The sequence below is a fragment of the Paenibacillus yonginensis genome (assembly GCF_001685395.1).
In the GTDB taxonomy this organism is placed as follows: Bacteria; Bacillota; Bacilli; order Paenibacillales; family Paenibacillaceae; genus Fontibacillus; species Fontibacillus yonginensis.
Window position 1 is genome coordinate 2415519 of record NZ_CP014167.1, and the last position, 115343, is coordinate 2530861.

At 52.0% G+C, this 115343-nt stretch carries 97 protein-coding genes, 1 other RNA gene and 3 pseudogenes (2 of these 101 cut by a window edge); 8 read left to right on the forward strand and 93 right to left on the reverse strand.

All coding sequences use genetic code 11. The features are described 5' to 3' along the window. The 8 genes from carB to lspA form a co-directional block, all read right to left on the reverse strand. Window positions 1-2134, reverse strand: partial view of a carbamoyl-phosphate synthase large subunit gene (gene carB / locus AWM70_RS11135; protein WP_068696393.1) — the 5' portion only. 1094 nt of this gene lie to the left of the window's left edge; the window shows 2134 of its 3228 coding nt (coding positions 1-2134); the start codon lies at window positions 2132-2134; the stop codon falls past the left edge of the window. A gap of 4 nt (window positions 2135-2138) precedes the next feature. Further along, on the reverse strand, window positions 2139-3275 hold the full coding sequence (locus AWM70_RS11140; protein WP_068696394.1) for a carbamoyl phosphate synthase small subunit: 1137 nt from the start codon (window positions 3273-3275) through the stop codon (window positions 2139-2141). Between the two features lie 42 nt (window positions 3276-3317). Continuing rightward, the gene (locus tag AWM70_RS11145; protein WP_068696395.1) at window positions 3318-4613 is read right to left on the reverse strand and encodes a dihydroorotase; all 1296 of its coding nucleotides are present in this window, start codon (window positions 4611-4613) and stop codon (window positions 3318-3320) included. Window positions 4614-4656: 43 nt separating this feature from the next. Further along, window positions 4657-5571, reverse strand: a complete 915-nt coding sequence (locus tag AWM70_RS11150) for an aspartate carbamoyltransferase catalytic subunit (RefSeq protein WP_068696396.1) — start codon at window positions 5569-5571, stop codon at window positions 4657-4659. A gap of 1 nt (window position 5572) precedes the next feature. Continuing rightward, window positions 5573-6118 (reverse strand): bifunctional pyr operon transcriptional regulator/uracil phosphoribosyltransferase PyrR, encoded by a 546-nt coding sequence (pyrR, locus tag AWM70_RS11155; protein ID WP_068696397.1) that lies wholly within the window; start codon window positions 6116-6118, stop codon window positions 5573-5575. A gap of 556 nt (window positions 6119-6674) precedes the next feature. Next, a complete protein-coding gene (locus tag AWM70_RS11160) occupies window positions 6675-7457 on the reverse strand; it encodes a class I SAM-dependent methyltransferase (protein WP_068700585.1) in 783 nt (260 codons plus the stop codon). 84 nt (window positions 7458-7541) lie between these two features. Continuing rightward, window positions 7542-8471 (reverse strand): RluA family pseudouridine synthase, encoded by a 930-nt coding sequence (locus tag AWM70_RS11165; RefSeq protein ID WP_068700587.1) that lies wholly within the window; start codon window positions 8469-8471, stop codon window positions 7542-7544. Between the two features lie 47 nt (window positions 8472-8518). Next, entirely contained in the window at window positions 8519-9013 is a 495-nt protein-coding gene (gene lspA / locus AWM70_RS11170) for a signal peptidase II (protein WP_068696399.1), read from the reverse strand. A gap of 207 nt (window positions 9014-9220) precedes the next feature. Between lspA and AWM70_RS11175 the strand changes: the two genes are divergently transcribed. After that, window positions 9221-9958, forward strand: a complete 738-nt coding sequence (locus AWM70_RS11175) for a TraR/DksA C4-type zinc finger protein (protein ID WP_068696400.1) — start codon at window positions 9221-9223, stop codon at window positions 9956-9958. A 10-nt stretch (window positions 9959-9968) separates the two neighbouring features. On the opposite strand, the gene AWM70_RS11180 is transcribed toward AWM70_RS11175, so the two are convergent. The 38 genes from AWM70_RS11180 to AWM70_RS11365 form a co-directional block, all read right to left on the reverse strand. Further along, window positions 9969-10256: a DUF5665 domain-containing protein gene (locus tag AWM70_RS11180; RefSeq protein WP_068700589.1), complete on the reverse strand. Its 288-nt coding sequence runs from the start codon at window positions 10254-10256 to the stop codon at window positions 9969-9971. A gap of 251 nt (window positions 10257-10507) precedes the next feature. Beyond that, complete coding sequence (gene ileS, locus AWM70_RS11185) at window positions 10508-13606, reverse strand: isoleucine--tRNA ligase (protein WP_068696402.1); 3099 nt, start codon at window positions 13604-13606, stop codon at window positions 10508-10510. Window positions 13607-14082: 476 nt separating this feature from the next. Continuing rightward, entirely contained in the window at window positions 14083-14595 is a 513-nt protein-coding gene (locus AWM70_RS11190; RefSeq protein ID WP_068696404.1) for a DivIVA domain-containing protein, read from the reverse strand. Between the two features lie 166 nt (window positions 14596-14761). Beyond that, on the reverse strand, window positions 14762-15547 hold the full coding sequence (locus AWM70_RS11195; RefSeq protein WP_068696406.1) for a YlmH family RNA-binding protein: 786 nt from the start codon (window positions 15545-15547) through the stop codon (window positions 14762-14764). A gap of 1 nt (window position 15548) precedes the next feature. After that, window positions 15549-15824 (reverse strand): YggT family protein, encoded by a 276-nt coding sequence (locus AWM70_RS11200; RefSeq protein WP_068696408.1) that lies wholly within the window; start codon window positions 15822-15824, stop codon window positions 15549-15551. Beyond that, window positions 15821-16270: a cell division protein SepF gene (locus tag AWM70_RS11205; RefSeq protein WP_068696410.1), complete on the reverse strand. Its 450-nt coding sequence runs from the start codon at window positions 16268-16270 to the stop codon at window positions 15821-15823. The genes AWM70_RS11200 and AWM70_RS11205 overlap by 4 nt, the downstream gene beginning before the upstream one ends. Next, a complete protein-coding gene (locus AWM70_RS11210; protein ID WP_068696412.1) occupies window positions 16270-16965 on the reverse strand; it encodes a YggS family pyridoxal phosphate-dependent enzyme in 696 nt (231 codons plus the stop codon). The genes AWM70_RS11205 and AWM70_RS11210 overlap by 1 nt, the downstream gene beginning before the upstream one ends. A gap of 6 nt (window positions 16966-16971) precedes the next feature. After that, window positions 16972-17838 carry a peptidoglycan editing factor PgeF gene (gene pgeF / locus AWM70_RS11215; RefSeq protein WP_068696414.1) on the reverse strand — a complete coding sequence of 289 codons (867 nt, stop codon included), beginning with the start codon at window positions 17836-17838 and terminating at the stop codon, window positions 16972-16974. 106 nt (window positions 17839-17944) lie between these two features. Next, complete coding sequence (locus AWM70_RS11220) at window positions 17945-18310, reverse strand: YlmC/YmxH family sporulation protein (RefSeq protein WP_068696415.1); 366 nt, start codon at window positions 18308-18310, stop codon at window positions 17945-17947. Between the two features lie 99 nt (window positions 18311-18409). After that, entirely contained in the window at window positions 18410-19192 is a 783-nt protein-coding gene (sigG, locus tag AWM70_RS11225; protein WP_068696416.1) for an RNA polymerase sporulation sigma factor SigG, read from the reverse strand. Between the two features lie 105 nt (window positions 19193-19297). Then, a complete protein-coding gene (sigE, locus tag AWM70_RS11230; protein WP_068696417.1) occupies window positions 19298-20020 on the reverse strand; it encodes an RNA polymerase sporulation sigma factor SigE in 723 nt (240 codons plus the stop codon). A 31-nt stretch (window positions 20021-20051) separates the two neighbouring features. Then, window positions 20052-21056, reverse strand: a complete 1005-nt coding sequence (spoIIGA, locus tag AWM70_RS11235) for a sigma-E processing peptidase SpoIIGA (RefSeq protein ID WP_068696419.1) — start codon at window positions 21054-21056, stop codon at window positions 20052-20054. A 240-nt stretch (window positions 21057-21296) separates the two neighbouring features. After that, a complete protein-coding gene (gene ftsZ, locus AWM70_RS11240; RefSeq protein WP_068696421.1) occupies window positions 21297-22406 on the reverse strand; it encodes a cell division protein FtsZ in 1110 nt (369 codons plus the stop codon). Window positions 22407-22465: 59 nt separating this feature from the next. Beyond that, complete coding sequence (ftsA, locus tag AWM70_RS11245; RefSeq protein WP_068696423.1) at window positions 22466-23728, reverse strand: cell division protein FtsA; 1263 nt, start codon at window positions 23726-23728, stop codon at window positions 22466-22468. Between the two features lie 221 nt (window positions 23729-23949). Beyond that, complete coding sequence (locus tag AWM70_RS11250) at window positions 23950-24714, reverse strand: cell division protein FtsQ/DivIB (RefSeq protein WP_068696425.1); 765 nt, start codon at window positions 24712-24714, stop codon at window positions 23950-23952. 61 nt (window positions 24715-24775) lie between these two features. After that, entirely contained in the window at window positions 24776-26056 is a 1281-nt protein-coding gene (gene murA / locus AWM70_RS11255) for a UDP-N-acetylglucosamine 1-carboxyvinyltransferase (RefSeq protein WP_068696427.1), read from the reverse strand. Between the two features lie 16 nt (window positions 26057-26072). Then, window positions 26073-26978: a UDP-N-acetylmuramate dehydrogenase gene (gene murB, locus AWM70_RS11260; protein WP_068696429.1), complete on the reverse strand. Its 906-nt coding sequence runs from the start codon at window positions 26976-26978 to the stop codon at window positions 26073-26075. A 213-nt stretch (window positions 26979-27191) separates the two neighbouring features. Continuing rightward, window positions 27192-28304 (reverse strand): undecaprenyldiphospho-muramoylpentapeptide beta-N-acetylglucosaminyltransferase, encoded by a 1113-nt coding sequence (gene murG, locus AWM70_RS11265; RefSeq protein WP_068696431.1) that lies wholly within the window; start codon window positions 28302-28304, stop codon window positions 27192-27194. Window positions 28305-28308: 4 nt separating this feature from the next. Beyond that, the gene (spoVE, locus tag AWM70_RS11270) at window positions 28309-29406 is read right to left on the reverse strand and encodes a stage V sporulation protein E (protein WP_068696433.1); all 1098 of its coding nucleotides are present in this window, start codon (window positions 29404-29406) and stop codon (window positions 28309-28311) included. Window positions 29407-29459: 53 nt separating this feature from the next. Further along, on the reverse strand, window positions 29460-30887 hold the full coding sequence (gene murD, locus AWM70_RS11275) for a UDP-N-acetylmuramoyl-L-alanine--D-glutamate ligase (RefSeq protein WP_068696435.1): 1428 nt from the start codon (window positions 30885-30887) through the stop codon (window positions 29460-29462). 3 nt (window positions 30888-30890) lie between these two features. Next, window positions 30891-31859: a phospho-N-acetylmuramoyl-pentapeptide-transferase gene (gene mraY / locus AWM70_RS11280; protein ID WP_068696437.1), complete on the reverse strand. Its 969-nt coding sequence runs from the start codon at window positions 31857-31859 to the stop codon at window positions 30891-30893. Between the two features lie 16 nt (window positions 31860-31875). Continuing rightward, entirely contained in the window at window positions 31876-33300 is a 1425-nt protein-coding gene (locus AWM70_RS11285; protein ID WP_068696439.1) for a UDP-N-acetylmuramoyl-tripeptide--D-alanyl-D-alanine ligase, read from the reverse strand. Then, window positions 33297-34787, reverse strand: coding sequence for a UDP-N-acetylmuramoyl-L-alanyl-D-glutamate--2,6-diaminopimelate ligase (locus tag AWM70_RS11290; RefSeq protein ID WP_068696441.1), 1491 nt, complete (start codon window positions 34785-34787; stop codon window positions 33297-33299). Before AWM70_RS11290 ends, AWM70_RS11285 begins: the two co-directional genes overlap by 4 nt. A gap of 53 nt (window positions 34788-34840) precedes the next feature. Continuing rightward, window positions 34841-36814, reverse strand: coding sequence for a stage V sporulation protein D (locus AWM70_RS11295; protein ID WP_068700590.1), 1974 nt, complete (start codon window positions 36812-36814; stop codon window positions 34841-34843). 129 nt (window positions 36815-36943) lie between these two features. Next, window positions 36944-39172 carry a PASTA domain-containing penicillin-binding protein gene (locus AWM70_RS11300; protein ID WP_068696442.1) on the reverse strand — a complete coding sequence of 743 codons (2229 nt, stop codon included), beginning with the start codon at window positions 39170-39172 and terminating at the stop codon, window positions 36944-36946. A gap of 20 nt (window positions 39173-39192) precedes the next feature. Continuing rightward, window positions 39193-39621 (reverse strand): hypothetical protein, encoded by a 429-nt coding sequence (locus AWM70_RS11305; RefSeq protein WP_068696445.1) that lies wholly within the window; start codon window positions 39619-39621, stop codon window positions 39193-39195. Between the two features lie 53 nt (window positions 39622-39674). Beyond that, on the reverse strand, window positions 39675-40634 hold the full coding sequence (gene rsmH, locus AWM70_RS11310; RefSeq protein WP_068696447.1) for a 16S rRNA (cytosine(1402)-N(4))-methyltransferase RsmH: 960 nt from the start codon (window positions 40632-40634) through the stop codon (window positions 39675-39677). A 61-nt stretch (window positions 40635-40695) separates the two neighbouring features. Continuing rightward, entirely contained in the window at window positions 40696-41133 is a 438-nt protein-coding gene (gene mraZ / locus AWM70_RS11315) for a division/cell wall cluster transcriptional repressor MraZ (protein ID WP_068696449.1), read from the reverse strand. A gap of 231 nt (window positions 41134-41364) precedes the next feature. Beyond that, window positions 41365-42630 carry an adenosylhomocysteinase gene (locus tag AWM70_RS11320; RefSeq protein ID WP_068696451.1) on the reverse strand — a complete coding sequence of 422 codons (1266 nt, stop codon included), beginning with the start codon at window positions 42628-42630 and terminating at the stop codon, window positions 41365-41367. Between the two features lie 23 nt (window positions 42631-42653). Next, entirely contained in the window at window positions 42654-44279 is a 1626-nt protein-coding gene (bshC, locus tag AWM70_RS11325; protein WP_068696453.1) for a bacillithiol biosynthesis cysteine-adding enzyme BshC, read from the reverse strand. 171 nt (window positions 44280-44450) lie between these two features. Further along, window positions 44451-45386: an ABC transporter ATP-binding protein gene (locus AWM70_RS11330; RefSeq protein WP_068696456.1), complete on the reverse strand. Its 936-nt coding sequence runs from the start codon at window positions 45384-45386 to the stop codon at window positions 44451-44453. Further along, window positions 45383-46378 carry an ABC transporter ATP-binding protein gene (locus AWM70_RS11335; RefSeq protein ID WP_068696458.1) on the reverse strand — a complete coding sequence of 332 codons (996 nt, stop codon included), beginning with the start codon at window positions 46376-46378 and terminating at the stop codon, window positions 45383-45385. Before AWM70_RS11335 ends, AWM70_RS11330 begins: the two co-directional genes overlap by 4 nt. Window positions 46379-46389: 11 nt before the next feature. After that, the gene (locus AWM70_RS11340; RefSeq protein ID WP_068696460.1) at window positions 46390-47340 is read right to left on the reverse strand and encodes an ABC transporter permease; all 951 of its coding nucleotides are present in this window, start codon (window positions 47338-47340) and stop codon (window positions 46390-46392) included. A 3-nt stretch (window positions 47341-47343) separates the two neighbouring features. After that, window positions 47344-48276, reverse strand: coding sequence for an ABC transporter permease (locus AWM70_RS11345; protein ID WP_068696462.1), 933 nt, complete (start codon window positions 48274-48276; stop codon window positions 47344-47346). A 167-nt stretch (window positions 48277-48443) separates the two neighbouring features. Then, entirely contained in the window at window positions 48444-50147 is a 1704-nt protein-coding gene (locus AWM70_RS11350) for a peptide ABC transporter substrate-binding protein (protein ID WP_068696464.1), read from the reverse strand. A 250-nt stretch (window positions 50148-50397) separates the two neighbouring features. Further along, window positions 50398-50778 (reverse strand): DUF3397 domain-containing protein, encoded by a 381-nt coding sequence (locus AWM70_RS11355; protein ID WP_068696466.1) that lies wholly within the window; start codon window positions 50776-50778, stop codon window positions 50398-50400. A 22-nt stretch (window positions 50779-50800) separates the two neighbouring features. Next, on the reverse strand, window positions 50801-51733 hold the full coding sequence (locus AWM70_RS11360; protein ID WP_068696468.1) for a ketopantoate reductase family protein: 933 nt from the start codon (window positions 51731-51733) through the stop codon (window positions 50801-50803). 137 nt (window positions 51734-51870) lie between these two features. Continuing rightward, complete coding sequence (locus AWM70_RS11365; protein ID WP_068696470.1) at window positions 51871-52521, reverse strand: RsfA family transcriptional regulator; 651 nt, start codon at window positions 52519-52521, stop codon at window positions 51871-51873. 311 nt (window positions 52522-52832) lie between these two features. On the opposite strand from AWM70_RS11365, the gene AWM70_RS11370 reads away from it, so the two are divergent. Continuing rightward, window positions 52833-53912 carry a coiled-coil domain-containing protein gene (locus tag AWM70_RS11370; protein ID WP_068696472.1) on the forward strand — a complete coding sequence of 360 codons (1080 nt, stop codon included), beginning with the start codon at window positions 52833-52835 and terminating at the stop codon, window positions 53910-53912. Between the two features lie 41 nt (window positions 53913-53953). Here the strand turns inward: AWM70_RS11370 and AWM70_RS11375 are convergent, their stop codons facing one another. Beyond that, window positions 53954-55234, reverse strand: coding sequence for an ABC transporter substrate-binding protein (locus AWM70_RS11375; protein WP_068696474.1), 1281 nt, complete (start codon window positions 55232-55234; stop codon window positions 53954-53956). Between the two features lie 161 nt (window positions 55235-55395). Then, window positions 55396-56733, reverse strand: a complete 1338-nt coding sequence (locus tag AWM70_RS11380) for a PhoH family protein (RefSeq protein ID WP_068696476.1) — start codon at window positions 56731-56733, stop codon at window positions 55396-55398. 126 nt (window positions 56734-56859) lie between these two features. Here AWM70_RS11380 and AWM70_RS11385 point away from each other — a divergent pair, with 126 nt between their 5' ends. Next, complete coding sequence (locus AWM70_RS11385; protein ID WP_068696478.1) at window positions 56860-57543, forward strand: YhcN/YlaJ family sporulation lipoprotein; 684 nt, start codon at window positions 56860-56862, stop codon at window positions 57541-57543. A gap of 67 nt (window positions 57544-57610) precedes the next feature. On the opposite strand, the gene AWM70_RS11390 is transcribed toward AWM70_RS11385, so the two are convergent. From AWM70_RS11390 to AWM70_RS11405, 4 genes are all read right to left on the reverse strand, one after another. Continuing rightward, a complete protein-coding gene (locus AWM70_RS11390) occupies window positions 57611-58726 on the reverse strand; it encodes an LCP family protein (RefSeq protein ID WP_068696480.1) in 1116 nt (371 codons plus the stop codon). 145 nt (window positions 58727-58871) lie between these two features. Then, entirely contained in the window at window positions 58872-60713 is a 1842-nt protein-coding gene (typA, locus tag AWM70_RS11395; RefSeq protein WP_068696486.1) for a translational GTPase TypA, read from the reverse strand. 131 nt (window positions 60714-60844) lie between these two features. After that, complete coding sequence (locus tag AWM70_RS11400; protein WP_068696488.1) at window positions 60845-61339, reverse strand: hypothetical protein; 495 nt, start codon at window positions 61337-61339, stop codon at window positions 60845-60847. A gap of 223 nt (window positions 61340-61562) precedes the next feature. After that, entirely contained in the window at window positions 61563-62222 is a 660-nt protein-coding gene (locus AWM70_RS11405) for a TerC family protein (RefSeq protein ID WP_068696490.1), read from the reverse strand. A gap of 222 nt (window positions 62223-62444) precedes the next feature. Here AWM70_RS11405 and AWM70_RS11410 point away from each other — a divergent pair, with 222 nt between their 5' ends. Beyond that, entirely contained in the window at window positions 62445-63152 is a 708-nt protein-coding gene (locus AWM70_RS11410) for a TerC family protein (protein ID WP_083180246.1), read from the forward strand. Between the two features lie 147 nt (window positions 63153-63299). On the opposite strand, the gene thiI is transcribed toward AWM70_RS11410, so the two are convergent. The 6 genes from thiI to AWM70_RS11440 form a co-directional block, all read right to left on the reverse strand. Further along, the gene (gene thiI, locus AWM70_RS11415) at window positions 63300-64583 is read right to left on the reverse strand and encodes a tRNA uracil 4-sulfurtransferase ThiI (protein WP_068696494.1); all 1284 of its coding nucleotides are present in this window, start codon (window positions 64581-64583) and stop codon (window positions 63300-63302) included. A gap of 5 nt (window positions 64584-64588) precedes the next feature. Further along, window positions 64589-65740 carry a cysteine desulfurase family protein gene (locus AWM70_RS11420; protein ID WP_068696496.1) on the reverse strand — a complete coding sequence of 384 codons (1152 nt, stop codon included), beginning with the start codon at window positions 65738-65740 and terminating at the stop codon, window positions 64589-64591. Window positions 65741-65899: 159 nt separating this feature from the next. Continuing rightward, the gene (locus AWM70_RS11425) at window positions 65900-66667 is read right to left on the reverse strand and encodes a lytic transglycosylase domain-containing protein (RefSeq protein WP_068696498.1); all 768 of its coding nucleotides are present in this window, start codon (window positions 66665-66667) and stop codon (window positions 65900-65902) included. 191 nt (window positions 66668-66858) lie between these two features. Continuing rightward, window positions 66859-67290: a hypothetical protein gene (locus tag AWM70_RS11430; protein ID WP_237167888.1), complete on the reverse strand. Its 432-nt coding sequence runs from the start codon at window positions 67288-67290 to the stop codon at window positions 66859-66861. A gap of 33 nt (window positions 67291-67323) precedes the next feature. Continuing rightward, window positions 67324-67482: a DUF1540 domain-containing protein gene (locus AWM70_RS11435; protein ID WP_335582156.1), complete on the reverse strand. Its 159-nt coding sequence runs from the start codon at window positions 67480-67482 to the stop codon at window positions 67324-67326. Window positions 67483-67744: 262 nt separating this feature from the next. Further along, a complete protein-coding gene (locus AWM70_RS11440) occupies window positions 67745-68245 on the reverse strand; it encodes a DUF3907 family protein (RefSeq protein ID WP_068696502.1) in 501 nt (166 codons plus the stop codon). Window positions 68246-68525: 280 nt separating this feature from the next. Here AWM70_RS11440 and AWM70_RS11445 point away from each other — a divergent pair, with 280 nt between their 5' ends. After that, on the forward strand, window positions 68526-70430 hold the full coding sequence (locus AWM70_RS11445; RefSeq protein WP_068696504.1) for a S8 family peptidase: 1905 nt from the start codon (window positions 68526-68528) through the stop codon (window positions 70428-70430). 148 nt (window positions 70431-70578) lie between these two features. Here the strand turns inward: AWM70_RS11445 and rnpB are convergent. From rnpB to AWM70_RS11580, 28 genes and pseudogenes are all read right to left on the reverse strand, one after another. Next, window positions 70579-70989: RNase P RNA component class A (gene rnpB / locus AWM70_RS11450), an RNA gene on the reverse strand. Window positions 70990-71062: 73 nt separating this feature from the next. Beyond that, complete coding sequence (locus tag AWM70_RS11455; RefSeq protein WP_068696506.1) at window positions 71063-72178, reverse strand: Nif3-like dinuclear metal center hexameric protein; 1116 nt, start codon at window positions 72176-72178, stop codon at window positions 71063-71065. Continuing rightward, a pseudogene (locus AWM70_RS11460) lies at window positions 72154-72913 on the reverse strand (tRNA (adenine(22)-N(1))-methyltransferase). The gene AWM70_RS11455 and the pseudogene AWM70_RS11460 overlap by 25 nt, the downstream one beginning before the upstream one ends. Next, window positions 72910-73740, reverse strand: a complete 831-nt coding sequence (locus AWM70_RS11465; RefSeq protein ID WP_083180247.1) for a hypothetical protein — start codon at window positions 73738-73740, stop codon at window positions 72910-72912. The pseudogene AWM70_RS11460 and the gene AWM70_RS11465 overlap by 4 nt, the downstream one beginning before the upstream one ends. Before the next feature lie 166 nt (window positions 73741-73906). Beyond that, on the reverse strand, window positions 73907-74380 hold the full coding sequence (gene tnpA, locus AWM70_RS11470) for an IS200/IS605 family transposase (protein WP_068694372.1): 474 nt from the start codon (window positions 74378-74380) through the stop codon (window positions 73907-73909). A 193-nt stretch (window positions 74381-74573) separates the two neighbouring features. Further along, window positions 74574-75704: an RNA polymerase sigma factor RpoD gene (gene rpoD, locus AWM70_RS11475; protein WP_068696508.1), complete on the reverse strand. Its 1131-nt coding sequence runs from the start codon at window positions 75702-75704 to the stop codon at window positions 74574-74576. 45 nt (window positions 75705-75749) lie between these two features. Next, a complete protein-coding gene (gene dnaG, locus AWM70_RS11480; RefSeq protein ID WP_068696510.1) occupies window positions 75750-77567 on the reverse strand; it encodes a DNA primase in 1818 nt (605 codons plus the stop codon). A gap of 49 nt (window positions 77568-77616) precedes the next feature. Further along, window positions 77617-78063: a YaiI/YqxD family protein gene (locus tag AWM70_RS11485; protein WP_068696512.1), complete on the reverse strand. Its 447-nt coding sequence runs from the start codon at window positions 78061-78063 to the stop codon at window positions 77617-77619. A 24-nt stretch (window positions 78064-78087) separates the two neighbouring features. After that, the gene (gene glyS / locus AWM70_RS11490) at window positions 78088-80169 is read right to left on the reverse strand and encodes a glycine--tRNA ligase subunit beta (RefSeq protein WP_068696515.1); all 2082 of its coding nucleotides are present in this window, start codon (window positions 80167-80169) and stop codon (window positions 78088-78090) included. Then, complete coding sequence (gene glyQ / locus AWM70_RS11495) at window positions 80162-81046, reverse strand: glycine--tRNA ligase subunit alpha (RefSeq protein WP_068696516.1); 885 nt, start codon at window positions 81044-81046, stop codon at window positions 80162-80164. Before glyQ ends, glyS begins: the two co-directional genes overlap by 8 nt. Window positions 81047-81368: 322 nt before the next feature. Next, a complete protein-coding gene (recO, locus tag AWM70_RS11500) occupies window positions 81369-82115 on the reverse strand; it encodes a DNA repair protein RecO (RefSeq protein WP_068696518.1) in 747 nt (248 codons plus the stop codon). A 75-nt stretch (window positions 82116-82190) separates the two neighbouring features. Next, window positions 82191-82331, reverse strand: coding sequence for a YqzL family protein (locus tag AWM70_RS22740; protein WP_083180248.1), 141 nt, complete (start codon window positions 82329-82331; stop codon window positions 82191-82193). A 95-nt stretch (window positions 82332-82426) separates the two neighbouring features. Beyond that, entirely contained in the window at window positions 82427-83326 is a 900-nt protein-coding gene (gene era / locus AWM70_RS11505) for a GTPase Era (protein WP_068696520.1), read from the reverse strand. Window positions 83327-83353: 27 nt separating this feature from the next. Further along, entirely contained in the window at window positions 83354-83767 is a 414-nt protein-coding gene (locus tag AWM70_RS11510; RefSeq protein WP_068696522.1) for a cytidine deaminase, read from the reverse strand. 42 nt (window positions 83768-83809) lie between these two features. Next, window positions 83810-84185: pseudogene (locus AWM70_RS24295) on the reverse strand (diacylglycerol kinase family protein). Continuing rightward, the gene (ybeY, locus tag AWM70_RS11520; protein ID WP_068696524.1) at window positions 84185-84682 is read right to left on the reverse strand and encodes an rRNA maturation RNase YbeY; all 498 of its coding nucleotides are present in this window, start codon (window positions 84680-84682) and stop codon (window positions 84185-84187) included. Before ybeY ends, AWM70_RS24295 begins: the two are co-directional and overlap by 1 nt. After that, window positions 84654-86939: an HD family phosphohydrolase gene (locus AWM70_RS11525; RefSeq protein WP_068696526.1), complete on the reverse strand. Its 2286-nt coding sequence runs from the start codon at window positions 86937-86939 to the stop codon at window positions 84654-84656. The genes ybeY and AWM70_RS11525 overlap by 29 nt, the downstream gene beginning before the upstream one ends. 197 nt (window positions 86940-87136) lie before the next feature. Beyond that, window positions 87137-88106: pseudogene (locus tag AWM70_RS11530) on the reverse strand (PhoH family protein). Window positions 88107-88112: 6 nt separating this feature from the next. Beyond that, window positions 88113-89294, reverse strand: a complete 1182-nt coding sequence (yqfD, locus tag AWM70_RS11535; protein ID WP_068696528.1) for a sporulation protein YqfD — start codon at window positions 89292-89294, stop codon at window positions 88113-88115. Beyond that, on the reverse strand, window positions 89291-89584 hold the full coding sequence (yqfC, locus tag AWM70_RS11540; RefSeq protein ID WP_068696529.1) for a sporulation protein YqfC: 294 nt from the start codon (window positions 89582-89584) through the stop codon (window positions 89291-89293). The genes yqfD and yqfC overlap by 4 nt, the downstream gene beginning before the upstream one ends. A 267-nt stretch (window positions 89585-89851) precedes the next feature. Next, complete coding sequence (locus AWM70_RS11545; protein WP_068696531.1) at window positions 89852-90295, reverse strand: GatB/YqeY domain-containing protein; 444 nt, start codon at window positions 90293-90295, stop codon at window positions 89852-89854. Between the two features lie 15 nt (window positions 90296-90310). Then, a complete protein-coding gene (rpsU, locus tag AWM70_RS11550) occupies window positions 90311-90484 on the reverse strand; it encodes a 30S ribosomal protein S21 (protein WP_005547957.1) in 174 nt (57 codons plus the stop codon). A gap of 261 nt (window positions 90485-90745) precedes the next feature. Then, window positions 90746-91111 carry a histidine triad nucleotide-binding protein gene (locus AWM70_RS11555; protein WP_068696533.1) on the reverse strand — a complete coding sequence of 122 codons (366 nt, stop codon included), beginning with the start codon at window positions 91109-91111 and terminating at the stop codon, window positions 90746-90748. Window positions 91112-91451: 340 nt separating this feature from the next. After that, a complete protein-coding gene (locus AWM70_RS11560) occupies window positions 91452-94862 on the reverse strand; it encodes an SbcC/MukB-like Walker B domain-containing protein (RefSeq protein WP_068696535.1) in 3411 nt (1136 codons plus the stop codon). Continuing rightward, a complete protein-coding gene (locus AWM70_RS11565) occupies window positions 94859-96046 on the reverse strand; it encodes an exonuclease SbcCD subunit D (RefSeq protein ID WP_068696537.1) in 1188 nt (395 codons plus the stop codon). Before AWM70_RS11565 ends, AWM70_RS11560 begins: the two co-directional genes overlap by 4 nt. Window positions 96047-96128: 82 nt before the next feature. Then, complete coding sequence (gene addA, locus AWM70_RS11570) at window positions 96129-100505, reverse strand: helicase-exonuclease AddAB subunit AddA (RefSeq protein ID WP_068696539.1); 4377 nt, start codon at window positions 100503-100505, stop codon at window positions 96129-96131. Continuing rightward, window positions 100493-104080, reverse strand: coding sequence for a PD-(D/E)XK nuclease family protein (locus AWM70_RS11575; RefSeq protein WP_068696541.1), 3588 nt, complete (start codon window positions 104078-104080; stop codon window positions 100493-100495). The genes addA and AWM70_RS11575 overlap by 13 nt, the downstream gene beginning before the upstream one ends. A gap of 185 nt (window positions 104081-104265) precedes the next feature. Further along, window positions 104266-105627, reverse strand: coding sequence for a class I SAM-dependent rRNA methyltransferase (locus AWM70_RS11580; protein ID WP_068696543.1), 1362 nt, complete (start codon window positions 105625-105627; stop codon window positions 104266-104268). Between the two features lie 119 nt (window positions 105628-105746). Here AWM70_RS11580 and AWM70_RS11585 point away from each other — a divergent pair, with 119 nt between their 5' ends. Beyond that, the gene (locus AWM70_RS11585) at window positions 105747-106721 is read left to right on the forward strand and encodes a Na/Pi cotransporter family protein (RefSeq protein ID WP_068696545.1); all 975 of its coding nucleotides are present in this window, start codon (window positions 105747-105749) and stop codon (window positions 106719-106721) included. Here the strand turns inward: AWM70_RS11585 and AWM70_RS11590 are convergent. The 7 genes from AWM70_RS11590 to AWM70_RS11620 form a co-directional block, all read right to left on the reverse strand. Further along, a complete protein-coding gene (locus tag AWM70_RS11590) occupies window positions 106718-107149 on the reverse strand; it encodes an NUDIX hydrolase (protein WP_068696547.1) in 432 nt (143 codons plus the stop codon). The genes AWM70_RS11585 and AWM70_RS11590 overlap by 4 nt on opposite strands. Window positions 107150-107252: 103 nt before the next feature. Then, window positions 107253-108596 carry a tRNA (N(6)-L-threonylcarbamoyladenosine(37)-C(2))-methylthiotransferase MtaB gene (mtaB, locus tag AWM70_RS11595; protein ID WP_068696549.1) on the reverse strand — a complete coding sequence of 448 codons (1344 nt, stop codon included), beginning with the start codon at window positions 108594-108596 and terminating at the stop codon, window positions 107253-107255. A gap of 2 nt (window positions 108597-108598) precedes the next feature. Further along, entirely contained in the window at window positions 108599-109363 is a 765-nt protein-coding gene (locus tag AWM70_RS11600) for a 16S rRNA (uracil(1498)-N(3))-methyltransferase (RefSeq protein ID WP_068696551.1), read from the reverse strand. 83 nt (window positions 109364-109446) lie between these two features. Beyond that, the gene (locus AWM70_RS11605; protein ID WP_068696553.1) at window positions 109447-110127 is read right to left on the reverse strand and encodes a site-2 protease family protein; all 681 of its coding nucleotides are present in this window, start codon (window positions 110125-110127) and stop codon (window positions 109447-109449) included. Window positions 110128-110129: 2 nt separating this feature from the next. Next, complete coding sequence (gene prmA, locus AWM70_RS11610) at window positions 110130-111053, reverse strand: 50S ribosomal protein L11 methyltransferase (RefSeq protein WP_068700595.1); 924 nt, start codon at window positions 111051-111053, stop codon at window positions 110130-110132. Between the two features lie 209 nt (window positions 111054-111262). Continuing rightward, window positions 111263-111454 (reverse strand): YfhD family protein, encoded by a 192-nt coding sequence (locus tag AWM70_RS11615; RefSeq protein WP_068696555.1) that lies wholly within the window; start codon window positions 111452-111454, stop codon window positions 111263-111265. Between the two features lie 48 nt (window positions 111455-111502). Continuing rightward, entirely contained in the window at window positions 111503-111832 is a 330-nt protein-coding gene (locus AWM70_RS11620; protein WP_068696557.1) for a hypothetical protein, read from the reverse strand. Between the two features lie 128 nt (window positions 111833-111960). Between AWM70_RS11620 and AWM70_RS11625 the strand changes: the two genes are divergently transcribed. Together AWM70_RS11625 and AWM70_RS24160 are read left to right on the forward strand one after the other, a co-directional pair. Further along, the gene (locus tag AWM70_RS11625; RefSeq protein WP_068696559.1) at window positions 111961-112308 is read left to right on the forward strand and encodes a hypothetical protein; all 348 of its coding nucleotides are present in this window, start codon (window positions 111961-111963) and stop codon (window positions 112306-112308) included. A gap of 269 nt (window positions 112309-112577) precedes the next feature. Then, window positions 112578-115343, forward strand: partial view of a S8 family serine peptidase gene (locus AWM70_RS24160; RefSeq protein WP_068696561.1) — the 5' portion only. 1512 nt of this gene lie beyond the right edge of the window; only the first 2766 of its 4278 coding nucleotides appear in the window; the start codon lies at window positions 112578-112580; the stop codon falls past the right edge of the window.

Consider the following 115343-nt stretch of genomic DNA (forward strand, 5'->3'; position numbering starts at 1 on the left):
CCGGATAACCAAGTCCCTGCGCCGTATCTACAGCCTGGTCCACCGAGGTCACCGTGCTGCCCTGCGGCTGGGCAATGCTGAGTCTGGAGAGCAAAGCTTCGAATTTCTTGCGATCCTCCGCTTCGTCAATGCTTTCCAGCGAAGTGCCCAGAATGTTGACGCCGGCTGCTTTCAGCGGAGCCGCCAGGTTGATGGCTGTTTGCCCGCCGAACTGCACAATAACGCCGATCGGTTTCTCCTGTTCGATGACGTTCATGACGTCTTCAAAGAACAGCGGCTCGAAATACAGGCGGTCTGAGGTGTTAAAGTCCGTTGATACGGTCTCCGGGTTGTTGTTGATGATCACCGCTTCATAGCCGGCGTTTTGAATCGCCCATACCGCATGAACGGTAGAGTAGTCGAACTCGATGCCCTGACCGATGCGGATCGGGCCGGAGCCGAGCACCACGACTTTCTCTTTGGAGGAAGCCGTTACTTCATTTTCCGTTTCGTAAGTCGAGTAATAGTATGGCGTTGTCGCTTCAAACTCGGCCGCGCAGGTATCTACCATTTTGTAGACAGGGCGCAGGCCGCTGTCCAAGCGATATTCGCGAACTTCCTGCTCCATGACATGGCTGCTGCGGCCCGCCAGCTTGCGCAGCTCGGCGATCGACCGGTCTGTAAAGCCCATACGTTTCGCTTCATACAGCGTCTCACGGCTTAATTCCGCTTCGCTGCCGATCGTCTTCTCAAAGCCTACAATCCGTTCTATCTTATCGAGGAACCACCAGTCGACGTTCGTCAGGTCGTGAATCTGCTGCAGCTCGTACCCGCGGCGGAAAGCTTCCGCGATCAGGAACAGACGTTCATCGTCCGGTTTGATCAGGCGGGCATCAAGCGTCTCTTGATCCAGCTTCTCCGCGCCTTTCAAGTACAGGCGATGCGTGCCTATCTCCAGCGAACGGACCGCCTTGTGGATCGACTCTTCAAAAGTACGCCCGATGGCCATCACTTCGCCGGTCGCTTTCATCTGCGTGCCCAGCTTGCGGTTGGCATGGATGAATTTATCAAACGGCCAGCGCGGAATTTTGCTGACGATGTAATCAAGCGTCGGCTCGAAGCAGGCATAAGTTTGGCCTGTTACCGGGTTGACGATTTCGTCCAGCGTGTAGCCAAGCGCGATTTTGGCAGCCATCTTCGCGATCGGATAGCCGGTTGCTTTGGAGGCCAGCGCGGAGGAGCGGCTGACCCGCGGGTTCACTTCGATGACATAGTATTGGAAGCTTTGCGGATCCAATGCGAACTGCACATTGCAGCCGCCTTCGATGTTGAGCGCGCGGATAATCTTCAGGGAAGCCGAGCGCAGCATTTGATATTCACGGTCGGACAACGTTTGGCTTGGCGCTACAACGATACTGTCGCCGGTATGTACGCCGACCGGATCAAAGTTCTCCATGTTGCAGACAACGATACAGTTGTCGTTCGCATCACGCATCACTTCATATTCGACTTCCTTCATGCCGGCGATCGACTTCTCGACCAGACACTGGGAGATCGGGCTGTAGCGCAGACCGGAAGATACCGTCTCGCGCAGCTCCTCTTCGTCCGCGCAGATGCCGCCGCCTGTACCGCCCAGCGTGTAAGCCGGACGAACGATCAGCGGATAGCCGATTTCCGCGGCGAAATCCAGCGCCTCTTCCAGCGTAGTGACGATTGTGCTTTCAGGCACCGGCTGCTCCAGCTCGCGCATCAGCTCGCGGAACAAATCGCGGTCTTCCGCTTTCTCGATCGAGTTGAGCTGCGTACCGAGCAGCTTGACATTCTCTCTCTCCAGCACGCCGGCACGCGCCAGCTCTACCGCCATATTCAGGCCGGTTTGCCCGCCGAGGGTCGGCAGAAGGCCGTCCGGACGCTCCTGACGGATAATTTGCGTCACGAAATCCAAGGTAATCGGTTCGATATACACTTTGTCAGCCATATTGGTGTCGGTCATAATGGTGGCCGGGTTGCTGTTGATCAAAACTACTTCGACGCCTTCTTCTTTCAAAGCCTGGCAGGCTTGCGTACCGGCATAGTCAAATTCCGCCGCTTGGCCGATGACGATCGGACCGGAGCCGATCACCAGAATTTTCTTGAGGTCTTTATTGATAGGCATAGGTTTACAGAGCTCCTTTCGCAGCGGCCATCAGTTCGGCTTGACGTGGTTTCTTTGGATTCAGACGTTTATGCTCGCGGATCATCTCCAGGAAGCGGTCGAACAGATAGCTGTTATCGTACGGGCCTGGAGCCGCTTCCGGATGGTACTGCACGGAGAACGCCGGATATTGGGTATGTTTAAGGCCTTCAATCGTTTTGTCGTTATTGTTGATATGCGTCACTTCGAGATCCGTTCCGGCAATCGAAGCTTCGGTCACCGTGTAGCCGTGGTTCTGCGAAGTAATGTAGCAGCGGCCGGATTCGAGCTCCTTCACCGGATGGTTGCCGCCGCGGTGGCCGAACTTCAGGCTCTCCGTATCCGCGCCGCAGGCGAGTGCGAACAGCTGGTGCCCAAGGCAGATGCCGAAGATCGGATATTCGCCGAGCAGCTCGGAGACCATTTTTGCCGCATAAGGCACGTCTTTCGGGTCGCCAGGGCCATTGGACAGCTGAATGCCGTCCGGGTGCAGCTTGCGGATTTCATCCGCGGTTGTGTTATGAGGCACGACCACTACATCACAGCCGCGTTTGGTCAGTTCGCGTACGATGCCGCTTTTCGCCCCAAAGTCTACCAGGACGATGCGCTCCCCGGAACCCGGCACATTATAGATGCGCTGCGTCGAAGTTTTGGCCACCTGATCACGCAGTTCGTGGATGGTGGTGTGGGCGATCATCTCCTGCAGCTCTTCGATCGATTTATTGGTTGTAGTCAAGACACCTTTCATCGTGCCGTACTGGCGGATGATCCGGGTCAGCATCCGGGTATCAATGCCGCTGATGGCAGGGATGCCGTATTCCTTCAGTAAATCTTCGATGCTGTACTGGGCGCGCCAGTTGCTAGGCACCGGTTCATGACGGCGTACAACGAAACCGTGGATGGAAGGAGCCACCGACTCAAAGTCATCACGGGTAATGCCGTAGTTGCCGATCAGCGGGTAGGTCATGGTCACGATTTGCCCGCAGTAGGATGGATCGGACAGCACTTCCTGATAGCCTGTAATCCCTGTATTAAAAACAACCTCGCCAGTCTTCTCCACATCTGCACCAAAAGACGTGCCGGTAAACAATGTGCCGTCTTCCAACAATAATCTTGCCTGCACCTTCGATCCACTCCCTGTTCTCAAATATAGTCTGTTTATTCGTTAGTTGAGCACGCGGTCTTCGGCCCAAGAAATGTTTCCTTCAACAATCGTTGCAACCGGCCAGCCTTTGAGGCTCCAGCCTCCGAATGGCGTATTGCGTCCTTTGCTGGCAAACGTGGACGGATCAACGGTCTTCTCCGTGTCCAGATCCACAATCGTCAGGTCGGCCGGCGCGCCGACCTCCAGGCGCCCCGTCTCCAGTCCGAACACGCGGGCCGGATCGGCCGTCATGCGCTGAACCAGCATTTGCAGCGTCCACAGCCCCGTCGCCACGAATTTCGTGTAGAGCAGAGGGAAAGCTGTCTCAAAGCCGACGATGCCAAACGGGGCAAGCTGCATGCCTTTGGCTTTCTCTTCTTCGCTGTGCGGGGCATGGTCGGTCACGACGATGTCGATCGTGCCGTCCTCCAGCGCGGCAATGCAGGCTTCCACGTCGCGTCGCGACCGCAGCGGCGGGTTCATTTTCCAGTTGGCATCCAAACCCGGAATATCCTCTTCGCAGAGCAGCAGGTGATGCGGGCAAACCTCTGCGGTCACGTTAATGCCGATCTGCTTCGCCTGCCGGATCAGCCGGATCGACTGCTCGGTGCTGACGTGGCACACATGGTAGTGAACCCCGGTCGCTTCGGCCAGCAAAATGTCGCGTCCGACGTGGATCGCTTCCGACTCGTTCGGAATGCCCTTCAAACCGTATTTTCTGGCAAACTCGCCATCCGCCACCGGAGCGCCTTCCACCAAGGAATTATCTTCGCAGTGCGCGATAACCGGCATGTTCATCGCTGCTGCCCGCGCCATCGCATCCTTCATCATTTGCGCGTTTTGCACGCCTACGCCATCATCCGTGAAACCGATGGCACCCGCTTCTTTTAATGCTGCAAAGTCCGTCAGCTCGCGTCCTAACTCGTTCACCGTGATCGCCGCGTAAGGCAGCACTTTGACCAGTCCTGCTTCCTTCGCTTTGTCCAGCACCAGCTTCACCGTTTCCGGATCGTCCGTAATTGGGCGGGTGTTCGGCATGCAGGCGATGGTTGTAAATCCGCCCTTGGCAGCTGACAAACTGCCTGTCGCAATCGTTTCTTTATGTTCAAAACCCGGTTCGCGCAGGTGTACGTGCATGTCGATAAATCCCGGCGTCACCAGCTTTCCGCCCGCATCTACAACCTCCTCTTCAGCAGCCCAGACTCCCGTTCCTTCCTCATAAATGCCGGTGATCCGGCCGTTCTCTGTGACGATCGTTTTGCGTTCCAGCTGTCCGTCTCCGTTTAATACATTGGCGTTTGTTATGATTAATGGCATAAGTACCTCCGCTTTATATACTGAAAGATGTTTGCTTTGCCGATTAGAGTCTGAGCGCTCGCTCCATTACCGCCATGCGGATTGGAACCCCGTTTCTCATTTGCGGAAAAATCCTCGATTTCGGGCTTTCCACCAGTGCGTCGTCGATCTCCACATCGCGGTTCACCGGAGCCGGATGCATGATGATTGTATGCCCGGCAAGTTTGGCCGCCCGTTCCTCCGTCAAGCCGTACTGGAAGCGGTACTCTTCCGGGGATTTCAGAATCCCCGTTGCATGACGTTCCAGCTGAACTCTCAGCATCATTACCACATCGGCCTTCAGCGCTTCGTCCATGGTTACATAAGGTGCCTCTTCGGCCAGCTCCGGCGCCTGCATCGATTCCGGCGCGCAAAACTTCACTTTAGCCCCGAATTTCTCCAGCGCCCATAGGTTCGAGCGGGCTACCCGGCTGTGCTTGATGTCCCCGATGATTGAAACCCGGAGTCCCTCCAGACTGCCAAATTCCTTCCTCATCGTGTACAGATCCAGCAGCGCCTGGGTAGGATGCTCGTTGTTGCCGTCACCAGCATTCACCAGCGGAACGTTAACCTTCTCGGCCAGCTGGGCCAGGAGCCCGATCGGCTTCAAGCGGATCACCCCGGCATGGATGCCCATCGATTCAAGCGTGCGGACCGTATCGTAGATAGATTCCCCTTTCTCCACGCTGGAGGCTGCTGCTGCAAAGTTCAGCACTTCGGCACCCAGCCGCTTCTCCGCCATTTCGAACGAGAACCGCGTCCGCGTGCTGTTCTCGAAAAACATATTCGCCACAAAACGATCTTTCAGTACCGGAATCACCTTATCCGGCTGTTGCTCCCAATAAGCAGCCCGATCCAGCAGCGTTTCAATTTCCGTGCGGCTGAGGTCCTTGAGCCCCAGCAGACTGCGTTCTTTCAGGATGGTCGATGTAAGGGCCATGTTAGTTCCCCCGCTTCTGTGTAAGTCTGACAACATCCGTCTCGTCGCGTTCCTGGAGTAAAACCTCAATTTCCTCTTCCCGGGAGGTCGGCACATTTTTGCCTACGTAATCCGGGCGGATCGGAAGCTCACGATGTCCGCGGTCTGCAAGCACCGCCAGCTGTATGGATTCAGGACGTCCGCAATCCATGATGGCATCCATCGCCGCGCGTATCGTCCGGCCCGTGAACAGCACGTCATCGACCAGAATCACTTTCTTGCCCTGTACCTCAAGGCCCTTCAGCTGATCTCCCGCCGCGGCAGTGCCCTCGGCGCTTTCCCGGTCGTCCCGGTAAGGAGTTACATCAAGTTCCCCCCAAGGCACCGTGACGCCTTCAATGTCCTCCAGACGTTCTGCAAGCCGCTGGGCCAGATGAACCCCTCGGCTGACGATTCCGACCAGCATACAACCTTCGATTCCTTTGTTTTTCTCTAAAATCTCATGCGCAATCCTCGTTAATGCCCGGCGAATCGCAGCTTCGTCCATAATGACACGGTTCTCGCTCATTCATATCCTCCTCGTTGTGGGCCGCACCCGAACCCCTGACCCTTTAGGTTTGCAGCATTTCGTGAGGTCGTATCCCGGATAACATAAAACTTCATAAAAAAACTCCTCGCCCATTCCAGGCAAGGAGTTCTCTAGCCGCGAACCTACTGTCGCGACTGTCCAAAGGTGTGCAGAAAGAAACCATAACTGTGCCGCACACAGTTAGAGGAACCCTACGCAAACCTCGTTCACGTTACCTTGCCAGCCTCACGGGACTGATTTAAAGGTGCTATTTGATTACCGTGAATTATGACAGAAGACCGAGAACTTGTCAAGATTCGGGCAGGCCGAGTGTTACAGAGAAATGTATGAACAATGAATATTAACGTATATTTTTTTATAAAAACAATTATCTTATTAATAATTATACATTAATATCGTATAAATATCCACACTCTTTTTTGCTCAAATCAAAAAAAGCCCAACGTTGGCGGCAACGTGGGCTTCATGCAGCTATTTTGCTGTTTGTTCAGAACTCATTCCCTCCGATTAAGGAACCAGTCAAAGAGCACCCGTTTTAGTTCGGACGGACGGCCTGTATATAAACCGCTTCACCGGAGAACCCTGCAAGCTGTCCTTGGTCACCTAAATCCATCGAGAAAAAATGACGGATTTCTTCCGGACTTTGCAGCAGCTTGTTCTCTAAAGCTTCTCTCTCCGCTAGCGGAAGACCAGCCCGCTCGCACCATTCCCTGAAGGGAAAAGGTTTGGGGAAACACACGGCCATCTCCATTCGAAATCCTGTGCTTTCCATCAAATGAATCCATTCCGACTTTTTCCATGCCCGGACATGACTTGGATCCCTGAGTTTCTCGATCTCATTATAAAATTGATCCAGACGGTCCTCTTCAGGGGCTACATTGTCAATCAGCAGCAGCTTTCCTCCAGGTTTGAGGACTCGCAGCGCCTCTGCAGTAAAGGCCGTGATATCCGTGAAATGATGGGCGGCGATCCGGCAGGTCACCCGATCAAAGGATGCAGCTTCAAAGGGCAGTTTCTCTGCGTCTCCCGTTACGTAGTTTACATTAGTATGCCCGTTGCCACTAATAAAACGTTCTGCAGCCTCCAGCATTTCAGGGGTCAGGTCGTAGGCGGTCACCTGCTGAACAAGCGGCGCAAGCGCATTGGCTACATGGCCTCCCCCTGTTGCAATATCGAGTACCTTCATATTCCTGTTAGCTTCGGCATGAGACACGAGCCAGTCCAAATCTTCGCCTTTGGCATGTTTCGGGCTGACCACATACTTCTCGGCATTTCGGGAAAACTGCTGCTTGACCTGGTTCTTCTTCGATACATCCATAGATTCATCCATCACAAACTCTCCCTTCAGCAAAAAAACATGGTTCAAAGGATATGCCTTATCGCCATGCTTTTGATCTCTGATTTAGCGTCCGCGCAGCTGCACCAGCAGCTGTTCCATATCTTCCGGCATCGGAGCGGCAAATTCCAGATACTCTCCGCTGCGCGGATGAACAAAACCGAGCACCGCCGCATGCAGCGCTTGTCCGTCCATCTTGATGCCTTTGCTCTTGCCGTACATCGGGTCTCCGACCAGAGGGTGGCCGATAAATTTCATATGCACCCGAATTTGGTGGGTCCGTCCGGTTTCCAGCTGCAGCTCAAGCAGTGTATAATCGCCAAACCGTTCTGCCACTTGAAAATGCGTGACCGCATGTTTGCTGTTCTTCTCGGTGACGGTGAACATCTTCCGGTCAGCGGAATCACGCCCGATCGGCGCATCCACCGTACCTTGATCATGGCTCAGATTGCCGTGAACCAGCGCAAAATATTTACGCGTAACGGAATGGTCTTTAAGCTGGGCTGCAAGCGAAGCGTGGGCCAGATCATTTTTAGCAGCCATCAGCAGACCTGATGTATCCTTATCAATCCGATGGACAATGCCGGGACGGAGTTCGCCGTTAATGCCCGACAAATCCCTGCAGTGAAACATCAACGCGTTTACAAGCGTTCCCGAGGCGTGTCCCGGTGCCGGATGAACGACCATGCCTCTTGGTTTGTTAACAACAATAACATCGCTGTCTTCATAATAAACCTCAAGCGGAATATCTTCCGGCACAATCTCCACGGCGCTTGTCTCCGGAATTTGCACCGTTACTTCATCCCCGGCTGCCAGCTTGTAGTTCGGCTTGACCGCTTTACCGTTAACCGTCACATGGCCGCCGTCAATCCAAAGCTGAATCTGGCTGCGGGAAACCTGCTCTTCCAGGCCCTCCACAATATATTTGTCGATCCGCTGTTTAGCGTCCTTCTCATCAGCCGTCCATTCGTATAGTCCTGTGTTATCCTCGGACATGAAAGACTTGTCCGCTGTCGATGAATAGTCCAGCCGCTCTTCATTTCTCATAACTGATTGTCTCCTTGCGCATCGGCCGGCTTTGTTTTATCCCGGCGGCTTTCCAGCAAAGTATCCAGAATAATTAAGGCGACACCGACTACGATACACGAATCAGCAATATTAAATATCGGGAAAATATAACTGCCAAACGTAAACTGCAGAAAATCCACCACTTCTGCGTTTAAAGAGCGGTCCAGGAAATTGCCGATAGCCCCGCCCAAAATGAGGGAAAGCGCTACAGGAAGCAGCTTCTGGCCATTCTTTTTCACCCGTTCCATATACCAGACAATTCCAATTACAACTGCAACGGTAATGACGATAAAAAACCAGCGTTTACCTTGTAAAATGCCGAAAGCAGCACCTTGGTTCCGGCTTGACGTAATCACAAAAAAATGACCGATGACCGGAATTTCTTCACCGATCTGCATCTGTTTCGCAATCAGGTATTTGGTCCCTTGATCAACCAGAAAAGCGATTAAAGCAATCAAATAATACACCACAGTAGGTTGTCACCCCGTTTATTCTTATGGCGTTCCGGCTTTCCTGATCAGACAGGATTAACCAAAACAAGCTCCCTTATTGTAGCACAGGGTCCAATATACCGTCCATGCACGAAAGGATTTTCCTTCTCTAAAAATAGGCCTTTTGGCGCAACCTAAACGGTAGCACCAGCGAAATTTCTAATCTTCAGGAAGGAGTCCTGTCCGATGGATCACCTGACCCAAACCGAACTGCAGAGTCTTGAAGAACAGCTACTGGAACGCAAGCAGGACCTCGAACGCAGGCTGGAAGACAACGATCACTTTGGCATCGAAGCTTCCCTCCGCGACGAAACCGGCGAGCTGTCCACCAATGATAATCATCCGGCAGACGTCGCCACGGAAATGTTTGAGCGCTCCAAGGATTTATCCCTGCTGGAGCATGCCGAAATGGAACTGACCCGCGTTAATGAAGCTTTGCTTCGCATGCAGGAGGGTTCCTACGGCATCTGTGAAACCTGCGGGGCTGCCATTGACCCGGAGCGTCTGAAGGCGATTCCGGAGACCTGCTATTGCCGCGAGCACAGTCCTCAGCAGTTCGTTTCGGCAAGACGACCGGTGGAGGAAGAACTTCTGTATCCGCCATTTGGCCGAACCAGCTTTGACGAACGTGACGATGAAACCGAATTTGACGGCGAAGACGCCTGGCAGATTGTCGAAAGTTATGGGTCCTCCACCTCCCCGGCTTATGCGGAGGATAACGAGGTCGATGACTACAACGATCTTGAGATTGAAGCAAGCGGTGAGCTGGACGGCTTTACCGAAGCTTTTGAAAGCTTTGTAGCCACCGATATTTACGGCAGCAATCCCGTCTTTTACCGAAACGGCGTTTACCGCAAGCATATGAAAGAAACCAAACATCTGGCTACCGAGGATTCGCTCGGCAAAGGCTCCAACATTTATTAATAAGGTACAGCTAAAGCTGCAGCTGCCTTTGCACGATCCGGACCAGATCCGCGATATAATCGCCGATAATCGGCAGGTTAAGCGCTCCGAGCGCCTGCAGCAAATAAATAATCGTTGCGCCAAACAGGGTCAACCCGATCCCGTAGCCGACGCCTCTCGCCGTACCCGACAATAAATTCAGCCAGATCAGCCGAAATGGCCGGTGAAGCAGCTGGGTATAGTCCGCTATTCTCGATTTCTCCAGCTCATTGGCAAGCCAAACAGTCAGCTCATAGACCCGGTTCACCCGGTCTTCCATATTTTCCGGTTCGCCTTTTGTGTTGATATCGGGCGGCTTCTGCAACCGTCCGTTCAAGCTCGCGTTTTTGTTGTTCAGCTTCATGCAAGGTATCATCCTTTATTCTTCTCAAAAAAAGAACCCAATAGCGCAAACGAGCCGGTCAGTTCCGGAGTGGTCTTTCTTACGACCTCTCCAGGCTGCCCAGCCCGTTCGCTATTCTTTAGCTTGTATTATAACCCTGCACAGGGAAGAGCATGCAGATTCAGACGTTAAACCGCAACCGCTATCCCGATTTTTTTGCTGCCCAAATCGACGATTTCCATATTGGCCGCTTCGCCAAAGCTTACGTCCGTTACCAGAACATTCTCTTTCAATACGTCCATAAACGCCGTAATCGCCTGCTTTAGCTCGTCATCCACCTGCAGCGTCAGAGCCACACGTTTCTCGATCGGAAGATCCAGCTTCTTGCGGGTATCCTGCACGGCCCGAACCACCTCGCGAACCCAGCCTTCCTGCTCGAGCTCAGGGGTAAGATCCGTATTCAGCGCTACGGTGATGCCATAGCCGGAGGCGGAAGCAAAACCTTCCTTGGCTTTCTTCTCGATCAGCAGCTCCTCCGAAGTGATCAGCAGCTCTTCGCCTTCTGGAGAAACAACTGCGAGTTTGCCTGTCTCTACAACCTGACGGGTATCTTCCGGTGCCATGTTTTTCAGGAAGCCTTGCAGGAAGCCGACATTTTTGCCGTATTTCTTGCCCGCTACCTTCAAGTTCAGCTTCAGGGTGAAATCCACAACGCCGCTGTCGCTATTCTCGATTTCGATCTTCTTGACATTGATCTCTTCTTTGATGATCTCTTCATAAGAAGCCGCATCAAAGCTGGTGCTGAGCGAAACGACCAGACCGGAAAGCGGCTGGCGGGTTTTGAGACCCGTTTCGTTCCGTACGTTGCGGGCGAGCTCGACGATTTGACGCGCCGTTTCCATATCCTGCTCCAGCGTTTGGTCGATCAATGCTTCATCCTCTTTTGGATAATCAGCCAAATGTACGCTTTCTCCGCCAGTCAGATTCACAAAGATATCCTCGGAAAGCATCGGCGTGTACGGAGCCATCAGCTTCGCCAAAGTCACCAGCACGCTGGTCAGCGTTTGGTAAGCGGACAATTTGTCTTCGCTCAAGCCTTCGCCCCAGAAACGGTCGCGGGAGCGGCGGATATACCAGTTGCTCAGCTCGTCAACAAATCCTTCAATCGCTTTGGCCGGATTCAGGAAATCGTTCACAGACAGGCCTTTATCCACAGTTCCGATCAAGGAATTCAAACGGGACAATATCCAGCGGTCCAGTTTATTTTCGGACGGACGGAAGGCATGCTCTTCAGCACGATAACCGTCGATGTTCGCATAAAGCGTCAAGAACGCATGTGTGTTCACCAGCGTATCAATCACCTTGGATTTGGCTTCCCCTACAATCCCTTTGGAGAACCGTTTGCTGTTCCACGGTGTGCTGTCGGACAATAAAGCCCAGCGGAAGGCGTCCGTGCCGTATTCATTGATGATGTCCCAAGGGTCGATGACATTGCCTTTGGATTTGGACATCTTTTGTCCGCCCTCATCAAGCACGTGACCCGTCGCGATAACGGCTTTGTAGGCCGGCTTGCCGGTGTACAGGGTCGATACGGCCAACAGGCTGTAGAACCAGCCCCGCGTTTGGTCAATGCCTTCGCAGATCATGTCGGCCGGATACTGCTCGCCGAATGCCGCTTCATTTTCAAACGGATAATGCTGCTGGGCGAAAGGCATCGAACCGCTGTCGAACCAGACGTCGATCACTTCCGGCGTTCTGTTCATCACCGCGCCTTCCTGGAACGGCGATTTTAGCTGAATGCCGTCTACATACGGCTTGTGCAGCTCGATATCCTCCGGGATCTCCCCAACCGCCCGGGCCCTCAGATCGGCAATGCTCTTAGGCGCATATTCCTTGCCGGTTGCTTCACAAACCCAAACATTAAGCGGTGTTCCCCAATAACGGTTCCGGCTGATGTTCCAATCCACCAAATCGTCGAGGAATTTGCCGAAACGGCCTTCGCGGATATGATCCGGATACCATTGAACCGTATTGTTGTTGGCAATCAGCTGTTCTTTAACAGCCGTCGTTTTGATAAACCAGCTGTCCATCGCATAGTAGAGCAGCGGCGTTTTGCAGCGCCAGCAGAAAGGATAGCTGTGCTCGTATTTTTCTTTGCCGTACAGCAGCCCTTTTTCGGACAAAGCTTTGACGATATCTACGTCCAAAGTTTCGTCTTTCACGAACCGGCCGGCAAAATCGCTGACCACGTCTGTATAGCGGCCCTGCTGATCCACGACGTTGATAAACTCCACGCCGTTGTCGCGGCAGGTCTTATAGTCGTCTTCGCCGTGAGCAGGCGCGATATGAACAATCCCTGTACCGCTGGATTCCGTTACGAAAGCAGCGCCCAGAATTTTCAGGCCGTTCTCCGGATGGATATAGCCGAATGGAGCGTCATAGGATTGACCGACCAATTCAGAGCCTTTCAGGCTCGAAAGCACTTCATAGTCGCTTTTCAGCACGTCTTCGGCCAAATTTTTAGCCACGATATAGATCTCGCCGTTTTGTTTGGCACGAACATACTCCAGCTCAGGATTCACCGCAAGCGCGGAGTTCGCCGGCAAGGTCCAAGGCGTTGTCGTCCAGGCCAAAACGTAATCGCCGCTGTTTTTCAGCTTGAATTTGGCCGTGGCACTGAGGTCCTTCACATCTTCATAGCCTTGGGCCACCTCATGGGAGCTAAGAGTGGTCTGACAGCTAGGGCAATACGGACTGACGCGGTGACCGCGGTACAGCAGCCCTTTCTCATGAATCGTGCCGAGGATATTCCAGACACTTTCAATATAGCTGTTGTCCATCGTGATATAAGGATGATCGAGATCCGTCCAGTAAGCAATCGCTTCGGTCAGTTCTCTCCACTGCTTCTCATATTCGAATACGCTCGCTTTACATTTCTTGACAAACTCTTCGATGCCATAATTTTCGATTTCCTGTTTGCCGGAAATGCCAAGCTGCTTCTCTACGCCAAGCTCCACCGGAAGACCATGGGTATCCCAGCCGGCCTTGCGCACAACGCGGTAACCGTTCATCGTCTGGTAACGGCCGATAAAGTCCTTGATGACGCGGCCCAGCACGTGCCCGATATGCGGTTTGCCGTTGGCGGTCGGCGGCCCTTCGTAGAAGACGTAATTCGGACGGCCTTCCCGGTTTTGAATTGTTTTTTGAAACGTATTTTCCTGCTGCCATTTGGCGAGAATCCGCTGCTCGCGTGCCCGCGCCTTTTCTTTCACATCAACTTTTTGCACTTGAATGACACCCTCTCATCAATGATTGGAAGCAACAAAAAAAGCCCCCGTCCCAAAGGGACGAGAACTATGCTCGCGTTACCACCCTAATTCCATAATGCGCTTCATTCTTGCCGCGAAGAAATAAGCCATTATGACTCTCATAGCCCGCATGACTTCCACACGGGGCCTGTGTAACGGCAGGCTGGCCGGTCAAGCTTACACATTCAAAAGCAGAGGTCTAACCGGTTCAATAACCCGCGCCACACTTTGAATTTTCAGCTTCACATCTCCGGGATGATATACCTTCTGCGTGCTGAACATCGGCTTTCAGCAAGATGCCGACTCTCTGGGGAACAACCCCGCAGCGTACGAATTCCCATCATCAATATTTCAATATAAGACGACAATTAAATGTAATCTATATTGTATAACACTTACTTTAAATGTCAACCATTAAAAGCCCGTTTGTTAAGCAGTATGGCCTAACCGGTCCTTTAATAAACTTCCCTTACTTCCCGTTCACGCTGCTCCTTCTCAACCGAACTATGGTCTTCCAGAGACTCCCAGCCCTCTTGACTTAACAATTCAAGCTGTGCTTCCACAAGCGTACGGAAACGGGCGCGGTAAATGGAGGCCTGCTTCTTCAATTCTTCCACTTCCAAAGAAACGCGGCGAGATTTGGACAGCGATTCATTGATAATCCGGTCGGCGTTCTTCTCCGCTTCCTTAATAATGAGCTGCGCTTCCTTCTTCGCGTTGTTTCTTACTTCATCCGCAGCTTCCTGGGCTACGATGATTGTTTTGCTTAATGTTTCTTCAATATTTGCAAAATGATCCAGCTTCTCCTGAACAGCCAGCAGCTGATTCTGCAATTCCTTATTCTCGCGAATCACGATCTCATAATCTTTAATAACCTGGTCAAGGAATTCGTTCACTTCATCTTCGTCATAACCGCGAAGTCTTCTAGAGAACTCCTTGTTATGTATGTCCAGCGGTGTTAATGGCATGGGAAGCACCTCCTGAATGATTTAAACCGTGAATATACACGCATGTATTCTTTATCGTCAAATCGTCGATAAGCGTTTAACCCTGAAAATCGGTACAGCCTGTATTCCTTCGCAGATGGGGTAAATCAATCTATTCGACAAGAATTCGCGATCTCCTGCAAAGGATTTATACAAATTTCCCGATTTTCACGCGGTACCTCCCCTTTTTCGTCACACCTTCGAGCTCCAGCACCTTGAATCGGCCAAATCCCTTCAGCGATACCACATCTCCTTCTTTGAGCGGCTTGGAAGGGTCTTCCTCCGTCTTCCAGTTCACTCGGCAGCGGCCCGCCTTAATAGGCGCCAGAATTTTGCTGCGGCTGAGCCGAAATACGTCGCCGGCAATTCCGTCCAAACGCAAAGAAGCCACCGTAATGTCCAGCGGCTCCTGAACGGATACAACTGTCTTCAGTTCGTCCAATTCCAGAATGTCCGTTAATACGGTCACACGGTGTACCTGCCGAAGGTGCAGATTAAGGAAATCCGCGATGTCGGCTGTCACAATGACATGGCAGCCGTCTTCCCGCACATGGAAGTCGCCAATGACATCGCGTTTGAGGCCAAGGCCAAGGATGGCTCCCATGTAATCGCCATGATCCAGCTCGGCTATCCGTTCGTCTTCCGACACAATGCTGATGACCTTCATCTCCATCGGCTCGCTGTCCAAATCCCGATAGTCCGGCGCAATCAAAGCGCGCCGTCTTTCGGCTCCGTCGTATCCACCGTACAGCCGTAGAGCGGCATCCGGATGGCGGTTGACAAGACTGGTCAGAATAAGGCTTTGCCGCGGGTCCAGAAACCCCGTCAGCTTCACTTCATGATAGTCGCCGGCATTGACCACCCATTCCCAGGCCCGGTCGATAAACGGCTTCTCTTCAGGCAGGAAATGCACATAAATATCGTCCGTTGCCATTTCAATAGAACACCAGACTCAAAATGTATTTCAGACCCAATACCGCATAACGAAGCGCAATCAAAGCGATGATCGGCGAAATATCAATCATCCCCATAATAGGCGGGATAAAACGTCTGAAGACGGAAAGATACGGTTCTACCAGCTTGCCCAGCCATTCGCCGACGAAGCTCTCGCGAACATTCGGCAGCCAGGACATGAGCACATAAATAATAATCAAAAAGTAATATATCGAACTTAAAATATCAATTAAACTAAAGATCAATTCCACGGTCACCTCATTCTGTTGTAGTCTTGTTCCTCGGTCAAAATCTCCGTGATGGACCCTGAAATTTCAACGGTATCCGGCGTACACAAAAAAATGTTCTCACCGATCTTGGAAATACCGCCGTTAAGCGCATAAACGGTGCCGCTCAAGAAATCGATGATCCGCATGCCCTGATCTTTGCGAACACGCTGCAGGTTCACTACAACTGTGCGGTGTGACCGCAAATGATCGGCAATTTCCTGAGCTTCATCGTATGAGCGGGGTTCATTCAGGATGACTTTGACATTTTTCTGGGAATGAATGCTGACCACATTGCTCCCCCTCTGATTTTTACGTTGTTCAAAGCTTGGGGTTTCAATTTCCTGCTGTTCAGGCTCAAAAACTTTCTCGCGCTCTACGACTTCCTCTTCTTCTTGCAGCCCCAGAAAGTTCATAAATCGGTTCATCACGCTCATTACGATTCCTCCTCTCCTTTCCCTACCAATAGGGAACCCAGGCGCAGCCAAGTCGCACCTTCCTGTACCGCAATTTCGAAATCGTTCGACATGCCCATGGATAATTCGGTCAGCGGTTCTGGGCTCACCTTCATTTCATTAAGCTTGTCCCTCAATGCCCGAAGCCCCCTGAAGACAGGCCGGGTATCCTCCGGCTGCGCCTCAAAGGGAGCCATCGTCATCAAGCCAACGACCTGTAAATGTTGGAATGGGGATAACCCCCTGATAAAATCAGGGACTTCTTCAGGGGGCAAACCCGACTTACTGTCTTCGCCCGAAATGTTGACCTGCACAAACACTTTAACCGTAATCCCGGCGGCTGAACACCTCTTCTCAAGCTCCTCCGCCAATGCCATACGGTCCAAGGAATGGATATATGCGAATTTGTGGATGACATCCTTGACTTTCCTGGTTTGCAAGTTCCCGATGAAATGCCAGGTTCCGCGTCCTTCGAGCGCCTCCCACTTGGGAGCGGCGTGTTCGATCCGGTTCTCCCCGATCTGATCCAAACCCGCCTCCAGAACAGCGGCAGTCTCTGCCGTGGATACGTATTTGGTCACCGCCACAACCTTGATTTCTTCCCTCTTTCGTCCGCTTGCTTCGCAGGCTCGCTGAATCCGCGTTTCAACCTGCTCTATCCGTTCTTTAAGTGACAGAAGAGTTCACCTCTCCTTCAGGCCTATAAAGCTGGCCATTCTCCCTGTCTTGCCGTTCTCTTTCCTGTGTGAGAAAAAAATCTCCACATGGGTGCTTGTGCACCACCCTGTACATTCGATATGACTCGGCATAATTCCTGCTTTTATCATAATCATTCGATTTAATTCTTTCAAGTTCAGCAGCCAGCGCCCGTCGTTGGGCGATTCCTTGTACGGATGGACCGCCTCGTTCCGGTTCCCGCTGTCATTACCCAGCTGCTCCAGCAGAGGCCACACATGCTGCATGACCTTGTCATCCACCTCATAAGCCGACTCGCCGATTGACGGTCCGATAGCCGCCAGCAGCTGCTCGGTTTCTGTTCCGTAAGTCTCCTGCATCGTCTTCACGACCTCGGCCGCAATTTCGGCAACGGTCCCTTTCCAGCCCGCATGAGCAAGGCCTACAGCCCGGTGTACGGGATCAAAGAAATACAGCGGTACACAATCCGCGTAAAAAGATGTCAGCAGGATGCCGGGCACATCCGTGACCAGGCCATCCGTCTCCTGGAACGCGCTTTCGCGGTCCAGCCGGCCTCTTCCCCGATCATCAGCAGTAACGACCGCCACCCGGGAGCCGTGCGTCTGCTCCCCGCAGGTCAACGCCTCCGGCTCAAAACCAAGCGCCAGGGCAAGGCGCCGGCGGTTCTCCAGCACGTCTTCCGGCCGATCCCCGACATGGAGCGCCAGATTCAAGCTCCCGTAAGGCGGCTCCGAAACGCCTCCGCCCCGCCCGGTAAATCCCGCAGCAAGCCGCGGTTCAGCGGCCGCCCATTTTTGGAGCTCCAGAATTTGTGGTTCTCCCTCTTGATACGTTTTCCCAATAAACGGTTCCATATGCTCGCTCACCTCGTTAAAGCCGGCTCCTCTTGCCGCAGCTGATGTTTGTGACCAGTGTATCATATTTCAGAACAGCTTACCGCGCGACAAGCCAAAAAACCTTTTAATAGTTCCGGCGGTCCCCCCGCCCTTCTTTCATTTCCCGGTATTCGCGGGCGTCCCGCTCCGCATAAGCCATCCGGTCCGACTCCGATCCGCTCGGCACGCTGGTTTTTGGTTCCTCCATTTTGACAAGAACGACATCAGAGCCGATTTTGACGATATTTTTCCAAGGGATAATAAGATCGCTTCCCCCGCCGAACAACCCCATAAATTTGCTGTAACCGGGAACGACGATCGCTTCAATCACCCCCCGGCCCAAATCCAGCTCCAAATCGCTGATCTGCCCCAGGCGGCGTCCATCCACTACATTGATTACATCTTTAGTTTGAAAATCGGAAATTTTCACCTTTCTCCCTCCGCTCTCCATGTGCCTTTGCTTGGTCTAATATATGTAGGCATGGGACGATATAGCCGAAAAATCAGTCCGGGATTTCCGCATAAAAAAAACGATCCCGGAAAGGATCGTTTAGGACTTCACATGTTTCTGCATTTGTACAATGGCGGATTTCTCTAATCGGGAGACCTGGGCCTGGGAAATGCCGATTTCGTCGGCAACCTCCATCTGCGTTTTGCCTTCGAAGAAACGCATGGACAAAATCATTTTCTCCCGTCGGCCCAATCTCTGCATCGCTTCGCGCAGCGCAATGCCTTCAATCCAGGAAATGTCCTTGTTCCGGTCATCACTGATTTGGTCCATGACATAAATCGGATCCCCGCCGTCATTATAGATTGGTTCAAATAATGAGACAGGGTCCTGAATGGAATCAAGTGCAAAAACAACGTCTTCCTTGGGAAGACCAAGCGCTGCCGAAATCTCAAGCACAGTAGGTTCTCGTGAATTCTGATTCGTCAGGCTGTCGCGCATTTGCAGCGCCTTATAAGCAATGTCCCGCAGCGAACGCGATACCCGGATCGGATTGTTGTCGCGCAGGTACCTGCGGATTTCACCGATGATCATCGGTACGGCATAAGTAGAAAATTTGACGTTTTGAGACAGGTCAAAATTGTCTATAGCCTTCATGAGACCGATACATCCGACTTGAAACAGATCGTCCACGAACTCGCCCCTATTGTTAAAGCGCTGGATAACGCTGAGCACGAGCCGCAAATTCCCATTGACCAGCTTTTCTCTTGCTGCTCGCACGTGGTCTTGCTGCAAAGAAACAAATAGTTCACGCATTTCCGCATTCGTTAGCACTGGCAGTTTCGCGGTATCCACACCGCAAATCTCGACTTTGTTTCGAGCCATCGTGTCATACCTCCCAAGGTGAAACATTAATGTTCATTATCTCCTTGGGCTGTCTTTTTATTCCTGAAAAAGTTTTTAAGAAGGGGGGCCCTCCCTCCTTGTACCTTAAACCATTTTGTTAAACTCCTTGCGCAGCCGCTTGATAATCCGCTTCTCCAGGCGGGAGATATAGGATTGGGAAATGCCGAGCAGATCGGCCACATCCTTTTGGGTTTTCTCTTCCCCTCCCTGCAGGCCAAATCGCAGTTCCATAATCATTCTCTCCCGGTCAGACAGCTTATCCAGCGCTTTATGCAGCAGCTTGCGATCCACCTGCTCTTCAATGTTGCGGTAAATCGTATCGTTCTCCGTGCCCAGCACGTCGGACAGCAGCAGTTCATTGCCGTCCCAGTCAATGTTCAGCGGTTCGTCAAAGGAGACCTCGGTACGGATTTTGTTATTTCTGCGCAGGTACATCAAAATTTCGTTCTCAATACAACGCGAAGCGTATGTAGCGAGCTTGATCTTTTTCTCCGGGTCGAAGGTATTGACCGCTTTGATCAGGCCGATCGCCCCAATCGAAACCAGATCCTCGATATTGATGCCGGTATTCTCGAACTTTCTGGCAATATAAACGACAAGCCGCAGATTGCGTTCAATCAGCATGGCACGGATCGCCGTATCTCCTGAGGACAACTTCTGCAGTAAATATTCTTCTTCTTCCCGGGTCAAAGGAGGCGGAAGCGCTTCACTGCCCCCAATATAATAAATTTCTTCACTTTTGAGTCCGAACATAAACAAGAAACGATAATACTGAAGCTGCAGCCGCAGCTTTAACTTTACACCCATGCCTGTTTCCTCCCCTGTTTGCATCATGTGGTCAACTGCTTTTCCGCTCGGCTTCAAGACCTGGCTGAGACCGGAGCTCCGAAGCAAAAGAATGTGGCGCAGCTTCCCGCTCTGTACCGGGCTCTACCAGCGAAGGATGGATAATCGCCTGATACCCCCCTTCGGACGACAGCTTTCCTCCATCAAGCCCGATCAGCGCACGGCGGGAGACATGCATCTGTTCCCCGATCTTAATCCGGACTTCGTCCGGTTTCATAGCCAGCATAAATTGGGAACCTTTGTTGATCCCCCGGTAAGGCACCAGCCGCAGACGGTCCCGCCAGGGGAATACGTCCATTTCTCCCAGCTCCAGCAGAAGGTTGTCCGCTTGACCTTGGGCAAGCTTCTCTTTCCAGCCGGGGGGCAGCACGTCCTGCCAAAGCCCCGCCTCCATGACCATCACCGGCATCCGGGTCAGCGGATCGGTCAACTGATTGCCGGTGTCGATCAGGCCCTGGCAGTGAACCGTATAACCTTCAATTTCCACCGTCACCTCGCCGGTGTAAGAGCTCAGCCTTTCCTGTCTTTGCCGGCTGTTCTGAACCGTTTTGAACATCCACAGGACGACTGCAATCCCAATGAGCGCAAACAGAGTGCCCACCTTAAGCCTGAAGCTCATCCCGCCCGATTGGGTAAACATAATGCCGTTCCACAGCTCGCTCGAGCTCATCAGCAAATAATGGATGCCAAGTATGCCTCCGGCAGCAACAAAGTTCACTACATAGAAAGCCCCCAGATTGCGCATGTAATTCTGCAAGCTGCCAAATCCGAAAGCCACCCACAGCATCACGATAGAGAATAGAAATTTGATAAGGAACGTATACATAAATGACAGCTGAGGCAAAAACATCATCAAGCAGTAGAGCGCCCCTATGACGGCCGATAAAACGACCCGCCAAATCTTCGGCTTTTGCTTTCTCATCCAGGCTGTTGTAAGCAGCAGCGCACCATCGATAAACAGATTGGTCAAAAAAATCAAATCGATATAAACTACCATCCATTCACCCGCTCCTATTTCCTGCCATTCGGCGCACTGCAGCCGTTCATAGGAACAAAGCCGGCAGGGATGTGTTTAAGTATAAAGAGATTTGGGCAGGAAGTCTGTCAAACAATGAAGGCGGATGCCGGACTTTTTTTGTCGGACGATTTGGAATTGTGGAAGGGACAAGCGGGGAAAACAAAAAGCCGAACCTTGGAAACCCAAGGTTCGACTTTGCTTAACAAAGAGTATAAGAGCTTATTCGTTATTGTTGCGGCGATTGCGAAGGAAGGTAGGAATATCGAGCTGGTCCGGCGTAGCTTGATTGCCGAACGGACGCAGCGAGGAATTCCGGTTGTCTGGCTGTTCCCCAAGACCTGTCGCCGGTTTACGAGGCGGAACACCTGCGCTAGACTTATTCTCAAAGCCTGTAGCAATGACCGTAACTTTGATTTCTTCCTTCAGATCCTCGTCGATAATCGCACCAAAGATCATGTTCACTTCCGGATCTGAGGCCGAGATCACGATTTCCGCAGCTTCATTAACTTCATAGAGCGACAGGTTGGAGCCGCCGGTAATATTCATAATCACGCCTCGCGCGCCTTCGATAGACGTTTCGAGCAATGGGCTCATGATCGCTTTGCGCGCCGCTTCGGCTGCACGGTTCTCGCCTGTAGCAAGGCCGATTCCCATCAGGGCCGAGCCTCGTTCCGTCATAATCGTCTTCACGTCGGCAAAGTCAAGGTTAATCAAGCCCGGTACGGCGATCAGGTCGGAAATACCCTGTACAGCTTGACGAAGAACGTTGTCCGCTTCGCGGAACGCTTCGAGCATCGGGGTTTTCTTGTCGACGATCTCGAGCAGTCGGTCGTTTGGAATCACGATCAACGTGTCGACTTTTTCTTTCAAACCTTCAATCCCCAGCTCTGCCTGAGAAGAACGTTTGCGTCCTTCAAAAGTAAATGGACGGGTCACGACACCTACGGTGAGCGCTCCACATTCTTTGGCAATTTCAGCAATGACAGGAGCCGCACCGGTTCCGGTTCCACCGCCCATACCTGCGGTCACAAACACCATATCCGCGCCTTTCAGCGTGTTGGCGATCAGTTCGCGAGATTCCTCTGCCGCCTTCTTGCCGACCTCAGGATTAGCCCCGGCGCCAAGGCCGCGGGTCAGCTTGTCGCCGATCTGCAGCTTGTGCTCGGATTTAGCCAGATGCAGCGCTTGGGCATCCGTGTTCACCGTAATGAACTCAACGCCTTGAACGCCATTTTCGATCATCCGGTTAACCGCGTTGCTGCCACCCCCGCCCACGCCAATCACTTTAATTTTTGCTAAAGTTTCCATTTCAAAATCAAATTCCAACATACTCTTCCAATCCCCCTCGTGTGTGCCTGGACGGCCCGTCCATCGTTAAGACGCTGTCACTATATAAATTCACTGAAAATATTCTTGATTCGCTCCACAAAACCCGTCTTGCGCGGATTCTCCGGGGAAGGGGCAGGTTTGCTCCGATTCGCCGGCTTCTTGGGACTGCTGGTTGTACTGGCTGCACTGCGTACCCGCAGGCCGCGAATGACATTATGCAATATCCCCACACCGCTTGTGAAACCCGGGTCCCTTACGCCGATATAATCGGGCACCGCTATGCGCACCGAGGCGGCAAGCTCCTGCTGGGCCACTTCAAGAAGTCCCGGCATGGAGACTGTTCCACCCGTAAGTATATAACCTCCAGGCAGCTCCGTATAACCAAGACGTTTGACCTCCTGGCGGATAAGCTGGAAGATCTCCTGCACACGCGGCTCGGCAATAGCAGCCAAATCTTCCTGCGTAAATTCCTTGTCCACATTGCTTCCGATCCGGGTCACCTTAAAGGTCACATCCGGAGCCGCCGCCTCAATCCATGCACAGCCGTATTTGAGCTTCACTTTCTCCGCTTGATCGGTCAACGTTCGAAGGCCATAGGCGATATCGTTGGTAATAAACTCGCCCCCGATCGGCAGTGTGGATGTTGCGGCAATTGTGCCGTTTTCAAAAACGGCAATGGTGGTAGCGCCTGCGCCGATATCAACCAGAACCGACCCCATTGTTTTCTCGTCTTTGGAAAGAGCCAATTGGCCGGCACCCAAGGAGAGAAGAACCAAATCCTTAATTTTGAGCCCCGCTTTCTCTACACAACGCAAGAGGTTATGTATTGCTGTCTTGGATCCGGTAATAATCGTCGCTTCCACTTCCAAGCGAACCCCGATCATTCCTCTCGGGTCCTGAATCCCTTCCAGGCCATCCACTACATACTGCTTGGCCACCACATCGATAATTTCGCGTTCCGGCGGAACAGCAATCACTTCGGACGCTTTCAGGACACGTTCGATATCTTCTTCACCGATTTCGCGATCCTCGTTTGAAACGGCCACAACTCCGTGGCTCGTCTGTAGTCCGATATGATTCCCGGAAATGCCAACATAAACTTCGGATATTTGAATACCCACCATACGTTCTGCATGATCTATAGCATTTTTGATAGACTGCACAGTTTGGTCAATATCGACAATCGCGCCCTTGCGAATGCCTTCCGAGTCGGCAGATCCAACTCCAATAATATTAAAGGTTCCGTTGCTTACTTCCCCGATAATAGCCCGAACTTTGGATGTACCGATGTCCAAACTAACAATGATGTCATTGTTGCTCAAGTCCTTGGCACCTCCTGTAATCAGTAATAATAGTTGTTTATGAGAACATATACTAAACTATAATATTCAACGCAACTAACCCGTTCCCTCTTTTTTCTACATTTTTTTTTACCGTAAAGAACATGCCAATTTCAACCAACTAAAGCGAATTGACGGCTCAAAGAGTAAAAAAGAGAGGCAGACTGGCAGATAGTCCATAAAATGTATTCTACCATTGATTTCTACTCGTGAGTAGTGCCATTTTCCCCGTCTTCAGCCTGGGATGGATCCACAAAAGGCACATAAGTATCAGCTTCCAGCATCGTAATCAGACCCGGCTGCTGTGTTTCGATAATATCATTTAAATATTCGGCCTTTTCCGGCAGCAGAGAGATGGTCGTCAGAACCTCGAAACCGGAGCGGGTGTACAGCTTGATCCGGTCCGCAAACGAAAGCGTCGGCGACGGCAAAATTTCCGAGAAATCGGAAGTCAGGTCGTCGGGCATTTTCCCAAGCGTTGAGCAAAGCTTCAAGAGATTCACCTGATCTTTCTCCCAGCCGGACAACATCGGCTTCTCCAGCGAAGTCCCCTGTTTAACCAGCACCTTGCTGCCGTTTGACAGATAAGCTGTCAGCTTTCCCTCCTTCGAAAGCTCGTAAGCCACCGGAGGATATTCCTTAACCGTAATCTCAACGGTGCCGGGGAACCGCTTGTCCACCGTTACGCTTTGAATCGAAGGGATTTTCGAGATGCGTTTGATGATCGTTCCCGCGCTTGTCCCAAAAAAGTTTTCTCCAATTTGAATTCCGCTTTGTTTAAGCAGTTCTTCATTGGTTGAATAGGTGCTCCCGCGGAATTGGATATCAGAGATCTTGCTTAGCGAAGAGCGGAAAAATAAAACACTGAGCAGCACGATAAACAAAACAATCAGCAGCGCCGCCACTTTTCTGCTCGTGTTCTTCTTCGGTTTAGGATTCTTTAAAACGGGAATATTGGATTTAGGCATAGTCATCTCCGAAAAAGCCTTTGATCCCCTCCTGACGGAGGGGATAACAAGAGGCGTATATTCAAGCCGGGTCCAGCTGCTTGAGCAGAGGCGTTTCACGATATACAACGGCGCCAAGCGACCGGAACATATCTTCAATCCGCTCATACCCGCGGTCGATGTGGTGAATCTGTTCGACCGTTGTTTTCCCCTGGGCTGCAAGACCCGCTATCACCAGCGCAGCGCCAGCCCTGAGATCCGTAGCCTCGACGGTTGCACCGTACAGACGAGGGACCCCCCGGATGATCGCCGAATGCAGATCCACGGTAATATCGGCTCCCATTCGCATCAGCTCGCTTACATGCTTAAACCGTCCTTCAAATACGGTTTCTTTGATGATGCTGGTTCCGTCCGCCAAAGAGAGCAGTACCATAATCTGAGACTGCAAATCCGTCGGAAATGCCGGATAAGGCGAAGTCACGATCCGGTCTACCGCTTTGGGGCGGGTCAATCCATTAACGCTAATTATATCATCGTAAGCCCTGATTTGGATACCGGCCCGGCGCAGCACATGCAATAGAGACACCAGATGAGACGGATTGCTGTTGCGGAGCGTCACGCTGCCCCGCGTGGCTGCCGCTGCAATCAGCGCAGTTCCGGCTACGATCCGGTCGGGAATGATTTCGTATTCGCAGGGCACCAGCTTCTTGACGCCCCGGATCGTAATCGTATCCGTTCCGGCCCCGATGATCGACGCCCCCATCGCATTCAGAAAATTCTGAAGGTCCTGAATTTCAGGCTCTCGCGCCGCATTGGTCAGCGTTGTCGTTCCTTCCGCCAGCACAGCGGCCATCATGATATTTTCAGTGGCTCCGACACTTGGAAAATCGAGATGGATATCCGTTCCTTTCAGTCTGGCTGCTGCACAGCGTATTTGGCTGCCGGTTTCCTCAATAACAGCCCCCAGCGCTTCCAGACCGCTTAGGTGCATATCAATTTTACGTTCTCCGATCGCGCATCCTCCAGGCTGGTAAATAAACACCTCTCCGAATCTGGCGAGCAGCGGCCCCATCAGGAAGATGGAAGAGCGCATCTGCTTCATCAAATCCTCAGGCACATGGGAAGAAACCGCTTTGGAGGAATCAATCATCACTTCATCGCCGTTTCTTGCTACCTCACAGCCAAGACGGGTTAAGATACCCAACATGACCTCAATATCCAGCAGGCGCGGAACATTGCGAAGACGTACTGTCCCATCGGCCAGCAGACTTGCCGCCATAATCGGCAAAGCCGCGTTCTTCGCTCCATGGATTCTTATGGTTCCTGAGAGGGGTTTCCCGCCTTCAATCACCAATTTGTCCAATGTATCACCTCCGAGTTTACCGCTCACCCACCACAAACACTTCAGGAACGAGTTCAACTCCGCTGCGGTCTGCAATCGTATTCCTGATGTGATTCATAAGGGTGAGAACGTCCTCCGCTGTCGCTTGCCCGGTGTTGACGATAAAATTGGCATGAACCCCGGAAATCTCGGCACCGCCTACCCGGGTTCCTTTTAAACCTGCCGATTCAATCAGCCTTGCGGCAAAATCGCCGGGAGGGTTTCTGAACACGCTGCCGGCGCACGGCATTTGAAGCGGCTGCGTATTCCTGCGCCGTTCCTTGAAGGCGGCCATGGAGGCTCTGATGGATTCCGGATTGCCTTCCTCCAGTTCGAATACGGCCCCGACAACCGCTCCTCTTCTGCGATGAAGGAAGGAGTGCCGGTATTGAAAGGCCATCTCCTCAGACCCGCAGGTTACCAATTCACCGTTCTCCAGTACAATTTCAGCAGACTTAAATACTCGCGACACATCAGACCCGTGAGCCCCGGCGTTCATATAAACGGCGCCGCCGACAGTTCCAGGAATACCGGAAGCAAATTCCAGTCCCGTTAGCCCCTTTTTGCCGGCCATTACGCTTAGACTGACAAACGAAGTGCCTCCTCCGGCCTCCACTTCCCTGCCCCGAAACTCGGCAAACTCAAAAGATGCACCAAGTTTGATCACAGCTCCGCGGATTCCTTTATCAGAGACAAGCAAATTCGAGCCCTTGCCGAGCAGCATCCAGGGAATCCGCTGCAGGTGCAGCAGCCGGATCAGCTTCTGAAGCTGCCCCTTGTGCTCAGGAATAATCAAGGCATCAGCAGGACCGCCGATCTTCCAGGTTGTATGTCTGGACATCGGTTCGTCCGTCAGGACAGCTCCAACCTCGTGTTCGGCTAACTGCGAAATCCATGGCTGCAAACGTAATCCCTCCTGTTGGCTTTGGCTGCCTTGCTCCGCAGCCATCCGGCGGCTTCAGGACGAGGCCGTCCGCCGCTCGTTCATATCGCTGGCTTCAGTCTCTTGGGGTGATTGTCACGATTATAGGGTATCTTATGAAAACCTCTTACAGAGTGTGACAAATGCCCGGATCACTACCCGCTCAGCGATTCAGCAGTTCAGCAGTTCAGCCGTTCAGCCATTGCCACCGGCCAAACGGCGAAGCATTTCAACAATGACATGAGCCGAGTCGGGCTTGCCCCGCTTCCGTGCCGCTTCCGCCATTGCTTGTCTGGCCGGTTCATCCTTCATCAGGCGCTGGATCTCCTGAAATAACGTTTGACCGGACAGATTTGTTTCCAAAATAACCGATGCCGCTCCGGCCGCTTCCAGGTTGCGTGCATTTTTCTCCTGGTGATTATTGGTTACATTGGGCGAAGGAATCAGGATCGAAGGGATGCCAAGCGATGTTACCTCAGCTAGAAACGAAGCGCCCGAACGACCGGCGATCACCTTCGTGACCGCGAGCACCTCAGGCATATTGTGTATGTAAGGCAGCACATGAAGCCGTGAAGGCATTCTGCCCGCTTTTTTCCGAATCTCCTTAACGGTTGCCTCATAATAGCTTTCTCCGGTTACATAAACAAAATGGACATTAGGCAGCTTCTCGGTTAAAGCAGCCATATCAATCATGGCTTCATTGATCGCTTTAGCGCCTCTGCTGCCACCCGCTACCAGCACGATGTCGCTGCCGGAAGGAAGTCCAAGAGAAGCGTAACCACGCTCCTTGTCCGCTTTAAACACAGTTGTGGCCCGGGGATTGCCGGTGTATTCCACCGCTTTGGCTCCCGGGAAGGCCTGCTCGGTTCCTTCAAAACTTACCGCTACTGCGTTCACATATTTGCTCAAAAATTTGTTGGTCAACCCGGGAACCGCATTCTGCTCATGAATAACCGACGGAATGCCAAGCTTCGCGGCGGCATAAACGACCGGACCACACACATATCCGCCCGTACCGATCACCACGTCCGGCTTGAATTCCTTAAGCAGACGTTTGGAGGTGCGGACCCCTTTTAGAAAGCGCATAACCGTCTTGACATTGTCGAAGGACAGCTTGCGGCGGAAGCCCGTAATCTCTATGGCCTCAAACCGGATGTTTTCTTGTGGAACCAGCTTGCTTTCAAGCCCCTTGGTCCCGCCGATATACAGGAATTCCGTTCCCGGAACTTCTTCGCTGAATTGCTTCGCTACGGCCAGCGCCGGATATATGTGTCCGCCCGTGCCGCCGCCTGTGAGCACAATTCGCATAAAATCACCTCGCGTGCCGGGATAGATTCAGCAGGATGCCGAGTGCCGTCAGCATCAGCGTCAGCGATGAACCGCCGTAGCTGATGAGCGGGAGCGTAATGCCCGTCACCGGCATCAGCCCAATAACTACCCCGATATTAATAATTACTTGTATGGCTACCATGCCCACAATGCCGACGGCCAAAAAGCTGCCGAATTTGTCTTCAATCGTCATCGCTACCCGCATGCCTCTCCAGACAAGGATGAGGAACAGGAGCAGCACCAGCGTACCGCCTATGAACCCTAGTTCTTCAGACAAAATCGAGAAAATAAAATCCGTCTGCGGCTCGGGGACATAGCTGAACTTCTGCCGGCTCATGCCAAGTCCCAGACCGGCCAGTCCCCCCGGTCCGATCGCATAAAGCGACTGGATAATCTGATAACCCGCGCCAAGCGGGTCAGACCATGGATCAAGGAAAGCCGTAATCCTCTGCAGCCGGTACGGCGCAGCGAGAACCAATCCCACGAACCCGGCTACCCCCAGCATGGCTAGTCCGGTCAAATGCTGAAACCGTGCGCCCGCCGTGAAAATAATCAGCATGGCCGCCCCCATCATGACCGTGCCTGTGCCCAAATCGGGCTGCAGCATGATCAGGCCAAAGGCCAGTCCGCTCACGCCGAGCGGCGGCAGCAAACCTTTTACAAAGCGGGTGATATCATAGGTGTCCTTGCTGAGCCAATACGACAGGAACAAAATCATCCCCAGCTTCATAAATTCCGACGGCTGGATTCCGAACGAACTAATGCCAAGCCAGCTTCTAGCCCCGCCCCGGACCGCACCGATGCCGGGAATCAGCACGATGACCAGCAGACCGAAGCAGACCAGCAGACCCAGCTTGGCGTATTTCCGCAGCCGCCGATAGTCGAAGTTCATCATAAAGAACATAGCAATCAAACCAAGAAATGCAAACAAGAGCTGTCTCTTCAAGAAATAAAAAGAGTCTCCATGATCATGGAACCCCAGCACGGACCCTGCGCTGTATACCATGACCATTCCAATCGCCAGCAGGCTTATGATGCTGATCAGAAGCCAAATATCCGGCGCACGGCGCAACTTGCTCATAAGCGGAAGCCACCTCATATGCAGAAGTAGGGGCTTGTCAGATACCCCCCTACTTAAAGGTTATGCACCGCCTCTTTAAAAATGCGTCCACGCTCTTCATAGGAAGCAAACATGTCCCAGCTCGCGCAGGCGGGAGATAATAGAACCACATCTCCTTTGTTTGCCAGCCCTTCGGCTTCCCGGATCGCGCGGCGCAGCGTATCGGCGGCGTCCTCCTCATTATCGACGGCGATTACCGAGGATATCCCCGCCAGTTTGGCGACCTGTGCGATTTTATCTTTCGTCTGGCCCAGAGCCACTACGGCCTTCACTTTTTTATCCTGCAGGGAGGGCAGGAGATCCATATAATCGGAACCGCGGTCCAGCCCGCCCGCAATCAATACAATCGGTGCGCTGAGTGCGCCGATCGCCATGGCAGTTGCTTTGGAATTGGTAGCTTTGGAGTTGTTGTAATAGACTACCCCGTTCTTTTCCTCTACGAACTCCAGCCGGTGTTCTACGCCGCGGAAGCTGCGCAGCGGCTCCGCCAGCTTAGCAGGCTCAGCCCCGGCAGCAATCGCGCAGGCTGCAGCAGCCAGCGCGTTCTCCACGTTGAAACGGCCTGGAAGGCCAATTTCCGAAGTATGCACCAGCATGACCGTTTCCCCATTAGGTTTACGGTAAATGACTTGCCGGTCCAGGCTGTCATCTTCTTTATCGGCATAAGGAGGTTCGACGTAAATACCGCCTTGAGGCAGCCGCTCCGTCATGGAGAACGGCAGCAGCTGTGCTTGGATATAAGGCACAAGCTCACGGCAGACCGGGTCATCCCAATTCAGGATCGCCGTATCGGCATCCTGCTGATTGGCGAACAGCTTGGCTTTGGAGGCAACATAATCCTCCATCGTTTTGTGATAATCCAGATGGGTCTCCACAACATTAAGCAGACAAGCGACCCGCGGGCGGAAAGCCTGCGTGCCTTTCAGCTGGAAGCTGCTGAGCTCAACGACCATATAGTCGTCCGGCGTTGCCTTCAGCGAAGCTTCGGTCAGCGGAATGCCGATATTGCCGGCGACAATAGGAGATAATCCGGCCGCTTCGAGCATTTTCCCCGTCCAGGTGGTCGTGGTCGTCTTACCGTTGGAGCCGGTGATTCCAATCATCGGCGCCTTGCACAGCCAATATGCAACCTCTACCTCGGTTACAACCTCAATTCCCAGATCGAGAGCCGTCTGAACAGGAGGTGCCGTATAAGGGATGCCCGGGTTTTTAATAACCAAAGAAGTCCCCTTGTGAATCAGCCCGTCCGGATGACCGCCGCAAACAACAGAAATTCCCAAAGCCTCCAATTCGGATGCTTCGGGACATTCGGACCTGTCTTTCTTATCGTTAACGATAACGTTAGCTCCAAGCTTAAACATAACTTTCGCTACTTCGACTCCGCTTCTTGCCAGCCCCAGAACAACGACATCTTGTCCACGGTAATGTTCAGGATGATTCATAACTTACAACCCCTTATTGAGATAAAGTCCGATACCGGCCAGCACCAGGCCAACCGCCCAGAAGGTGACGACCACCCGCCATTCCGACCAGCCGGACAGCTCAAAGTGATGGTGGATCGGGCTCATTTTGAAGATCCGTTTGCCGCGAAGCTTAAAGGAACCTACCTGCAGCACCACGGACAGCATTTCAATTACAAAAATACCGCCGATCACGAGGAACAACAACTCGCTTTTGGTGACAATCGCAATCGCCGCAATCGCTCCTCCGATGCCGAGAGAGCCTGTATCGCCCATAAAGACTTTGGCCGGATGCGCATTAAAGACCAGGAAGCCCAGCACAGCGCCAATCATCGCGGCCGCACATACGGCGGCAGGCAGCGAAGTCGCCTGAATGGCTACGACAGCGAAAGCGCCGAAAGCAATTGCGCTCACGCCCGACAGCAGCCCGTCAAGACCGTCCGTAAAGTTCACCGCGTTGCTGATGGCGAGCATCATAATCACAATAAACGGATAATAAAACCAGCCAGTCCAGTCGAAGGAATAATGCGTGCCCGGAATGCCGATAGCTGTGCTGTGGCCATTGCGGATAAGCAGAATGCAAATAATAACGGCAAACAGAAGCTGGCCGAACAGCTTTTGCTTCGCCGTCAAACCTAGCGACCGTTTAAATACGATCTTGATATAGTCGTCCAGAAAGCCGACCAGCCCGAAGCCGAGTGAAGCGATGAGCAGCACATAAAAGTCGGTATCCATTTTATTCGTAAATTTCAAGAAAGCAATAGTAAAAGCCACCATAATAATGATGCCGCCCATCGTTGGGGTTCCGGCTTTCTTCAAATGGCTTTGCGGGCCTTCGCCCCGGATCTGCTGCCCGAACTTCAGGCGGCGCAGCAAAGGAATGAACAGCGGTGCAGCAATCACGGCGAGAATAAAGGAAACGCCGATCGTTAAAAGTATAAGTTGAAAATCCATAATGGCTCCCCTTTCGCTATGATTGTTTTCCTGTAAAATGTTGAACGGCCTGAGCGACCTCTTCAAGCCGATTGCCTCTTGAAGCCTTAATCAGCACCACATCATCCGGCCGGATGACAGCCTCAAGCGCCTCAATCAGCTTCGTCTTGTCAACAAAGGCTTGCACCGCCCCTGCCGGCAGCTGCTCGGCAGCTCCCTCTGCGATAAACGCGCCCAGCGGTCCATAGGCAAATACCAGGTCCGCTTTATCCGGCGTAACAAACAGCCCCACATCCTTATGCATGCGCTCCGCATCCGCGCCAAGCTCGAGCATATCGCCAAGCACGGCAATTCTGCGGCTGTATCCGTTCATGGAGGCCAGCACCTCCAGCGCCGCCCGCACCGAGGTTGGACTCGCATTATAAGCATCATTCAGAATGGTAACGCCGCTCGTCCCCTTCAACAGCTCAATCCGCATGCCGGTCAGCTTCGTTTGTTCAAGCCCTTTGCGAATATTCTCCGCGCTTACTTCGTAATGAGCTGCTACGGCCATCGCCGCTAGTGCATTAGCCACATTATGTTTGCCAAGCAGCGGAAGCGTGTAGGCAGTCTGCGGATAATAACGGCTTGCCGTAAAGGTCGTTCCGGCCTCCAGGAACATCATGCCGGTCGGATAAAGATCATTGTTCTCGCTTAAACCGAAGGTCACGGTTTGAAGCCCTTCAGGTTTGACGGTTCCCGGTTCGCCCAGAACCTGAGGAATCAGCGGCTCATCGCCGTTGTAAACAAACAAGCCGTTCGGCTTCATCCCCGCCAAAATTTCCAGCTTCGCGCGGGCTATCTCTTCTCGCGAGCCCAAATGCTCCAGGTGGGACTCGCCGATGTTCGTCACGATCGCCGTCTCCGGACGGGCAATGGAGGAGAGCAGCTCGATTTCGCGGCGGGCGCTCATCCCCATTTCCAGCACGGCCATTTCCGTATCCTCTGGCATGGAGAGGATCGTAAGCGGCAAGCCGATATGGTTATTATAATTGCCCTGCGTCTTATGCACTTTATAAGTCGTAGACAGAAGGGACGTTACAATATCTTTGGTTGTAGTTTTGCCGTTGCTGCCTGTAATGCCGATGACACGGGCTCCGCATTGTTCCAGGTACGCTTTAGCGAGCTGCTGAAGCGCAGATAACGTATCTTCAACCAGAATAACCGGGCCTTCTGCCGGATAATCGTTACGGCTGCGGGACCAGAGCACAGCTCCGGCGCCCTGCCGAAGGCTCTCGGCTGCAAAATGATGCCCGTCAAAGTTCTCCCCGGTCAACGGGACAAACAAAACGTTCTCGGATAATTTACGCGAGTCCGTCGTAACACCTTGAATGCGGGCATCCGCCCCGTTCTCCCGGCCGGCCGGCATTATTAATTGTCCGCCGCACATGGCGGCAATTTCTTGTAAAGTTCTTGTTATCACTTTGTCAAACCCCTTATAGCTTCTTTGGCAACGATACGATCGTCGAAATCATGAACCTGGCCGCCGATAAGTTGGTAGGTTTCATGGCCTTTTCCCGCAATCAATACTACATCTCCGGGGCTTGCCATTTCAATAGCTTTGTGAATGGCTTCACGCCGGTCTTCGATCAGCTCATATTGCGTTGTGGCCGTTTGAGGGTCTTTAAGCCCCGCTTCAATGTCCATCAGAATCTGCTGCGGATTCTCCGTCCGCGGATTATCGGAGGTTACGACCACATAGTTGCTGTATTTCGCGGCAATTCCGCCCATAAGCGGACGTTTTGTCTTGTCTCGGTCGCCGCCGCAGCCAAACACGGTGATGATCCTGCCTTCCGCAAAATCCTTGATCGTCTTGAGCACGTTCTCCAGTCCATCCGGCGTATGGGCATAATCTACGATAACCGCATAGGGCTGGCCTTCAACCACCGCCTCTACCCTGCCGTCAACCCCCTTGACCGTTTCGAGGCTTGCCTTGATCGTCTCCAGCGGTATTCCCTCGAGCAAGGCGGCCGTGATTGCCGCAAGCGCATTATAGACGTTAAATTTCCCTACCATCTGCAGGGTAATATCCGCTGCTCCGGCGAAGGACTGAACATGGAACTCCGTGCCACGCGCTGTTACCTTGATTTGAAAAGCCTGCACATCGGCCTTCTTTTCCACTCCGTATGTAAGAACTTCTGCGGCTGTCTGTTTGGCAAAATAAGCGGACGCTTCATCATCCGCATTCAAGACGGCATATTTGCGGTCCGCCTCCTGTTCGGCATAACCGTTGCCCAGCCGGGAGAAAAACAGCCCCTTGGCTGCCCGGTAGTCCTCCATCGTCTTGTGGTAGTCCAAATGGTCCTGAGTCAAATTAGTGAAAATCGCCGTACGGAATTCGGTTCCCTTTACACGGCCCTGCTCCAACGCATGGGAAGAGACCTCCATGACGCAATAATCGGTTTTGCTCTCCACCATTTCGTGCAGGTAACTTTGCAGATCAAGAGCCTCCGGCGTCGTTCCGGACATCGGATAAGCCTCGCCGTTCACCTTGCGCTGAATCGTGCCGATCAGGCCCGTCTTTTTGCCGGCATGCTCCAGAATGCTGTCGAGAAGATACGTCGTCGTGGTCTTCCCGTTGGTGCCTGTGATGCCAATAACCTTTAATTTCCGGCTTGGAAAATGAAAATACACATTGGCCAGCACGGCCATGGCCAGACGGGCATCCTTCACCAGCAGCTGCGGCAGCCGGCTGCCCGGCAAATGCCGCTCGACAACAAGCGCCGCTGCTCCCTTAGCTTCTGCCTGGGCGGCAAAGTCATGTCCATCCACGGTGTGTCCCGGCAAACAAATAAACAGATCCCCGGAAACAACTTTCCGGGAATCAATCTGAATATTTTGGCAGGAGGAGCTCCCGTCACCGATAATTACCGAACCGGCCAGACAGGCCGCAAGATCTTTTAGCTGCATTGTATACCCCTCCATGTTCCTGATTACTAGTAGTATAGTCATCTTTGCGGCGTTTAACTGCCGCTTTTGTTGTTCTTCTCCTGCTCTTCTACTGCAGAATCGGCTTCTTTCTCGCTGCCCATATAAATCCGGATGGTAGAACCCTTTTGCACGCGCGCTCCGGCCTTAGGAGCCTGACTGATCACGTAGTTGCCGGAACCGGATCTCGCCAGCATAAAGTTCGAATTCATATCCTCGTATATATCTTCAACCGATTGCCCCACCAAATCCGGCACCGTAACGGTTGGCGTTTCTCCGTATTTGTATTTCTTGCTGAGCTGATCGGTTCTAGGTTTGACGCCCATATATTCGAGGGAACTTTTCAAAATGTTTTTGACGATCGGCGCCGCGACCACGCCCCCGAACTGAATGCCTTGCGGATTATCCACAGCAGTGTAAACGATAATTTGCGGGTCGTCTGCCGGTGCGAAGCCGATAAACGATACAATATGTTCGTTCGCCGAATAACGTCCGTTCACGACCTTCTGCGCTGTCCCCGTTTTGCCGCCTACCCGGTATCCGTCAATAAAGGCGTTGCCTCCGGTACCGTTAGCTACGACGCTTTCGAGCGCTGATCGGATCTGGGCGGAGGTCCCTTCGGAAATGACCCTGCGCACCAGCTCAGGCTGCTCCTCCTGCACCGTTTGGCCGGTATCCGGATTAATCCAGGCCTTCGCAACATGCGGCTTATACAAATTGCCGCCGTTAATAGCCGCCGATACGGCCGCCACCTGCTGGATCGGGGTTACGGAGACGCCTTGGCCAAAAGCTGTTGTGGCCAGTTCGACCGGCCCGACCTGTGAAGGCTTGAACAATATGCCGTTCTCTTCACCGCCAAGGTCAATACCCGTTTTGCTGCCGAAGCCGAAGTCCTTAATATACTTGAAAAGCGTGTCTTTGCCAAGTTTCTGACCGAGTGCAACAAACCCCGGGTTGCAGGAATTCTCCACCACCTGCAGGAAGGTTTGGCTGCCGTGCCCGCCTTTTTTCCAGCAGCGAAGCGTTGCTCCTCCAACCTTGACATACCCGGGATCAAAGAAACGATCGTTCAGCAGATCGACCTTCTTCTCCTCCAAAGCCGCGGCCAGCGTGATAATTTTGAATGTGGAGCCCGGCTCGTAGGTCATCCAGATCGGCAGGTTCCGGTTGTAGACCTCCGAAGAATAGTCCTGATAGGATCCAGGTTCATACCCCGGCCTGGAGGCCATGCCGAGAATTTCCCCGTTCTTCGGATTCATCGCAATCGACCAGGCACCGTCGGCATTCAAATCGGTCATGGCCTTATCCAGCTCGCGCTCCATAATGCTTTGGATCGATTTGTCGATTGTAAGCTGCAGCGTCAAGCCGTCTTTCGGCTCTGCATATTTTTCGTCCGAGCCAGGCATCAGTCTGCCCGCCGCATCCGACAGAAACGAGATGCTGCCGGGAATGCCGTTCAGCTGAGAATCATATTTCTTCTCGACACCGGTTAACCCCTGATTGTCGATCCCCGTAAACCCGAGGATATGAGCCGCAAGTCCACCATAAGGATAATACCTTTTGTTGTCTTCGGCAACAACAATGCCCGGCAGCGCCAAATCACGAATTTGCTGCGCCTTCTCCATCGTAATTTTGCGTCCGCCGGGCTTGAGGTACACAGAGGATTGCTTTTTGGAAATCAGCTTAAGCACCTGCTCCTCCGTCATATCCAGGAGAGGGGCCAGCTTGCGGGCCGTGCCCGGCTTGTCTTTAATTTGAACCGGAATAGCCAAAATAGTCGGAGTGGTTATGTTGTAAGCAAGGGCCGTGCCATTGCGGTCCGTAATCTCTCCACGTTTGGGCGCAAAGAGGATGTTCCTCCGCCAATTGTCCTCCGCTTTGGCCGACAGCTCTTCACCTTTGACGAGCTGAACATACCCCAGCCTGACGATCAGCGCCGCAAACATAAAACATAAAATCAGCAGCAGCCATAACAAACGTTTGCGGATGGTTAAACCGGAAATCTTCATCATTACGCTTCCCCTTTCTTCCCTGAACACCGGGTGCTAAAGGCAGCTTTGGGGAACACGCCGGCATTGCGGCTTGTCAGCTGCCATATAGTACCATGCTTATTCAGAGCTTCGGGGGGTTAGAACAAGCTATCCTGGAGGCTCGCCGTCCTGAATGGTCTCCAATGCTTTTCCGCCATCCGGATCGGAATTGTCGCCGGACGAAGTGTCTAGTGTCGTTGACGGAGGAGCCAGCTTCAAATGCACTTTTCTTGTTCCGTCTTTGTTTGCGGTCACGGATTGCCCGGTTACATATCCTTCTCCTTCAGCCGTCACGGAAATCCCCATCAGCGACAGCACCTCCACGGCATCCCTGAGCGATTCACCTGTCAGATCCGGAACCGCCATCGTCTTGCTCTCCTCCGTCAGCAGGTAAACCACCTGCCCCGCCTCCATGGGCGTCCCTTCTTTCGGGAACTGGGAAATGACCTTGCTGCCTTTGCCGAGCGTCTCATACGCGATGCCGCTGTTGATCAGCTGGCTTGTAGCTTCCTTCAGCGTTTTCCCCTTCAAAGTAGGGGCTTTTGCTGAAGCGGCCGCTTTTGTATTTGGCTGTTCGGTAGTTGCAGTCGATTTAGGCACGCCCATATAAGGCAGCGCTTTGCTGACAATATCCTTGAAGACTGGAGCAGCTGCGGTACTGCCTCCCAGCTCCGAGTTCTGCGGCTGGTCAATGACAACCAGCACAACAATTTTGGGATCATTTACCGGGGCATACCCAATGAAGGATACAACGGATTTGGAGTAATCGTATTCGCCATTCACAACCTTGACAGCTGTGCCCGTCTTGCCGGCTACCCGATATCCGTCAATATAAGCATGACGGCCGGTACCAATTTTTTGGTCGGATACGACCTGTTCCAGATAGCTGCCTACCTCTTTGGCTTTATCCGGATCAATAACCTGCCGCACGAGCTTCGGTTTGGTTTCAGTCGTTTTTCCGGTGTTCGGATCGGTTATGGATTTGATGATATGCGGTTCAAGCAGCTTTCCGCCATTGGCCACCGCGGACACCGCGGCAACCTGCTGAATTGGCGTGACGAGCAGCTGTCCGTGTCCATAGGAAGCGGCAGCATAGTCGGCGGGGTACTGCATGTTTACCGTACCTTTAAGCTCACCCGGAAGCTCGATCCCCGTCTTCTGGCCGAAGCCGAATTTTTCAATGTAGTCCTTCAGCTTCTCAGGACCCAGCTTCTCATACCCCAGCTTGACGAAAGCTACGTTACTTGAACGTTTGACACCTTCCAAGAAGCTGATGGTTCCCCAGCCGGACCGGTTGATATCGTGAATCGTACGGCCCGGTACCCGGATGCTGCCGGACTGGTAGGTTTCATTCGGATTAAACAGCCCTTCCTGCACCGCTCCGGCCAGCGTTACGATTTTGAAGGTGGAGCCCGGTTCATAAACCGACGTCAAAGCATGGTTGGTGAAATTCTGCGGGTTATAATCCTCCCAATAAGTATTGGGATTAAAGGTTGGCATATTCGCCATGCCCAATATATCCATCGTCTTCGGATCGGCCGCAATCACCGTCATACTGATCGGCTTCAGATCGTCGTAGGCTTTCTTCATGGCCGTTTCGATATAATATTGAATCGTAGTATCGATGGTTAATTTGATATCGTCGCCATTTTTGACCGGCGTGTACATCTTGTCTGCTTTGGGCACTTCTATGCCCTTTGGATCGGCTTCGTACTGCAGCTCTCCGTCTTGCCCCTCGAGCTGTTTATTATAATATGCCTCCAGACCGGACACCGGTTCGCCTTCCCGGTTCATATAACCGAGGATGTGTGCAGCCAGCGACTGCTGGGGATAATACCGTTTGGTTTCATTGACAAAAGAGATTCCCGAATCGGCGATATGGTGCTCTTCCTTGAGTTTCTTTTGCAGGGCCTCGACCTTGTTCTTGATATCCAGATCGACTTTCCAGCCCTCAAGGCGCACTTCGCGCTGGGCATATAAATTGCCATCCTTGTCCTTGGCATTGACAAGCTCCAGGAGCTCATTCTCCGGTTTGCCCAAAATCGAATGCAAGCCTTCAACTACCTCAGCCTGGATTTTATATTTGTCGATGATCCGGGGGTTAACCGCAACTGTATAAGCGGGAATATCGACGGCCAGCGTGTCACCATTCCGGTCTGTAATCGTTCCGCGGGCCGCTTTAATGACTTCCTTTTTGGACCACTGCTTCTCTGCATAATCCTGCCAGAATCCAGCGTTGACTACCTGGATCCAGAACACCCGCGTCATCAAGACAAGAAAAAAGAGGGTGGTTAGTCCCCCTATAAGCAGCGTCCGCATCTTTATTCTTCTGGTCATGCGCTCAACCTTCCTTGCATTTATTTCTTGGCCGTAGCAGGCAGATCTTCCGATGTGTCATCCGTAACCGTACCGTCTGTTCCATTGATTCTGATTCCGTCGGTCTCTGGGACCACGAAACCGAGCTCATCCTGCGCTCTTTGCGGAACCAGGTCCAGCAGCTTCTGCTTCTGTACCTCAGCTTCCGTAATTTGGGTGTTATAGGTCTTGATGTTATTCTCTGAGCTGTGTACCTGCATTTTCAATTCGTAAAGATAAGCGTTTCTCCAGATCAAAACACCTGCAATGCCAACCACACAGGCAATGGTGATCAAATAAAGCAGCTTTTCCCGCATCGGCAGATGCGATTTGCGGGTCACAACCTTTGTAGTTTCCCTATATTTGGGCGCTCCGTGTACTCTTTCAGCTGTTTTCTCTTGAACTGCAAGGTTGCCCCGCATATAAGCCATATTTATAACCCTCCACAACTTGCTGATTTATGCTCTTTCGCATGCAAGTATTTTTATAGTTTCTCCGCGACTCGCAATTTGGCCGAACGGGCACGCGGGTTTTGCTCCAATTCTTCCGCAGAAGGCACGATCGGCTTTCTGTTAATCAATTTCAACGTGCCGTTCTCGCTGGCTCCGCAAGCGCACATCGGCAGGTCTGGTGGACAGACGCATTTGCTGACATAGCCTGCAAAGATTTGCTTGCACAGCCTGTCCTCCAAGGAATGGAAGGTGATCACGGAGACTCTCCCGCCGGGAGCCAGACAGCGCACCGCCTGATGCAAGCTGTCCTCAAAGGCGCCTAACTCGTCATTAACGGCAATGCGAAGCGCCTGAAAGCTCCGTTTGGCAGGATGTCCGCCCGTCCGTCTTGCCGCAGCCGGTATGCCCGCCTTAATCAGCTCGACCAGCTGTCCGGTTGTTTCAACCGGCGTTTCCTGCCGGGCTTCTACAATGACCTTGGCAATCCGTCTGGAGAATTTCTCCTCCCCATATTGGAACAGGATTCTGGCGATCTCTTTCTCCGGCCATTCGTTCACGATATTCCGTGCCGTCAGGTCCGTGGAACGGTCCATCCGCATATCGAGCGGGGCATCCGAATTGTAGCTGAAACCTCTTTCCCCTTCATCAAACTGGGGAGAAGATACGCCCAGATCATACAAAATGCCGTCTACCTGCGGATATCCATCCACTTGCGGAACTTCGGGCAGAGTCCTGAGCTGTTCCTCGAGATGGCGGAAATTGCTTTTGACCAGAATCAGCCTGTCCGCATACGCTTGCAGTCTTTCTTTGGCATTATCATGAGCCCAATCGTCCTGATCAAAAGCAATAAGCCGCCCTTTTGGCCCAAGTTTGGATAAAATAACCGAGCTGTGGCCGCCGCCTCCAAGCGTACAGTCCACATAAATGCCGTCCGGCTTAATATGCAGCCCTTCTGTCGCTTCTTCTTTAAGCACTGTGATGTGATGGAACAAAGCTGCAAACCTCCAAATTCAATCCGATTCGACTTCAATCTACAAAGACGTTTATCGGTATTTACAAATCAAAATTAAAATCGACAAGTTTCTCAGCAATTTCGTTAAAGGTGTCCTCCGATTGATCGAAATACTGATTCCAGGTTTCCCTATTCCAGATTTCTACCCGGTTGGATACGCCAAGCACGACACATTCCTTCTCCAGCTTCGCATAATCTCTTAAATTGGCCGGTAAATTTACCCTTCCCTGTTTATCCCATTCGCATTCCGTTGCCCCGGAGAAAAAAAAGCGGGTAAACGCCCGCGCATCGGACTTCATCAGCGGAAGCGCCTTAAGCTTAGTCTCGAGCACTTCCCATTCCGACAAGGGGTAAACAAACAAGCAGTGGTCCAAACCCCGGGTGACAACAAAAGTGGTTCCTAAAGAGTCGCGGAATTTAGCCGGGATCGTAATCCGGCCTTTGTCATCAATGCTATGCTGGAATTCCCCCATAAACATCGGACTACCCACTCCTTAACCTCTTTGCCCCACTTTAACCCACTTTTCACCACTCATGAAATATTACTATTCTGCACCCTTTTTGTTTTTCCTGCTAAATCGTTTAAAAAAGTTTGTGGTAATTTCATACAAATAACAAAAAAAATCCTCCCCCCTGATTATGCAGGGAGAGGATTCCTTCACCTTACACGCACTTGTTTTTCATGCAGATGGCTGGGGGAGATCCCCCGCTTAAGCCTGCCAGCTTTCCAAATACTTTCGTTGCTCGTCACTTAAGGTATCAATCGCAATATCCAGGCTTTCCAGCTTGTATCTGGCTACCTGCTCATCGATTTCATAAGGAACGTTAATCACCGTTTTGCCCATTTCCTTGTAGTGATCATTGACATATTTCAAACCAAGCGCCTGCAGCGCAAAGGTGGTGTCCATGATTTCCGCCGGATGTCCGTCAGCTGCCGCCAAATTAACCAGTCTGCCTTCGCCCAGCGCGTAAATTTTGCGGCCGTCCTTGAGCCGGTATTCCTCGATATTTTTCCGCACGGTCCGAATCGATTCGCTTCTGGCTTCCAGATCCGGTTTGCTGAATTCCACGTCAAAGTGTCCTGCATTGGACAGGATTGCTCCGTCTTTCATTACGTCATAATGCTCGCCATTAATCACATATTTGTTGCCGGTAACGGTGATGAAGAAATCGCCCAGCTTGGCCGCTTCGACCATCGGCATTACGCGGAAGCCGTCCATATGCGCCTCAACCGCTTTAATCGCATCCACTTCCGTAACAATTACGTTGGCTCCCAAACCTTTGGCGCGCATCGCCACCCCTTTGCCGCACCAGCCATAACCTACAACTACCACGGTTTTGCCGGCAACAACCAGATTGGTCGTGCGGATAATGCCGTCCCAGGCCGACTGCCCTGTGCCGTAACGATTATCGAACAAATATTTGCAATAAGCATCGTTGACGGCCACCATCGGGAATTTGAGCAGGTTCTGCTTGTCCAGTGCCTTCAAGCGGATAATGCCGGTTGTTGTCTCCTCCGCCCCGCCGCGGATATTCTCGCCAAGCTCGGGACATTCGGACTGCAGCAGCGTAACAAGATCCCCGCCATCGTCGATAATCAGATCCGGTTTGGATTCAAGCGATTTGCGAACCAGCTGCTTATATTCGGCAGGGTCCGGGTTGTATTTGGCAAACACCGTAACTCCGTCTTCAACAAGCGCCGCACATACATCATCCTGCGTAGACAGCGGATTGCTGCCGGTAATCGTTACTTCCGCTCCTCCGGCCTGAACTACTTTGGCCAAATAAGCCGTTTTGGCTTCCAGATGCAGACAGATGGTAACTTTAAGCCCCTTAAAGGGCTTCTCAGCTTCAAACTGCTTGCGGATCCGGCTGAGCACCGGCATATGAGCTTCCACCCAATCAATCTTGAGATGCCCCTGCGGAGCCAAAGCGAGATCAGCGACAATGCTGTTCTCCCGTGCATTTGCTGCCATACCTGCAGCCTCCTTCAATCTTCTTAGAGTAAAATCAACTTGTGACACGCGTTCGTTTCATAAGGAATTTCCATCAATTGCTCCATAAAATCCGTACCGTAACGGTTCAAATAATAGAAAATATTGTACACCCGTTCCTGAAGTTTATCCTGCGGCATTAATGATAAATAAATCCGGTCCCAATGCCGGAGTGTTGCTTCGTTTGCCGTAGCCAAAGCGTCTTTGGCTTTGCCCTGCAGATAATCCATCTGCGCCAGGATCCGCTCTTTATTGGTGCCTCCCAGCCTGACCAGACCTTTCTCAATAGTCCCCAGCTGTTCAATAAGCGGATCATATAAACGGGTGAAGGCTTCTTTCACTTCGGCAAAACGTTCATCAACATGAACGTTGTCCTGCTGATTCAGCCAGGCGGATTTTCTCTGCTGAAAATGGTCTCTGACCTCTTCAAAGGTCAATCCATATTGATCCATATATTTCTGCAGCGTTCCATCCACTACAGTAAATGACATGCGTGGCAGCAACAAAGGCATTTGCAGGTTCAAGACGCCAAAAGCTTTCTTGAGAAGCGCCCAATAAGCAATCTCGCCATCGCCGAGCACAAAACCAAGCACAGGCAGCAGCGCATCCTGCATTAAAGGCCGGGTTAATACATTGTTGCTGAAACGTTCCGGGTGCTGCTCAATCTGCTCCAACAATTGCTCACGAGTAAAAGAAACCCGCCCGCTCCGGTCCTGATACCGGTCGCCGCTGCGGAACAACAGAAGCCTCTTCTGATCCTGAAGATAAAAAAGATTGGCCCCGTCCTCGGCGACCTCAGCCTGTTCCTCCAGCCCCATTTCACGGATTTGACGGGCAGCTTCAATATAGGAAGCGGTCAAGGCATCGCCTTCCCGGATAATAGAAGCGAACATATCTTTCTCCAGCTTTCTCAGCTCGGGATCGGCTGAATCAAGCAGGACAAGGCCATAGGCTCCAAACAGCTTCCCAAGCAGCCTGGCAAAGCTCAAAGACAGCGTCTCCGCGGCGGATTCCCGCAAATCAGCCAGCAGCTGAGGTTTAAACTCCGTATCCGGCAGCAGTTCGTTTAACTCCTCAATCACTCTGGACCATTCGGAGGCCTTAACGGTTGTATAGCTGACCGGAGTACGCAGATCATCATCACGGTGCATCCGGATTCGGGTGACTTTTAATTCCGTAGACAGGACGTATGTATGGTTGGATTCATCCCAGTCATGATCCTCCCCGGCAATCCAAAAGACAGGCACTACCGGACGGCCAAGTTCGGCTTCGGCTTTTCTTGCCGCTTTGATAATCGTGGCCGCTTTATAAATCACAAGCATCGGACCCGTGAACAAACCGGATTGCTGCCCGCCCACGATCACAGCTGTCCCCTTCTGCTCCAGCCGGTTCAGCGACTCGCCAACCCGCGGATGGGCATTATGCCGTTCATTATATGAGCGGAGAACATTCACAACGTCTTGACGATTGATTCGATTGTCCTCATTATGATCAAGCCATTCCAATCTTGCCTGCCAGTTAGCCGGCTTCGAGGCGTCGCTTTGATACAAATGAGCGACACTCGAAAAATCCGCTGTTAATGCGGCTGCCAGAGGCTGCCTTGCAGATAGCGGTTTATCTATAATCTTCATCTTTAAGTCAGTCCTCCTGTTTCCTCATGCATGCAAACTCTTCTTGATTGTAACGGAGCAGCCCGTATCCGTCAAAGCTATTCAATTATTTTCATAAAATTAACGGAAAGCCTTTGGGATCTATTTGTAAAAACAAATAAACCCGCAGGCGAACCTGCAGGTTTATTGCTCTTATTTACGAGGCATAGCCACAAAATGTCCTTTGGAAACCTCAACCAGCTCGGAGTTCTCCAAGTCGAAGGCACCGCCGGAGCCGGAGTCGTTTTTGCCGGAAATCGGACCCGATGCATCGTCCTCCAGCAAAATCCGTTTCTTGTTGGCTTCCACTTCCGGGTCCGGAACCGGAATCGCGGATAAAAGCGTTTGGGTATATGGATGCTGAGGATTAGAGTAAAGCTCTTCGCTCGGCGCAAGCTCTACCACTTTGCCCAGATACATAACGGCTACGCGGTCACTGATATGTTTAACCATAGACAAGTCATGGGCCACAAACAAATACGTAAGTCCCAGCTTGTTCTGCAGTTCAGTCAGCAGGTTTACAACCTGAGCCTGAATGGATACGTCCAGCGCGGAAATCGGTTCGTCACAAATGATGAACTTCGGATTTACCGCAAGAGCGCGGGCAATCCCGATCCGCTGGCGCTGACCGCCGGAGAATTCATGCGGATAACGGGAAGCGTGGTCGGATTTAAGTCCTACCATATCAAGCAGCTCTTCCACCCGTTTCTTCCGTTCCTTACGGCTGCCGGCAAGGCCGTGAATATCAAGCGCTTCGCCGATAATGTCCATAACCGTAAAACGCGGGTTCAACGAAGCATAAGGATCTTGGAAGATCATCTGCATATCGCGGCGCATCGCTTTCATTTTACCCGGGGACAGCTTGTAAATGTCCGTGCCTTCAAACCGAACGCTGCCCGCAGTTGGCTCGTACAAACGGAGAATCGTACGACCAGCGGTCGATTTACCACAGCCGGATTCCCCTACGAGACCCAGGGTTTCCCCTTTTTGAATCGAAAAGCTGATATCGTTAACGGCCTTCAAGGTTTTGCCTTGACCAACGTTAAAAAACTTCTTCAAACCGTCTACTTCAATTAAAGGTTGACTCAAGACGGATTCACCTCCTGTGCCATTGGATGATGCAGCCAGCAGCGAGCCATATGCGTTTCGCTGAATTCAGTCGGATCTGGATCAATCTGTTCGCAGACCTTCATAGCATGCGGACAGCGTGCCGCAAACGGACAGCCAACAGGCGGTTTGATCAAATCCGGCGGCGTACCCGGAATCGGGATCAGCGGCTCGTCTTTGCTTTGGTCAACCCGCGGCAGGGAACGAAGCAAACCTTGCGTATAAGGATGGCTTGGGTTTTTGAAGATCTCCCATTTCGTTCCTGTCTCCACCACTTCACCGGCATACATAACAATAACGCGATCACACATGCCGGCTACAACACCGAGGTCGTGTGTAATCAAAATGATTGACGTACCCAATTTTTGCTGCATGTCTCTCATGACATCCAGGATTTGAGCTTGTATCGTAACGTCGAGCGCGGTCGTTGGTTCGTCCGCGATAAGCAGCGCCGGCCGGCAGGCCAGTGCAATCGCGATCATAACCCGTTGACGCATGCCGCCGGAGAATTCGTGCGGATACTGGTTATAACGTGCTTCAGCGTTTTTGATGCCAACCATTTTCAGCATTTCAATGGCTCTCTTTTTCGCCTCTTGCCCGGACAGGTTCTGGTGTTTAATCAAACCTTCCGTGATTTGGCGCCCTACTTTAATAGTAGGATTAAGGGAAGTCATCGGATCTTGGAAGATCATTCCGATATCTTTACCGCGGATACTTTCCATTTGTTTGTTCGTTTTATTCAGCAGGTTCTCGCCCTGGAAAATAATTTCGCCATTCTTTACAAAAGAAGGAGGTGATGGAATAAGACGCATAATCGATTGCGCGGTAACACTTTTACCACTACCGGATTCACCTACGATGGCAATGGTTTCCCCTTTGCCTAGTTCAAAATTAACGCCGCGGACAGCTTGAACCTCTCCGCCTCTTACTTTGAAGGAAACATGCAAATCTTTAACCTGCAAAATCGGTTCCATGGTTTCACCTCCTATTTTTTCAATTTAGGATCAAGCGCGTCGCGAAGACCGTCGCCAAAAATGTTAAATGCAAGCATCATTACACTGATCAGAATGGCAGGGAACAACATGCGCCAAGGATAATACATCCAGCCTGTCAGAGCGTCGTTAACCATGGAACCGAGGGATGCAACCGGTGCCTGTACACCCAGACCCAAGAAGCTGAGGAAGGCTTCCGAGAAAATCGCATTCGGTACGGACAAAGTCAACGTTACAATGATCGGACCTACCGCATTCGGCAGCAGGTGACGGAACAGCAAACGTCCGGAGCCGGCGCCCATCGAACGGGAAGCAAGCACGAACTCGCGGTTTTTGAGCTGCATAATTTCACCGCGGACAATCCAAGACATATTGATCCAGCCTGTAATCGTCAAGGCCAAGATAATCGTTCCCAAGCTTGGCTCGAACACGACCAGAAGAAGAATCGTAACAAGCAGATAAGGAATAGCGTACAAAATTTCAGAGAATTTGTTCATGATTTCATCGACACGGCCGCCGAAGTAACCCATGACTCCGCCGTAAATAACTCCGATAAGCAAGTCAATCAGAGCCGCTACCAGGCCAACGATCAAGGAAATCCGGGCCCCCATCCAGGTACGGACAAACATGTCCCGGCCCAAATCATCCGTGCCGAACCAATGCTCAGCCGAAGGCTTCTGGTTCGTTGCGAGCAGATCATTTGTATAATAATTGAATTTCGAAATCCATGGGCCAATGATGGCCATAATCACAATTAAAGCCAGAAGAATCAAAGCCCCCATAGCTACCTTGTTTTCGATAAGCCGCCGCCAGGCGTCTTTCCAGGCAGAAACGCTCTCACGCTGGATAACCTCAGCGTTTTTCTCAGATGTGTCCAATTTGCGGAAATCATCGGGCGTCAATGCCACGTTTGGTTTAACAGCAGAGTTGGAATCTAAAGACATCGGTTAGCCCTCCTTCCTTGAACTTAGTTTCACGCGTGGATCAACTACAACATACAATAGATCGGAAACCAATCGAGCAAGCATCAACAGAACGCCGTAGAAGATGGTAATCCCCATAATAAGCGGATAGTCCCGGTTTGTAATCGATTCGACAAATTGTTTGCCGATGCCGCCGATCCCGAAGACCTGCTCGATAACTACCGAACCTGTTACGATGTTAGCCGTCATAGGTCCCATATACGTAATGACTGGCATAATCCCGTTTCGCACTACGTGTCTAAACATGATGGTAAACCAATTCAGACCTTTTGCTTTTGCGGTTTTGATATAATCCGCATGCAGGACTTCCAACATGCTGGAACGTGTCAAACGGGCTATAAAGGCTATCGGCTGCGCCGACAACGCTACAACCGGAAGCACGTAATCGAGCGGCGTTTCAAAGCCAGCAACCCTAAAGATATGGAGCTTAAAGGCAAAGAAAAACTGAAGTAAAGCCGCGAGCACAAAGCTTGGTACGGCAATTCCCAATACAGCCAGAACCATCGCAACATTGTCGATCAACTTTCGGTGATAAAGCGCCGCGAGCATCCCCAGCAGCACACCGACAATAAGCGACACAACGATCGCGATAATCCCCAGTTTAAGGGAGGCTGAGAAGGTTTTCAGAATTAGCCCGGTAACATCCTGGTTTACGTGTTTCATCGAAATCCCAAGATCACCTTGAACGATGTTGCCTAAATATTTGCCGTATTGTACATACAGCGGTTTATCGAATCCGTACTGTTCAAACAGACGTGCTCGAATTTCGGGCGGAACTTTTTTCTCGGACTGGAACGGGTCACCCGGGATCGCTTTCATCAGAAAGAAAGTGGCAGATACCAAAATAAACAGGGAGACCAGCAAATAGAAGACTTTACTTAACACGTATCGAAACATGCCCGAATTTGCACCTCCTTTGTCGAATAAAAACACAAAAAAAATTTTACCTAAATAAGCGGACTTTGTCCAATGCGATACATAAAAAAACGGGATATATGTGGATATCCACACATATATCCCATAAGTTATAAAGTTAAAGCAAGTTCTTCAAAAGATTGAAGTTCTTAGTGTTCAAGCAGGTAAGCTCTGGAGTAGTCAACGGAACCGCTGTAATCCAAAGTTACACCTTTCAGATATGGTTTAACCAATGCCGGGTTGGTGTAATAGTAAATCGGCATGATTCCCATTTGGTCGCCGATCAGGATTTGTTCGGCTTTACGGAAGTCTTCCATACGAGCTTTGTTGTCAGGGTTTTTGTATGCATCTTCAACAAGGGAATCGTACGTTGGATCGTTCAGTTTAATATCGTTGTTACCGCTCTTCGTTGTCCACATATCAATAAAGGTCATTGGGTCGTTGTAGTCAGGCACCCAGCCGGCACGAGCAACTTGGAAGTCGCCGCTCTGGCGGTTTTTGATAAATACGCCCCACTCTTGGTTTTCGATTTTAACGTCTACGCCAAGATTTTTCTTCCACATGTCAGTAATTGCCAAGGCAATTTTCTTGTGGTTGTCATCGGTGTTGTAAGTCAAAGTAATTGGAGGCAGGGAAGTAATTCCTTCTTCAGCCATACCTTCTTGAAGCAATTTCTTAGCTTCAGTTACGTCTTCTTTGAAGTAATCTTCCGGATACTCTTCACGGAACGATTTCTCAGCTCCGTTGATGCCCGGAGGAATCAACCCGAATGCAGGAACTTGGCCCGCTTTAGTTACGTTGTCAACGATCGCTTGACGATCGATTGCCATCGCAAATGCCTTGCGGATTTTAGCGTTATCGAAAGGTTTAGCTTTTGTATTGAACTCATAATAGTAAAGACTTGCTACCGGATCGATATGGAACTCGTCTTTATATTGGTCTTTCAAGATCTGGATTTGGTCGGCAGGAATGTTGCCGTTTGGCTGACCTGCACGATCAAGCTCGCCGCTTTGGTACGACAAAACTTCAGTTGCTGCGCTGTTAACGACAGTAGCTTTAATTTTGTCCAATTTAATGTCTTTATTATCCCAGTAGTTAGGATTTTTGGTGAATTCCATTGATTGACCTGTTACCAGGCCAGTCAGCGTGAATGGACCGTTGGTAATCATGGTGCTTGGATCTGTTGCCCATTTGTCGTTATCCGCAACGGACTTATGCACTGGGAAATAAGTGTAGAAAGAAGTCAAGTTAACAAAGTAAGGCGTTGTATTCTCCAAAGTCACTTCAAGCGTATAATCGTCAACTGCTTTTACGCCAACTTGGGAGAAATCGGTGATTTTTCCTTGGTTATAGGCTTCAGCATTCTTCAGATAAAACAATTGGTAAGCATAAGCTGGAGCCGGTTGAGTTTTAGGATCAAGAACGCGCTGCCAAGCAAATACGAAATCATTTGCTGTTACAGGGTCGCCGTTGCTCCATTTAGCATCTTTGCGAAGATGGAAAGTGTAGACTTTGCCAGTAGAGTCTGGCTCCCAGCTTTCCGCAACGCCCGGAACTTCTTTGGAGTTCTCGTCGACACGAACCAAACCTTCATACATCAGGTTCAATGCTGTGTGCGCCTGGTTGTCCTGCGCTTGTGCAGGATCAAATGTCGGCACATCAGCCGCAAAGTTAATGCGGAGTGTTTGGTCTGCTGCCAATTTCTCTTCACCGCCAGCATTGCTGCTGCCAGTATTGCTTCCTCCGTTACCGCTGTTTGCTGCAGAGTTGTTATTGTTGGAACCGCAAGCGGCCAATACAAAGCTTACAGCAAGAACAAGCGTCAGAAGGACAAGCCATCTTTGCTTCTTCATGTAACTTTTCCCCCTACATATTTAGTGTGGTTTATTTTTCAGATTATACAACCGATGGTTGAAAAAATCTATCATTAATTTTGAAGAAATCAATTATTTCCTGAAGTAACCTTACATGAAAGTGCTTTAATTTCCATTTTACCTTCATTACCTGACATGAGGTGTGAGCATCACTGCCTTTATTTCCCTATTTTACTAAACTGATCTTGTTCCTGAGTTTGTCTCTATTCCTCAGATTAAGAGTTAATTGTTATACTGCCCATATGTAAGGAAAAAATCCAATAATAAAGAAAATCAGGTAGGCCACACTGGTGAGAAGAAACGAAAGCCGCCATACAGCCTTAACAAGGCGTTTAGGGTTTACTTGTCCTTTGAGCCGATTCTGGGCGCTGCCGATCAGCCCGCCGCAGACCAGCATAAACAACAAGATCAGATAGAACCCAAATCCGGTTCCAAAAATTTGATTGAACAAAGCCGAAACCGAAAGAATCAAAAACAAGGTTGTTATATCCATAGCCAGCAGCAGCGACCTTCTTTTGTCCCGCTTCCATATATAGGAACCTGCATAGACCAGCAGAAAAGGAATGATCGGGAGAACGCTTAAAGCGATAAAAGGTTCAAGGATTGCCATGTTTCCACCAACCTTTCTCTATTTACGGATTGCTTAATCCTCTGATTAACCGCCATACCAATTCATGCGTAGGAGCTTCCATACCTGCTTTGGAGGCCAACTGGGCCAAATACCCGTTGATAAAATCCACTTCCGTCTCTTCTCCCCGCTGGACATCAGCCAGCATAGAGGAAATATTGCCTGAAGTTGCCCGGCAGATCCCCATGATCTGCTCTCTGATATCGGCATCATAAGGAATTCCGGACCGCTTCAGCACTTCAAGGGCCTCATCGATCAATTTGTTCAGGACGGCCTTTCGTTCTTCGCTGGCCAGCAGCTCCCCATTCGGAATACGCCAAATAGCAGTAAGAGGATTAATAGCCGCATTGATCAGAAGTTTCCTGAACATCTCTCTTTCGATATCTTTCGCCATTAACGCGCTAAATCCTGCCTGATCCAGAAGAACGGCAAACGCCTCAAGCCGGCCCCTCTCGGCCTCAAAGGGGATGCCCAGCCGGGTTTCTCCGGGCATCGAACGGATCACATGGTTGGCTGAAAGCTTTTTTGCCCCTTCTGTAGTGATGGCCGCATACAGCTGATCCTGGTTCAAATAGCGGGAAAGAAGGTCCAGATGCCCCATTCCGTTTTGCAGACAAAGAACTGGAACGCGGGATTCCTTCAAGGGAGCAAGCGATTCGAGCAGAGCAGAAGTCAAATGGCGCTGTTTGACGGCCAGCAGGACCCATTCCGCTGCTCCTGCTCTCTCCGAGAAGCCGCTGGACAAAGCCGCCGCCCGGATTCCCGGGCCGGTTACCCTTCGAAGCTCGCCCTGACTTTCCAGCACAAGCCCCTGTCCGTTGATCTGCCGGGCCTGTTCTTCCGTTCTCGTCCAAAGATATACGTTATGGCCTGCGGCCCCCAGCCCGCCTGCTAACAGCAGGCCAATAGCGCCAGCCCCAATAATATCGATGTTCAATGCCTTTCACTCCTTTTTGCTCCTTCATAGGCCGCTTGGCTCTTTTCTTTTATACCAAAGTTTGCCGAAAAGCAAAAGGACCGCCATGAAAGGCGGTCCTTTATCGGGTAATCCGGATCCTGCATTTGGGAATCAGGCTACTCCATACGCTCCAGATTTCCGTTCGCATCCATTTTGAACTTGGACTTTTCTTCTTCTTCCTCATTCAGGAAAGCCAGCCTGCGCGCCCGATCCATAATTTGAATCAGAGCTTTATAATCGTCATTAACCACTCTATAGTCGGTTTGGACTTCATTGACCTGGTGCGAGAGGCGTTCATTTTCCTCTCTCAGCATGGCGAGCTCTTGTTCTTTCTCCTGAAGCTGCTTCTCCAACATTCGGAGCTGACGACCATTGTCCTGCAAGGAACCCTTCCAATTTTTCAGAAAACGGATAACCGCATCAATGGAAAGGCTTTCTTCACTAAAGTTCTCGTTTTTATACAAGTTTTCTTCTGTCTCAGGCGCAGCCAGGCCTGCAATCGCCACATTTCCCGGGGAATGAGGCTGCTTCTTCAAATAATTGCGTTTCTGGCGCTGAGCCTTGGCCACCTGGATGGCAGATTCGTATCTTTTGCGAACGCAGCTGTTCCATCTAAACCCGCATGCGGCGGCGGTTCTTCCGATCCGCTCCCCTACTTCTTCAAAGGCGGTTAATTGGGTGCTGCCCTCACGAATATGGCGAAGTGTCACCTCCGCCAAAATCAAATCATCTTCGGCACTCCATGCGTCTTGTCTCACTGCTGTCATGCGATATAAACCCTCCTAACGACATCCTGAATGATCAGTCTATAACAACCGGCTTCTCCGGCTGTTCGATAATGAAAAAACTGCTTAATACATCTCTATGCCTCTCTTAAAGTTCATAGAATCTATTTGCTATTTGTATTTCCATTTTTTCGTGTCCGCATACCTGCTGCGAAATGTAGCTAAGGCTTGTCGCGTCAAGAGCGGCCAAGTCGGCGGTAATCCGGCCAATTTGGAAGGTTTGGTCTTATTTTTGAACAAGTTATCATATAGTTATATGTATCTTTCACTTTGACTATCTAGGAGGGGTGCGTTTGCTTCATCGGACGTTGAAACTCTGGATCTCCGCCGCCCTGCTTGCCGCCTCCATTGTTACTCCCGCTTTATCGCTGGCCGATCCAGGTTCCGACGAAACCCAGAAGATTCTGGAGAAAAGTTTGTCCGTTGTGGAGATCGACCGGGAGATCACTAAAATTGAACAAAAACAGCAGCAAATCGAACAATCCATCTCAGAAAATACGTCCCGTCTTCAAATTCAGGAAAATGATATTGCTGCGGCCAAACAAAGGGCCGGGGAACGAATCAGGGCTTATTATATGGGGGAACAAGAAGATTGGCTCGGCGCCCTGCTGTCCGTCAACAATTTCCGGGATTTCTTAACCGTTTTGGATTATATCGGCCTGATTTTTGAACGTGACCAGGAAGTTATCGGCTCTTACCAGCAGTCTTATAGAAACCTCCAGCAGAACAAACAACAGCTGGAGCAGCTGTCTGCAGATCTCATCAAGACAAAAGCAGACCTGGTGGCGCAGAGAGAACGGGCTGTTGCTCTTCAGGCCGAGGTGGACCGATCCGTCGAAAGCAGCAAGGACCCCGAGAAGTTAAAACAAATGATTGAAGATCTGGGTAATTTCTGGAATGATGTCGGACTAACGGAAGTCCGCAAATATTTTAAAGCGCTGGACCAAGCCATGAAGGATTTCCCCGATTTCGTTAAACAGTATGACGGCAGTCTTGCCACCAACGGTTTGAACTACACCTTAACGATTAAGGAAGAAGACCTGAATGCCTTCTTGCGCTCCAAAAATACCTTATTCAACAATTTTTCTTTTCAATTCGAACAGGACCAGGTAATCGCCGAAGGGCAGGAAGGCGACCTGAAGCTGCGCCTGGAAGGCCATTATACGGTCACGGATGATCCTAAGAATGCCATCTTGTTTCATGTGGATAAGCTGATTTTTAATGGTCTGACCCTGCCGGATACGACAGCCCGAGAACTCGAGCAGGATTTCGACCTTGGCTTCTACCCGCAGCAGATGATGCCTTTTATCAAAGCAACGGCCGTTGAGCTGAAACCGCAGCTGATGACTGTAAAATTAAAGCTCGCCCTGTAAAGGGCGAGCTTATTTTAGATTCTAGGATCTTGAACAGGCGTTTACCGATTCGGTTTCAGATCGGAAGCCAGCTGATTCATGAAGGCATCTCCTGTCGTTTGTCCTCGCAGAAACGGCACGGCATGCTCTGACACCAGCGAGATCACCGCTTGCGTATTTTCTCCTACCGGCAAAGACCACAATATATTTTTGTCCCCGGCGGCCTCAAGCCATGGTGAAATCCTGTTCTCTTCAGTGGCATCGTATAAGGATTTCAAGGCTGGAAGACTGCCTGTCTTCTCATACCAGAGCTTCTGCTCCGCCGCTTCGGTCATCGCCGTGATCCAGCGTCCGGCAGTTTCCGTGTCAATCGTTTCAGCGGTGACAACAAAGCTGTGTCCAAGCAGGGTGATCCGGTTTGAAGCCTCCGTCCCCCCTCCCGGTGTCTCCGCATGAAGTCCCCTCTCAGGATGAGCAACAAACTCTGAATAAGGAACCAGGGCCAGCACTGTCTGCCCTTTCGCGACCTGCTCCAGCCCTTCTCCTGCGCCCTTCTCTTTCAAATCGGACAGACCTGGACGAACGGACTCGATCAGACGGATAGCAGCCCTGTCCTCTTCTGAAAGAACGGCTGACGGCGCGCCGGTTTTTAGGCTCAGGTTAGCCCCGAAACGATGAAGCAAGGCGAGTACCGCCTGCGGATCCTCCAAATCAGCGGATAACAGCTTCAAGGTCTTGGGCTCCCCCCGTTCCTTAACCGCTTTATACAGCTTGTCCCACTCTGCCTGCGTTTCAGGAAGCCTGTTCATGCCAAGCTTATTGATCGTCTCGGGATTATACACCAGAACATAAGGATCCATATCCTTCGGAATCGCCCAAAGATAACCGTTCCATTCGCTGAACGACTGAAGCGTGCTCAAGGAATTCCCGGCAGCTGCGCCCGAATAATAGTTGTCTACAGGCAGCAGATATCCTTTGACAGCGAACTCCCGGATCCAGGCATTATCCACCAGCAGGACATCCGGGGCATCATGGAGCGCCAGGTCTCCGCGGAACAGGTCATAGACATCTTTTCCGTATTCATTGACCAGATCGACGCTCACATGATAGCTGTCCATAAAAATCCGGGTTCTGTCCTCAAGGAGCTTAAAGGCCTCCGGTTCCAATTGAACCGCTACCCGAATATGTCCCGGCGCTTCCTCGACCTCCCGGTTTGGCGGCGGCGGACTTTCGAGAAATCCCGGATCCTCATTCTGAACGTAAGCCCGGTCTTCCCCCGGAGATAAACTGATTAAGGCGAGCAATAGAATGGCAAAAAGCACCCAGTGGTTTTTACGCTTCACAGCCTGTTCTTCCTCTCATGACTTTGCCGGGCCGGTAGCTTCGCCGGTCAGCGTTTATTTGTTATTGTAACAAAAAACACGCTTATTTGTCCCGTTTGCGCAAGGTAGTCAGAGCAGGCCGCGACTTGACCGCGATAGGGCCTCAAATAGACCCATCCTAGTTACAGCAGATCTGCGGCAAGCTGTGCCAGCTTGGAGCGCTCCCCTTTTTCAAGGGTAATATGTCCGCTGATATTCTGATGTTTAAAACGGTCCACCACATAAGATAGTCCATTGCTTGCAGCATCCAGATAGGGATGGTCAATCTGACCGGGATCGCCCATCAAAATAATTTTACTGCCTTCGCCGACACGCGAAACAATCGTTTTGACTTCATGGCGTGAAAGATTTTGCGCCTCATCCACGATAATATACTGGGACGGAATGGAACGCCCGCGGATATAAGTCAGGGCTTCGACCTGAATGCTGCCGAGTCCCATCAAAATTTTATCAATATCGCCGGCTTTTTTAGTATCAAACAAATATTCCAGATTATCATAAATCGGCTGCATCCAGGGACGCAGCTTCTCATCCTTTTCTCCCGGCAAATAACCGATATCTTTCCCCATCGGAACAACGGGCCGGGCAATCAGCAGCTTTTTAAACCGGTGCTCGTCTTCCACCTTCAGCAATCCGGCGGCCAAAGCCAGCAGCGTTTTGCCTGTTCCGGCTTTACCCGTTATGGTGACAAGCGGGATTTCGTCATTCAGCAGCAGCTCCAGCGCCATTCTCTGCTGTGCGTTGCGGGCTCCGATTCCCCATACCGGATCATTGCTTAAAAATAACGGCTCCAGGCGTGTGCCTTCGCTGTTGACTTTGAGCAGGGCGGATTTCCCTGTGCCCATCTCGTCTTTCAGGATCACAAATTCATGCGGATAAAGCGGATAATTCAAGTTCAGCGGTTTGATGGCCAGATAACGGTAGGTGTAGAACTGATCAATTACGGATGGATGAACCATCAGCGTGGAATATCCGGTATACAGCTCATCCGGGTCCGCCGTACGGTCTGTCAAATAGTCCTGGGCCGTTAAGCCGAGCACATCCGCTTTGATGCGGACCAGCACGTCTTTGCTGACCAGAACAACCGAACGTTTATCGGTTTCGGGGAGGTCATTTTGCTCCATGAGATAATTTAACGCGACGGCCAAAATGCGATTGTCGTTTGTGATTTCGCCAAACATTTCCTGGACCCTCACAAAACTTCGATGATTGAGCTCGACCCTCAGCTTGCCTCCGCTGTGCAGGTTGACGCCGTCATGCAGATGTCCAAGCTCCCGCAAGCTGTCCAGTCGCCGGGAGACCCCTCGGGCATTGCGGCCGATTTCATCGGCGTTTCTTTTTTTGGAGTCGATTTCTTCAAGCACTACCGCCGGAATGACAACTTCATTTTCCTCAAAAGCAAAAATCGCATTGGGATCGTGCAGCAGCACATTCGTGTCCAGTACAAATATTTTTTTCATTCGCATCCCCTCCGGTTTTGCATCCCCCACATGTTATACATATTTGATTTGATCGCCGGACAGAATAAGACCCGTAAATTCGATGGAAAAAACGATAAAATTACAATAAAGAAAGGAAGTATGCAGATGCGAAGCTGGACATGTATACTGGCAGCAGCCGTTGCTTTTGCGGCTCTGTCCGGATGCGGATCTCATAAAGGCGCCAATCAGGCGGAACAAACCAGAAATCAAACACAAAGAATGGAAAGCACGGGGCAACTGAACGGGCAGCAGCATAATCAGCGTATCCGCCAGCAGACTAATACCGGCACGGCGGCCAATAACGGGAATGGGAATCAAACCGGTCAATTGGCGGCTGATGCTCATTTGGAGCAGCTGGCTTCCCGCGTTCCCGGAGTTAAAAGCGCTCACGTAGTCATGCTCGGCAATACGGCGGTCATCGGCATTGACGTAGACGGCAAACTGGATCGTTCCCGGGTAGGCACCATTAAATATTCCGTGGCAGAGGCTGTCCATAAGGACCCGCGCGGCGCTAACGCTATCGTGACCGCGGATGCCGATGTGTCCCATCGGTTGGCGGAAATCGGCGCAAGCATCCGCGAGGGCAGACCGATTGAAGGCATGGCTAATGAGATGGCCGATCTCGTGGGACGGCTTGTTCCGCAGCTGCCTTCCGATGTTCAGGAAAATGAGGACAATCAGCAGATTTCACCTTCAGCGGGCCCTGTTAAAGGGCAAAATGTACAGAATCCGGCACAACGCCGTCAGGAGACTCCTGCACAGCGGCCCCATCAACAGATGATCCGCTAAACGGCTTCCGCTCTTCTTAAACATAAAAGACGCCATTTCCCGGAGGAATGGCGTCTTTGTGTTTGATTTAATTGCCTGAATGGGTTGCAGAAGGACCGTCCTGAGCATCCTGAGAGGTCTGAACGGTTTTGCCGGCCAGTTCATCCTTCAACGCCTGTTTGGCTGCTTCAAGCTCATCATCGTGCAGATAGACATACGGGGATTTCCAATCACCTGTAATCGGCATGAAATGAACATTTTCTTTGGAGATATTCCAGTAGGCGGCGATCATATTTTTGATCTGGCCTTGCTCCAGGTCGGTAGTCATGTTGTCGCCGACGGATTCAATCGCTTTACCTGCGCCAAGAACGCCGTTCAGCGATTTGGCCTGGTCGATCAGCGCGTGCAGCACTTCGTTCTGGCGGCGGTTGCGGTCAAAATCGTCGGAAGCATCCGTTCTTGGCGAACAATTGGATTTACGGTAACGTACAAAATCCAATGCCTGTTTGCCGTCCAGATGCTGCTGCCCTTTTTTCAAATTAATATCTGTGCCGTCGGCCTTGTCTCTGTAGCACATGTCTTTATCCACATTCACATCTACACCCTTCAGCGCATCCACCACATCCCGGAAGCCCTGAAAGTTAAGCACGGTCACATAATCAATGTCGAGGTCAAAAAATTTCCCCATCATCGTCTTCATCTCTTCTTCGGCTGAGTTGCCCGTCTTCTTCTCGGCCGCCAGGAAGTTAGGATAAAAAGCGTTGATTTTGTTCGTTTTGTAACCATCCATCGAGAACCGGGTATCGCGCGGAAGCGAAACAACGGTCGCCGATTTGGTCTTTGGATTCATGGCAATAACCATAATAACATCACTAAGATGAGTGCCGGTTTCAGGCCGGTAATCCGTTCCAAGCAGCAGCATTGTGAGAGGTTTAACATTGGCCTCCTGTCCGGCTGCCACCGGCTTGTCCGTACCTGCCTGATTAATGGTTTGATTGACGTTGTAAGCCAGGTATGCGGCATATCCGCCTGCGCCTATAACAAGAATGACAATTAGAATCAGCACAACCCGAAAGAAACGTTTGACAGGTCCCGCTTTTTTCTTCTTTTTCCCCTGCCTCACCGGGGCTCCCTTAGCAGGTTCACTGCCCTTTCGCTGGCTGTGCTGCCTAGGAGGAAGACTTCCATGATCGGATGGACTCATTTTAAACACCTTTTTCATTCATAATATATAAAATGATTACTCTAGAAAAAAGCCGGACACCAAAGCGTCCGACTTCTCTCTGACGGATAACCGCCGGTTATTTATATAACGTTCCGGTCTGATCTAAAGTTACAAAAAGAACGGATTATTGATTAGCGTTTGCCATTTTGCGATGTTTTTCAGCACGTTCGCGTTCGCTTTTGTTCAAAATTTTCTTGCGCAGGCGAACGGATTTTGGCGTAATTTCGCAATATTCGTCGTCATTCAGATACTCCAGCGCTTGCTCCAGAGAAAGCAAACGAGGGGTTTTCATTTTGACGGTGTCGTCTTTGGTAGCCGAACGAACGTTGGTTAATTGCTTCTCTTTGCAGATATTAACCACGATGTCGTTATCGCGGGTATGCTCGCCAACGATCATGCCTTCATAAATTTCGGCGCCCGGTTCTACGAACAGGATACCGCGGTCTTCGATGGACAAGATGCCGTAAAGCGTCGATACGCCGTTTTCGCTGGACACCAGAACACCTTCATGACGGCCGCCAACCTGACCGGTTACAAGCGGTCCATAGCTGTCGAACGCGTGGTTCATAACCCCGTAACCGCGGGTCAACGTCAGGAAGTGTGTGCTGTAGCCGATCAAACCGCGTGCCGGAATCAGGAATTCCAGGCGGACCTGGCCAGTGCCGTTGTTGATCATGTTCACCATTTCGGCTTTGCGGTAACCCAGGCTCTCCATAACGGCGCCCATGTTTTCTTCAGGAACATCGATCATCAGACGTTCGATCGGCTCCATTTTTTTGCCGTCAATTTCCTTGATGATAACTTCAGGTTTGGATACCTGAACTTCATAACCTTCGCGGCGCATATTTTCGATCAGAATGCCGAGATGCAGCTCGCCGCGGCCGGAAACGATAAAGGCATCCGGGCTGTCGGTTTCGTCAACGCGAAGGCTGACGTCGGTTTCGAGCTCCTTAAACAGACGTTCACGCAGCTTGCGGGAAGTGACCCATTTGCCTTCACGTCCTGCAAAAGGACTGTTGTTGACAAGGAACGTCATTTGCAGGGTAGGCTCGTCAATCTTCAGAACCGGCAGTGCTTCAGGGTTGGCCGGATCAGCGATCGTTTCTCCAATGTTGATGTCCTTGATGCCGGCGATAGCGATGATGTCGCCGGCACCCGCTTCTTCAATATCCACACGGCGAAGGCCTTGGAAACCAAAAAGTTTCTCGATGCGGGCGGATTTCTTGCTGCCGTCGCGCTGAATAACCGTAACCGCTTGTCCGGAGCGGATGATGCCGCGGTTTACCCGGCCGATGGCAATACGGCCCAAATATTCATTATAATCCATCAAGGTAACGAGGAACTGCAGCGGCTCGTCTACCTTCTCTTTTGGAGACGGGATATTTTCGATGATGGTTTCGTACAGCGCCTGCATGTTGTCGTCCTGTTTCTCAGGATCAAGGCTCGACGTACCGTTAAGCGCGGAAGCATAAACAACAGGGAATTCCAGCTGCTCGTCCGAAGCTTCAAGTTCGATGAACAGGTCAAGCACTTCGTCAATTACTTCGGCAGGACGGGCTGCCGGACGGTCAATTTTGTTCACAACCACAATCGGAGTCAGGTTGGATTCCAGTGCTTTGCGCAAAACGAATTTCGTCTGCGGCATGCAGCCTTCATAAGCGTCAACGACGAGCAGAACGCCGTCAACCATCTTCATAATCCGTTCGACCTCGCCGCCGAAGTCGGCGTGTCCCGGTGTATCTACAATGTTGATCAGGTTATCTTTGTAATTGATAGCTGTATTTTTAGCCAGAATCGTGATTCCGCGTTCCCGTTCCAAATCGTTGGAGTCCATGGCGCGCTCCTGAACGGCCTCGTTCTCCCGGAATGTGCCGGATTGCTGGAGCAGTTTGTCAACCAGCGTGGTTTTGCCATGGTCTACGTGGGCAATAATCGCAATGTTGCGAATGTGATCTCTTGATTGCATGATTTATCTCCATTTCCTCTCTGTGTTCTCTATTCATCAAAATAAGCGTCGGATCACAAAAAGGGCCGACGCTACACATATCCATTTCATTATACGCAAATTTCAGTAAATTTCAAGGCATTTACTTAAGTTTACCATCTGGAACGACTGCGGCCACGGAAGGCGATTAGCCAAACGCCGCCCACGATCAGAATAAAAGCAAGCAGGTAAATCAACGAGAAGCTGAACAAAGTGATTCCAAACAGCAGCACGGAAACCGCCAGAAGGGCTATAGCCAGCGGGAAAATACCGGATGGGCGCGGCGTGCTGGCCGCATCAAACAGAAACAAGCCAAGCGCAATTCCGAAAATAAAACCCGGCCATAAATAATGAAGGGTTCCATAACCAAACAAGGTGGCGATCAGAAACACAACGCCGTAAACGATCAGCGCTCCGCCCGGAACAAGCGCAGCCGCCGGAAGACGTCGGCCCGCATAAAGGATATGAAGCAAAATGCCGAGTGCCAGCAGGAGCAGCGGCCAGAATACCGTTCCAATAAACGAGAAGACCCCCCATTTTCCAAGTAAAATGATGAGTCCGGCAGCCAGAATCAAGACCCCTGTCGTCAGTTTGTTTTGATCGGACATTTGATCACACACCTTTCGCGATTGACATCAGCGGGACAAGTACCTACAATTTACGACAGTCCCTTTTAATCCTATATTAAATGAAATTTTCATAAAAAACCACTCGGACAAGTCATTTCAACAGTAAAAATATATAACCGCTCGCCCTTGAAGCCCGTTTGCAGGCAGGACAAAAACCCCGCCTCCTACCCGGCAGGGTTTTACCGGAGCCAAAGCTTCCGCTTTAAGCGCCGCGGAAATATTTTTGCTTGAATAAGCCGATGATAATGATGGCCGCGCTAAGCGCCCAAGGCAGCCAGTAAGCTGCTTGTGGAATGAAACCATTAAGCAGGCCGCCAAGCTTCGGATCGTGCAGGAGCATTTTTCCAGCGGTATAAGCAAGAATGCCTGCGCCTGCATACACGAGCACCGGGAAGCGGTGCAGCAGGTCGGCTATAAGATTGCTGCCCCAGACCACAATCGGGATGCCAATGGCGATGCCGATCACCAGAATAGCGATATCCCCTTGCGCCAGTGCGGCTATAGCCAGCACATTATCAAGGCTCATAATAAAATCTGCGAACAGGATCGTCTGAACCGATTTCCAAAGGGTTGCCGCACTTTCAACACGTGTCTCATCCTCCTGCTGGGTGAGAAGCTTAAAGGCAATATAAGCGAGCAGGATTCCGCCGCAGGCTTGGATAAAAGGAATCTTCAGCAGCACCAGCGCCACCCAAGTCAGCAGACAACGCAAAATTACGGCCCCTACGGCCCCCCACCAAACGGCTTTTTTCCGTTGCGATAAGGGCAGATTTTTACTGGCCATGGCGATGACGACGGCATTATCTCCGCTCAGCACCAGATTGATCATCAGAATTTGCAGCAGCAGCAGTATGGATTCCACACAACATTCCCCCCATACCAGATTTATGACTCATGGGACAAAGGTATGCAGAACGTTTGTGGAACTCGGAATCCGGGTAAAAAAGATGAATCCTTTTGCCGGGGTCATACGTATACCCTTAGATTGAGTAGTGTCCGAAATTTATATGCCTATTTATATCTTAGCTTTAATAATTTAATGCTGGCCTTTTAACTACCGAATCTTACTTAGGAAGTGACATCCATGGACTGGTTGAGCGCGAGTTTTTTTCTCACTCTTATTAACATTATTTTCATTGACTTAATTCTTGCCGGCGATAACGCCATTGTGGTGGGGATGGCTGCCAAACGGCTGCCGGGCTCCATTCAGAAAAAAGCGATTTTCTACGGAACCGGCGGCGCCGTAGTGCTGCGCATTCTGGCCACCCTTGTGGTCGTATGGCTGCTGAAGATCCCTTGGCTGCTGGCTGTTGGCGGAGTCCTGCTGATCTATATCGCTTATAAAGTGCTGGCAGATGATGACAAGGAAGAACACGTAGAAGCCAAGGACTCCTTGTGGGCTGCTGTCAGAACCATTATTATCGCCGATGCCGCTATGGGGCTGGATAATGTTATCGCCGTAGCCGGCGCATCCAACCAACATACGGTGCTGGTTATTATCGGACTGATGATCAGCGTGCCGATCGTCGTGTGGGGAAGCACCATCTTTATCAAGCTGCTTACGTTATTTCCATGGATCGCTTATTTAGGAGCCGGGGTGCTTGCTTATACCGCTTCTCACATGATCACAGAGGAGCCCAAACTCGCCCCTTTCCTTGAGGACAAGCCCGTGCTGAAATACGGATTCATCTTTGTAGTGGTCCTGGCCGTTCTATATGCCGGTTATATGGCCAAACGCCGCAGCCGCGGGCAGAAGAAAGCAAAACGTGAATCACATCCGGCGACGCGGTAGTAGCCTCAGGCCCTCATTCCCTTCAACTGAAAAACAGTTTCATAACACAAACAGGCCGTCCATTTGGACGGCCTGTTGTTTTATGTCTGTTACAATTTGAATTCCCGAATCAGCCGAATCAGCCAAATCGGCCGAATCAATCATCCATTAAAACCAGTCTTCGCGAATAACCTGCTCCTGCGCCGGCTTCTCCAGCTCGTGACGGGGCTGATTAGGCAAGCCGGTCAGCTGATCCCCTTCATAACGGATTTGACTATCCGGCGTCAACGTCAGGGTTACCGTGTTCTGAACCGCCTTCTCCAGCATAGCCTCCAATCCTTCCAGGCTTCGCTCGACGTTCTCGACCACCCGAAGATTGGGTTTGGTAGCCGGGGATTTCGGAACAAACAACGTGCAGCAATCTTCATACGGCAGAATGGACAATTCATAAGTGCCGATTCGCTGCGACAAATCAATGATCTCCTGCTTGTCCATCATAACCAAAGGACGAAGCAGCGGCAGGTCCGTGACCCGGCCAATCACATTCATGCTTCCCAGCGTCTGACTTGCCACTTGTCCCAGACTGTCTCCAGTTACCAGGGCCAGCGCTTCGCGCTGTTCCGCCAATTTGGTGGCAATTCTCAGCATAGCCCTGCGCATAAGCGTGATCATCAGGTTATCCTGTCCGGCGCCTGCCAAAGAGGTCTGGATATCCGTAAAAGGAACAAGGTGCATTTTGACCCGTCCCGAATACTGCGACAGCACCTTCGCCAGCTCAATGACCTTCTCTTCCGCCTTGCGGCTTGTGAAAGGGTAACTGTGAAAATGAACGCATTCCACTTCAAGTCCGCGGCGCATCGCCGACCAGCCCGCAACCGGACTGTCTATGCCGCCTGAAAGCAGCAGCATCGCCTTGCCATTAGTGCCAAGCGGGAATCCCCCGGCACCAGGAAAGACCTGACAGTAGAGCAGGGCGCGGTCTTGACGTACTTCCACACGCAGCTCCAGCTCCGGATTCTTGACATCCACCTTCAAGAAAGGAAATTCATCCAGCAAAGGTTCGCTGACGATTCTATTGAGATCGTGCGAGGAATGAGGAAAAGCTTTCCATACCCTCCGGCCGCTAACCTTAAAGGCCGTATCCTTTTTGATCGACAGGCTGCCGATAAAGGCCTGCGCTTTTTCCTGAATCTGCTTCAATTCCGGTTCACAGACCACCACGGGGATGATCGCCGTAATGCCAAACACTCTGCCAAGCGGCTTCAGCAGCTCGTCGGCAGATTCTCCGCCCAGATCAATATAAATCCGGCCATAATCCTTGGTGATGTTCGCTTTGGGGAAAGCTCTAAGCAGCCGTTTAACATGGGCCAGAACGGCATTCTCGAATCTCGACCGGTTGCGACCTTTCATCATGATTTCCCCAAGTCTCAGCATTAACATATCGCCATTCATAATCGTTATTTCAGTCCACCTTTCAATCCGCTAAGCCGCTTGACGGCTTTGGTTAACGCTTCAATCAGCAGGTCGGCGTCCTCGGACGTATGTTCATCTCCCAGGCTGATTCTGATTCCGCTCTGCGCTGTCTCCATGGATTTCCCCATAGCCAGCAGCACCCGGCTTGGTTCGCTTGTTTTGGAAGAGCAGGCCGATTTAGTCGATACCTCCAGCCCCTCTTCCTCCAGGCAGTGCAGCACCACTTCAGGTTTCATGCCCGGGAAGGAAAAATGAACAATATGCGGCGCGCCTTCTGCCGGTGAATTCAGCTCAAGCTCGGGCAGCGAAGCAATGCCTTCTACAAGCCGTTCCCGAACCTTCCGCCAATTGCGGACATGTTCGGCTTCCTGTTCTTTGGCCAGCCGCAGCGCTTTGGCCATGCCAACCACAGCCGGCACATTCTCCGTGCCGGAGCGAACTCCACTCTCCTGCCCTCCGCCGGACAGCAGCGGAAACAGCTGAATCCCTTTACGAACATACAACAGCCCGGCGCCTCTTGGCCCGCGGAATTTATGTGCCGACAAGCTGTACAGGTCAATTCCGCTGTCCTTAAGCTGCAGCGGGACTTTGCCAAACCCTTGAACACCATCGACATGCACGAGTACACGCGGATATTTCTGTTTCAACTCACGGGCGATTTCCGCCACAGGCTGTATGCTGCCGGTCTCATTATTCACGTGCATAATGGAGACCAGCACCGTATCCTCTCGAACCGTCCGCATAACCGTTTCTATATCCACAGTCCCGTTCGTTTGAACAGGCACAAAAGCGACTTCAAAACCAAACCCTTCCAATTGACGGAAAGACTCATAAACCGAAGGATGCTCAATCATGGACGTAACCAGATGTTTGCCTCGGGATCTGTACTGCAGGGCAGCGCCTTTTATCGCCATATTATTGCTTTCGGTCGCCCCGGACGTGAACACAATTTCAGAAGGCTGCACGCCAAGCGTCCCCGCACAAACCTCTCTGGCTTTCTTAAGCAGTTTAAACCCGGCTTCACCCGAAGCGTGCAAGGAAGATGGATTGCCGTAATGCGCCTGCATCACTTCAGCAATGGTCCGGATAACCTCCGGATGAGGAGGAGTAGACGCTGCATGATCAAAATATTTCACCCTAACTCGCCCCCTGTCTCTAAAAAAACTTGTATAATCAGCAACTACTATCATACCTGAAACAGGTCTTAAAAAAAACAAAAAACGGAGCTTAGCGGCCTTCAGCCTGTTGCTCCGTTTCTTTCCATATGATTTTGACACGTTTCTCTTGTCTGGCGTTTAAGCGTATTTGGCCATCGCTCTTTCGATTTTGCCAATGTACTGCTGAGTTTCGACTGGCAGCTGGTGCAGCTTGTCCATCAATTCGGCGTCATTGCTTACGCCCAATCCGTTAACCTTGCCCGGTCCGGCATTATAAGCAGCCAGAGCCGTTTTGATTTCCCCACCATAACGCTTGAGCTGATAGGACAAATACCGGACGCCTCCGTCGATGTTCTGGGCAGGATCAAACGGATCGCTGACACCGAGCCCCCGGGCTGTTCCATCCATCAGCTGCATAAGTCCTTTGGCTCCTGCGGACGATTCCACATGGGGTCTAAAGGAAGATTCCGTATCGATCACAGCTTTGATCAAAGCTTCCGGTACGCCGTATTTGCGGCTTGCTTCCGCAATCAGCCCGTCATAAGCCGTTGAGCTCCCGCTTCCTTGAACAGAAGAGGCCGTCGCCGGTGTGTCATTCGTGATGGAGGAAACCAGATCAGAACCTCCATCTGAAAGGGCCTGGGAAATCATTTGATACCAAAGCTGGCTGTTCCCTGGGTCCAGATTGATTCCGCCAGCAGCGGAAGACGTAGAAAGTGAAGCATTGGCAAGCGAAGAGACCGAATCCGTGCTGCTGCCGCCAGCCATCAGTTCCTGCAGCATTTGATTAAAAAAAGAATCCGTATCGCCATTTTGAGTTCCCTGCAGCGTAGTACCCGTCAGGTCGATGCTGTTCATCATTTGATATTCAATCAGCTGTTTCACAATACGCGGATCGATTTGCATGATTTACCCTTTACCCCTTATATCAAACATATTTATTATATATCGTTTAAATTCGGATATTCTTACGCTCATTCTACACGCTCGTTCGAACCAGTACCAGTCCTTTTGTCGGAAATAGGAAAAAAGACCGATCTTCAGATGATCTTTAGATGATCTGAGATCGGCCTTTTTCTAACACAACTGCATTTAAATTACCGGACGAAAGGCATAAGCACAAAATAACTGAGGGTTGCCAAAAGTCCAAGCGCCAGGCCCCACGCTCCTGTTTTACGTTTGCCCTGACTGTAGGCGTAGTAACCAAGTACAGCCGCTACAGGGCCCAAAACAATTGTCCACATAAATAAAGCGAGCACGCCAAGTACGATACCGGCAACGCCGGCGATTTGACCCGCATCCGTACGGCTGTCTTCCTTTTCCCCGGAATATTCACGGGTTTGGGTTTGTTGTCCTTCTCTGCTGTGCGTCGCCTGCAGCTTCCGTTCACGTACAGCGGCGAATTCAGCTGCATATTCTTCGTTAGTCAGCGACTTGCGCGGATAATCAATCCTTGTCCCCTGATCGCCTGTATGGTCGGGATTTACCCTCGGCCCCAGTCTGTGGTCGTCATCTCTGCCATAACCCACAGGAATCACCTCCTTTTGATTTACCGTTCATTTTTATTGCTGTTTCGGTTTAAACGTATGGCAGCAAGTCGCTGCAGAAGTGCTTGCATAATCCTGGTGTTCGGTGTCAAAGTTCTCCCCGGCAAATTCTTCGTTATATTGAGCCGAGGCGTGTTTATCAATATCAATCATAATAAGATCGGCTTTGCACACATTCTGGTCTCCCCAGTAGGTGCAGTTTGAAACGCTGCATTTGACAATGGGTTTATCGCCATTCGGCATATTTGATCACCTCGAACACATTATTGCCGGAATACGGTTCACATATGCTGTTTAAAGATTGGATAATGAGTAAATTCAGCAGGCGAGCAAAACCTCAGCCCCTTTTTCAAAGAGGATTTTTCCCATTAAAAAAGGATGCCCGCCAGGGCATCCTTGTCAATTTGTTTAAGTTATTCAGTTAGCAACCACCTGCTTAGCAGCCGCTTTTCTGCATGCGAAGCTGCGTTAAATAGTCGCTTTCATAATAAGTCAGATCGTCGCGCAGTTCCTCAAAAATCCGGGTGATATCCAGAATAACTGCACGGGCTGCGCTTGCCGGTTTCCTGCGGAAACGGATCGCATCCTGGCCTGTATAAGCATACCGGCCGTCCTCCGCATAGCTTTCGCTTTTCGGATAAAAGAAAAGGTTCACGCAATCATGATAAACATGGTACAGCGCTTTCTCTCCAGATTCTTTGTCGAAACTGGCCCGGCGCAGCAGTACACCCAGTTTCTCGTAATTCGCCTCCGAAAATACAAGCAGATGACGAAGGTCGCTCAAGAAACCTTTGTAGAAACGTACCGATTCCTCATCCTGTTCTTCCGCCAACTGGGGCAGCGAATACTGGTTCAGAAATGTTTCGATTCTTTCTGCAGCTGTTTTGAGTTTGTTTCTAGCGGATTCACATAGATCTCGGGTGTTCGCTTCATGCATAGTGTCAGTTCTCCTTCCGTTCTGTCAAGGCAAGAGATCACAATTCAGGGTGTGAATTGATCTGCTGGCTTTATTCTACCATAAATTGTTTGGCAAAGGTATCCCGACTTGTCCGGGCAAACGCCTTTTCATCCATTAATTCCTAAAGGCATTTATGCCCTGCAGCGGAATAAAAAAAAACGTCCTCATCCCACGATAAAGATAAATCTTAAAGACCAAAGATCCAAAAATATTCTTAATATAAGAAGGTGCTTAGTGGTGACGAAAAAAAAAATGGACCTTGCTTGGCCTAACCGCCGCCGTAGCGTCCGCTCTGGTCCTGCCGGGGTGCGCCTCAGGACCGGCTCAGCATGCTCGAAATGAGCAGCAAGTCCAGGAACAAGCCAGTCCGGAAAGCGAGCATCGCCTCAAACAAAAGATGCTTATGCAGGACATTCATGCGACCGACAAGCTGACCCGCAGAGACGCCCGCATGCATGTAGAAGACCTGTCCGCCCGTTATGTTCGGAATCCCAAAGATGCCGCCCGTTATGCAGCGGATCTGACTCAAACTCATCCGCATCTGCTCGCCGTGCTTCCTTATGGTGATTTTAACGGAGCATCGGAAGTACGCAGTCCCTCCTTTAAATCTTCAGCGGACGAAAATAAAGAGCTGACTTCCTATATCCGTTTTGCCAAAAGCGCATTGATTCGGGGAAAAAGCTATGCTTCGCCGTCTTTCCCTCAGGAAGCGCCCAAATATTTTGTCACTGCTGTTCCCAGTACCGGCTCAAGCAAGCAGCGGCGCGGCATCATCGGCATATTCAGCACCGGCATTCTGGAGAAGGTTGAGAATCACCAGCGCAAAAATCTGCGTTTGATTCCTTATCCAAGAGAAGGGAAATACAGCGTGGAGTCCGTTCATCCGGACACGCTGCGGGATATCACCGTCAAAACGGGAAGCGATAACGAAAATGCCAGCCATTTCTATGAAAACGAAGTGGTCGTTACCTTCAAAAAGGCGCCTACAAACGCTGATCTGCAGCGGATTGAACAGGAGATTGACGGCTGCAAGCCGTCCAAGGTGCTGAGAAACACTTACATCTTTCATGCTGATGGCAAATCCATGAAGGAGCTCGATGCTTATTTCCGCAAAAATTGGGATCCTAAATATGTGGAGCCCCACTATTTATATTTAACCAATGAAACAACCGGACTGGACGGAAGAACCGAAATTCCCAACGATATTTTATTCTCGGAGTATCAATGGAATCTTCCGATTACCAGCACCAATAAAGGGTGGACGCTGTCCAAAGGAACCAACGACGTTATCGTAGCGGTAGTTGATACCGGCGTCGACCTGGATCATCCCGATTTGGCCGGCCGTACCCTGCCGGGCTACAATGTGGTTAATCCAGATGAAAGACCGATGGACGATGTCGGTCACGGCACTCATGTGGCCGGCATTATAGCGGCAAATGTCAACAACCGCGAAGGCATCGCCGGCATGACGTGGAATACCAAAATTCTGCCGGTCAAAGCGCTGGACAACAGCGGATCAGGCACCACCTATTCGGTGGCCCAGGGCATTATTTGGGCTACAGATCATGGCGCTAAGGTGATCAACTTAAGCCTTGGCAACTATGCGGAAGCCCAGTTTCTGCATGATGCCATCCAGTACGCGTTTGATCATGATGTCGTGGTCATTGCCGCAACAGGGAATGACAATACAGAACGCCCGGGATATCCTGCGGCTTATCCGGAAGTGTTATCCGTTTCCGCAACCGATTCCCATCAGAAACGGGCATCATTCTCCAACTTCGGGGATTATATCGACGTGATGGCGCCGGGCGAAAGCATCGCCAGCACCTATCCCGGCAACCAATACGCAGCTTTGTCAGGCACCTCGATGGCCAGCCCGCATGTAGCTGCGCTGGCGGCCTTGATCCGCTCCGAGAATCCTCAGCTCAAGAATACCGAGGTCATGGATATTATCCGCCACACAACAGAAGATCTAGGGACGCCGGGACGCGATAAATATTACGGCTTCGGCCAAATTAATGTGTTCTCCGCGCTGCAGGCAGCCGGTAAAGGGAACGGCACTGGGACCGGTAATATACAAAATCCGGGTCCCGTGCAGCTGTGGCCGCAGCAGATGGAGGAGAAGCTTTACCGTCTGCTGAAACGGCTGAATTCCCGTTCCTGAGCTCCGATAACAAGTAGCGGCAAGTATACCAAACAAACAAGCAAACAAAACCCCTGTCCGATTCCGCAGCCTTCCGGCTTGGACTCAGACAGGGGTTTTCCCATGATTTAAGTAAAACACCTATCATTCAAATTAAGTTTGTTGCAGTGACGGAAGTTTTCCATAAGCCGGGTTCTGTACTCATTGTGGTGATAACGGGAACTACCCTCCCACATGAAGTGACAATCATCTATCTAGGCCGTTTATTGCTAAACGGCTCCAGCGACCAACCCAGACGCGCCTCGGGCAAAGGCTGCTTCCCTCGCGGCAAGCTGCGTCCCATTAGGTCTTGCTCCAGATGGGGTTTACCAGGAACGAAGTCACCAGCGTTCCTCGGGGTCTCTTACACCTCGGTTCCATCCTTGCCTGTGCCGCACATGTTAGCGCGGCCATCGGCGGTCCATTTCTGTGGCACTATCCTTCGGCTCGCGCCGACTGGACGTTATCCAGCATCCTGCCCTGTGGAGCCCGGACTTTCCTCCCGCAGCTTGCAGCTGCCGGCGATTGTCTGTCAAACTTCCAAACAACATCGTATAGTATACCGAAATTTTCTATAGAGCACAAGCGCAAAAAGCCGGAAAGACTGGCAATTGTTAACGTACCACAAACACCTCGGTATTCACTTCCGAAGCCGCCACTTTCGTTGCGCTGCGCTGCTCGGCCAGCTTGGCGCTCAGCCAGTCGGCCACTTTTCTTTTCATGATCTTCTCGGCATTGTGGCCAGGATCAATAAAAGCTATCCCCGCTGCCAGAGCATCCTGGGCCGTGTGATAATCCACGTCTCCGGTGACCAGCACGTCAGCGCCGCGGAACTGGGCACTACGCCAGTATTTGCCTCCGGAGCCGCCGATGACGGCGGCTTTGCGGATTTTTTTCTCCATATCGCCTACGACCCGGACAAAAGGAACCTCCAGTTCCCGCTTCACCAGCTCAGCGTATTCGCCAAGTGTTGTTGGCTCTTTGAGTTTGCCAACCCGCCCAAGACCAAAGGTGCGTCCTTTCAGATCCATCGGGTACAGGTCGTAAGCTACTTCCTCGTAAGGATGGTTCTTTAGCATGGCCTGAATAACCTTGCTGCGCAGGCTGGCCGGCACAATCGTTTCCATGCGGATTTCCTCAGCGCGCTCCAGCTTGCCCGGCTGGCCGATAAACGGGTCGCTGCCTTCACCCGGCAAAAACGTCCCGTATCCCTCAATATTAAAGCTGCAGTGGCTGTAGTTGCCGATATGCCCGGCTCCTGCGTTTAATACGGCCTCCAGCACCTTCTGATGATGGTCCTTCGGCACAAACACAACAAGCTTAAACAGCTTGTCTGTGTGCACGTCCTCCATGGAGTCAGTGCTTTCGATGCCCAGCGCTTCCGCCATCCAGTCATTCATGCCGCCTTCGGTCACATCCAGGTTGGTATGGCTGATATAGACGGCAATATCATGTTTGATCAATTTCTCATACAGCCGTCCGGCAGGCGTGTCGGTTTGCAGCTGGGCGAGCGGCCGGAAGATGATCGCATGGTGCGCGATAATCAAATCCGCGCCGATCCGGATCGCTTCGTCGACAACCTCCTGATTGACGTCCAGCGCTACCAGCACCTGCTTGATTTCTTTCTGCAAGGTGCCAAGCTGCAGTCCGATCTTGTCGCCTTCCATTGCTACATGTCTGGGAGCAAGCTGCTCCATAAGCTGTATTACCGTCTGTCCTTTCGCAAACATGCAAGCACCTCCTTCAACTGACTCATTTGCTGATCCAGCTCCGCTTCCTTCTGCCGGGCGCTCCCCTGATCGGATCTGCCCATCTGCTTTCTGATTTTGGCCAGCTTGTCCAGCTCGGACTCCCATTTCTCAAAAAAAAACATCCGTTGGATGCTGCGTCAGCATTGGCCCCATCCAAATCAGCCACTCCCGCGTCAAATTCAGTCCCCCGGGCAGCTCTCGCGTTTGGTAAAGCTTATCATTCAAGGCAGCTGCCTCTACCCGCCGGTCCGCCACCAGAATTTCGTAAATTTTGCCGTCTTCCTCTAAAATTTCTTCGGCCGTCAGCACCCAGCCGCGTTCCAGCAGCCAGCGGCGCACCATATCTTCACCCACATTCGGCTGCAGGATTAAGCGCTGAACGCCGGAGAGCTTGTCTTCCCCTTCGCTAAGAATCGTAGCGATAAGCGCACCGCCCATGCCTGCGATGGTGACGGTGTCCACTTCTCCGGGCTGCACAACAACAAGGCCGTTGCCTTTGCGGACGGATATTTTGTCTCCCAGTCCTGCCGAAGCCACCTGGCGCCCGGCCGCCTCAAACGGGCCGTCATTCACCTCTCCGGCCACCGCACCGGCAGCGCGGCCTGACAGCACCGCCCAAACCGGCAGCAGTGCATGGTCGGAGCCGATATCGGCGAATTTGCACCCCTGCGGCAAATAATCCGCTATTTTTTGTAATCTTGCTGATAATTTCATGAAGCCACCCACGTTATCCATTTTTTTCTGAACATAAACAATATTATAAAGGCAAGCGCCAATTTCGCCAAACCAAACCCTACAAGAAACTCCGGAGCCTCATGTCTAAGTAAATAAGCATCCGCTTCCGGCATCAGCCAGATGGTTGCCGCCACAGCAAAATAAACCCCAGAGACATCCAGTCTCTTGAAGTGCGTCAGCCAGCTTAACCAGCCGAACACGACGCACAGCGGCAGCCACAGCAGCTGCAGGATCGCCCACGACACATGCGGGTGCCAATAACTGAACAGGAACGCATACAGCAGGAGGCCGCAAGCCAGGCCGCAGTAATGAAGGAATGGCAGACGTAAGAAAAAACCCGCCGCAGCCCAGACGACTGCGCAGATTCCGATGAGAACCGCTTTGGAAAGCGGGTCCTCCCAGTCCTGCAGCCGCAGCATCCAGTCTCCGAAGCCAAGGAGCATAAGACTGCCCGTCAAGGCGGCAAGATAGGCGTTCCATTTACTGCCGGGTCTTGCAAGCGTAGCAACGGTATAAAGCAAACAAGTCAGCAGCAGGGCAGAGGCCATTTGCAATGGCCAAGGAAAACGGCTAAAATAAAATCCGATAAAGAAAATGCATGCAAAAATTCCAAATCCAAGAAACCAGATCCAAGGATTCCCTTGGCGGATTGAAGTGACGGAGAGGAATCTTTTTCGGGATGGTTCGGTTTCGTCCTTATATAAATTTTCGAGGAAATCGCAATATTGCTCGGGCAGCAAACGGCCGTTTCTCCATCGATCAATTTCGTTTAGGATGATTTCCTTTTTCTCTGCTTGGATGGACACGCTATCACCTCTTTTCGATATCTAAATCAGAACCACCCGTCCAACGGGTGGTTTGCACTAGGGGTATAACCCCTTGTTGCCAAACTGCGCCTAAAGACGCTAGCCTGACCACAAAGCGTTCAGGCTCAGTGTTATTTGTCTCTTTCACTTACCAGTTAAACTGGTTTTACTTTTTCTTGCTCTTGTTGCTGCTGAATGGATCTTCATACTCTTTTACACTCAGCTTATCCACTGCCTGGTCATGTGCCTCTTGCTCTCGAATGTATTTGGCGACGGTGGCTTCATTTAGCCCCACTGTACTTACGTAGTAGCCTTCCGCCCAGAATTTACGATTCCCATACTTATACTTCAAATTGGCATGCTTCTCAAAGATCATGAGTGCGCTTTTCCCTTTTAAATAGCCCATAAAGGAAGACACCCATATTTTCGGTGGAATCGCCACCAGCATGTGCACATGATCCGGCATCATATGTCCTTCTAATATCTCGACTCCCTTGTATTTACATAGACGCTTCATGATTTCAATTAGATCTCGTCTCACTTGATTGTAGATCTCTTTACGTCTATACTTCGGGGTGAACACAATGTGATACTTACACATCCACTTTGTGTGCGCTAAACTAAAGTTTTTATTTGCCATTTAAGACCATCCTTTCGAATTGAGCCTGAACATCTCAATTTTATCGGGATGGTCTTATTGGTGTAACCCTAGATCCCTCCACCCGCATAGCGGGTGGTTTTATATTTCGCGCGTTTCACGCGCTCAACAGGCTGAAGCCTAAAAAAAAAAAAAGACCTTGCTGCATGCTGCAGAAGGTCCAGGTGCCTATAGCCTATTCAAGAAAATCCTTCAACCGTTTGCTGCGGCTTGGGTGACGGAGCTTCCGCAAAGCTTTGGCTTCAATCTGACGGATGCGCTCCCGGGTAACGCCAAATACCTTGCCTACTTCCTCCAAGGTCCGTGTACGTCCGTCGTCCAGGCCAAACCGCAGCCGGAGTACGTTCTCCTCGCGTTCCGTGAGGGTATCAAGCACATCTTCAAGCTGCTCTTTCAAGAGTTCGTAGGCTGCAGCGTCTGCAGGGGCAAGCGCCTCCTGATCCTCGATGAAATCTCCCAGATGCGAATCGTCTTCTTCCCCGATCGGTGTCTCGAGTGACACCGGCTCCTGGGCAATTTTCATGATTTCGCGCACCTTCTCCACGCTGAGCTCCATCTCAGCCGCAATTTCCTCTGGCGCCGGTTCACGTCCGAGCTCCTGCAGCAGCTGTCTGGAAACGCGGATCAGCTTATTGATCGTCTCAACCATATGCACGGGAATCCGGATCGTTCTGGCCTGATCCGCAATAGCACGGGTAATGGCCTGTCTGATCCACCAGGTTGCATAGGTGCTGAATTTGAAGCCTTTGGAGTAATCAAATTTCTCGACTGCCTTGATAAGCCCCATGTTGCCTTCCTGAATCAAATCCAGGAACAGCATGCCTCTGCCTACATAACGTTTGGCAATACTGACCACCAGGCGCAGATTCGCTTCGGCCAGCCGCCGCTTCGCTTCCTCGTCGCCGTTTTCAATCCGCTGGGCCAGTTCGATCTCTTCATTGGCCGACAACAAAGGAACCCGGCCGATTTCTTTGAGATACATCCGTACAGGGTCATTGATTTTGATCCCTGGCGGCAGACTCAGATCATCATCAAAGTTGAAGTCGTCCTGATCGCTGTGCTCTTCGTCATCGCCCTGGCGTCTTGCGAGCTCCTCATCGCTGACATTGGTCACATCAATGCCGTTATCGTTCAACTGTTCAAAAAACTCATCCATCTGTTCGGGATCCTGTTCAAACGGAGAAAGCTTCTCCATGATTTCCTTATATGTCAGAGATGACCGCTTTTTGCCCAGTTCCATGAGCTGTTCTTTCACCTGCTCAAGCGTCAATTCCGTTTCTAGTTCAGTATGCTGTTCGTTCGTCATATCGGGGCTCCCTCCTCCCTAGAAACTGTGCATCATCAACTGTGTCTACTGTCTTTCTAGGGCTATAATCTCACTTGCAATTTGTGCCGCGGTTAGAAAATCACCGGCTTTCTCCGCCGCAATCATTTCTTCTCTCTTACGATCAATATCGCTTTTTACGGGAACTTTGCGGATTTCCCTGATACAGTCGTCCAGTTCCTGAGTGGACCACTCCCCAGGCGTGTCCATCATCGCAATAGAGCTGACAGTCTTCTCCAGCTTCTCGTCCTGAAGTGAAGACATAAATCGGCTGGCGTCAGCACTTTTCCCTTGGGCGTAATAAGCATATAGATAAGCGGCAATGGCCGCGTGTTCCTTAATGTTAAATTGATCTCCAAGACGATCATGGACATAGCTTGCCACTTCTTCGTCCTGCAGCATAAAGGATAACAGCCGCCGTTCCGCCACATGATAAGCCGGCAGCAGCACCGGAGCTTCGGGCTGCCTATTTTTATGCCTACCATTATTCCACCAATTGGCGTTATTATCCCCATCGTTTTGGTTTTTTTGAAGTTCCTGCCGGTACTGGTTGCATTCCTGCTTCAAGCTTTCAAAGGACACCTGCAGGTCTGCGGATAACTCCTTCAAATAAATTTCACGTTCGGTTGGCGAAGGCAGCGGCGCTATAACTTCCATAGCTTCTTTGATATAGGCCACTTTTCCTGCTTCTTCTAGCAGTATATGGTTTTTCCTTAAATATATTAGCTTAAATTTAACGGATGAAACCGCACCTTCCACAATCTGATGAAGAAACCGCTCTCCCCCGTATTTCCGAACGTATTCATCGGGATCCAGACCGTCGCCGATCATCGCGATGCGTACTTTGAAGCCGGCCCCTTCCAGAATCGGGATGCTCTTCATGGCTGCTGCTTGTCCAGCATTGTCACCGTCATAGCAGACAATGGCTTCATCGGCGAGCGATTTCAGAATCGCCGCATGACTTTCCGTCAAAGCCGTCCCCATGGTGGCTACGGTATTATGCACACCAGCATCCCACGCGCTGATTACATCGCCGAAGCCTTCAAAAATAACGACCTGTCGTTTCTTGCGGATTTCATTCTTGGACCGGTGCAGGTTATAAAGCGTGCGGCTTTTGCTGAACAGCTTGCTTTCCGGCGAATTCAAATATTTTGGCTGTCCATCGCCCAGGATCCGTCCGGCAAACGCAATCACCTTGCCGCTGCGGTTATGAATCGGAAAAATGACTCTGTCCCTGAATCGGTCCACAAAACCGGAACCGTCGTTCTTCGCCGACAGCAATCCGCCTTTCTCCATGGCTGCAAGGTCAAAGGAACGTTTCTCCAAAAATTGGAGGAGCGTATCCCAGCGGGCCGGAGCATAACCGATGTCGAACTGGTCGATCAGCCGTTCATGAATCCCGCGGTTCTTCAAATAGTCCATGGCCTGCTGACCGTATTCCGTATTTTTAAGCAGAAAATGATAAAATTTGCCCGACCATTCATTGGCCTGAAGCAGCGCTTCAAGCTCCGGATTCTGCGGAGCCGCAGCTGAAGTTCCCGCATCCTGAAAAGGAATATGCGCCTCCTCCGCCATCGTCTTCACCGCTTCCGGAAAGGTCAGGCCTTCAATTTCCATTCTGAATTTAATAGCATTACCGCCTGCACCGCAGCCATAACAATGGAAAATCTGACGGTCCGGCGTCACGGTGAAAGACGGGGTCTTCTCGGAATGAAACGGACAAAGCCCCTTCATGTACTTCCCTTGTTTCGTGAGATGAACATGCTTGCTAACGGTATCCACGATATCATGGTGTCGCAGTACAGCTTCAATGACTTCTTCCGGGATGTTTCGTCCGGTACTCATCTATACCACCTTCATCTCTTTTGCACAGTATACTAATTCGCTAAGAACATCAGATCTCCTGCCGGTCCTCTAAAAGTTTTGTCAACTTTTGCTGAAAATACGCCCGGTCCTCTGCGGTAAACGGTCGCGGCCCCTTGCTGTGCCGGCCAGCTCTGCGCGCTTTGGCTTGAACATGACGCCGCTCCAGCAGATAGTCGATGTTTCCGGCATCATAAGCTTCGCCCCTTGGAGACAGAACATCGCAGCACTTGGCAATAGCCAGTGCTGCGAGTCCATAATCCTGTGTTATGACAATATCGCCGGAAGCAATATGGTTAGCGATGAACATATCGGCGCTTTGAGAGCTCCTGTCTACCCGGGCTACTTCGACTCCTTCACTCTCCTGAATGAGATGATCAAAGGAGGCGACCATAAGAACAGGGACCGAAAAAGCCCGGGCTGTTTCCGCAATTTCCTGTTTCACCGGACAAGAATCTCCGTCAACCACGATCCTCATGTTTCGGCCCCCTGTAATTCAAGTTTAAGCCCAGACGAGCTTGCTGAAATCGGCAAAAGCCTTCAAATCGCCGTCAATGGCTGCGAGCAGCGCAAGCCGGTTATTCCGGATCTGCTCATCGTCGGCCATAACCATAACGCTGTCAAAGAAAGCCGTGATCGGCGCCTTTAATCCGCTCAGAGTGCTCAGCGCCTGCTCGGCTTCTTTATGCTCAAGCGCCTGCTGGTAGCTGCCCGACACGGCCTGCCACGCTTCGTAAAGCTTCTGTTCGGATGCCTCGGCCAGCAGTTCCGATCTGACTTTTTCCGCCGAGACGGCTTTGGCTGCCAGGTTGCTGACCCGGTTAAAGGACTCTACCGTTGTCTTGAAGTCCTCCTGTCCGTTCACAGCAGCGGCGAGCGCATGGCCCCGTTTCACAACCGAAACCACATCGTCATAACCGGCAGCAATTACCGCGTCGACAATGTCGTAACGAAGATCATCCGACAATAACTTCTTCACGCGCAGACCAAAAAATTCATTCATGTCCTCCGTGATTTGCGAAGCCGGGCGTTTCAGTCCGCGCAGCTCTTCATGGGCTGCGATACCCAAAGCAAAAATGTCGCTCAGCTTAATTTCCAATTGGTGCTCAAGCACAATCTGCACAATGCCTTGAGCCTGGCGTCTTAAACCGTACGGGTCCTGAGAACCCGTTGGAATAATGCCGATCGAGAAGCAGCCAACCATCGTATCGATTTTGTCGGCGATGCTGACGATAGCTCCCGCCAGCGAAGCAGGCACGTTGTCTCCGGCAAAACGAGGCTGATAATGCTCAAACACCACGTCTGCCACTGCTTGCGGCTCGCCAGCCTTGCGGGCGTAATCCTGACCCATAACCCCCTGCAGTTCAGGGAATTCATAAACCATTTGCGTAACCAGGTCGAATTTGCAGATTTCAGCGCCGCGGCTTGCTGTTTCGCGCACGCTGCTGTCCACGTTCAGCTTGGCAGCCAGGCTGTCGGCGATCCGGCGGATGCGGCGCACTTTATCGCCAATCGTTCCCAGCTCTTCGTGGAACACGATGGTCTCCAGCTTGGAGAGCGCATCTTTGATTGCCAGCTTCTGGTCTTCCTCGTAAAAGAATTTGGCGTCGGACAAACGGGCCCGGAGCACCTTCTCATTCCCTTTGGAGATGACGTCCAGCGATTCGGCGTTGCCGTTACGCACTGTAACGAAGAACGGAAGCAGCGAACCTTTGTCATCCAGTACTGGGAAATAACGCTGATGCTCGCGCATCGACGTAATCAGCACCTCCTGCGGGATGTTCAGGAACGATTCCTCAAAGGTTCCGACCAGCACCGTAGGCGTCTCTACAAGGAACAGCACCTCTTCCAGCAGATCTTCTTTGACTGCGATGTTCCAGCCTTTTTCAGCAGCCAGCTTCTCGATCTGATCAACAATCAGCTTCTGGCGTTCTTCCGTGTCTGCAATGACATGCTGCTTGCGAAGCACATCCAGGTAAGTGCCCGGCTCCGTAATGACAGCTTCGCCGCCAAGGAAGCGGTGACCGCGGGTCACATTGCCGGATTCAACGCCGGCAATAGACACCGGCACAACGTCCTGGCCAAACAAGGCTACAATCCATTTGATTGGACGGACAAATTTGAAATCATAGCTGGCCCAGCGCATGTTTTTCGGGAAAGTCATCGAAGTCAGAATCCCGAGCAGCCCTTCCGGCAATATATCGGCTGTGTAGACGCCTTTGGTATTTTTCGTAACGTAGATATATTCGACTCCACCAAGCTCGCGGAACGTAAATTGTTCAGGTTCAACTCCCTGGCTGCGGGCAAAACCAAGTGCCGCTTTGCTCCAGTTGCCGTTCTCATCCAAAGCAATCTTGCGGGAAGGACCCTTCACTTCTTCTTCCACGTCCTCCTGCTTCTCGGCGACCTCTTTAACTAAAACGGTCAATCGGCGCGGCGTGGCATAAGCCTCCACCGCTGCGTACTGAATGCCCGAAGCGTCCAGCCATTTCACGGTCCGATCCTTCAACTGCCCCATCGCCGCCCGGATAAAGCGGGCTGGTGTCTCCTCAAGTCCGATTTCAAACAGCAGGTCCTTAGACATGGTCTACTCCTCCTTTAAGCAGCGGGAATCCCAGCTTCTCTCGTTCTTCCAAGAATGTCGCGGCAACCTGTCGGGCCAGATTGCGGACGCGGGTAATATAACCCGTTCTTTCAGTTACGCTAATCGCGCCGCGCGCATCCAGCAGGTTAAAGGTGTGGGAGCACTTCAGCACGTAATCGTAAGCGGGGAACACAAGGTGCTCGCTCATCGCACGATTTGCTTCCTGCTCGTACATGTTGAACAAAGTAAACAGCATTTTGACGTCGGAGACTTCAAACGTATATTTGGAATGCTCGACCTCCGGATGATGGAATACGTCTCCGTATGAGATGCCGTCCACCCACTCGAGGTCAAACACATTTTCTTTCTCTTGGATGTAAGAAGCAAGACGCTCCATCCCATAAGTAATTTCTACAGCTACCGGGTTGGTTTCGATGCCGCCCACCTGCTGGAAGTAAGTAAACTGCGTGATTTCCATCCCGTCGAGCCATACTTCCCAGCCCAGGCCGGCGCAGCCGAGCGAAGGGTTCTCCCAGTTGTCTTCCACGAAACGGATATCGTGTTTAAGCGGATCGACGCCTAAAGCTTTCAAGCTGTCCAGGTAAAGCTCCTGAATATTGTCCGGCGAAGGTTTGATGATCACCTGGAACTGGTGATGCTGATAAAGCCGGTTCGGATTCTCCCCGTATCGCCCGTCCGAAGGGCGCCGGGAAGGTTCGACGTAAGCGACTTTCCAAGGCTCAGGACCCAGCGAGCGGAGGAAGGTCATCGGATTCATCGTACCCGCCCCTTTCTCCGTATCATACGGCTGGACAAGAATACAGTTCTGTTCGGCCCAGAACTTTTGCAGCGTCAAAATCATTTGTTGAAAATTCATACAAACACTCCTTACCAGAATTTGTGATGGTTGCTTAATTTATATACAGACACAAAAAGCTCCCGCCTCTACGCCTGTATATCAGACGTAGGGACGAGAGCTTGATTCCCGCGGTTCCACCCTACTTGATCCGGCGATCGCCGAATCCACTTTTCACGTTCCATTTGCCGCTCCGGGGACCGCCAACGGACAAAACCGCCAATCCGGGCTTGCACCATCCCCGGCTCGCTAATATCGGCTACTGCTTTATCCTCTTCCCTTTCAACACAGCAATCTCAAATATGAGAAATATGATTTATAATATCTGATTTCACACGTTAAGTCAAATCTGGTATTTATCCAGCTGATCCAGGAAATTGCGCGATTTCAGCTGCATGCCAAGCTGCATGTCCATCAGCGCTCGCATGGCGGTTTTTAATTCGGCTTTGGTCGTATCCTTTACGGCAACATTGCCCAATCTGCGCATATCCAGCTTCGCGAACAAACGGAGCAGCTTCAGCACGGAAGGCGATACAGCCATAGCCGCAGGATCCAAATGCCGGCTTCGCCGGCTGAGCACACCGCCCAGCCTCGGACTGAAGAACTCCAGCTCCTGGTCCGTGCCCGAAACGACACAAACGTCCATCTCCGGCCCGTAACCGGCCGCTTGCAGAATCTTCATTTCATAGAGGTGAATCAGCACCTCCGGGTCCTTGCCTTCCTGCAGCGCATCCAGACAGGCCTTCAGCTGGCCAAACCAGAAAGAGCCCGTTTCTTCCTCCTGAAGCACCCGGTCCAGCAGCTCGCAGGCATAAGAACCGTAAGCGGCCAGCGTCAAATCCTCCCGCAGCTTATGATGCGATTCGATGATTTCCCCGCCATTCAGCGTGCCAAGTCCTTTATTTCTGAAAAAGATGTACTGCCCATATGTAAAAGGCATCGTCATGGCGGCGTGCCGGCTTTTCGGCTTTTTCGCTCCGCGGACCATCACGCCTACTTTGCCGTCATGCTCGGTCAGCAGCGTAATTATTTTGTTGCCTTCCCCATAATCCATACTGCGGATAACAATGCCTTCCACTCTGTATAACATAAGTTTCCCCCCGCGTCCGGACCTCCGCAAAACCTCTCTCCAAAAGATCCCCAAAACTCAAAACAAGAGGGGCAATTATGCCTCCTCCTGCTCCAGAACCAGCTCTTCGGGCTCCTCCTGCTGTTCATTCTCCTGGGGAGCTCCGACCTCCTTATAAAGCATATAAGCATCTACATCACCAGTCATCGTAAAATACTTCCACGAAAAGTCTCGCACTCGTATTCACCCTTTCTTCGGACATGACGCCTTGCTTTGTAAGAATAGGATGTACCGAGCCAGCTTAACTATTCACCCTAATAACTGGGAAATCCTTAATCCCGGTTAAAGCCCAGATCCCGCAGGATCCTCTCCTGGTTTCTCCAGTCTTTCTTGACTTTAACCCACAATTCGAGAAAAATCTTCGATCCGAGCAGATGTTCGATATCCTGACGGGCCAGCTTGCCGATTTCCTTCAGCAGCGAACCCTGCTTGCCGATAATGATGCCTTTCTGCGAATCCCGCTCCACAAAAATAACGGCGGAAATGTTCACGACCCCATTCTCCTGAACGCGCATATCCTCAATCGTAACCGCGATGGAATGCGGAACTTCTTCACGGGTCAAATGAAGGATCTTCTCGCGGATCAGCTCGGCGCAGACAAACTGCTCCGGATGGTCTGTAACCTGGTCCTCCGGATAATATTGCGGGCCTTCAGGCAAATATTTGGCGATCTGATCCAGCAGTGTGTTCACATTATTGCCCATCATCGCCGAAATCGGCACGATCTCCGCAAACGGGTACAGCTTGCTGTACGATTCAATCATCGGCAGCAGCTCTTCCGGCGTAATTTTGTCGATTTTGTTCAGCACCAGAATGACCGGCGTTTTAATTTCCTTCAACCGCTCGATAATATAGCGGTCGCCGCCGCCAAAACCTTCCGAAGCATCGGCCAGAAACAGAACCGCTTCCACTTCACCGAACGTGTTCAGTGCGGTGGTGTTCATGTAATCGCCAAGCTTCGATTGGCGTTTATGAATCCCCGGCGTATCCAGAAAAATAATCTGCATGTCATTGGACGTATATACACCGTGGATTTTATTGCGTGTCGTTTGAGGCTTGTCCGACATAATGGCGATCTTTTGCCCTATAATATGGTTCATCAGCGTGGATTTGCCGACATTCGGGCGGCCAACAATCGTAACAAAACCGGATTTAAATGAGGATTTTGCCATAACTTCTCCTTTGTGTACAAACAATTCTTAGGACTTGGTTTCCTTCAAATGGGAAGGCACAAACGCATGCGGCAGCAGCTCCCGCATCGTCGTCTCCATGACGTCCCCTTTCAGGTTGCCCAAAATCACCGGCATATCAAGACCTCCAAGCTCGGCCAGGACCTGCCGGCATACGCCGCAGGGAACGATTGGCTCGTCCGTGTCCCCCACGACCGCAATTGCTTTAAAGCTGCCTGGACGGCAGCCGTCGGCAATGGCGCGAAACAGAGCGGTACGCTCGGCGCAATTGGTTGGGCTGAACGCCGCATTTTCCACGTTGCAGCCGTGATGGACCTTGCCGTTTTCATCCAGCAGAGCGGCTCCGACTGAAAAATGGGAATAAGGCACATAAGCGTTCTTATAGGCTTTCATCGCTTCTTGAAGCAGCTCTTTGTTATCCATCTTTATTTTAACCTCGCTTCTTAAGTTCAAACTTCCGATTCTTCAGCCCCAGCCAAAGTAAGCGCAAACCGGAGAGTAAAAAAGCACGATACCGATCAATACTGAAAAAAAAGCGGCGATCAGCACCGCACCTGCGGCTGTATCTTTCGCAATTTTGGCCAGAGGATGCCATTCCTCCGTCACCAGATCAACTACTGTTTCCAGAGCCGTGTTAACCAGTTCCAGCGCGATTACCGATGAAATGGTCAGCAGAAGCAGCACCCAGCTTGTTGGCGGCAGATGAAAAAAAAATAGCTCCGGCCGTTACCAGAATGGCCATGGCCAGGTGTACCTTCATATTCCGCTGGGTACGCAGGGCATACCAGATGCCGGCAGCGGCATAACGGAAAGTGAACTTCCACCTTGGACGCGGCTTCATTAGCGTACCAAACCCGCTTCGGCCAGAACAGCTTCCTGCTTGCCCATCATCTCTGCTTCGCTCGCTTCATCCTGATGATCATAGCCAAGCAGGTGCAAAAAGCCATGGACAAACAGAAAACCAACCTCTCGTTCAAACGAGTGACCGTAATCTTCGCTTTGCTCTTTAGCCCGCTCCAGGGAAATGATAATATCCCCCAGCATATCAGGAAACAGCTCCGCCTGCTCGTCTTCCCCAATCTCATAGATGATTTCGGGTTCTTCATCCAGGCTTTCATTCATGGCAAAAGACAGCACATCCGTCGGGCGGTCGATGCCGCGGTAATCGCGGTTCAGTTCATGAATCTGCTTATTGTCGACAAAGGTAAGCGCGACTTCGCCATCTTCAATTCCTTCCGCCGCAGCCGCTTTTTGCAAAAGGACATCCAGCAGCGCAATCAGCTCCTCGGTGATGTCAAATTGCTCTTGTTCATTGCTCCACGCCAGGTGAATGGCCATCTTTCTCACGCTCTTTCCCATCATTATTCTTCGTAGTTTTCACATCGTCCGGGTATTCAATCCGGGAGTGGAAGATCCCCATTACCGTTTCCTTAAGCGTCTGTCCGACGACGTCAAGCTCACGCATCGTCAAATCGCATTCTTTGAACTGGTGGTCATCCAGCCGGCTTTTGATGATCTTCTCGATCATTGTCTCCACCTGGTTCACCGTTGGTTTATGCAGCGAACGCACCGCTGCCTCCACGCTGTCGGCGATGCCCACGATGGCTGCTTCCTTCGTCTGGGCATTCGGCCCCGGATATCTGAAATCATCTTCGGTGAAATCCGGTTCGACGCCCTGTTCCTCTGCCTGCTTTAAAGCTTTATGGTAGAAGAAATGCAGAAACGTAGTCCCGTGATGCTGCTCCGCAATATCGCGAATCGGCTTCGGGAGTTTGTATTCTTTCTGCATCTCGGCCCCGTCCCGGGCATGGGCGATGATGATCGATTTGCTGAGTTTAGGATCAATAAAGTCGTGCGGGTTCTCCATGCCGTTCTGATTCTCGATAAAATACCCCGGTCTCTTCGTCTTCCCGATGTCATGGTAATACGAACCAACCCGGCATAACAACCCGTTGGCCCCAATCGCTTCCGCTGCAGCCTCCGACAAATTCCCGACCATGACGCTGTGGTGATAAGTCCCCGGGGTCTCGGTGAGCAGCTTGCGCAGCAGCGGATGGTTTGGATTGGTCAGCTCCACCAGCTTCAGCGCGGACAAAATCCCAAAGGTTACTTCAAAGAAAGGCATCAAGCCGAAGACCATGATTGTAGCAAGCAGACCGCTGGCAAAAGCAAAACCGAGCGCATACAGCGTGTTTGTCTGATCCCAGCCGGTTGAATTAATCATAATAAGAGCGGCGACCAGAAGGGCTCCAAAGAACGAAACCATCACACCCGCCTTCAGGATGGATGCTCGCTGGCTGGCCCTATGAATCGAGAAGATCGAAACAAACGAAGTCACCAGCGCAAACATGCCGTAATAAAAATCAAAAATTTGACCTTGATGAATGTTCAGCACAATGCTGGCCGCAACGGCAAAAATAACGGAAGCGATATAAGCCAATGACACATCGAGCAAGAGGGTGATCAGCATCGCCCCGACCGCAACCGGTGCCAAATACCCCAAATAAGGTCTCCGTTCATTATGCAGCAGCTCCAGCAGATGCATGGAAAGCAGCGTAATCAGGAAGATTAACAGCAGCATCGCAAGCTGGGAGTTGTTGTATTTGAAGCGTACACTGGCTTCCGGCTGCCGGATAGACATATATAAACCCACAGCAAGCAGAACCGATAACAAAGCTACTCCGACCTGAGGCCAGTAATTCACCTCATTTTTAAGCAGTCCGTTGTCTTTTAGAAGCGTGTACATTTCCTGGGTAATGATTTGTCCTTTGGAGACAAGCACATCCCCCTGCTTGATGTAGACAGGCGCCGTATTTTCCCTGGCCTTAACTTTAGCATCTTTGGTGGCATCTTCATCGTAAAACTTATTGGCCGTTATGACATAACGGGCAAGCTCCTGCACAATCTCCCGCGAAATCCGTTTGCTGAGCGAGCTTGAGCTAACCTGTTCAGCTACCTTGGCCCGGGTCGTTTGAGCTTCTGTTGCCGGATCGTACATCAGCCTTCCCACAATATCTGAAGCAACAGGTTTCATTTCCGCGATGTCCTCTGGGGTAAGCTGAGGCAGCTTGACATAGGTTTCTTCAGAAATATGATACATCTGCTCGTTGATTCTCGTTCTTACCTCATCCAGAAACGTGGAGGAATAATTGCCGGAATTGCGGCTCGACATAATATAATTCTGAATATGGTTTTGGAAAATCTGCGGCAAATCCTGCCGGTAAATCGAAATTTTATCCTCGCGCGAAACCTGATCATCCTGATTAATCCGGGCAATCTGATCCAGCATTTCGGTGATAATCGCTTCGTTCCGCAGGGAAATCTTGGTGTAAACCGGCTTCTCCGCTTCCGCTGCTTCCTCTTGCGCCTTCAAGGTTGCTTTTGTATTCTGAATCTGCGTCGGAGCCAAAATCTCCTTGTCGCTCGGCGTATTTACCGCGATATTGTATCTCTCCGGCAATAATTTGGGCGCGAGGCTGACATAAAGCATAATGATCAGCAAAGCGAACAGAGCATAGCGCATTCCCACGCTATGCCTCCAGCCAACCATTTTGGATTGTATCGTTTGACGACTATTGTTTTGATTTGAGGTCATTGGAAACAGCCCTCTCTATCTTTGTGAAATTTGCCCCCGGTAAGAATACGGAATACTGCAGCTGATTTAGTCTTCTCATCTTGGCTCCCCCAGGGTCCCCTGAAGCCTTACCGGCTTCGAAGGGGTTCTATCTCGCTAGATACGTAGACAGACTGTCTTGTCCGGCAGCAGCCGGAGCGTTGCTCTAGATTGAATGCTTAATTGTTGTCGGTAGCCGCATCATAGGCCACGATAATCTTCTGTACCAGGGAATGACGCACAACGTCCGATTCATTAAAATGAACGAACCCAATTTCCTCAATCCGGCTCAAAATCGTACTGGCTTCAATCAACCCGGACTTTTTGCCTCTGGGCAAATCGATCTGCGTCATATCGCCGGTTATGACCATTTTGGAGCCGAAACCAAGCCGCGTCAAGAACATTTTCATCTGCTCCGGCGTAGTGTTCTGGGCCTCGTCCAAAATAATAAAAGAATCATCAAGGGTTCTCCCCCGCATATAAGCAAGCGGGGCAATTTCGATCAGACCGCGCTCCAGCGCTTTCGCCACCTGATCCGGTCCCATCACATCATAAAGGGCATCGTACAAAGGCCGCAGATAAGGGTCTACCTTCTCCTGGAGGTCGCCAGGCAGGAAGCCGAGGCTTTCGCCCGCTTCCACCGCAGGACGGGTCAGGACGATTTTTTTTGACCGAACCCTCCTTTAAAGCCGCTATGGCCAGAACGACCGCCAGATAGGTTTTACCGGTACCTGCGGGACCGATCCCAAACACGATATCCCGTTTCTTGATAACCGTTACGTAATGGTTTTGGCCAATGGTTTTGACCCGAATCGGTTTGCCGCGGTAAGTCACGGCGATTTCACCTTTATATAAATTAAGCAGCTGGTCCGCCCGCAAATCGAGCGCTAGATCAATGGCGTATGAAACATCCCGTTCCGTCAGCACGTATCCGCCCCGGATCAGCTCAAGCAGCACCTCAAACAGCTGCTGGGCAACCATCGTATCCCGGTCTCCGCCGCGGACCGAAATTTCCGATTCACGCGAAACCACCTGCACGTCAATTTTCTCTTCCACCAGTTTCAGGAATATATCCTGGGGACCAAATAAAGAAAGTCCTTCTGAAGCATTTTTAAGCGGGATTCTGATCACAGTCTGTTGTTCTGTCAAATATACTCATTCTCCTTGATCTTGGACTATAGGAACCTCTTCCGCGATATTCTGCTCTACCTCAAATAACACTTTCATATAAACTTTACCATTCTCGGTCTTCTCATGCAAAATTTTTTCCGCCTTCACGACCGCATCGGAGCCGTTTTTCGCTAAAATATCCCGTTTGGCCTGGGCAAGTCCGCTGGCTTTCGCCTGCTCCGGCGTCTGTTCAATCTCAATATCCGCTTTTTCCATCACGTGTTCACTCATCCAGCCGATCGGAAGTTTCCACTTGCGCCAGGTGATCGGGTCGTTTTCGGTGTAGGTGACGCTCTCTGCAAAATGATTTTTCCCGTAGCCCGTCAGTTGTATCGCCGTATTTCCGAAATACAGATAACCTTTGGTTTTCCGGGCTCCGCTCAGCACGCTTTCTTTCTTCAGCAGCGGGGTTTCAATGTTATATTCATGCCACACCAGTCCGCGAACCTCGCCTTTGGAGACGACCGCCTGCCCGGCCTGATAGCCGGAAATCAGCACGGCACCTTTTTTGACCCGGTCATTTTTGGCTACCTGCGGATAACCTCTTTCCGCATAAATATAAGTGACAACGGCGTCCGATTTGCTGACCAGATTGCGGGGACTGTTTAAGCTCTGTTCTTTCGGCTGAGTGGCTTCCGCCACCTCAATTGTTGCTTTCGTCCCGTGGATTGTAACGCCTACCCAGGATGTGCCCTCCAGCTTGCGGGTTAAGGTTTTGGAGAGCTTGTCCTGCTCGGGAAGCTTGAATTTCCACTGAAAAGGGAATAACCCTTCCTCTTTGGCAGCCTGCTTGATATCCTCAGCCGGGATTTTAACGTTTCCTTTGACTTCCACATCCCATACCATGGAGGACATAAAAAAGATCGCCAGCACAAACAGAACAATGCCGGCGGCAAACCATTTACGGCGCAGAACCCGAAGCGTAAGGAACGGAAGACCCTTCCGCTGCTTCACATGCATCCGGCAGCTTGTCTGCTTCAGGAGCGGACGCAGCCTGAAGAAATCGCCAAGCATAATGCTCAGCTCCATGCGCCTCCCAGGCAGGGGTTTGACCTCCCAAACCCCTATCCCCTCTTCCCCGCATTGATTAATCAACTGTTCCAAATCTCCGCCGCGGATTTCCAGGCTGACCCATCCGCGGAGAAAGCTAAAGGCCGATTCCTTCACGGCTTCTCCCCCGTTCCACGATACTTGATTTCTGCGATATCCCCTTCAACCATGACTTCCTGGGGCATAATGGTCTTGATGACCAGATCTTTTCCCGTTACTTCGAGGCCGCCTTCACTGAGCGCCAAACTGAGCCGCTCTTCCGAAAAATGCAGAACACCCCTGTGGTTCTCAATGAGCAGCTGTTTCCCGCCTACAAGCGTAATCCTGGGCAGCTCAAAGACGAGATCCCCTGGGAGACCCATCGCATCAACGGTCCATTTGCGAAATTTGCGGGCAATGCGGCTCATACGAGGCAATCCTCCTTCCCCTATGCTACAAAATTATGCGCGAGGTTCCGGATTTATGAGAAACAGCTGTAATCAGCTCCGATCTCGTTAAAATCTAACTGCGAGCCGCCGGGCAGAAACAATCGGTTTAACAATCAAAGGGAGAAAAAGAGGCAACAATGGACAATGAAAGGGAAAAATCGTAGATAAGCTGTAGAAATAAAGATATTCAGAGAAATAAAGACAGCAAAAAACGCCCTTCCAGAGGAAGGGCGTCTTGCTATTCTTTTATTGCAGCAGTTGCTGAACTGCCTGGTTTACAAGCTTGCCATCCGCCCGTCCTTTGACTTTGGGCATCAGCGCACTCATGACTTTCCCCATATCTGCTTTCGAAGAAGCACCGGTTTCCTGGATGGTCTGCTGTACAATTACTTTAATTTCTTCTTCGGTAAGCTGCTCGGGGAGGTACCGGGCAATAATATCAATCTCGGCATTTACATTATCTGCAAGATCTTCGCGGCCTGCTTTAATAAAATCCTGGAGGGCATCTTTGCGCTGTTTGATTTCACGACTTAGGATATCAAGCACTTCATCATCGTTCAGAGTTCTCTTCAGATCTATTTCAAGATTCTTGATCGTAGCACGAACCATACGAATCGTGGTGAGTTTGAACTTTTCCTGATTCCTCATCGCTTGCTTCATATCTTCGTTTAATCGTTCGCTCAGATTCATGAAGTTCAAATCCTCCTAGAACTTTCTCTTACGAGCAGCCTCAGACTTTTTCTTGCGTTTCACGCTTGGCTTTTCATAATGCTTGCGTTTCTTCACCTCAGCCAGGACGCCGTCCTTAGCAATGGAGCGCTTAAAGCGACGAAGTGCAGCATCGATTGTCTCATTTTTGCGAACTTTCGTTTCAGACACCAGTTTTCCCTCCCTCCGACCAGACCGTCCAAGAGCATAACACGGTTCATCATTCTTCATTATAGGTGAAGAGAGAACCCAGGTCAACTACTCAGAAAATAATCCCTTCCTCTCAAACCCAGGCATCCAGGTTCGACATGCTCCAGAGGTCTGCAAAACTCTACAAAAATCCACAAAACTCTACAATTCTTTTTTTTGCCTTTTACTTAACTCTTTCGGTCCAGACAGGGAAAGTCTGAGAATGAATCTGAATTACTTAACCTACTCGGCGTGCGAAGCGGAAATTCCTGTAAGCGCGCCCAGCTTGGCCCCGCCAAGCAAATGGAAATGCAGATGGAACACGGTCTGTCCCCCATCCGGCCCGCAGTTGTTGATCAGTCTGTAGCCTGTCTCCGCAATGCCCAGCTGTTCGGCTGTTGTCTGGGCGACCTGATGCAGCTTGCCAATCAAAACGAAATCATCGCCCTGCGCCTCGTTCATGGAAGCAATATGTTTCTTCGGAATCATCACCGCATGGACCGGCGCGGCCGGCTGAATGTCATGAAAGACCAGAAATTCGTCGTCTTCATAAATTTTACTGGAAGGAATAACTCCGTTTACGATTTTGCAAAACAAGCAGTTCTCCATGTGACATGGCCTCCTGATATTTTATGTACTGATATTTTTGGGCTCCGTAATCTGTCTCCGGCAGCCTCTCCTTATCTATCATACCTAATAAAACGGGCAAAAAAAAGAAGCACCCGGCACTCCCCCTGAAAGGAGTGCGCCGGACGGACGTATTGGCAGGAGCTGTTATTCCTTGGGCTCTAGCCCATACGTCCGTCCAGGTGGCTTCTTGAGTAATGTCGGCTTAGCTGTATTATAACAGCGCCTCTGAACTGTATCTGTGATTTGGATCACGCTTGTAATCCCCCGCCAGGTTCGTAAAACCAAGGAGGAGTCGGACAAAAGGCTTGGTGAAATCAAGCTAAAGCTTCTCCAGCCGGATGCGGGAGCCTTCTCCCCCATTCTCCGCCGGCTGCACGATCAGCTTGCGGGGCAGCCGCTCGCGCAGCTCCGACACGTGGCTGATGACGCCGACGGAAAGATGATCATGGTGCAGATGCTCAAGCGACGTAATCACCGTATCCAGCAGTTCCGGATCCAGAGTGCCGAACCCTTCGTCCAGGAAAAAGAACTGGAGCGGATATTGGCCGCGCAGCTGGATTTGGGCGGATAAAGCCAGGGCCAAAGCCAGCGAGGTCAAGAAGGTTTCGCCACCAGACAAGGTGGACACCGGCCGTTTCACCCCGCCGTTGGCATCGTCGCGGATAACAAATCCGCCGCCGGAATCGGTCTCCAGGGAATATCGCTGTTTGGTCAGAAACCGCAGCCGCTGCGATGCGGCCTGGCTGACATGAACCAGCTGCTCCTCGGCCACATATTCCACGAACGCATTGCCTCTCAGCGTGCTTTGAAGTTTGCCGAGGAGCCCGCTTTCATGCTCCAGCGTGCTGCGCTGCTGCTCGAGCTCCTGCCAGCGGATATGGCGTTTCTCCACATCCTCCAGATCACGCTGGGCTTTTGCTTTCTCCTGAAGAGCCAGCTCATCCTGCCTCTGGCACTCCTGGAAGGCCAGCTGGATTTCGTTCCACGTTTCTTCCGAAAGGCTTCTGCCGTTCAAACGAAGCTCCAAATCTCGCAGCGTTACCGCAAGCTCCTGCTGCTGCTTGCGGTGCTGCTCAGCCAGCAGCGCAAGTTCTTCGGCTTCTTCCCGGCGTATCGCCGCCTCTGCAGCTTCCTGCCCGGTTGCAAAAGGCGAATCTGCCAAGGCTTGTACCCAGCGGCGTTCCTGCTCGGCCGCCTGTTCGGCAGCGGCTGCCGCTGCCTGACGGGCCAGCACGTCCGCCTGGACCGATTCGTTCCGAAGCTGCTGAGCCGCCGCCAGCTGCTCCCGGGCCTGCCGGGCCGCGGTTCGCAGCTGAGCCAGCCTTGACTCGGCTGCAGCCAGCAGCGCTTCGGCAGGTTCCCCGCCCGTCAGCGCAGCCAGCCGTTTGTTCTTCTCTTCGATAAGCTGGAGGCCGCCCTCGAGCCGGGTTGAGCATTCAACCAGCTCTTTATCCAAGGCCGCCAGCTGCTCCGACAAGGCGCGCAGCCTGCTCGTCTTGTCGTCAATGTACGGCCCGCTGACTTCGAAGCGGCGGCGCACATCCTCGGCCTGCAGGTCTTTGGCCTGCATGGCCTCATAGCTGCGCTGCAGCTCATCCGGGGTCATACCGGGATGAGCTGCAGCCCATTCGGCTGCACGGCGCTGCACGTCAGCCTCAAGCGCGGAGCAGCGTGCCTGCTGCTGCTCCGCCTGGGCCGCGGCTGCCTGCTCTTCGGCAGCCGCCAAGGCGCAGCGCTGGCGCAGTTCGGCGCCAGCGCTGCGCTGTCCGCGGACCCGGCTCTGCAGCGCAGAGAGCCGGGTGCCGCTGGCGCCGCGCGCGGTGCGCAGCGCGGCGAGCCGGCTGCGGGCGCTCTCCGCGTCCAGCGGAGCGCCCGGCAGGGCGGCGGCGGTCTGCGCAGCAGCCGCCGCTTCGCCGGATACCGCCGGGTCTGCGGCGGCATCCAGGCTTTCCAGGGCGGCGCGCACCGATTCCAGGTCGCGCGCGGCCCCGAAGCGCAGCTCCCGGCATTCCGGGAGCAGAGCGGCCACGGCCTGGAGCTCCGCCTCCAGCGCCGCCGTGCTCTCGTCGCCGTGCACAGCCGGCGACGGATGCTCCAGCGAGCCGCACACCGGACAAGCTCCGCCGTCCTGCAGCTCCTGGGCCAGCCGGACGGACCAGACGTGCAGCTCCTGTTCCTTCAGCTGCTGCTGGAGCTGTGTTGCACGCCGCTCCAGCTCCTCGCCAAGGCTCTGCAGCCTCTGCTCCTGATCCTGCAGCTCAGCGGCAAGCCGGGCGGCTTCGGCAAGGGTGTCCTGCCGCTCAGCTTCGCTGCGCTCCGCCTCTGCCGTCAGCTCCTGCAGCTGGCGGAGCGCTTCCTCCTGCTTGCGGCGCAGCTGCCCGGCTTCCAGGCGGGCCTGCTCCAGCTGCTGCTCCGCAGCGGCCAAAGCTTCCTTACGCTGAATCCCCTCCTGCAGCAGCCGGCGTTCGGCCGATTTCACTTCAAGCTCTTTGAGCTGCTGCTCCAGCTCTTTGCGCCGCTGAACAGCCTTGTTCAGCAGCGTTTCTTCCTTCGCCGCCTCCTCGGCAGCCAGCTTCCGCTTCTGCTCAATCTCCTGCTGCCGGGCTATCTGCCCGGCTTGCTCAGCTTTAAGCTGCTCGGCTTCAGCCTGCAGCTGGCGGGCCTGCTCCAGCTGCTCCAGCCGGCGGAGCAGCGGCGGCTCCTCCTGCCCCAGAACTTCATCCGCAGCAGCCGACATCCTCTCGGCTTCGCCTGCCTTCTCCTCGGCTTCAGCCGCGGTGGAGGCGGCCGCTTCAGCCGCAGCTCTTCGCGTCTTGGCCGTCTCGGCCGCTTCCTTCCAGGCTGTCAGCACAGGCAGCAGCTGCTCGGCCGCTTCGGCATGGCGCAGCTTATGCTCGGCCTCTTCAATGGCCGGATTATTGGCGATGAGACGCGCTTCCTCTGCCAGCAGCCGCTGCTTCTCCTGAATCAGCTCGCGGACTTTGGCCGCTTCCTCCGCCTGCTGCCGGGCTTCCGTAAGCCGGGTGCGGGCCGCATGAGCCTGCCCCTCTGCCAAAGCCAGCCTTTCAGCAGCTGTTTTGACCGCCTCCTCGGATGCTAGGCCAAGCCCTTGCTGCTCTGCGGTCAGCTCTTTAAGCCGGCTTTCCGTTTCTTTCACTCGCCGGCTCAGCTTGACTGCAAGCAGGTCTCCGTATTTCTCCAGATGGAACAAACGCTGCAGCATCTGCCGCCGTTCGCTACCCTTCAAGGCAAGAAACTCCGAGAACTTCCCTTGAGGCAGCACGACCGCCCGGGTGAAATCGTCCATCTTCAAGCCGATTTTCTCTTCCACACAGCGGTTCACCTCGGCCAGCTTGTCCGCGAGCACTGTCTCGCCTTCTGGCCTGAGCTCAATAAAACGGCTGATGGTGCAGCTTACCGACTGCTCCCCGGTCCGTTTGAAGCGCCGTTCCACCCGGTATCGACTGCTGCCTTTCGGGCCTGTCAGCTCAAACGTATAAGCGACGAACAAGCTGTTCTCGGAATGATTCATGATGCCTTGCGTGCCGTTCACCGCCCGCTCAACCTTGCCGTAAAGCGCCAGGGTCATGGCATCCAGCAGCGTCGATTTGCCGCTGCCTGTCGGTCCGAAGATGCCAAACAAACCGGTTTCACACAGCACCGTAAAATCAATTTCCTGACTCTCCCGGTAGCTTTGCAGCCCCGACAGTTTTAGTAAAATCGGCTTCATTCCGCATCCTCCTCTCCGGCGGCAACCGCCTCATCTTCAGCCAGCAGACTCATAAACAAGCGGACCAGCTCTTCTCCCGGCTCGGCTCCCCCGCTTTGCCGCTGATAGAATTTGCGGAACAGCTCATCGACCGGCATCTGCGAACGCTCCGCCATCGATTCTTCAATCGAGGGACTCCCCGGATAAACAGGGCGGATATGGACAAGCCCTTCCCTGCTTTTGCGGAGCATCCCGATATCGCCCATCGACATCGCTTCCGTAAGCGAAATCTCCAGATCGATAAAGGCGCCTGCATCACGTCCTTCCTCAATCCAGCGGTGAACCTCCTCCAGTCCGCCCCGGCATGACCACTTCACGAGCGGTCTGCCGCTGTGAAGGAAGATCTCCTGCGGCTGAGCCAGCTCTCCGGGCTTAAGGTCGAGCAGCATCACCGATTTGGCTTGCCCCGCCTCCGAAAAGCTGTAAGCCAGCGGAGACCCGCTATAGCGGATCAGCCCCTCTCCCTTGACCATCTGCGGACGATGTAGATGACCGAGCGCTGTATATTGAGCTCCAATCTGAAAAGCGGACGGGTCCACGGTATAAGCGCCCCCGACCTGGATCGGACGTTCGCTGTCGCATTCCAGCCCTCCAAGCACATACAGATGACTCATCGCCAGGTTAATCGTGTCCGAACGAAAAGAGGACGCCAGCTGCTTCATCAGCTGGCCGACCCGTGCGCTGTAGGCAAGGCGCAGCTCCTGCTCATCCCCGTCACCGGCGAGCAGCTCCTGCAGCCTCGCCTCCGAAGGATAGGGCAGGGCCGCAATGACTGCTTCCTCACCTGTTCGGCCTGCACGAAGCCGTACCGCCTGGTTCGTTGGCAGACCGGTCAGACTGATTCCGCGGCTGGAAACAAGCGGCGAAACCGAAGAGACCCGCTCGGGCTGGTCATGGTTGCCCGCAATAACCGCAAGATGGCGACCGTCTTCGCTGAGCCGGGCTGCCGCTTCATAGAACAGCTGCTCCGCTGCTGCCGGCGGGTTGACGCTGTCATAGACGTCCCCGGCCATCAGAATCAAATCCACCTGCTCCTCCCTGACGATCTGGACCAGCTCGTCCAGGAACTGCTCCTGTTCCGCAAGCCGGCTCCGGCCTTCAAGCGTCCGGCCCAAATGCCAGTCTCCCGTATGCAAAATGCGCATTCTGTTTCCCCCTAATTCATGCTATTCCCCTGTGATTCCTCTGCCTGATCCGCTCTGATCCCGGACTCAAGGCAAACCAGTCTCAACCGATCCGCACCGCATCTCCCGAATCAAAGAAATACAACCATTTCTCCGCCACCTGTTCCCCGGTGATCTGTTCAACCGCTCTGGCGTACAGCTCCAATTGAATCCGGTAGCGCTCCTTCAGCTTTTCAAGCTGTTGTTCCCGGGCATAGTCAGGGACATAATCGCTTTTGTAATCCAGCATGATCAATTGGCCATTTACTTTGAACAAACAATCGATAATCCCTTGTACAAGAACCGCTTCGCCCTGAAGAGCCAGCTTGGCAGACTGCTCCCCGGCCGGAGCGGCGCCTTCTGTAGCTGTTCCTAAATCCGGAGGGCCAAGCAGTTGTCTCCCTGGTTGTCCTGGTTGTCCTGGTTGTCCTGGTTGTCCGACTTGTTCAGCTTGCTTCGCTTCTATTACTTCTCTTGTTTGTTCGGATTCTTTTACTCGTTCAACTCGTTCTCTTGCTTGTTCAGCTCGTACCGCTACAAAATCTTGGGCTTTCCCTCCTTGCCCTTCCCTGTTGTCCTGGTTTCCGCTTTCCGGCAGGCTTAGGTTCGTTTCGGCATCCTTCCGGGTTCCGGATAAAGCAGGTGTAAAATGCGGGTAAGCCTCATCAGCCGGCATCGCATAGGTGAACGGCAGTTCTTTTTTCACCCATTCGGCGTGGAGCACCTTGTTTCCCAGCTCACTGTTCAGGAATCCGGCGATTTTGTCCGGCTCCAGCTCGCGAAGCTGCTCCGGCAGCAGAATCTGGCTGGTCTCCAGCCTGCGGAAGGTCTCTTCCACCAGCTCCAGCGCATCTCTTCCTGTCGCCTGCAGCGGCAAATGCTGCATCACCGTATGATAAGCCGTGCCCCGCTCCGTTCCGGACATTCTCCGCTGCTCCATGAATTTTGGACGTCTTAGGCGCAGCTTGGACCCTCCGTCGCCGTCCTCCTGACTGATGGCTTGGCCTACAGAAGGAGACGTGCCTGGCAAGGTCCTCTGAACCTCCCCGGTGCGTTCTGCCTGCAGCTCAAGACCATCCGCAGCCGGCGACTCCTCCGACACAAGTCTGGATTTCAGCTCGGTCACCGTCGTTTTGGCAGCGACGCGGCTGCTCCATTCATAGGGATATGACCACTCTAGCCTGCGGGCTATCTCGCCAGACAACGCGGAGCGAACCGCTGTCGGTTCAGCTCCGCCAGTTGGACGGTTCTCGTTCGTTTCTTCGAGATGACGGAATCCTTCAGAACCAGGAGTTCCTTCCCAATCAGGAATGCCTGCAGATTCAGAATCTCCCGCCAAACCGGCTGCCGCCAGCAGCTCGCGCAAGGCCTCCTTGCCTCGCGATGCAGGAACCAAAGCGGATTCGCGTCCTGCCGCCGCTGCATAAGCCATGTCCCGGGAAGGGACAAACATAAACTGCCAGTCCGGGCTGTCTTCCCGGTAGGGCAGCAAATGATGCCCTTCAGCGCTTAATCCTGCCAATTCACGCAGCGCCCCGGCAGACGGGTGCCGGATCAAAGCCGGACCAATCCAGTCCAGATAGCTGCGCCCGCGGGCGAGCAAATAGTCCGGGAGAAGTTCCTCAGCCCTGCTGAGCGACTGGCTCCAGTTCGCTGCCGATTTCTCCAGATCCTTCACCGCCGATACAAGGATCAGCTTGTCCTTCGGCCGGGTCAAAGCGACGTACAGAATTCGCATTTCTTCGGCAATCAGCTCCATCTGGCTCCGTCTGCGAATCGCCAGGTTCGGCAGCGTGGGATAACTTACCCGGGTATCGGGGTCCACGTATTTCGGACCGAAACCAAGCTCCTTGTGCATCAGGAAAGGAGCGTTCAAATCCTGCCGGTTGAACATTTTGGACAGACCGGCCACAAACACAACAGGGAATTCCAGACCTTTGCTTTTATGAATGGTCATGATACGGACCGTGTCCTGATCAGCCCCGCCGATGGAAGGAGCGCCCAAATCGCCGCCCGTTTCCTTCAGCTTGTCGATAAATTTGAGGAAGCTGTACAATCCGGGGGTCCCGGACGTTTGCTCGAACTGTTTGGCCCTGCTGTACAACGCCTCCAGGTTGGCTTGCCTTTGCGGGCCGCCAGCCAGACCTCCAACCCAGTCGAGATATGAGGTCTGCCGGTACACCGTCCAAATCAGGCGGCTGAGCTCGCCTTCCCGGGCCATCCTCCGCCAGCCTTCCAGCAATTCCAGGAAACGTCTCAACCTTAGGTAAAGTTCGCTTGGCTCCTGCTCGGTCTGCTCCGCTTCTTCCATCCAGGCCAGCAAGGCTTCGTAGAACCCGGAGCTTGATCGGGCAAGCCGGATGCGGGATAATTCCTCTTCGTCCAATCCGACAATCGGGGAACGAAGGACAGAAGCCAGCGGAATATCCTGGCGGGGATTGTCAATGATCTGCAGCAGCGACAAGGCGATTTCAACCTCCGACGCCTGAAAATACCCCTGATTCACTTCCCCGGCCGCCGGAATGCCTTCCATTTGCAGCTCCTGAATCAGGATCGGCGCCCAGCCCGAGGTCGAGCGAAGCAAAATCACGATATCCCCAAGCATTGCGGGACGTGAGCCTTTCAGGTTTTTATCGTAAACCATCAGCGGAGCACCGCCTTCGCCGAGCAGGCCGCGGATGCGAGCCGCTATTGCCCGGGCTTCCAGCCGGACCGCTTCGACATCGGCGGCTTCGTCCATTTCCAAATCCTTGTCGGCTTCTCCTTCCGCTTGATCCGCTCCGGCGGTCTGATCGGCCTCCAGTCCAGCATCGCTGCCGCTGCGGTCAATCAGCATCAGCTCCGGCGCATATTGCGGCAGGCCTTTCTCGGCTGCAGGGAACAGCTCGCCGTAGATCAGCTCGGCCCGTTCGTCATAGTCGATTTCCGCAACCGTCCGGTTCATGATTTGCCGGAACAGCATATTTACGGCACCGACCACCTCGCGGCGGCTTCTGAAATTCCGGGCCAAATCGATTCTGAGGCCGCTTCCCGAGAAGTCGTCCCCATATTCCCTATATTTCTCAAGGAACAGCCCCGGCTCGGCCAGCCGGAAGCGATAAATGCTCTGCTTGACGTCGCCGACCATAAACCGGTTGCCCTTATCGGGCCGGGAAATCAGCTGGACGATCGTCTCCTGGACCGTGTTTGTATCCTGGTATTCGTCCAGAAGAACCTCTTCATATTGGGCCTGATACTCCAAAGCGGCATCGGAAGGCAAAATACGGAGCGGCGTTGCGTCCGAATGCAGCAAAATGCGCAGGCAGTAATGCTCCAGGTCGGAAAAATCTAGCCACCCGCGTTCCTTCTTCGCTTCCGCGTAGCATTCTCCGAATTCAATAACAAGCTCGGCAAGCCCGGACATCAGCGGAGCCGCGGCATGAAGCTCGTTCACAAAATCCTCCGCCGGTCTTCCGAACAGCTGCTGACGGAGTTCGTTCAGCGACTTCTTTGCTTCCTCGCGCAGCGCTTTTACCCGTTCCTGAACGGCCGGATCGGTCTGATCCTTCTTCACCGGCTTCAGCTTCCCAAAGTTTGCAGCCTGAAACACCGGATGCAGGTCTTTCCAGGAGCCGCTTAGCACTGCTTCCTTCAGTTCAAGCACTACGTTTAAATCTTCTTCGAGGGAAACCGCATAAGGTGCCGGGCCTCCCGGAGATAAAGCAAGCGCCTTGCCCTGGGACAGCAGGTTGAGGATCCCTTCCAGCGACAGCAGCGTATCCTGGGTAATGCTCTGAATCCAGATGCTGCTCTCCAAAGCTTCAACCGTCGCGTCCGCAAAGGAAGCGGCCATGCTGCGAAGCCAGAAATCCGGCCAAGGATGGCTGCGGGAGAAATCATACAGCCGCTGGACAAGCCGGAATGCGCCCTCGTCGCTCCGTTCGCCGCTGAACCATTCCACCAGGCTGAAGAAAGCCTGGCCGTCTTCGGCGCCGTATTTTTCCTCGAACAATTCCTCCAGCGTCTCCTGTCTGAGCAGCTGTGCCTCATGCTCTGAGGCAATACGGAACCCCGGGTCAAGCGGAATCATCGTGTAATACCGCTGGATCACTTCCATACAGAAGGAATGCAGCGTCGTGATCGAAGCCCGGCCCAGCATCGCCAGCTGCCGCTCCAGCTGTTCGTTAGGCTCGCCTTGCTCCAGCAAGCCCTCCAGCGCTTCGCGGATGCGATGGCGCATCTCTGTCGCCGCCGCTTTGGTGAAGGTGGCCACCATCAGCCGTTCAATATCGACCGGCTGATCCGGGTTCGTGATCTTGCGGATAATCCGTTCTACCAGCACGGCGGTTTTGCCGGACCCCGCAGCCGCTGCGACCAGAATGTTCCCGCCGGACAGCGCAATCGCGTTCCATTGATCGTCGCTCCAATAACTGCCCGCCGGCTTCGGAATTACGGGTTCCATGGCGATTCCTCCTCTAACGTGCTCCAAATCCGGTCTTTACCCGGCTTGGCCAACAATTTATAACGGCTTTCATCCGAAGGTTCGATTTGGCAGACCGACTTGAAGGAGCAGAACGTACAGGCCGTCTCCTGTCCCAAACGGTAAGGTTCAATGGATACGTCCCCTTCGGTAATCCGGGTGCCGATGCCGCGAATCGTCCGCCGAACGGATGACAACAGAACCTTCCACTGCTCGGGCGTCGCAACCGCGGCGCTGCTGTAGAAACCGCCGTCCGCCTTGACGGCAACGGGCAGGATGTCCGAATGGCCTTTCTCCAGCTTGTTATCCATCATCAAAGCAATATCGCGGTCCGCCGTCACCAGACCTCTCAGCTTAAACCGCTTGAGCATTTCCTGGCGGGCCTGTTCAGGCGACATGCCGTTGCTGCTTTGCAGCAGCGGATTGTGGACGTGAAAATAAAGCGTTCCGGCCGGTTTGGCCGGACTGCCCAGCCACTCCTCGCTCGAGGACAGCACGACGTCCAGGTAGGTCAGCATCTGCAAGGCCAGCCCATAATAAACTTCGTGCAGTTTCAGGTCGGTCTGGCTGGATTTATAGTCGATGACCCGCAGCAGAATCCCCTGCTCGCTTTCCGCCATATCGACCCGGTCCACACGTCCGACAATTTCCATGACGCAGCCGTTCTCCAGCTCAAAGGTCAGCGGAGGAAGCTCTTTGCCGGGACCGAAGTCCAGCTCAAGCCCTACCGGCTCGAAGCTGCCGCGTTTGGCCTGTTCGCCGAGGATCAAGGAAGCCCGGCCGACGATATTTTTCAGCTTGCGGGTAATAAAGCCATAACGTTTGGAGCTGAGCAGAATCTCCCCCTGCAATTGGGGCGCCAGCTTATCCACGGCCGCTTCAGCCTCGCGCACGCATTCTTCGGGCGTGAGGCTGGCCCAGCTGCGGTTGCTGTCCTTGAACGAAAGAGCCATCGCGCTCAGCGCGGCGTGAAACAGCTGCCCGATGTCCGGAGCCTTCAGCCGGTACAGCTGCCGTTCCTTCAGCTTCAAACCATGCGAAGCAAAATGGGAGAACGGACACGCCGCAAATCTCTCCATCCGCGATACGCTTGTACGCAGCCGCGTGCCGTACAGCCTGCGGCTCGTCTCTTCCGTAAGCGTCCGCGTGCCGTTGCGGTAGTCCAGAGACTGCAGCAAATAATCCAGTTTATGATGAAAATCGCGGGTGCGGCCAAACCAGGCCATCGCTCCGTACCATACCGGGGATATTTCGGCCCCGGCACGCCATTGCCGCAGCTGTCCGACCAAGGCGGACAAAGCCGGTTCGGGGCGAGCGACATACGTCAGCTGAACGTCCTCCGGCGATGCAGCCGCCGGCACGGCTTCCACCCATTTTTCCTCCAGGGAAAGAAACTTCTTCTTGAGATCGCGGATGACCTCGGAAGGCAGCAATGCTTTGCCCTCTTCATCCGCAGCCGGATAAGAAATCCAAAGAGAGGATTCTGCGGAGGTTAAAATCTGGTAGATCATAAAACGTTCATCCAGCAGCTTCCTTGCCGTCCCCGGCTCCAGCACCAAACCCGTTTCAGCCAATCTGCTCCGCTCCTGATCCGTCAGAATGCCTTCCTCCTGATAAAGGGCCGGCATGACGCCTTCGCTCACGCCCAGTACAAAAACATGTTTGACATGCACCGAACGGGTCCGGTCTGCACTGCCGACCAGCACCTGATCCAGGGATGGCGGCACAAGGCCAAGCTTGAGATTGCGCAGCCCGGTATCCAGCACTCCGCTAAACAAGCCTATGTCCAGAAGTTCTTCTCCCATCATGTCTACGATTTGGTCCAGCAGATCCAAGACGGCTCCCCATACGGAGCGGTGCTCCATCGCCCGCTGCGGCTCTCCGGCAGCAGCCGCTTCTTCGGCTAGGAGGTCAAGCCGCTCGGCCGCCGCCACCTGTTCCAGCAGCGCAAATACAGCCTCACACATCTCCCTGGCCGTTTTGCTTCTTTTCAGCCGTTTCTCAAACGAGGAGAGAGGACCGACCACCGCATCTCTGGCCTGCTGGATTCGTTCCATCTCCTCTTCCTGGGCTTTTTGCGCAGCAGAAACCGGCTTCTCCGGTTGCATATTCTCCTGTCCGCTGCCCTCCTGATGCCCGGCTGGCTCGGTCCCGCCCGTTTCTCCCGGCTCAAGGGAGAGATTCGGTTTCCCTCTCCAAGCTTTCTCACTGCTCCAGCGCGCGCCTTCGATGCCTGATGCCAGCACATAGTTCTCCAGCACGTCCATGTCTTCACGCGTCAAGCTGCCGTCCAGAGGCAGCATGAAATCCGTCTTCACGCAGCGAAAAACATCCTGCGCTTTCCAGAAACGCTTAACCACGTCCAGTGCGCCCCGTAACAGCTCGATCAGCGGATGGGCGGCCATGCTTTTGCGGCGGTCCATAAACACCGGAACTTCGTAATCACCAAAGATCGGCTCGATCAAATCGGCATAATCCTCTAGATTGCGGACGTATAAAGCCATATCCCGCCAGCGCACCTGCTCTTCCCGAGCCAATCGGACCATTTCGCGGACGGCCGCTTCGACCTCGGAGCGTTTGCCGGCAGCCGCTCTAAGCCGCAGGCTTTGCGCAAGATCGTCAGGTACATCCTGCTCGCGGACTTTCTTCCTTGTCCCGTAGATCGCTTCAAGCAATCCCAGCGTTTCGCTGTGCTTAAATCGCGGGTATGGACGCTTGTCCATAATCTTGTCGGGCCATACTGCCATTCCTGCCGATTCAGCCATAGCCCGGAGCTTCATATACGTAACCGCCGGAGTATAGAACATATTCAGCTCGTTCGGCGGCCGCGAAGCGTCATAGGGCCGGTCTAACGTCAGCGCTACATTCACCCGCACAGCCGCTTCCATCAATTTGCCTAACGCTTCATATTCCATCGGCGTAAATGCCTGAAAGCCGTCCACCCAAATTTCCGAGCCCTGCAGATAAGCCGAACTCGCGGCGCCTTCAGCCAGCTTCCGGACATGATCTTCCGCATCGATATACAAGCCGGAAAGCTCTTTCTCGAACTCTCCGAACAGCAGCTGCAGATCATGCAGCTTGTTCCTGAGCAGCGGCGAATCGCTGCCGGAGGTCTCCAGAAGCCGGAAATGCTGCTGCAAGGAGGCAGCGTCGGCCCCATATTTCTTAGTTTCCGTATAGAGACTGTTGAGCTTGTCGATCAGCCCCAGCGGCCCGCCGGCGCTGCCATACAGCTTCAGATCGTCCTGAAGCCGGCGCATGATGCGGTAGAGCAGCATCTTTTTCCCTTCATCACTGATCGGGATCAGCGCCGATCCCCCCGTCTCCTGCATAATTCGGTATGCCAGGCGTTTGAAGCCCAGAACCTGAACCCGGACGGTCCCCTTTAATCCCGGAAAAGACGCGATAGCCCGCTCAAGCTGGAAGGTCGCCTGCTCCGGCACCAGAATGAGGATAGGCGGTCCCATGGGCTCTTCTTGCAGCCGTTCACGGATTTGCTCCAGCATATAGCTGCTTTTGCCGCTGCCGGCCCGGCCGATAATCAATTGAAGTGACACTTGGGCATCCTCCCTTATCTAAAAAGCTCCTCTAAAAAGCTGTTCGTTTCCTTATTTCGATAGATTCTAGTATACCATAACGGATTGGACTGGAACATGCGTTTGCCGAAACCCTGCCGATTGGAAAAAAGAAAAAGCAGGCCGGCGCTTCACCGGACCTGCTTGATTGACGGGGTATAGCTTTTTTAAATTTTGCTGCGCACCTCAAAAATAGCGAATTTCAGATAGTGGCCTTCATCCACGCCTAAAATTTGCGGATGATCCTTGCCTGCCGCCCGCCATTCCACCAGTCTCAGAATTTTCCCCGCATCCTCTGCCGCCTCGGCGATCGTGCTCAGGAACAGGTCGGGACGCATGTGGTAGGAGCAGCTGGCCGTAACCAGATACCCGCCCTCGTTAACCAGCTTCATGCCATGCAGGTTGATATCCTTGTAACCCCGGCAGGCACCGGCCACCGCTTTTCTTGTTTTGGCAAAAGCCGGCGGATCAAGAATAACCACATCCCAAGTCCGGCCTGTGCCGGGCGCAAGCGGTGTTGACGTGTCCACTTTGCCCTCAGCCCGGGCTTTACGTTCTTCCTGGCCTTTGACCTGACTTCGCAGGTAATCAAAAGCATCGGCTACCACAAACTCGACCCGGTCTTCGAACCCGTTCAGCTTTACGTTCTCGCGGGCGCTTTCGATGGCATGCTCGGAGATGTCGAGACAAGTGACCTTCTTGGCTCCGTATTTGCAGGCATGCAGCGTGAAGCTGCCGGTGTGTGAGAAGCACTCCAGCACGGTCGCACCGTCCCAATAAGGAAACGTCACTTCTTTGCCGCTTTTGTTCACAGGCACCAGGCGGGTTCCGGCTTCCGGATCTTCCAGCTCCTGAAGCCGGATGCCGCTTTTCTCCCCCCAGCCCAGCATAAGCGGAGCGATGGAGGCGCGGTTCTCCCGCTGATCAAAGAAATAGCCGGTCTTCTGTCCTTCCACGATGTCTACGGAGATCAAAAGGCCGTTCTCCGTTACGGTCACATGACGCGGGCAGTCGCCGTATAAAGGTCCTTTCACCTGTTCAAGGCCTTCGATCTCCCGGACGCCGACATCGCTGCGCTCGTAGATGCCTTGTGGCTGTAGAACCTGCACCAGCGCCTCCACGATCTCATCCCGGTGTTTATCCATGCCCAGCGTAAGCAGCTGTATGACCAGAACATCGCCAAAGCGGTCCACGATCAGTCCCGGCAGAAAATCAGCTTCCCCATACACGAGCCGGTAGGCGTCTTCCTGGACAAACCGGCTGCGATGTCGGAGGCAATCGGTGAACCGTTCAACAAAAAAAGCCGTATCCATCGCCTGAATCGGCTTATATGAAACGATCCGCACTGTAATCTGGGATGCCGGGTTATAATAGCCGGTTGCCAAATAACGTCCCTGATGGTTCACGACCTCTACCAGATCGCCTGGAAGCGCTCCTTCTTCCACCCGGTCAATCTCACTTTTATAAACCCAGGGATGTCCCTGTTCCAGCCTTTTCTTGCGGCTGCGCTGCAAAATTACTGCTGCCATTCTAACTCCCACTCCTAGCTGTTCTCAAAATAAGTGACTTTTCGCTTATGTCATGACTCGTCCCTGCCGCGCATAAATATTACCACAGCATGAACTTGTCTATGGAAAGGAGGTCCGCCGTGTTCCGCGAAATGATCATCCCGCTGATCTTTGGACTGGCCCTCTTTATATTTGGCATGAAAATGATGGAGCTGGCTTTGCAGGCCTGGGCAGGACCGGTACTGACAAAGCTGCTGAACACGGTCTCCGCTACCCCTCTTAAAGGAATGGTGTTCAGTACGGCCGTGACCGCTCTGCTGCAGAGCAGCACCGCCGTTACCGTGATGACGATCGGCCTTGTCAATGCCGGTCTGCTGACCTATGGCCGGACGCTGGGGATCATTCTCGGCGGCAATATCGGCACCTGCCTGACCACTGAGCTGATCGCCCTGCATATTTCCTCTTTTGGACTTCCGCTGCTCCTGCTTTCTTTATGCATCTGGTTTGCCGCTGTCGTCCTGCATGAAAAATTACCGTTCCGGCTGCAAAAACACGCCTCTCTGATGATTTCCACCCAGCACGCAGCCCTGGCGGCGGCAGGATTCAGCATCGTGCTTACAGCCATTGCCTGGATGCAAAGCACGGGCGAAGCCCTGCAAACCTACGGCTTGATCGACTGGTTCACTAAACGTGCCGAAAGCAGCATCCTGTGGGGCGTAGCCGCCGGCGCCGTTTTGGCTGCAGTCGTTCACAGCAGCGCAGCCGTGATCGGGCTTGCTATGGGACTGGCTGCTGCCGGTGCCCTGCCCGTGCCGCTCGGCATCGCCGTTGTACTTGGTTCCAACGTCGGCACCTGCGTGACGGCCGTGATCGCCTCGATCGGCGGAACCCGCTCCGGCCGCTTTGTGGCCTGGTCCCATATTGTGCTGAATGTTGGAGGCTGTCTGCTGTTCCTGCCCTTTATCCGCGAGCTTGGAGCAGCCTCCGCCTGGATGACCTCCGATGCTTCGGCGATGATCGCCCACAGCCAAACTTTGTTTAATTTGTTAAGCTCCCTGATCGCCCTGCCCTTGTGTTATCTGCCTGTATGGAAGCGGCTGGACAAACTCGCCTAGACTTCAACGCCAAGCAGCTTCAGCCCTTTTTCCAAAATAAAGTCATTATTATCATAGCCGGAGGTACGCTGCTTCTCCCAGGCCTCCTTTGGTTCATACCAGTCTACGCCGCGGATTTCCTCAATCTGGGCTTTCAGCTCGCCTTGAGTGCTTTCGACCAGGTAATAATGGACTTCCTTATCAACTAACCCAAATTCGGCATGTTCATATTGATAAGCAATGATATCAATAGGCTGGACGATAACGCCATGAACGCCCGTTTCTTCCCAAATCTCTCTAAGCGCGGTTTCCTCAACCGTTTCGCCCGGCTCCTGTTTGCCTTTGGCGAAAGACATCTTGCCGTAACGGTCTGTAATAAGCTGGATTTGAAGCTGTCCGCCTTCCCGGCGATAAACGACGCCTCCGGCCGAAATTTCTTTATGTGCCATCTTGTTCCCCTACCTTTCTGTCTATCCTTCAATAACCTTGAATAACAAGGATTCCATCCCGCAGTGGAATGAAATCCTTGAGGTTGTTGCAAATATGAAGCTGTTACCGCCCGGCAGCTTCAGGCAGCTCGTCCAGAATGCGGACGAGCGTTCCTTCGCAGCCGTTCACGCCTGCTTGGGTTACCTTGACCCGGCACAAACGTCCGGTTAAATCTTCGGCCGTATCAAATACAACCTGCAGATAGTTGTCGCTCATGCCCATTGCGCGGCCAGGACCATATTGGCCTTTCTCATCGCGTTCCGGAATGACTTCAAGCACCTCGCCGACAAACTTCTCGGCATAAGCCAGCTGCATTTGCTCGGACAGGTCGATCAGCTCATGCACGCGTGTATGCTTCACTTCTTCATCCACCTGATCCTCCATACGTGCAGCAGGAGTGCCCGTCCGTTTGGAATAAGGGAAGACGTGCAGCTCGGAGAAGCCGATCCGCTTGATAGCCTCAAAGCCGTCGCGATAATGCTCGTCCGTTTCGCCCGGGAAACCTACGATGATATCGGTAGTAATGGCTACGTCCGGCATAAATTCGCGGATTTTACGGATCTTCTCCTCAAACTCGGCAATCGTGTATTTCCGTCTCATCCGTTTCAGCACTTCGTCGTTGCCGGCCTGAAGCGGAATGTGGAAATGACGGCACATTTTGGGTGATTTCTTAAGCACCTCAAGCACTCTGTCGTCGATTTGGCTGGCTTCGATCGAACTGATCCGGACGCGCTCCAGCCCTTCCACTTTATCCAGATCCCACAGCAGATCGGCCAACTTATAATCGTCCAGATCATCGCCGTAGCCGCCGGTATGGATGCCGGTCAATACGATTTCTTTATATCCTGAAGCGACAAGCTGTCTCGCTTGAGCGATAACGCTCTTGGGATCACGGCTGCGCGACAATCCGCGGGACCAAGGAATGATACAGAAGGTGCAGAAGTTGTTGCAGCCTTCCTGGATTTTCAGGAAAGCCCGGGTATGATCTGTAAAGTTTGGAACGTCCAGCTCCTCAAATTCACGGGTTTTCATAATATTGCGAACCGCATTGATCGGCTGGCGTTTGCTTTGAATTTCCCTGACGTAATCCAGAATTTTGTCCCGGTCCTGGGTGCCGATGACAAGGTCCACACCCGGAATGTCCATAATTTCAGCCGGCGAGGTTTGCGCGTAACATCCGGTTACGGCGATAATCGCGTCCGGGTTGCGCCGAACCGCGCGGCGGATAATTTGCCGGCTTTTCTTATCCCCGGTATTGGTTACCGTACAGGTATTGATCAGATAGACGTCAGCGGTCTGCTCAAAGTCCACCTGCTCGTATCCTTCGTTTTTAAACAGCTGCCAAATGGCTTCTGTATCATAAAAGTTAACTTTACATCCAAGCGTATAAAAAGCTACAGATGGCATTGCTAAACTCCCCCCATTTCTCCGGTTTCATATAATATGCAGGTCAGGGCGGCCATGCCGGCCGTTTCCGTTCTCAAAATTCGTCTGCCGAGTCCAACCGATTTCGCGCCAGCTGCTTCTGCCTCGGCCACTTCCTCTTCGGTAAATCCGCCTTCCGGACCTACAACCACCAGCACACGGCTGGAGACCTCAGGTCCCAGCGAACCGACAAACGGCTGAACAATGTCTCTTAACTGTTCGCCAAGTTCTTTTTCATAACACATGCACACCAGATCATAGCCGTCAAAAAGCTCCAGCAGCCGCTTCCATTTCACCGGCTGTTCCACGTCAGGAATACGGCTCCGATGGGCCTGCTCGGCCGCTTCTTTGGCGATCTTGCTCCAGCGCGCAATCCGCTTCTCTTCCTTGCGCTCATCGTACTGCACGATCGTCCGCTCCGACAGAAACGGCACGAAGGCGGCCGCTCCGATCTCCGTACACTTCTGGATGACCGTCTCCATTTTATCGCCTTTCGGCAGACTTTGGGCTATATCCACCTTGACCCGGGGTTCGCTGGTATCCTCCATTGTCTCCAGAATAACCGCGGTTACACCCTCAGGCTCCAGCAAAGACAGCTCTGCCAGCACCACACGGCCTTGTCCATCGCTGACAATGACCTTGTCTCCGGGTTTGCCGCGCATCACTTTTGTGATATGGCGTGCATCTTCGCCCGTGACCTGCACCTGCTGCTCTCCGAACTGCTCAGGCGGAATAAAATAACGCTGCATGTACATCCATCCTTGTTCCAAATTGCCATCCTACATCATACAACTTTTGCTCCAAGCTGGCTACAGCTTTCGGAGGTTCTTTTTCAGCCAAACAAACTTAAAGACACGCGGGTAAACGCATGAAAAATATGATAAATCAATCCGTATAAAGGAGCTATCGTTACCGCCCTTAAAGGCGGAATAAACACGAACAGCAGGAAAATCAAAGAAGCCCATTGCTCGTATTGCTGCAGCATCGGCCGGATGCGCCGTGGAACAAGATCCTCGACAATCCGGTAACCGTCGAGCGGAGGCAGCGGCAGCAGGTTGAACAAAAACAGGCCGATATTCAAAATGCTCAAATAGTACAGGAACAGCTGCACGGCAACCTGGAAGCGGGAAGCCCCCTCTCCCCCGATCACACCTGCGTTAATCAAAGCCACATAAACAATGGTAGCTACGAATCCAATCACCAGGTTGCTTAAAGGACCAACGAACGAAACAATAATCCCCATCAGACGAGGTTTGCTGAAGTTGTCCCTGTTCACCGGAACAGGACGGGCCCAGCCAAAACCGAGCAGCAGGATCATCAGGGTACCAAACAGCTCGATATGCGAAGCCGGGTTTAAAGTCACCCTCCCCAGCATTTTGGCCGTTGGATCACCAAATTTATAGGCCGTATAGGCGTGGGCAAACTCATGGAACGTAAAAGCAATAAGAATGACTACCAATATAAAAGGCAGCACATCCAGAGGAAAAGCAAAAATGGAATTCAGGAAACCCATGTCTACCCCTTTCTCGCCACAAACGCGACCCAATCTTCTTCACGTGCCGTATGCGCGATCTCGAAACCTGCCGCTACCAGACCCTGCTCGACATCCTTCTCTTTGTTCTTGTAAATGCCCGAAGCGATATAATATCCGCCAGGCTGAAGCGCCTGATAAACATCATCAATGAAGAGAAGAATAATTTCAGCTAAAATATTGGCAACAACAACACGGACCGGCAGAGTTACGCCCAATTCGGAAGCCCCTTTGCCGCTTTTCAACACGGCCAGAAGGTCGCTTTCAAAGATTGAGATCTGCTGCTCCAGCCCGTTCAGCTGCGTATTCTCACGTGTGCTCGTAACTGCAATCGGGTCGAGGTCAAGCGCGAGTACATGCTTGGCTCCAAGCCGGACTGCCCCGATAGCCAAAATGCCGGAACCTGTGCCTACATCAATAACTTCGTCGCCTTCCTGAATTACGGACTCCAGCGTACGCAAGCAGAGCGCCGTTGTTGGGTGGGTTCCTGTTCCGAAAGCCATGCCCGGATCAAGCTCGATAATTTTCTCCTGCTCGGAAGCCGGCCGATAATCCTCCCAGGTCGGTTTGATCGTCAAACGGTCCGAAACGCGGATGGGCTTGAAGTATTTTTTCCAATTGTTCGCCCAGTCGTCTTCGCTTACATCCCGCAGCGAAAATTCAGCGGCGCCCGGATCGATGTCATATTCGCGCAGCTCCTCAATCCGTTCTTGGATCTCCTGCTGGATGGCGTCCATGTCGCTGCCTTCCGGGAAATAACCGCTAAGCTTTGCTTCTCCCTCCGGAATGTCATTGGGCGGGATTTCAAACCACTGTCCCAAAGAAGTGTCTCTCGGTTTATTGTTATCGACATGCTCCTCAATGGAAACGCCGCCTGCACCGGATTCGTGCAGAAAGTTCGAAATCATCTCCACCGCTTCCTCTGTCGTATGTATCGTAAGCTCTTTCCAAATCTTCAAAACGATTTCCTCCTCGATATTTGCATGCCTTCTATTGTACTATAAAAAGGAACAAAAAAGAAAACCGCCAAAGCTTCACTTTCCTGCGTTAACAGGTCTCGTGAACTCGGCGGCCCAGGTGTCTAGCCGTATTCGATTCTCCGGATTTTCTAAGGGGATCAGAGTTTAGGGGTACGCTTCTCCTGCCGGGCATCCGCCCGTTCGCTTCGCTCGAGTGCCTCCCAGTCCTCCTGATCGGCACGTTCTTCCGAGAATTCCACATCCAGATTGTGGCCTTCAAGCTGTTTGGACAGACTTTTGTTTGCTTTGTTGTTGTTTGATGTGCTGTTGGTTTTATTCAAATGATTCATGGGGGCCTCCTTCTGTTATTATTAGGATTATAATCTGGAATTACGGGATTAAATCATTCCGCCAGCGTCTTCTACAATCTTCATCGCCTGGTGATGGACATTCTCATCCACCACGGCCGTAAGCAGTATATCCCGCCCGGTCGGGCCGCCTTGGCCTCCGTCGCTCATCCCGCTGTTGGACGGATCGGCTTTAGCCATAATGCCGGCGGATTGATGGGACATCTCCAGGTCCTGCGCGAATTCCATCATCGTTCCGCTGCCATAGCGGCTGAAACGGTCTATGGAGTAGTCCACGACCCGCAGAGCCTGAAGCTTGCGTGCTGCGCCTTCCGCTTCCTCGGGACTTTTGAAATACGCGAGTATATTTTTTTCGGCCATTTTCTTCACCTGCTTCGTTAGTATTCAGGATTCACGCAAACCCATTCACGCTTAATTGTTATTGTGCAGGCGCGAGGTGATTTTTATGCCTCAGCAGTAAAAATCTAACCAGAACGGGAGGCAGCAGAATGGATAGGAACAATCGATTTAGAGCGCTATTTCCCGGAACCGGCGGACTCCAGCACGCCGATCCGGCACCTCTCCGCCATTTGAGCATAGGCATCGAGCCGCTCAATCAGGAGGTAAACCGGGTCGTAATAAGAGCTGAAGCTCCTCATCCCGGTTACGGAATCCGGGTAATGGGCATTTATTTTTCGGGCGGTAGGGCTCTTATTTATGTAGAAGCAGTACGCCCTGACCCGAGCGTCATGCATCCTCAAGTAATCTCAGCCGTTCAAACTGTGACATACATAGATAACACTTATACACCTCTTTTCCCGCCGGAGTATGAGAAATATATCAGTCCTTGGATATAAGAATCTTCTCACTTCCGCAGACAATTCCTATCCTCCCAGTTTTATGGGGGGTTTTTTTGTTTTTAAGTAATTTAATGTATTAATTACTTTTTTTGTTTGTTTTATCAAAATATTTTATCAGTTTAAAATATAGAATTTTCTTCCTCATACTATTAAACTCTTAAACAAATATTCCAATTCTACCATTGGGCAAAAAGGAGGGGCAGTTTTACATAGAAGGTAGAATCTAACTGATAACTTCATAATTAGTCATTAGGAGGGAATGTCATTTGAGACAGAAATGGTTGAGTGTACTAACAAGTACGATTCTGAGCGTAACTCTGTTAGCCCCCGGGGTAGGAGCTGCTCCTCAAGAAACAGAAGTATCCAAGCTTAGTGCGGAAACAATTGCCCAAATGAAAACTATCATTGAGCAGCAGTCTTTTTCGGGAAAACCTTATCTTTACGAGGGGTTGGATCAAATCGGGGATACTGAGAGCACAAATGTCATTGTCCAATTGACCGATAACCCCTTGGCTGTACTCAAAGCAAAAAACAAAATCAGTGGAAGGTCCTTCTCGGCCTCCTCGGAAAAAAGTGCTCTTAGTCAAATCAAATCCCAGCAGGAGCAATTTGAAGATGAACTTAGAGATCAGGGGATCTCTAGTGATGTTCAAAGCAGTTATTCAAAGGTGATAAATGCCGTTTCCCTTCAGGTAACAGGCCGTGATCTGGATAAATTGGTTAAAATGGACAACGTTAAAGCCATCTATCCGGATCTCGAGGTCAAACTCGATCCGGAACAAGTCCAGAATACCGAATCACAAGCAGAGCGGTTGATGAACGCCGCGACCTATTTAGGTTCAAACCAGCTGTCTTATAAAGGAAATGGAATTAACATTGGTGTTATTGATACTGGAATTGATTATATGCATCCTGTACTTGAAGATGCTTATGCTGGTGGCTGGGATTTTGTAAACAATGATGATGACCCTTATGAAACCACTTACCAAGACTGGGTAAAAGCCCATAATGCAGATCCCGAAAAATATCCAGAAATTAATTCCGATAACGAAACTTATTATACCGAGCATGGAACACATGTTGCAGGAATTATCGCTGCCCGAGACCAAAGTGAGTTCAATGTCGTTGGCATTGCACCTCAAGCTAAGATCCATGCTTATAAAGTTTTAGGGCCTTACGGATCCGGACAGTCCTCATGGGTTATTGGAGGAATTGAACGTGCTGTAGAAGATGGCATGGATATCATTAACTTGTCTTTAGGCAATAGCCTTAATGATTCCAACTATATAACTTCAATAGCTATCAATAACGCTATGCTGGATGGCGTAGTTTCTGTAATTGCCAGTGGAAACTCGGGGCCGGACAGATATACAGTAGGTTCTCCAGGCACTTCAACATTTGGCATCACAGTCGGCAATTCTACCTTGCCTAGTCCCGTTGTCACAGCCCAAGCAGACTTTATTGAAACTGCCACTTCCGTTACTTATGCAACTTACACAAAAGATTTAATGGCTTGGAACATTGCCGAAAATCCTTCACTTCTTGACGGAACCAGTATTCCAATCGTATATGCGGGTTTAGGATATCCAGAAGACTTTACAAAAATTGAAGGTGGCGTTAAAGACAAAGCGGTATTAATTCAAAGGGGAGAACTTACCTTTGTCGACAAAATTGCCAATGCGAAACAAGCTGGAGCTAAGGCAGCGATAATCTTTAATAACGTTCCGGGAGATATTCCTTATTTGTTAGGAGATGACTTCAGTTTTATTCCAACGCTGTCACTCCCTCAAGAAGCCGGTCAGCAGCTTCTGCAGCAGCTTGAAGATGGTCCTGGTTCTTTGGAAGTTGTTTGGTCTAATTTCGTTAAATCCGAACAACCCGGAGATGACATTAACGACACCAGCTCCAGAGGTCCAGTAAAAGATAATCTGAACATCAAACCGGATATCGTAGCGCCAGGTACAAATATTTTATCTTCTGTTCCTGCTTATGGAAAAGATGAACCTTCTGCAAACTATGACCAGGCCTATGCGCGTTTAACGGGGACAAGCATGGCCACTCCTCAAGTTGCCGGCATTGCTGCGCTCGTTATAGAAGCAGCACGAGCCCATTACCCAGATCGTGAATTTTCTCCCTTCGACATTAAAGCTGTATTAATGAATACCGCCTTGGTGTTGGACCCAACAAAATATGATTTGTTGGATCAAGGAGCAGGACGTGTTCAGCCTATAAAGGCTGTCGAAACTACTGCGATAGCAGAGGTTATTGATCAGACCGCCTACTATGATCTCGGGGAACTGATTACCAAAACAAATGTTACTGGCAGCATAAATTTTGGACATTTTGAATCCACATCCGAGGGAGATATCACTAAAACCATTCGCATTGAAAATCTTTCTACGGAATCCAAGAGCTATACGGTAACCAACGTTGTTTATCAGACGGTTAACGGGATATCTTCCGCCGATATCTCCATCGATCAATCTGAATTCAACTTATCTGATGTAGAAAACCTTGCCGTCACTCTTCATATCCCTAAAGGAATCCAGAGCTCCGGTGAACTCCAAGGTTACATTGTAATTCAAAGCACCGATGGAGCTACACGGTTGAGCATCCCTTATGCTGCATACTTCAACAAACTTCAAGGGCTACAAGGATTTAAGTATATTAATCTGGATGAAGCCGCTAGCAGCAAAGGTTTGGCTCATTATCCGTTAACCTCAGACGGTGAACTCGGCCTGCTCACCGGTCAATTCGAGTCTTATAATCCGCTTGCTTACGCTTATATCGCTTTATTCGATGGGTTGGATACGGATGGCGGATTTGATGGAGGAGGTCATCTTGGTCTTATTTACGATCCAGTGATAGACGATTTCTTCTACGAGAATATAACTGAGAATACCCCTGTCCAATATACATGGAGTGGAGAATATGCTGATCCATATACCGGGGAAGTTTATCCTGTGAAAGACGGCCTTTATACGCTGGATATCTATGGTTTTAAAAACGATGATGGCAGCGGCGGTTCATTC

Bases quoted from the DNA above. Each gene is read 5' to 3' on its own strand.
- AWM70_RS11145 (WP_068696395.1), bottom strand. From the start codon at position 4,613: ATGCCATTAATCATAACAAACGCCAATGTATTAAACGGAGACGGACAG.
- AWM70_RS11150 (WP_068696396.1), bottom strand. From the start codon at position 5,571: ATGGCCCTTACATCGACCATCCTGAAAGAACGCAGTCTGCTGGGGCTC.
- pyrR (WP_068696397.1), bottom strand. From the start codon at position 6,118: ATGAGCGAGAACCGTGTCATTATGGACGAAGCTGCGATTCGCCGGGCA.
- AWM70_RS11160 (WP_068700585.1), bottom strand. From the start codon at position 7,457: ATGGATGTATCGAAGAAGAACCAGGTCAAGCAGCAGTTTTCCCGAAAT.
- AWM70_RS11165 (WP_068700587.1), bottom strand. From the start codon at position 8,471: ATGTCCGAGGATAACACAGGACTATACGAATGGACGGCTGATGAGAAG.
- AWM70_RS11175 (WP_068696400.1), top strand. From the start codon at position 9,221: ATGGATCACCTGACCCAAACCGAACTGCAGAGTCTTGAAGAACAGCTA.
- AWM70_RS11180 (WP_068700589.1), bottom strand. From the start codon at position 10,256: ATGGAAGACCGGGTGAACCGGGTCTATGAGCTGACTGTTTGGCTTGCC.
- AWM70_RS11190 (WP_068696404.1), bottom strand. From the start codon at position 14,595: ATGCCATTAACACCGCTGGACATACATAACAAGGAGTTCTCTAGAAGA.
- AWM70_RS11195 (WP_068696406.1), bottom strand. From the start codon at position 15,547: ATGGCAACGGACGATATTTATGTGCATTTCCTGCCTGAAGAGAAGCCG.
- AWM70_RS11205 (WP_068696410.1), bottom strand. From the start codon at position 16,270: ATGAGCGTGATGAACCGATTTATGAACTTTCTGGGGCTGCAAGAAGAA.
- pgeF (WP_068696414.1), bottom strand. From the start codon at position 17,838: ATGGAACCGTTTATTGGGAAAACGTATCAAGAGGGAGAACCACAAATT.
- AWM70_RS11220 (WP_068696415.1), bottom strand. From the start codon at position 18,310: ATGGAGAGCGGAGGGAGAAAGGTGAAAATTTCCGATTTTCAAACTAAA.
- sigG (WP_068696416.1), bottom strand. From the start codon at position 19,192: ATGGCTCGAAACAAAGTCGAGATTTGCGGTGTGGATACCGCGAAACTG.
- sigE (WP_068696417.1), bottom strand. From the start codon at position 20,020: ATGGGTGTAAAGTTAAAGCTGCGGCTGCAGCTTCAGTATTATCGTTTC.
- spoIIGA (WP_068696419.1), bottom strand. From the start codon at position 21,056: ATGGTAGTTTATATCGATTTGATTTTTTTGACCAATCTGTTTATCGAT.
- ftsZ (WP_068696421.1), bottom strand. From the start codon at position 22,406: ATGTTGGAATTTGATTTTGAAATGGAAACTTTAGCAAAAATTAAAGTG.
- AWM70_RS11250 (WP_068696425.1), bottom strand. From the start codon at position 24,714: ATGCCTAAATCCAATATTCCCGTTTTAAAGAATCCTAAACCGAAGAAG.
- murG (WP_068696431.1), bottom strand. From the start codon at position 28,304: ATGCGAATTGTGCTCACAGGCGGCGGCACGGGCGGACACATATATCCG.
- spoVE (WP_068696433.1), bottom strand. From the start codon at position 29,406: ATGAGCAAGTTGCGCCGTGCGCCGGATATTTGGCTTCTGATCAGCATC.
- murD (WP_068696435.1), bottom strand. From the start codon at position 30,887: ATGAATCATCCTGAACATTACCGTGGACAAGATGTCGTTGTTCTGGGG.
- mraY (WP_068696437.1), bottom strand. From the start codon at position 31,859: ATGGATTTTCAACTTATACTTTTAACGATCGGCGTTTCCTTTATTCTC.
- AWM70_RS11290 (WP_068696441.1), bottom strand. From the start codon at position 34,787: ATGCAGCTAAAAGATCTTGCGGCCTGTCTGGCCGGTTCGGTAATTATC.
- AWM70_RS11295 (WP_068700590.1), bottom strand. From the start codon at position 36,814: ATGAAGATTTCCGGTTTAACCATCCGCAAACGTTTGTTATGGCTGCTG.
- AWM70_RS11300 (WP_068696442.1), bottom strand. From the start codon at position 39,172: ATGACCAGAAGAATAAAGATGCGGACGCTGCTTATAGGGGGACTAACC.
- AWM70_RS11305 (WP_068696445.1), bottom strand. From the start codon at position 39,621: ATGGCTTATATGCGGGGCAACCTTGCAGTTCAAGAGAAAACAGCTGAA.
- mraZ (WP_068696449.1), bottom strand. From the start codon at position 41,133: ATGTTTATGGGGGAATTCCAGCATAGCATTGATGACAAAGGCCGGATT.
- AWM70_RS11320 (WP_068696451.1), bottom strand. From the start codon at position 42,630: ATGGCAGCAAATGCACGGGAGAACAGCATTGTCGCTGATCTCGCTTTG.
- bshC (WP_068696453.1), bottom strand. From the start codon at position 44,279: ATGAAGATTATAGATAAACCGCTATCTGCAAGGCAGCCTCTGGCAGCC.
- AWM70_RS11335 (WP_068696458.1), bottom strand. From the start codon at position 46,378: ATGGAACCGATTTTGCAGGTTAAAGATTTGCATGTTTCCTTCAAAGTA.
- AWM70_RS11340 (WP_068696460.1), bottom strand. From the start codon at position 47,340: ATGTCTTTAGATTCCAACTCTGCTGTTAAACCAAACGTGGCATTGACG.
- AWM70_RS11345 (WP_068696462.1), bottom strand. From the start codon at position 48,276: ATGTTTCGATACGTGTTAAGTAAAGTCTTCTATTTGCTGGTCTCCCTG.
- AWM70_RS11350 (WP_068696464.1), bottom strand. From the start codon at position 50,147: ATGAAGAAGCAAAGATGGCTTGTCCTTCTGACGCTTGTTCTTGCTGTA.
- AWM70_RS11355 (WP_068696466.1), bottom strand. From the start codon at position 50,778: ATGGCAATCCTTGAACCTTTTATCGCTTTAAGCGTTCTCCCGATCATT.
- AWM70_RS11365 (WP_068696470.1), bottom strand. From the start codon at position 52,521: ATGACAGCAGTGAGACAAGACGCATGGAGTGCCGAAGATGATTTGATT.
- AWM70_RS11380 (WP_068696476.1), bottom strand. From the start codon at position 56,733: ATGAAAAAAATATTTGTACTGGACACGAATGTGCTGCTGCACGATCCC.
- AWM70_RS11385 (WP_068696478.1), top strand. From the start codon at position 56,860: ATGCGAAGCTGGACATGTATACTGGCAGCAGCCGTTGCTTTTGCGGCT.
- AWM70_RS11390 (WP_068696480.1), bottom strand. From the start codon at position 58,726: ATGAGTCCATCCGATCATGGAAGTCTTCCTCCTAGGCAGCACAGCCAG.
- typA (WP_068696486.1), bottom strand. From the start codon at position 60,713: ATGCAATCAAGAGATCACATTCGCAACATTGCGATTATTGCCCACGTA.
- AWM70_RS11400 (WP_068696488.1), bottom strand. From the start codon at position 61,339: ATGTCCGATCAAAACAAACTGACGACAGGGGTCTTGATTCTGGCTGCC.
- AWM70_RS11410 (WP_083180246.1), top strand. From the start codon at position 62,445: ATGGACTGGTTGAGCGCGAGTTTTTTTCTCACTCTTATTAACATTATT.
- thiI (WP_068696494.1), bottom strand. From the start codon at position 64,583: ATGAATGGCGATATGTTAATGCTGAGACTTGGGGAAATCATGATGAAA.
- AWM70_RS11425 (WP_068696498.1), bottom strand. From the start codon at position 66,667: ATGCAAATCGATCCGCGTATTGTGAAACAGCTGATTGAATATCAAATG.
- AWM70_RS11440 (WP_068696502.1), bottom strand. From the start codon at position 68,245: ATGCATGAAGCGAACACCCGAGATCTATGTGAATCCGCTAGAAACAAA.
- AWM70_RS11455 (WP_068696506.1), bottom strand. From the start codon at position 72,178: ATGTTTGCGAAAGGACAGACGGTAATACAGCTTATGGAGCAGCTTGCT.
- tnpA (WP_068694372.1), bottom strand. From the start codon at position 74,380: ATGGCAAATAAAAACTTTAGTTTAGCGCACACAAAGTGGATGTGTAAG.
- rpoD (WP_068696508.1), bottom strand. From the start codon at position 75,704: ATGACGAACGAACAGCATACTGAACTAGAAACGGAATTGACGCTTGAG.
- dnaG (WP_068696510.1), bottom strand. From the start codon at position 77,567: ATGAGTACCGGACGAAACATCCCGGAAGAAGTCATTGAAGCTGTACTG.
- AWM70_RS11485 (WP_068696512.1), bottom strand. From the start codon at position 78,063: ATGAGGATCGTGGTTGACGGAGATTCTTGTCCGGTGAAACAGGAAATT.
- glyS (WP_068696515.1), bottom strand. From the start codon at position 80,169: ATGTCTAAGGACCTGCTGTTTGAAATCGGACTTGAGGAGACACCAGCC.
- glyQ (WP_068696516.1), bottom strand. From the start codon at position 81,046: ATGAATTTTCAACAAATGATTTTGACGCTGCAAAAGTTCTGGGCCGAA.
- recO (WP_068696518.1), bottom strand. From the start codon at position 82,115: ATGTTATACAGAGTGGAAGGCATTGTTATCCGCAGTATGGATTATGGG.
- era (WP_068696520.1), bottom strand. From the start codon at position 83,326: ATGGCAAAATCCTCATTTAAATCCGGTTTTGTTACGATTGTTGGCCGC.
- AWM70_RS11510 (WP_068696522.1), bottom strand. From the start codon at position 83,767: ATGGATAACAAAGAGCTGCTTCAAGAAGCGATGAAAGCCTATAAGAAC.
- ybeY (WP_068696524.1), bottom strand. From the start codon at position 84,682: ATGGCCATTCACCTGGCGTGGAGCAATGAACAAGAGCAATTTGACATC.
- AWM70_RS11525 (WP_068696526.1), bottom strand. From the start codon at position 86,939: ATGACCTCAAATCAAAACAATAGTCGTCAAACGATACAATCCAAAATG.
- yqfC (WP_068696529.1), bottom strand. From the start codon at position 89,584: ATGAGCCGCATTGCCCGCAAATTTCGCAAATGGACCGTTGATGCGATG.
- AWM70_RS11545 (WP_068696531.1), bottom strand. From the start codon at position 90,295: ATGAATCTGAGCGAACGATTAAACGAAGATATGAAGCAAGCGATGAGG.
- AWM70_RS11555 (WP_068696533.1), bottom strand. From the start codon at position 91,111: ATGGAGAACTGCTTGTTTTGCAAAATCGTAAACGGAGTTATTCCTTCC.
- AWM70_RS11560 (WP_068696535.1), bottom strand. From the start codon at position 94,862: ATGAAGCCGATTTTACTAAAACTGTCGGGGCTGCAAAGCTACCGGGAG.
- AWM70_RS11565 (WP_068696537.1), bottom strand. From the start codon at position 96,046: ATGCGCATTTTGCATACGGGAGACTGGCATTTGGGCCGGACGCTTGAA.
- addA (WP_068696539.1), bottom strand. From the start codon at position 100,505: ATGGAACCCGTAATTCCGAAGCCGGCGGGCAGTTATTGGAGCGACGAT.
- AWM70_RS11580 (WP_068696543.1), bottom strand. From the start codon at position 105,627: ATGGCAGCAGTAATTTTGCAGCGCAGCCGCAAGAAAAGGCTGGAACAG.
- AWM70_RS11590 (WP_068696547.1), bottom strand. From the start codon at position 107,149: ATGGCACATAAAGAAATTTCGGCCGGAGGCGTCGTTTATCGCCGGGAA.
- mtaB (WP_068696549.1), bottom strand. From the start codon at position 108,596: ATGCCATCTGTAGCTTTTTATACGCTTGGATGTAAAGTTAACTTTTAT.
- AWM70_RS11600 (WP_068696551.1), bottom strand. From the start codon at position 109,363: ATGCAGCGTTATTTTATTCCGCCTGAGCAGTTCGGAGAGCAGCAGGTG.
- AWM70_RS11605 (WP_068696553.1), bottom strand. From the start codon at position 110,127: ATGGGTTTCCTGAATTCCATTTTTGCTTTTCCTCTGGATGTGCTGCCT.
- prmA (WP_068700595.1), bottom strand. From the start codon at position 111,053: ATGATTTCGAACTTTCTGCACGAATCCGGTGCAGGCGGCGTTTCCATT.
- AWM70_RS11615 (WP_068696555.1), bottom strand. From the start codon at position 111,454: ATGAATCATTTGAATAAAACCAACAGCACATCAAACAACAACAAAGCA.
- AWM70_RS11620 (WP_068696557.1), bottom strand. From the start codon at position 111,832: ATGGCCGAAAAAAATATACTCGCGTATTTCAAAAGTCCCGAGGAAGCG.
- AWM70_RS11625 (WP_068696559.1), top strand. From the start codon at position 111,961: ATGGATAGGAACAATCGATTTAGAGCGCTATTTCCCGGAACCGGCGGA.